General features: G+C 53.8%; 96 protein-coding genes (1 of these 96 running past the window's edge). 24 read left to right on the plus strand and 72 right to left on the minus strand.

Annotated elements, in window-relative coordinates; genetic code table 11:
- From FHD02_RS12590 to FHD02_RS12630, 9 genes are all read right to left on the minus strand, one after another.
- On the minus strand, nt 1-8,146 hold an 8,146-nt coding region (locus tag FHD02_RS12590), incomplete at its 3' end, for an Ig-like domain-containing protein (protein WP_220393920.1).
- Between the two features lie 14 nt (nt 8,147-8,160).
- Nucleotides 8,161-9,402 (minus strand): HlyD family type I secretion periplasmic adaptor subunit, encoded by a 1,242-nt coding sequence (locus FHD02_RS12595; RefSeq protein WP_304502712.1) that lies wholly within the window; start codon nt 9,400-9,402, stop codon nt 8,161-8,163.
- Nucleotides 9,403-9,425: 23 nt separating this feature from the next.
- Complete coding sequence (locus tag FHD02_RS12600; protein WP_170972915.1) at nt 9,426-10,766, minus strand: TolC family protein; 1,341 nt, start codon at nt 10,764-10,766, stop codon at nt 9,426-9,428.
- On the minus strand, nt 10,759-12,210 hold the full coding sequence (locus FHD02_RS12605; protein ID WP_137360608.1) for a MotA/TolQ/ExbB proton channel family protein: 1,452 nt from the start codon (nt 12,208-12,210) through the stop codon (nt 10,759-10,761). The genes FHD02_RS12600 and FHD02_RS12605 overlap by 8 nt, the downstream gene beginning before the upstream one ends.
- 6 nt (nt 12,211-12,216) lie before the next feature.
- Nucleotides 12,217-13,200 (minus strand): hypothetical protein, encoded by a 984-nt coding sequence (locus FHD02_RS12610; protein WP_220393956.1) that lies wholly within the window; start codon nt 13,198-13,200, stop codon nt 12,217-12,219.
- Nucleotides 13,201-13,425: 225 nt separating this feature from the next.
- Nucleotides 13,426-14,325, minus strand: coding sequence for a porphyrinogen peroxidase (yfeX, locus tag FHD02_RS12615; RefSeq protein WP_042306924.1), 900 nt, complete (start codon nt 14,323-14,325; stop codon nt 13,426-13,428).
- 93 nt (nt 14,326-14,418) lie between these two features.
- The gene (locus FHD02_RS12620) at nt 14,419-14,994 is read right to left on the minus strand and encodes an RpoE-regulated lipoprotein (RefSeq protein WP_061382172.1); all 576 of its coding nucleotides are present in this window, start codon (nt 14,992-14,994) and stop codon (nt 14,419-14,421) included.
- Between the two features lie 59 nt (nt 14,995-15,053).
- Entirely contained in the window at nt 15,054-15,503 is a 450-nt protein-coding gene (locus FHD02_RS12625) for a DUF2919 domain-containing protein (RefSeq protein WP_079223208.1), read from the minus strand.
- The gene (locus tag FHD02_RS12630) at nt 15,490-15,915 is read right to left on the minus strand and encodes a GNAT family acetyltransferase (RefSeq protein WP_006683546.1); all 426 of its coding nucleotides are present in this window, start codon (nt 15,913-15,915) and stop codon (nt 15,490-15,492) included. Before FHD02_RS12630 ends, FHD02_RS12625 begins: the two co-directional genes overlap by 14 nt.
- Nucleotides 15,916-16,127: 212 nt before the next feature.
- On the opposite strand from FHD02_RS12630, the gene amiA reads away from it, so the two are divergent.
- Nucleotides 16,128-16,997 carry an N-acetylmuramoyl-L-alanine amidase AmiA gene (amiA, locus tag FHD02_RS12635; RefSeq protein WP_038642512.1) on the plus strand — a complete coding sequence of 290 codons (870 nt, stop codon included), beginning with the start codon at nt 16,128-16,130 and terminating at the stop codon, nt 16,995-16,997.
- Nucleotides 16,998-16,999: 2 nt separating this feature from the next.
- The gene (hemF, locus tag FHD02_RS12640) at nt 17,000-17,899 is read left to right on the plus strand and encodes an oxygen-dependent coproporphyrinogen oxidase (protein WP_137360605.1); all 900 of its coding nucleotides are present in this window, start codon (nt 17,000-17,002) and stop codon (nt 17,897-17,899) included.
- Nucleotides 17,900-17,983: 84 nt separating this feature from the next.
- Here the strand turns inward: hemF and eutR are convergent, their stop codons facing one another.
- The 18 genes from eutR to maeB form a co-directional block, all read right to left on the minus strand.
- Entirely contained in the window at nt 17,984-19,036 is a 1,053-nt protein-coding gene (gene eutR, locus FHD02_RS12645) for an HTH-type transcriptional regulator EutR (RefSeq protein ID WP_079223204.1), read from the minus strand.
- A gap of 48 nt (nt 19,037-19,084) precedes the next feature.
- Nucleotides 19,085-19,615, minus strand: coding sequence for an ethanolamine utilization microcompartment protein EutK (gene eutK, locus FHD02_RS12650; protein ID WP_042306913.1), 531 nt, complete (start codon nt 19,613-19,615; stop codon nt 19,085-19,087).
- Nucleotides 19,616-19,626: 11 nt separating this feature from the next.
- Complete coding sequence (eutL, locus tag FHD02_RS12655) at nt 19,627-20,286, minus strand: ethanolamine utilization microcompartment protein EutL (RefSeq protein WP_220393922.1); 660 nt, start codon at nt 20,284-20,286, stop codon at nt 19,627-19,629.
- A gap of 9 nt (nt 20,287-20,295) precedes the next feature.
- Nucleotides 20,296-21,192: an ethanolamine ammonia-lyase subunit EutC gene (gene eutC / locus FHD02_RS12660; RefSeq protein WP_220393923.1), complete on the minus strand. Its 897-nt coding sequence runs from the start codon at nt 21,190-21,192 to the stop codon at nt 20,296-20,298.
- 20 nt (nt 21,193-21,212) lie between these two features.
- Complete coding sequence (gene eutB, locus FHD02_RS12665) at nt 21,213-22,574, minus strand: ethanolamine ammonia-lyase subunit alpha (RefSeq protein ID WP_003038029.1); 1,362 nt, start codon at nt 22,572-22,574, stop codon at nt 21,213-21,215.
- 11 nt (nt 22,575-22,585) lie between these two features.
- A complete protein-coding gene (gene eutA, locus FHD02_RS12670; RefSeq protein WP_220393924.1) occupies nt 22,586-23,989 on the minus strand; it encodes an ethanolamine ammonia-lyase reactivating factor EutA in 1,404 nt (467 codons plus the stop codon).
- Nucleotides 23,986-25,218: an ethanolamine utilization protein EutH gene (eutH, locus tag FHD02_RS12675; RefSeq protein WP_003835043.1), complete on the minus strand. Its 1,233-nt coding sequence runs from the start codon at nt 25,216-25,218 to the stop codon at nt 23,986-23,988. Before eutH ends, eutA begins: the two co-directional genes overlap by 4 nt.
- Before the next feature lie 119 nt (nt 25,219-25,337).
- Nucleotides 25,338-26,525 carry an ethanolamine utilization ethanol dehydrogenase EutG gene (gene eutG, locus FHD02_RS12680; RefSeq protein WP_008785420.1) on the minus strand — a complete coding sequence of 396 codons (1,188 nt, stop codon included), beginning with the start codon at nt 26,523-26,525 and terminating at the stop codon, nt 25,338-25,340.
- Nucleotides 26,515-27,354 (minus strand): ethanolamine utilization protein EutJ, encoded by an 840-nt coding sequence (gene eutJ, locus FHD02_RS12685; protein ID WP_220393925.1) that lies wholly within the window; start codon nt 27,352-27,354, stop codon nt 26,515-26,517. Before eutJ ends, eutG begins: the two co-directional genes overlap by 11 nt.
- Before the next feature lie 12 nt (nt 27,355-27,366).
- Nucleotides 27,367-28,770: an aldehyde dehydrogenase family protein gene (locus FHD02_RS12690; protein ID WP_043017152.1), complete on the minus strand. Its 1,404-nt coding sequence runs from the start codon at nt 28,768-28,770 to the stop codon at nt 27,367-27,369.
- A gap of 11 nt (nt 28,771-28,781) precedes the next feature.
- Nucleotides 28,782-29,069 carry an ethanolamine utilization microcompartment protein EutN gene (eutN, locus tag FHD02_RS12695; RefSeq protein ID WP_003038011.1) on the minus strand — a complete coding sequence of 96 codons (288 nt, stop codon included), beginning with the start codon at nt 29,067-29,069 and terminating at the stop codon, nt 28,782-28,784.
- Between the two features lie 114 nt (nt 29,070-29,183).
- Complete coding sequence (gene eutM, locus FHD02_RS12700; RefSeq protein ID WP_003835054.1) at nt 29,184-29,477, minus strand: ethanolamine utilization microcompartment protein EutM; 294 nt, start codon at nt 29,475-29,477, stop codon at nt 29,184-29,186.
- 36 nt (nt 29,478-29,513) lie between these two features.
- The gene (gene pta, locus FHD02_RS12705; protein ID WP_220393926.1) at nt 29,514-30,530 is read right to left on the minus strand and encodes a phosphate acetyltransferase; all 1,017 of its coding nucleotides are present in this window, start codon (nt 30,528-30,530) and stop codon (nt 29,514-29,516) included.
- A complete protein-coding gene (eutT, locus tag FHD02_RS12710; protein ID WP_191226947.1) occupies nt 30,527-31,330 on the minus strand; it encodes an ethanolamine utilization cob(I)yrinic acid a,c-diamide adenosyltransferase EutT in 804 nt (267 codons plus the stop codon). The genes pta and eutT overlap by 4 nt, the downstream gene beginning before the upstream one ends.
- A gap of 9 nt (nt 31,331-31,339) precedes the next feature.
- Nucleotides 31,340-32,038, minus strand: coding sequence for an ethanolamine utilization acetate kinase EutQ (gene eutQ, locus FHD02_RS12715; RefSeq protein WP_103285614.1), 699 nt, complete (start codon nt 32,036-32,038; stop codon nt 31,340-31,342).
- Entirely contained in the window at nt 32,016-32,495 is a 480-nt protein-coding gene (gene eutP / locus FHD02_RS12720) for an ethanolamine utilization acetate kinase EutP (protein WP_003037998.1), read from the minus strand. Before eutP ends, eutQ begins: the two co-directional genes overlap by 23 nt.
- 12 nt (nt 32,496-32,507) lie before the next feature.
- Complete coding sequence (gene eutS / locus FHD02_RS12725; RefSeq protein WP_003037995.1) at nt 32,508-32,843, minus strand: ethanolamine utilization microcompartment protein EutS; 336 nt, start codon at nt 32,841-32,843, stop codon at nt 32,508-32,510.
- 160 nt (nt 32,844-33,003) lie between these two features.
- The gene (gene maeB / locus FHD02_RS12730) at nt 33,004-35,283 is read right to left on the minus strand and encodes an NADP-dependent oxaloacetate-decarboxylating malate dehydrogenase (protein ID WP_220393927.1); all 2,280 of its coding nucleotides are present in this window, start codon (nt 35,281-35,283) and stop codon (nt 33,004-33,006) included.
- 280 nt (nt 35,284-35,563) lie between these two features.
- Here maeB and tkt point away from each other — a divergent pair, with 280 nt between their 5' ends.
- Entirely contained in the window at nt 35,564-37,558 is a 1,995-nt protein-coding gene (gene tkt / locus FHD02_RS12735) for a transketolase (protein ID WP_220393928.1), read from the plus strand.
- Here the strand turns inward: tkt and FHD02_RS12740 are convergent.
- The 3 genes from FHD02_RS12740 to aegA form a co-directional block, all read right to left on the minus strand.
- Entirely contained in the window at nt 37,548-38,591 is a 1,044-nt protein-coding gene (locus FHD02_RS12740) for a DUF1176 domain-containing protein (RefSeq protein ID WP_220393929.1), read from the minus strand. The genes tkt and FHD02_RS12740 overlap by 11 nt on opposite strands.
- Nucleotides 38,592-38,714: 123 nt before the next feature.
- Entirely contained in the window at nt 38,715-39,290 is a 576-nt protein-coding gene (nudK, locus tag FHD02_RS12745; RefSeq protein WP_220393930.1) for a GDP-mannose pyrophosphatase NudK, read from the minus strand.
- Between the two features lie 156 nt (nt 39,291-39,446).
- Nucleotides 39,447-41,426, minus strand: a complete 1,980-nt coding sequence (gene aegA / locus FHD02_RS12750; RefSeq protein ID WP_220393931.1) for a formate-dependent uric acid utilization protein AegA — start codon at nt 41,424-41,426, stop codon at nt 39,447-39,449.
- A 263-nt stretch (nt 41,427-41,689) separates the two neighbouring features.
- Here aegA and narQ point away from each other — a divergent pair, with 263 nt between their 5' ends.
- Complete coding sequence (narQ, locus tag FHD02_RS12755) at nt 41,690-43,387, plus strand: nitrate/nitrite two-component system sensor histidine kinase NarQ (protein WP_220393932.1); 1,698 nt, start codon at nt 41,690-41,692, stop codon at nt 43,385-43,387.
- A 185-nt stretch (nt 43,388-43,572) separates the two neighbouring features.
- Nucleotides 43,573-46,686 (plus strand): multidrug efflux RND transporter permease AcrD, encoded by a 3,114-nt coding sequence (acrD, locus tag FHD02_RS12760; protein WP_137360591.1) that lies wholly within the window; start codon nt 43,573-43,575, stop codon nt 46,684-46,686.
- 75 nt (nt 46,687-46,761) lie between these two features.
- On the opposite strand, the gene ypfM is transcribed toward acrD, so the two are convergent.
- Nucleotides 46,762-46,821 (minus strand): protein YpfM, encoded by a 60-nt coding sequence (gene ypfM / locus FHD02_RS12765; protein ID WP_001386977.1) that lies wholly within the window; start codon nt 46,819-46,821, stop codon nt 46,762-46,764.
- Nucleotides 46,822-47,209: 388 nt separating this feature from the next.
- Between ypfM and FHD02_RS12770 the strand changes: the two genes are divergently transcribed.
- Genes FHD02_RS12770 through FHD02_RS12780 form a run of 3 tightly spaced genes read left to right on the plus strand, consistent with a single transcriptional unit; the run spans nt 47,210 to nt 48,925 of the window.
- The gene (locus FHD02_RS12770; RefSeq protein ID WP_137360590.1) at nt 47,210-47,566 is read left to right on the plus strand and encodes an ArsC family reductase; all 357 of its coding nucleotides are present in this window, start codon (nt 47,210-47,212) and stop codon (nt 47,564-47,566) included.
- Between the two features lie 3 nt (nt 47,567-47,569).
- Nucleotides 47,570-48,697, plus strand: a complete 1,128-nt coding sequence (gene dapE / locus FHD02_RS12775; RefSeq protein ID WP_137360589.1) for a succinyl-diaminopimelate desuccinylase — start codon at nt 47,570-47,572, stop codon at nt 48,695-48,697.
- Nucleotides 48,698-48,724: 27 nt separating this feature from the next.
- The gene (locus tag FHD02_RS12780; protein WP_003835080.1) at nt 48,725-48,925 is read left to right on the plus strand and encodes a YpfN family protein; all 201 of its coding nucleotides are present in this window, start codon (nt 48,725-48,727) and stop codon (nt 48,923-48,925) included.
- Nucleotides 48,926-49,017: 92 nt separating this feature from the next.
- Here FHD02_RS12780 and ypfH read toward each other — a convergent pair whose 3' ends face one another.
- The 6 genes from ypfH to dapA all read right to left on the minus strand — a co-directional run bounded on the left by ypfH (nt 49,018) and on the right by dapA (nt 55,567).
- On the minus strand, nt 49,018-49,716 hold the full coding sequence (gene ypfH, locus FHD02_RS12785) for an esterase (protein ID WP_220393933.1): 699 nt from the start codon (nt 49,714-49,716) through the stop codon (nt 49,018-49,020).
- A 73-nt stretch (nt 49,717-49,789) separates the two neighbouring features.
- Nucleotides 49,790-51,805 carry a tRNA(Met) cytidine acetyltransferase TmcA gene (locus tag FHD02_RS12790; protein WP_137360587.1) on the minus strand — a complete coding sequence of 672 codons (2,016 nt, stop codon included), beginning with the start codon at nt 51,803-51,805 and terminating at the stop codon, nt 49,790-49,792.
- Between the two features lie 15 nt (nt 51,806-51,820).
- Nucleotides 51,821-52,684, minus strand: a complete 864-nt coding sequence (locus FHD02_RS12795; protein WP_032944186.1) for a neutral zinc metallopeptidase — start codon at nt 52,682-52,684, stop codon at nt 51,821-51,823.
- Between the two features lie 128 nt (nt 52,685-52,812).
- Nucleotides 52,813-53,526: a phosphoribosylaminoimidazolesuccinocarboxamide synthase gene (purC, locus tag FHD02_RS12800; protein ID WP_003835086.1), complete on the minus strand. Its 714-nt coding sequence runs from the start codon at nt 53,524-53,526 to the stop codon at nt 52,813-52,815.
- Nucleotides 53,527-53,637: 111 nt separating this feature from the next.
- Nucleotides 53,638-54,672: an outer membrane protein assembly factor BamC gene (bamC, locus tag FHD02_RS12805; RefSeq protein ID WP_038642564.1), complete on the minus strand. Its 1,035-nt coding sequence runs from the start codon at nt 54,670-54,672 to the stop codon at nt 53,638-53,640.
- Nucleotides 54,673-54,688: 16 nt separating this feature from the next.
- Nucleotides 54,689-55,567: a 4-hydroxy-tetrahydrodipicolinate synthase gene (dapA, locus tag FHD02_RS12810; RefSeq protein WP_016153972.1), complete on the minus strand. Its 879-nt coding sequence runs from the start codon at nt 55,565-55,567 to the stop codon at nt 54,689-54,691.
- A 145-nt stretch (nt 55,568-55,712) separates the two neighbouring features.
- On the opposite strand from dapA, the gene FHD02_RS12815 reads away from it, so the two are divergent.
- A complete protein-coding gene (locus tag FHD02_RS12815; RefSeq protein WP_038642566.1) occupies nt 55,713-56,285 on the plus strand; it encodes a glycine cleavage system transcriptional repressor in 573 nt (190 codons plus the stop codon).
- Nucleotides 56,285-56,755, plus strand: a complete 471-nt coding sequence (gene bcp / locus FHD02_RS12820) for a thioredoxin-dependent thiol peroxidase (protein ID WP_038642568.1) — start codon at nt 56,285-56,287, stop codon at nt 56,753-56,755. The genes FHD02_RS12815 and bcp overlap by 1 nt, the downstream gene beginning before the upstream one ends.
- Nucleotides 56,756-56,871: 116 nt before the next feature.
- Here the strand turns inward: bcp and iadA are convergent, their stop codons facing one another.
- From iadA to FHD02_RS12840, 4 genes are all read right to left on the minus strand, one after another.
- Nucleotides 56,872-58,035, minus strand: coding sequence for a beta-aspartyl-peptidase (iadA, locus tag FHD02_RS12825; RefSeq protein WP_137360586.1), 1,164 nt, complete (start codon nt 58,033-58,035; stop codon nt 56,872-56,874).
- 11 nt (nt 58,036-58,046) lie between these two features.
- Nucleotides 58,047-58,508: a YjiG family protein gene (locus tag FHD02_RS12830; protein ID WP_003037948.1), complete on the minus strand. Its 462-nt coding sequence runs from the start codon at nt 58,506-58,508 to the stop codon at nt 58,047-58,049.
- 1 nt (nt 58,509) lies between these two features.
- Nucleotides 58,510-59,169, minus strand: coding sequence for a nucleoside recognition domain-containing protein (locus FHD02_RS12835; protein ID WP_061382181.1), 660 nt, complete (start codon nt 59,167-59,169; stop codon nt 58,510-58,512).
- Between the two features lie 165 nt (nt 59,170-59,334).
- Nucleotides 59,335-60,399 carry an AI-2E family transporter gene (locus FHD02_RS12840; RefSeq protein ID WP_006683504.1) on the minus strand — a complete coding sequence of 355 codons (1,065 nt, stop codon included), beginning with the start codon at nt 60,397-60,399 and terminating at the stop codon, nt 59,335-59,337.
- Nucleotides 60,400-60,625: 226 nt separating this feature from the next.
- On the opposite strand from FHD02_RS12840, the gene bepA reads away from it, so the two are divergent.
- Together bepA and arsC are read left to right on the plus strand one after the other, a co-directional pair.
- Nucleotides 60,626-62,089 (plus strand): beta-barrel assembly-enhancing protease, encoded by a 1,464-nt coding sequence (gene bepA, locus FHD02_RS12845; RefSeq protein ID WP_137371385.1) that lies wholly within the window; start codon nt 60,626-60,628, stop codon nt 62,087-62,089.
- A gap of 123 nt (nt 62,090-62,212) precedes the next feature.
- Nucleotides 62,213-62,572, plus strand: coding sequence for an arsenate reductase (glutaredoxin) (gene arsC, locus FHD02_RS12850; RefSeq protein WP_220393934.1), 360 nt, complete (start codon nt 62,213-62,215; stop codon nt 62,570-62,572).
- A gap of 35 nt (nt 62,573-62,607) precedes the next feature.
- Here arsC and FHD02_RS12855 read toward each other — a convergent pair whose 3' ends face one another.
- From FHD02_RS12855 to upp, 3 genes are all read right to left on the minus strand, one after another.
- Nucleotides 62,608-63,309 (minus strand): DnaA inactivator Hda, encoded by a 702-nt coding sequence (locus FHD02_RS12855; protein WP_211924219.1) that lies wholly within the window; start codon nt 63,307-63,309, stop codon nt 62,608-62,610.
- Between the two features lie 95 nt (nt 63,310-63,404).
- Entirely contained in the window at nt 63,405-64,694 is a 1,290-nt protein-coding gene (uraA, locus tag FHD02_RS12860; RefSeq protein ID WP_016157119.1) for a uracil permease, read from the minus strand.
- Nucleotides 64,695-64,790: 96 nt separating this feature from the next.
- Nucleotides 64,791-65,417, minus strand: a complete 627-nt coding sequence (gene upp / locus FHD02_RS12865; RefSeq protein WP_003835110.1) for a uracil phosphoribosyltransferase — start codon at nt 65,415-65,417, stop codon at nt 64,791-64,793.
- A gap of 522 nt (nt 65,418-65,939) precedes the next feature.
- Between upp and purM the strand changes: the two genes are divergently transcribed.
- The 4 genes from purM (at nt 65,940) to ppx (ending at nt 71,407) form a co-directional block, all read left to right on the plus strand.
- Nucleotides 65,940-66,977 (plus strand): phosphoribosylformylglycinamidine cyclo-ligase, encoded by a 1,038-nt coding sequence (purM, locus tag FHD02_RS12870; RefSeq protein ID WP_061382236.1) that lies wholly within the window; start codon nt 65,940-65,942, stop codon nt 66,975-66,977.
- Entirely contained in the window at nt 66,974-67,615 is a 642-nt protein-coding gene (gene purN, locus FHD02_RS12875; protein WP_137360583.1) for a phosphoribosylglycinamide formyltransferase, read from the plus strand. The genes purM and purN overlap by 4 nt, the downstream gene beginning before the upstream one ends.
- Nucleotides 67,616-67,794: 179 nt before the next feature.
- Nucleotides 67,795-69,861, plus strand: coding sequence for a polyphosphate kinase 1 (ppk1, locus tag FHD02_RS12880; RefSeq protein WP_042306859.1), 2,067 nt, complete (start codon nt 67,795-67,797; stop codon nt 69,859-69,861).
- A 4-nt stretch (nt 69,862-69,865) separates the two neighbouring features.
- Nucleotides 69,866-71,407 (plus strand): exopolyphosphatase, encoded by a 1,542-nt coding sequence (gene ppx, locus FHD02_RS12885; protein ID WP_137360582.1) that lies wholly within the window; start codon nt 69,866-69,868, stop codon nt 71,405-71,407.
- Here ppx and FHD02_RS12890 read toward each other — a convergent pair.
- The gene (locus FHD02_RS12890; RefSeq protein WP_220393935.1) at nt 71,387-73,657 is read right to left on the minus strand and encodes a sensor domain-containing phosphodiesterase; all 2,271 of its coding nucleotides are present in this window, start codon (nt 73,655-73,657) and stop codon (nt 71,387-71,389) included. The genes ppx and FHD02_RS12890 overlap by 21 nt on opposite strands.
- Before the next feature lie 350 nt (nt 73,658-74,007).
- Here FHD02_RS12890 and FHD02_RS12895 point away from each other — a divergent pair, with 350 nt between their 5' ends.
- Together FHD02_RS12895 and mscS are read left to right on the plus strand one after the other, a co-directional pair.
- Nucleotides 74,008-74,211, plus strand: a complete 204-nt coding sequence (locus tag FHD02_RS12895; protein ID WP_032939486.1) for a YfgG family protein — start codon at nt 74,008-74,010, stop codon at nt 74,209-74,211.
- A gap of 368 nt (nt 74,212-74,579) precedes the next feature.
- Nucleotides 74,580-75,458 carry a small-conductance mechanosensitive channel MscS gene (mscS, locus tag FHD02_RS12900; protein ID WP_220393936.1) on the plus strand — a complete coding sequence of 293 codons (879 nt, stop codon included), beginning with the start codon at nt 74,580-74,582 and terminating at the stop codon, nt 75,456-75,458.
- Nucleotides 75,459-75,566: 108 nt separating this feature from the next.
- Here the strand turns inward: mscS and guaA are convergent, their stop codons facing one another.
- Both guaA and guaB read right to left on the minus strand, forming a co-directional pair.
- On the minus strand, nt 75,567-77,144 hold the full coding sequence (guaA, locus tag FHD02_RS12905; RefSeq protein ID WP_042306761.1) for a glutamine-hydrolyzing GMP synthase: 1,578 nt from the start codon (nt 77,142-77,144) through the stop codon (nt 75,567-75,569).
- Nucleotides 77,145-77,213: 69 nt separating this feature from the next.
- A complete protein-coding gene (gene guaB, locus FHD02_RS12910) occupies nt 77,214-78,680 on the minus strand; it encodes an IMP dehydrogenase (RefSeq protein WP_061382184.1) in 1,467 nt (488 codons plus the stop codon).
- A 160-nt stretch (nt 78,681-78,840) separates the two neighbouring features.
- Here guaB and xseA point away from each other — a divergent pair, with 160 nt between their 5' ends.
- Nucleotides 78,841-80,214 carry an exodeoxyribonuclease VII large subunit gene (gene xseA / locus FHD02_RS12915; RefSeq protein ID WP_137371387.1) on the plus strand — a complete coding sequence of 458 codons (1,374 nt, stop codon included), beginning with the start codon at nt 78,841-78,843 and terminating at the stop codon, nt 80,212-80,214.
- Here the strand turns inward: xseA and FHD02_RS12920 are convergent.
- The 12 genes from FHD02_RS12920 to FHD02_RS12975 all read right to left on the minus strand — a co-directional run bounded on the left by FHD02_RS12920 (nt 80,211) and on the right by FHD02_RS12975 (nt 98,824).
- Complete coding sequence (locus tag FHD02_RS12920; protein ID WP_072014717.1) at nt 80,211-80,426, minus strand: zinc ribbon domain-containing protein; 216 nt, start codon at nt 80,424-80,426, stop codon at nt 80,211-80,213. The genes xseA and FHD02_RS12920 overlap by 4 nt on opposite strands.
- Before the next feature lie 139 nt (nt 80,427-80,565).
- Complete coding sequence (locus FHD02_RS12925; RefSeq protein WP_042306756.1) at nt 80,566-82,107, minus strand: peptide MFS transporter; 1,542 nt, start codon at nt 82,105-82,107, stop codon at nt 80,566-80,568.
- Between the two features lie 300 nt (nt 82,108-82,407).
- Entirely contained in the window at nt 82,408-83,880 is a 1,473-nt protein-coding gene (der, locus tag FHD02_RS12930; protein ID WP_038642605.1) for a ribosome biogenesis GTPase Der, read from the minus strand.
- Between the two features lie 117 nt (nt 83,881-83,997).
- Nucleotides 83,998-85,176 (minus strand): outer membrane protein assembly factor BamB, encoded by a 1,179-nt coding sequence (gene bamB / locus FHD02_RS12935; RefSeq protein ID WP_042306755.1) that lies wholly within the window; start codon nt 85,174-85,176, stop codon nt 83,998-84,000.
- Nucleotides 85,177-85,186: 10 nt separating this feature from the next.
- Nucleotides 85,187-85,807, minus strand: a complete 621-nt coding sequence (locus tag FHD02_RS12940) for a YfgM family protein (protein ID WP_042306752.1) — start codon at nt 85,805-85,807, stop codon at nt 85,187-85,189.
- Nucleotides 85,808-85,820: 13 nt separating this feature from the next.
- Complete coding sequence (hisS, locus tag FHD02_RS12945; protein ID WP_042306750.1) at nt 85,821-87,095, minus strand: histidine--tRNA ligase; 1,275 nt, start codon at nt 87,093-87,095, stop codon at nt 85,821-85,823.
- Nucleotides 87,096-87,205: 110 nt separating this feature from the next.
- Complete coding sequence (gene ispG / locus FHD02_RS12950) at nt 87,206-88,324, minus strand: flavodoxin-dependent (E)-4-hydroxy-3-methylbut-2-enyl-diphosphate synthase (protein WP_137360578.1); 1,119 nt, start codon at nt 88,322-88,324, stop codon at nt 87,206-87,208.
- A gap of 26 nt (nt 88,325-88,350) precedes the next feature.
- Complete coding sequence (gene rodZ / locus FHD02_RS12955) at nt 88,351-89,349, minus strand: cytoskeleton protein RodZ (RefSeq protein WP_137360577.1); 999 nt, start codon at nt 89,347-89,349, stop codon at nt 88,351-88,353.
- A gap of 285 nt (nt 89,350-89,634) precedes the next feature.
- Nucleotides 89,635-90,801: a bifunctional tRNA (adenosine(37)-C2)-methyltransferase TrmG/ribosomal RNA large subunit methyltransferase RlmN gene (locus FHD02_RS12960; protein ID WP_003037713.1), complete on the minus strand. Its 1,167-nt coding sequence runs from the start codon at nt 90,799-90,801 to the stop codon at nt 89,635-89,637.
- Between the two features lie 194 nt (nt 90,802-90,995).
- Nucleotides 90,996-91,427: a nucleoside-diphosphate kinase gene (ndk, locus tag FHD02_RS12965; protein ID WP_003037710.1), complete on the minus strand. Its 432-nt coding sequence runs from the start codon at nt 91,425-91,427 to the stop codon at nt 90,996-90,998.
- A 149-nt stretch (nt 91,428-91,576) separates the two neighbouring features.
- On the minus strand, nt 91,577-93,889 hold the full coding sequence (gene pbpC / locus FHD02_RS12970; protein ID WP_220393937.1) for a peptidoglycan glycosyltransferase PbpC: 2,313 nt from the start codon (nt 93,887-93,889) through the stop codon (nt 91,577-91,579).
- On the minus strand, nt 93,890-98,824 hold the full coding sequence (locus FHD02_RS12975) for an alpha-2-macroglobulin (RefSeq protein ID WP_220393938.1): 4,935 nt from the start codon (nt 98,822-98,824) through the stop codon (nt 93,890-93,892).
- Nucleotides 98,825-99,030: 206 nt separating this feature from the next.
- Between FHD02_RS12975 and sseA the strand changes: the two genes are divergently transcribed.
- On the plus strand, nt 99,031-99,882 hold the full coding sequence (sseA, locus tag FHD02_RS12980; protein WP_137360574.1) for a 3-mercaptopyruvate sulfurtransferase: 852 nt from the start codon (nt 99,031-99,033) through the stop codon (nt 99,880-99,882).
- 233 nt (nt 99,883-100,115) lie between these two features.
- Here the strand turns inward: sseA and sseB are convergent, their stop codons facing one another.
- From sseB to trmJ, 11 genes are all read right to left on the minus strand, one after another.
- Nucleotides 100,116-100,892, minus strand: coding sequence for an enhanced serine sensitivity protein SseB (sseB, locus tag FHD02_RS12985; protein ID WP_042307197.1), 777 nt, complete (start codon nt 100,890-100,892; stop codon nt 100,116-100,118).
- Nucleotides 100,893-100,962: 70 nt separating this feature from the next.
- Nucleotides 100,963-102,246 (minus strand): aminopeptidase PepB, encoded by a 1,284-nt coding sequence (gene pepB, locus FHD02_RS12990; RefSeq protein ID WP_061382191.1) that lies wholly within the window; start codon nt 102,244-102,246, stop codon nt 100,963-100,965.
- A 61-nt stretch (nt 102,247-102,307) separates the two neighbouring features.
- On the minus strand, nt 102,308-102,508 hold the full coding sequence (iscX, locus tag FHD02_RS12995) for a Fe-S cluster assembly protein IscX (RefSeq protein WP_003037694.1): 201 nt from the start codon (nt 102,506-102,508) through the stop codon (nt 102,308-102,310).
- Nucleotides 102,509-102,519: 11 nt separating this feature from the next.
- Entirely contained in the window at nt 102,520-102,855 is a 336-nt protein-coding gene (fdx, locus tag FHD02_RS13000; RefSeq protein WP_003037690.1) for an ISC system 2Fe-2S type ferredoxin, read from the minus strand.
- Between the two features lies 1 nt (nt 102,856).
- Entirely contained in the window at nt 102,857-104,707 is a 1,851-nt protein-coding gene (hscA, locus tag FHD02_RS13005) for a Fe-S protein assembly chaperone HscA (RefSeq protein WP_079223155.1), read from the minus strand.
- 15 nt (nt 104,708-104,722) lie between these two features.
- Nucleotides 104,723-105,238, minus strand: coding sequence for a co-chaperone HscB (gene hscB, locus FHD02_RS13010; RefSeq protein ID WP_042306735.1), 516 nt, complete (start codon nt 105,236-105,238; stop codon nt 104,723-104,725).
- Between the two features lie 74 nt (nt 105,239-105,312).
- Nucleotides 105,313-105,636 carry an iron-sulfur cluster assembly protein IscA gene (gene iscA / locus FHD02_RS13015; protein WP_003037681.1) on the minus strand — a complete coding sequence of 108 codons (324 nt, stop codon included), beginning with the start codon at nt 105,634-105,636 and terminating at the stop codon, nt 105,313-105,315.
- A 20-nt stretch (nt 105,637-105,656) separates the two neighbouring features.
- A complete protein-coding gene (gene iscU / locus FHD02_RS13020) occupies nt 105,657-106,043 on the minus strand; it encodes a Fe-S cluster assembly scaffold IscU (RefSeq protein WP_002913991.1) in 387 nt (128 codons plus the stop codon).
- 26 nt (nt 106,044-106,069) lie between these two features.
- Nucleotides 106,070-107,284 carry a cysteine desulfurase gene (iscS, locus tag FHD02_RS13025; RefSeq protein ID WP_003835233.1) on the minus strand — a complete coding sequence of 405 codons (1,215 nt, stop codon included), beginning with the start codon at nt 107,282-107,284 and terminating at the stop codon, nt 106,070-106,072.
- 112 nt (nt 107,285-107,396) lie between these two features.
- Entirely contained in the window at nt 107,397-107,888 is a 492-nt protein-coding gene (iscR, locus tag FHD02_RS13030) for a Fe-S cluster assembly transcriptional regulator IscR (protein WP_003037674.1), read from the minus strand.
- Between the two features lie 173 nt (nt 107,889-108,061).
- Nucleotides 108,062-108,793 (minus strand): tRNA (cytosine(32)/uridine(32)-2'-O)-methyltransferase TrmJ, encoded by a 732-nt coding sequence (trmJ, locus tag FHD02_RS13035; RefSeq protein ID WP_042306733.1) that lies wholly within the window; start codon nt 108,791-108,793, stop codon nt 108,062-108,064.
- Nucleotides 108,794-108,911: 118 nt separating this feature from the next.
- On the opposite strand from trmJ, the gene suhB reads away from it, so the two are divergent.
- Nucleotides 108,912-109,715, plus strand: a complete 804-nt coding sequence (gene suhB, locus FHD02_RS13040; protein WP_137349349.1) for an inositol-1-monophosphatase — start codon at nt 108,912-108,914, stop codon at nt 109,713-109,715.
- 67 nt (nt 109,716-109,782) lie between these two features.
- Here the strand turns inward: suhB and FHD02_RS13045 are convergent, their stop codons facing one another.
- Nucleotides 109,783-110,763, minus strand: coding sequence for a nickel/cobalt transporter (locus tag FHD02_RS13045; RefSeq protein ID WP_220393939.1), 981 nt, complete (start codon nt 110,761-110,763; stop codon nt 109,783-109,785).
- A complete protein-coding gene (locus FHD02_RS13050; RefSeq protein WP_220393940.1) occupies nt 110,754-111,392 on the minus strand; it encodes a DUF1007 family protein in 639 nt (212 codons plus the stop codon). The genes FHD02_RS13045 and FHD02_RS13050 overlap by 10 nt, the downstream gene beginning before the upstream one ends.
- 420 nt (nt 111,393-111,812) lie before the next feature.
- Here FHD02_RS13050 and FHD02_RS13055 point away from each other — a divergent pair, with 420 nt between their 5' ends.
- The 3 genes from FHD02_RS13055 to FHD02_RS13065 form a co-directional block, all read left to right on the plus strand.
- Nucleotides 111,813-112,796: an autoinducer 2 ABC transporter substrate-binding protein gene (locus FHD02_RS13055; protein WP_003037665.1), complete on the plus strand. Its 984-nt coding sequence runs from the start codon at nt 111,813-111,815 to the stop codon at nt 112,794-112,796.
- 103 nt (nt 112,797-112,899) lie between these two features.
- Complete coding sequence (locus FHD02_RS13060) at nt 112,900-114,408, plus strand: sugar ABC transporter ATP-binding protein (RefSeq protein WP_047358245.1); 1,509 nt, start codon at nt 112,900-112,902, stop codon at nt 114,406-114,408.
- A protein-coding gene (locus tag FHD02_RS13065; RefSeq protein ID WP_008785467.1) for an ABC transporter permease crosses the window boundary here: on the plus strand, nt 114,401-115,343 show its 5' portion. It continues 47 nt past the right edge of the window; 943 of the gene's 990 nt are visible here — the first part of the coding sequence; it begins with the start codon at nt 114,401-114,403; its stop codon lies beyond the right edge, outside the window. Before FHD02_RS13060 ends, FHD02_RS13065 begins: the two co-directional genes overlap by 8 nt.

The following is a 115,343-nucleotide window of genomic DNA, read 5'->3' on the forward strand; positions in this document are numbered from 1 at the left end:
GCGCGCCGCCGTCAATGCTCACCATCATGCTCACCGCATCCGCATCGGTGCTGATGGCAAAGCCCGGTGCCGCTACGTTGGTCTGGTTATCCCCCGCCGTCCCGGTGTCGTCGCTCAGCGTGATGACCGGGGCCGCCACGGTGGTGTCCACGGTGATGGCCAGCGCCGCCGAGGTCGCGGTATTGCCGGCGTCATCCGTCACCTGCACCGTCACGGTATAGTCACCGTCTGCCAGTTCCGGGGCGGTAAAGGTCCACGTCCCGTCCGTCTGCACGGCGTCATAGGCGGTGCCGTTAATCAGCACCTGCACCTCCGTCACGTCGGCGTCGATATTCCCCAGCGTGAACGCTGGCGTGGTGTCGCTGGTGATGTTGTCGGTCGCGCTGCCGCCGCTGTCGCTGGCGTCTGCCAGGTCCAGCGTCGGCACCGAGAGGGTGGTGTCGACGGTAAAGCTCAGGGGATCGGAGGTGGCGGTGTTGCCCGCGAGGTCAGTGACGGTGGCCACAATGCTGTGGTCGCCGTCGGCCAGCGCGGCGCTGGCGATATGCCACTGCCCGTCTGCATCTTTTGTTGCCGCCACCGGCGCGCCGCCGTCGATACTCACCATCACGCTCACGGCGTCTTTATCCGTGGTGATGGCAAAGCCCGGCGTGGTGTCGCGGGTCTGGTTGTCGCCGGTGGTACCGGTGTCGTCGCTCAGCGTAATGACCGGGGCCGCCACGGTGGTGTCCACGGTGACCGCCAGCGCCGCTGAGGTCGCGGTGTTGCCCGCGTCGTCGGTGACCTGCACCGTCACCGTATAGTCACCGTCTGCCAGCGCCGGGGCGGTAAAGGTCCACGTCCCGTCCGTCTGCGTGGCGTTATAGGCGGTGCCGTTAATCAGCACCTGCACCTCCGTCACATCGGCGTCGATATTGCCCAGCGTAAAGGTTGGGGTAGTGTCGTTCGTGATGTTGTCCATCGCGCTGCTGCCGCTGTCGCTGGCGTCTGCCAGGTCCAGCGTCGGCACTGAGAGTGTGGTGTCGACGTTAAAACTCATGATGTCCGAGGTGGCGGTATTCCCCGCCACATCCGTCACCGTCGCCACGATGGTGTGGTCACCGTCGGCCAGCTCGCCGGACGTGATATGCCACTGCCCGGCCGCGTCTTTCGTTGCCGCCACCGGGGTGCCGCCGTCGATGCTCACCATCACGCTCACGGCGTCTTTATCCGTGGCAATGGCAAAGCCCGGCGTAGTGTCGTTAGTCTGGTTATCTCCCGCCATGCCGGTGTCATCGCTCAGCGTAATGACCGGGGCCGCCACGGTGGTGTCCACGGTGACCGCCAGCGCCGCTGAGGTCGCGGTGTTGCCCGCGTCGTCGGTGACCTGCACCGTCACCGTATAGTCACCGTCTGCCAGCGCCGGGGCGGTAAAGGTCCACGTCCCGTCCGTCTGCGTGGCGTTATAGGCGGTGCCGTTAATCAGCACCTGCACCTCCGTCACATCGGCGTCGATATTGCCCAGCGTAAAGGTTGGGGTAGTGTCGTTCGTGATGTTGTCCATCGCGCTGCTGCCGCTGTCGCTGGCGTCTGCCAGGTCCAGCGTCGGCACTGAGAGCGTGGTGTCGACGGTAAAGCTCAGGGTCGCCGAGTCCGCGGTGTTGCCCGCGAGGTCGGTGACGGTGGCCACGATGGTGTGGTCACCGTCGGCCAGCTCGCCGGACGTGATATGCCACTGACCGGCCGCGTCTTTCGTTGCCGCCACCGGCGCGCCGCCGTCGATACTCACCATCACGCTGACCGCATCCGGGTCGGTGCTGATGGCAAAGCCCGGCGCCACTACGTTGGTCTGGTTATCCCCCGCCGTCCCGGTGTCGTCGCTCAGGGTGATGACCGGGGCCGCCACGGCGGTGTCCACGGTGATGGCCAGCGCGGTCGAGGTCGCGGTGTTGCCCGCGTCATCCGTCACCTGCACCGTCACGGTATAGTCACCGTCTGCCAGGACCGGCGCGGTAAAGGTCCAGGTGCCGTCCGTCTGCACGGCGTCATAGGCGGTGCCGTTAATCAGCACCTGCACCTCCGTCACGTCGGCGTCGATATTGCCCAGCGTGAACGCCGGCGTGGTGTCGCTGGTGATATTATCGGTCACGCTGCTGCCGGTATCAGAGGCATCAGCCAGATCCACCGTCGGCACCGAGAGGGTGGTGTCCACGGTAAAGTCCAGTGAGGACGTCGCTGTATTGCCGGCAATATCGATCACCGTCGCCACAATGCTGTGGTCGCCGTCGGCCAGCCCGCCGGATGTGATCTGCCACTGTCCGTCTGCATCTTTTGTTGCCGCCACCGGCGCGCCGCCGTCGATACTCACCATCACGCTCACCGCATCCGCATCGGTGCTGATGGCAAAGCCCGGCGCCGCTACGTTGGTCTGGTTATCCCCCGCCGTCCCGGTGTCATCGCTCAGCGTAATCACCGGGGCCGCCACGGTGGTGTCCACGGTCACGTTCAGCGCTGAGGACATCGCGGTATTGCCCGCGTCGTCGGTGACGATAACGCTGATGCTGTAATCCCCGTCCGCCAGTTGCGGCGCAGTAAAGCTCCACGTCCCGTCCGCCAGTGTCGCCGGGTAAGCGGTGCCGTTAATCAGCACCTGCACCTCCGTCACGTCGGCGTCGATATTGCCCAGCGTAAACGCTGGCGTGGTGTCGCTGGTGATATTGTCGGTCGCGCTGCTGCCGGTATCAGAGGCATCAGCCAGATCCAGCGTCGGCACCGAGAGGGTGGTGTCGACGGTAAAGCTCAGGGGATCGGAGGTGGCCGTGTTCCCCGCCACGTCGGTGACGGTGGCCACGATGCTGTGGTCGCCGTCGGCCAGCTCGCCGGATGTGATATGCCACTGCCCGTCTGCATCTTTTGTTGCCGCCACCGGGGCGCCGCCGTCGATACTCACCATCACGCTCACCGCATCCGCATCGGTGCTGATGGCAAAGCCCGGCGTGGTGTCGCGGGTCTGGTTATCGCCGGTGGTGCCGGTGTCGTCGCTCAGGGTGATCACCGGCGCCGCCACGGTGGTGTCCACGGTCACGTTCAGCTCTGAGGACATCGCGGTGTTGCCGGCATCATCCGTCACCTGCACCGTCACGGTATAGTCACCGTCTGCCAGTTCCGGGGCGGTAAAGCTCCACGTCCCGTCCGTCTGCACAGCGTCATAGGCGGTGCCGTTAATCAGCACCTGCACCTCCGTCACGTCGGCGTCGATATTGCCCAGCGTGAACGCCGGCGTGGTGTCGCTGGTGATGTTATCGGTCGCGCTGCTGCCGGTATCAGAGGCATCAGCCAGATCCACCGTCGGGACGGACAGCGTGGTGTCGACGGTAAAGCTCAGGGGATCGGAGGTGGCGGTGTTGCCCGCGAGGTCAGTGACGGTGGCCACAATGCTGTGGTCGCCGTCGGCCAGCCCGCCGGACGTGATCTGCCACTGCCCGTCTGCATCTTTTGTTGCCGCCACCGGGGTGCCGCCGTCAATGCTCACCATCACGCTCACCGCATCCGGGTCGGTGCTGATGGCAAAGCCCGGTGCCGCTACGTTGGTCTGGTTATCCCCCGCCGTCCCGGTGTCGTCGCTCAGGGTGATGACCGGGGCCGCCACGGTGGTGTCCACGGTGACCACCAGCGCCGCCGAGGTCGCGGTGTTACCGGCATCATCCGTCACCTGCACCGTCACGGTATAGTCACCGTCCGCCAGTTGCGGCGCAGTAAAGCTCCACGTCCCGTCCGTCTGCACGGCGTCATAGGCGGTGCCGTTAATCAGCACCTGCACCTCCGTCACGTCGGCATCGATATTGCCCAGCGTAAACACCGGCGTGGTGTCGCTGGTGATGTTATCGGTCGCACTGCTGCCGCTGTCGCTGGCGTCGGCCAGGTCCAGCGTCGGCACCGAGAGGGTGGTGTCGACGGTAAAGCTCAGGGGATCGGAGGTGGCCGTGTTCCCCGCCACGTCGGTGACGGTGGCCACGATGCTGTGGTCGCCGTCGGCCAGCTCGCCGGATGTGATATGCCACTGCCCGTCTGCATCTTTTGTTGCCGCCACCGGCGCGCCGCCGTCAACGGAGACCATCACGCTGACCGCATCCGCATCGGTGCTGATGGCAAAGCCCGGCGCCGCTACGTTGGTCTGGTTATCCCCCGCCGTCCCGGTGTCATCGCTCAGCGTAATGACCGGGGCCGCCACGGTGGTATCCACGGTGACCGCCAGCGCCGCTGAGGTCGCGGTGTTCCCCGCGTCATCCGTCACCTGCACGGTGATGCTGTACTCCCCGTCCGCCAGTTGCGGGGCGGTAAAGGTCCACGTCCCGTCCGCCTGCACGGCGTCATAGGCAGTGCCGTTAATCAGCACCTGCACGCTGACGGCGTCCGCATCCACATTACCGATGGTGAACAGCGGCGTGGTGTCGCTGGTGATGTTATCGGTCGCGCTGCTGCCGCTGTCGCTGGCGTCTGCCAGGTCCAGCGTCGGCACCGAGAGGGTGGTGTCGACGGTAAAGCTCAGGGGATCGGAGGTGGCGGTGTTCCCCGCCACATCCGTCACCGTCGCCACAATGCTGTGGTCGCCGTCGGCCAGCTCGCCGGATGTGATATGCCACTGCCCGTCTGCATCTTTTGTTGCTGCCACCGGGGCGCCGCCGTCGATGCTCACCATCACGCTCACGGCGTCTTTATCCGTGGTGATGGCAAAGCCCGGTGTCACTACGTTGGTCTGGTTATCGCCGGTGGTGCCGGTGTCGTCGCTCAGGGTGATGACCGCGGCCGCCACGGTGGTGTCCACGGTGATAGCCAGTGCGGTCGAGGTCGCGGTGTTCCCCGCGTCATCCGTCACCTGCACGGTGATGCTGTACTCCCCGTCCGCCAGTTGCGGGGCGGTAAAGGTCCACGTCCCGTCCGCCTGCACGGCGTCATAGGCAGTGCCGTTAATCAGCACCTGCACGCTGACGGCGTCCGCATCCACATTACCGATGGTGAACAGCGGCGTGGTGTCGTTGGTGATGTTATCGGTCGCGCTGCTGCCGCTGTCGCTGGCGTCTGCCAGGTCCACCGTCGGGGTAGACACTTGAGTATCAATGGTGACCTGAATTTTTTCTGATGTCGCAGAGTTACCTGCAACATCTGTTGCTGTGATATAAAAAATATAGCTTCCATCGTTCAACGCCTGCGATCCCGTGAAGCTGTAAGACCAGTTTCCGTTAGCGCCCGCGCTGACTTTAGCTATCGCCTTACCGTCCTGATAAATAGTGATACTGGAATAAGCCTCAGCGGATCCGGAGAAAACCGGTGAAGCACTATTGGTAATGCGATCGGCATCACTTATGCCGCTATCGCTATCAAGATGAATGGTTGGTGTTTCGATCGTACTATCGACGACAATATCCAGCGTGGTTGAATTTGCACTGTTGCCTGCGACATCTGTAGCTCGTACGACGACGGTATGCTCGCCATCAGCTAAGTTCGCCTCTTCTGGGATTCGATAATTCCAGACACCATTTTTGTCGCTGACAACCTGACCGATCAAAGTGCCATCAATAAAGATCTCGATCATCGCGTTAGCTTCAGCCGTTCCAGTTAATAGTGGCTGCGTCTCTTTGGTAATGCCATCATCATTCGACGATCCCGTATCTGAACCCGGATCTAATTTAAGCGACGGAGTGACGGTGACGGTATCAATGACCAATTCGTAACTGCTGCTCGAGGTGTTTCCTACCTCATCCTGAGCCTGAAAAGTTAGCGTATAATCGCCGTCGGAAAGGGCTGGATTCGGATCATATTCGAACTGCCAGTTACCATTAGCATCAGCCAGGGTGGTACCCACTGCTTTTCCGTCGATCATCACGGTAATGGTGGCGTATTTTTCAGCAGTCCCATCAATTGTCAAATTGTCATTTTGCCGGGTGATCCAGTCAGTCTGATTTACCCCCGTATCATCGTCAGCCAGCAAAGTGGCAACGGGTGAGGTCGTGCTTGTATCGACTATAAAAGTACAATCAGCAGATGATGCCGAAGTATTTCCCGCAAGGTCAGTAGCATAAGCGACTGCAGTATGGCTACCTTCAGCCAGATCGCTCGGCATGGTAAACGACCAGATACCATCGCGGTTTGCCGTCACCGTGCCATAGGCCTTGCCATCAATATAAATTGTTACCGTACTGCCCGCCTCTGCTGTCCCGGTAAAGGCTGGCGTGCTGTCATTTGTTAGTATGTCGCCTGATTTTGAAACCGTATATTTATCCAGTTCAATATCTGGCGATACGGGAGCAACCGTATCAATGGTATATTCGTAGCTGAAGGTTTGCTGGTTGCCCGCATAATCGGTTACGGTAATTGAGAGTTCGTTCTGCCCTTCTGCAGAGGCCTGCGCCAGGTTAAAGCTGAAATTACCACTCTGTGTAGCATCGATTTCAATCGTTTCCCCGGTCGTCAGGTTAGTGATCACAATATGACTATTTGGGTCCGTTTTACCGGTAAACGCTGGATAAGTATCGTTGGTATAATTGTCTCCGGCAATTCCGCTATCTGACTGGCTGGTCATAGCCAGCGTGAACGCATCAATATCGGTGTCGACAGTAACATCTATTTGTGCGGTTGAGGTATTACCGGCACGATCGGAAGAAACCACTTCGAAAGTATAAACGCCGTCAGCGGTAATTTTATTTTCCGGCAGAGTATATTGCCAGTTCCCCATGGAATCCACGCTGATATCGGCAACTTTATAGCCATTAAGATATAACTCAAGCGTGGAGTCTGGTTCAGCATTACCATGAAGGGAAGGTGTTTTATCATTGGTCAGGCTATCGGTCGAGGACATCCCCGTATCACTGGCTTCATCAAGAATAATAACGGGTGTTTCTGGAGGAATCGTATCCAGCGTAATAACGCCGGTCGTTGATGCCGTGTTTCCCGCTTTATCCGTAGCATCAATCTCAATATTATTAATGCCTTCATTTAATTCTGAACCACTAAACTGATACGACCAGGTGCCATCAGAATCTACGGTGACCGTGGTAAGCAGAACACCATTGGAATAGATAGCAACTTGCGACCCTGCTTCAGCTTCACCAATAATTTTCGCATCGGTAAAACGGGTAAGGTTTTCGCCTTCGATACGATCGGCTTCAGGAATGGCGTACTGATCGTCAAGTTCGAAAGTAGGGGCTGCGATAACAGTATCAATGGTGACGATAAGTTTCGCGCTACCGCTTCCACCCTGCCCGTCCGTCACATCGACCTGGACGTTGTGTTGCCCGTCAGCCAGCACCGTTCCGCTAGTGAATGAAAAGTTGCCCATCGCATCGGAGGTCGTGACGGCAACAACCACACCATCTACGCGCAGTGAAACCGTTAAACCGGGATCGGTGGACCCCACAAACAGCGGTGTGGTGATGTTGGTTATATTATCGTTCTTTATACCAGAATCACTGCCCTCATCGAGTTTAAGGGTCACATCAATAGGTTTTACGTCTACGGTCGTTTCGTCAGAGTCTGATGAGCTTGAAGAACTGGATGAACTGGAGGAGTAATCAGAGAAAATTAAACGACTGGCCTCAGCGACAGAGTCATCGTCATATTTCTTATGATAAAGGCTTGCATCCAGCTGCGCCTCTCCCTGGTTCTGAGAGGCTGCGCCATTTTGGCCATTGCTCTGCGCTTTATCATTAAGAAACTCCTCAAGCTGCTTTTGAACTTCCGCAGAAGCTTTCTGCGCCTCTTCAGCTTCAGAACGCATTTTTTCTGCTTCATGCTTCAGGTCAGCAGCCTCTTTTTTAGCTTCTTCAAGGGCTTTCGCATCAATCTCGCTAATCATATTGATATTATCTTTCAGCACATGTTCCTGACGTTGATCTGACAGTGCAGAATCAAGTCGTTCAAGCTGAAGGTTGCTTAAGTCGATCGTTTTCAGCAGTTGCTGACCAGAGACATCACTCCCATAGAATTTAAAGCGAACGTGGTTATTTTCAAGGCTTGAATAGAGAGCGCCGTTAATAATGTTAACCACCACATTACCCGGAAAAATAAATTTAAAGTCGGTCCCACTAATGACGACTTTGGCACTATCCATAGCACCATACTGCTGTAAGTCGATCACTGAATCATTGCTTGCAAAAATAGTATTACTCATATTATCACCCTGAATTAATGAGTTGATTTACTGTCAGTGATGACCGGCTCACTGAAAACTTGTTGAAGGCCGCGCAACAATGGCGAAGCGAGATATTTTAATATGCTGTGGTTACCTGTAATAATGAAAGCATCTACCGTCATCCCAGGTTTGATAACATCACGTTCTTTCGTACCGATAGTGAACTCTACGATAGCTTTGTAATACCTCACCGTATTTCCATTAACCGTATCCTCGTAGGAGTCGGGACTGATTTGCTCTACCACACCGGTATAAGGTTTTGAACCCGAGAGAATAAATGAGAGAATTTTCACGTTAACCGAACCACCAACATAAATTTGATCGCGATCTTTGGGCTGAATTTTTACTTCCGCGAGCATTTTGGTTGACATCGGTTTGATCTCAAACAGCGAGTCAGCGGCCTGTATAACGCCGCCTTTGGTGAAGGCATTTTTGTTGATTTGATAAATCACGCCATCAATGGGCGATCGAACGCGAGATTCTTTCATCTGCTTTTGTAATACACTCATGGCAGAGTCATTAAGCACAGCTTCATGCTGAACATCGACAAGATTTTTCGACAAGGTATTACGAAAAGTAAAGACATCGTCATTAATCTCGCTATGGATTACCTTTATCTCTTCTGATTTCGCCACTATCTGGCTTTCAAGATCGATAAGCTCAGACTTTAGACGCTCTGCCGCCTGTTTTTTTGCCAGCAGGGTAGTATAAGAACTGATACCCTTTTTAACCAAAGGAGAAAGAAGATTAACCTCTTCCTGAACAAGCATTAGCTCGCTGTTCTTGCTGATTTTAGAAATACCTAAGCGCTCAATTTCAGAATTGAGGCTGTTGATTTTGTTATCCTTTGTTTTGGTCTGGCTAATTAACAATTGTATATTACCAATCAAGTCCTGATTCGTGATATTGCTAATATCAAAGAGAGTGTAATCTTGACTCCAGGCCAAAATGGACATCATTTCTTTGATATATAAGGCAAGATAGCGGTGCTGAGCTTGGGTACGCTCATTTTCTTTCTGAATATCAAAGTTCGATGTTTCGGCAAGGATCTGGCCTTTGGTGACAAAATCCCCTTCAGCGACATGTATTGCATCAATCGTTCCTCCTTTAGAGAGAGAAACGACCTGAGTATTATCCTTGGTAATAATGACACCGCTGCCATGCACGACCGAATTTATCTTTATCAGGCTAAAAAGTAGGAGTATGACAAAGGTCATCACGATGATGACCATCATCAGATGGTCACACTGTTTCCTGTTCATTGCGACAGAGAACCGTTTTTAGGCAGTATCTGGCCAGGTTCCAGATACAGTTCATGTAACAGATCGGCGAGTTGGGCCATCTGTTCAAGCTTAGCCTGATAGATAGAGAATTGTGACTCAATCATTGTCAGGTTAGCCTGGTAATGTTCATTCCTGCTGGAGATAAAGTCGAGTAGCGACTTTTGACCCAATTTGAACTCTTCTTTATACAGTTCAATGAGTTTCCCAGCATTTTCATAAGATCGTTTAGATATAGCTAATGAATCTTTTCCCGTCATATATTTAGAGACAGAAGCATCAACACTATTGCGGGTTTTAAAAATAAAATCATCAAGACCCAATTTTGCCTGGGTATATTTCGCGCTAAATTTGGCAGCTTCTGATTGGTTCTTAAAACCATTAAAAATATTAAAGCCTACTTTAACGCCAACCTGGATCTCATCCTCATAATCATCCTGCTGCGCATCTTTAGATGGATTATTGTCCGTGTAGTGGGCGTTGAAATCCACAACCGGATAATTAGCTGATTTTGCCGCCGAATATTCAGCATTTGCTGCAGATATAGCTTTCATTAAAGAAAGATACGTCGGATTATCCTGCATGATTTTTTTATAAACCGCATCTTTATCAGCATTAAAAGGGTATTTATTGAAAAAATCAGGCAACTTACCCAAGTTTTCAGCGGTGACATTGTCTCCCGTAAGATTACGCAGCATCATCAATTGCGTATCCAGTTGCGCACGGAAATTCAGCTCTTGGGTGCTTAAAGAGTCGATAGATACCTGAACTTTACGGATATCCGACTGCATCGCCGCGCCTGCGGCGATGAGATCGGAGAAATCATTCAGCATCTGCCTGTAAAAAATTTTCTCGTCGTCGATCACTGCAAGTATCTGCCGGGTTTTTTCCACTGACAAATAGGCATCGGCCGTTTTTTGTGCGGTTGTGAGCAACTCCTGCTGGAAATCGTACTTACTAGCCTCTTCCTGCTGCTCAGACTTAGAAATATTGTTGCTTCTGACGCCAAAATCCGCGATACGGTAAGCGAGGGTTAATTTATTCTCTACGTTCTGCTCATTATCATGTTCGTCCGTTTTTTTATGGATTGCCTCTGACGAAACGTCCAACGTCGGATAGAGAGACGCTTTGCTCATGTTCGTCTCCTGGTGACGCATCTCGGTCTCCCACGAGGCAATGGCCACAGAAGGTTGCGAGTTTAGGGCATCTACAATTAACGTTCGCAGCGGCAACGTATGGTCTCTCGTTTCGGCATGAGCGCTGATGGCCAACGGCAGTGAACTCCCCAGAATAAGCAAAGCAATGACGGATTTATTCATGGCTTTTTTTCTCCTTAAGGACATTAATTTCTTTTTGCAGGTTGCGGTGCATTCCGGCAATTTGTCCAAGCAGGGGTTCAAACGTCTGTGACTGGCTATCCAGCGTGGCGACGGTTTCATGATGGCGCTCGAGGTTGAGGCGTTCGGCGGTTTCTACAGCGTTGGAGATGCCAGCCAGAAGTGAAGCCTGCTCGCTGAAGTGGCGCTCAGCAACGGTATGTAATTCACCCACGTTGGCATCGAGGTCTCCAATACCATCACTGACCTCGAGGACGGCATGATGGGTATGTGCTTGCGCGGCCAGTAATTCACCCAACGTACTACTCTGAGACTCAAGCGTAATCATCAGCTGTTGCTGACTGGCCTGCAGCAAAGATTGACTTTCGGTTAGCGCTGCAAGATGCATTCCCTGGTTGACCAGAGCTTGCGTAGACGCGCCGACCTCTTTCTCTATCCCGAGCAAAACGGAATGATTAGAGGTGATGCACTTATCTATTTGCTGTAACTGTTCAACCTGTTGATGAACCGCGGCAATAAGGGTGTCATTAAATATTTCAGCCTTACGAGAACCTTCTACAGTGCAACTTAGAAGTGAATTCAGCATGTTGTTGCTGGCGTCGAATGCGTTGGTCAGACGTTCCTGAAAACCGAACATACCCGCCTTAAACTCTTTGATCACATCGTCCAGATCGGTTATCAGACGCAGGGTTTTCGTTTTTCCGATCGCAGCGTTTTTACTGCGCTCATGACATTCTCTGACGAAATCAAGGCGCGCATTGCGTAAATCGATGGCTAAACGGGTAAACTCTCCACGCAGGAAAGAACACATCACGTTCAGTAAAATAGCGCTCACCACCCCATAGATTGATGAAACGAATGCAGTATTCATTCCCTTAAGTGGTTCAGCAAGCGAGGAGACCACACTGACGATGATCCCTAATGTATCTGCCTCGTTACCGCCGGTGATTTGCGATTTCTCCAGTAATGAGATGACCGACGCTATCGTCATTGATAAGCCCGCGAAGGTACCCAACAGGCCAATCATGGTAGACAGGTTTGCGCAGGTCATAACCCCAGCCAGACTCTGGTTCTGCTTACGATTCACGCTGTTATCCATGCTTTCATACAGCGTGGCAACAGTATCATCATCAAGACCATGGCTCGCTGAGAAAACAATCTTGTTGGCATCACCAAGTAAATAAGAGTGTTTCTGTGCATTCTTATTACGTAATACAGTTACGCACTTACTTATTTCAATAAATGAGAAAATAACAATAAATGTTCCCGTCAGATACATAATAATAATGATGGAACTGTAGAATGCCGCGACATGCCATGTTTCAAAAACATAGGCACGTAAACCGGGCATACACAGCAAAATAACAGGCAAAAATGCGAACACTAATGCAATAATAAAAGCACGATACCGCTTTAAGTTATTCATTATTTATCATTCACTCTTAGTAATGACGGCACTATTCGTCAACGTTGTTGCATCATTAACGACTGAGATAGAAACTTCCGTGTTGGGATATTTGCTTTTGACGACCTTCAGCAAGATCACACCGCGTTCGTAGGCCAGACGCATAGCATCGGAAATAGCGACAGAAGGGCTGACATAGGCATAAACTGCAATACTGACCGGTTTATCTCCGCCAAACCATTTATCCATCTCATCAATGACCTCTTGTGGATAGCCTTGCTCCATTGATTTAAAATGAACAATAAACTGGTGGCCTTGAGTCTCCCAGGATGGGGTCGCTGTCGAGGTATCAAATTGACCGGAAGCCTGCCCTTTAATCGAGGTAGCAGTTTGATTGTCGGCCAGTCTAATCACTTCATTTTTCTTATCTTCATGGCTTGCCTGCTCCGTTACGCTACCAGTAGACGCTGCTGAAGCGGCAGTAGAATCAGAGGCCGCAGTGGAATCAGTTGAAGAAACTGCAGCCAACATATCGGCATCAGCGTCCTGGCTACCATTTTTTTTATCACCTTCAGCAGGGTTATTTTGTAGTTGATCACCCGTACGGGTTTGATTAGATGTCATGCTGGTAGCACTGCTGCTGGCTTCGCTACCGCGTGTCGGGGATGCTACTGCCTGAACAGTTTGTTCAACCAGAGAAGGTGCTTCGTAACGTTTTTTAGAGCTTTCATACATAATTAGCATACTGTTAAGTACGAAAACTAACATTAAAAATATAAAAATACATAACACTGTTGAAAACGCATCAACAAACGTTGGCCATGGGTTACTCTCTTCCATTGTTCCAATCTTCCATAAAAACACCAATTTAGAATAGTTCCTGGCGGATATTATATTTACCAAAGCAATAAAAGAAAGATGGGCATTTATTTTTAAGAAAACATCAATACAATAAGCAATATAAAAAAACAAAAAAACATTCACAAAAACAATATCAAGTAAAAAAGCCACCTGTTTATTCTTTTATTTTTTAAATAATATTATCTACACCTCAGCATTACTTTTATTTATAAAGTATTTTTTAAAAACAATTAAATGAATCATTAATATATTCCATGAACAAAAAAGCAGGTTATAGAATATAAAAACGGCTTCTTTTTACAGAAGCCGTTGCAATATAAAAATTGACCCTTTCCAGTATTGTCCGTAGACAACTTTACTAAAAATGTTAATACATCACAGCGCCATCAGGCGGTCCAGCGACGGGGCAAAGTAATAGCCACCGGTTACCGGCTTGGTGAAACGCAGCATCGCGTCGCGCTTACCGTCTGTGTCGCCAAACATACTCAGCAGTTGCTGCTCAATGTTGTGCAGACGTGCGCAGTAGGCGCAGAAATAGAGACCGTGTGTGCCGCTGGCCGTGCCGTATGGCAGGCTCTGGCGCACAATTTTCAGCCCTTTACCGTCTTCTTTCAGATCAACGCGGCTCAGGTGAGAGGTAACCGGACGGTCATCACCGTCGATCTCTTCGTTGGCTTCCTTGGTACGACCAATCATCATTTCCTGGTCGTGAATGCTCATGCGGTTAAGCTGCTTCAGGTTATGTTCCCAACGCTGCACAAATACATAGCTGCCACCAGCATCCACGCCATCTTTGATCACCGCGACTTCACGACGCGTTTCTTCACCAGCCGGATTTTCCGTACCGTCAACAAAGCCGCTGAGATCGCGTTCTTCAACCCAACGGAAACCGTGGATCTCTTCTTTGACGTCAATGCAGTCACCAAATGCTTCCATTGCTGCCTGCGCGACGGAGAAATTCACGTCATGACGCAAAGAGAGAATGTGGATCAACACATCATACTGGGTGGCTGGCGCCAGGCCTTTACCGTAAGGGATAAAGTCTTTTAACTCTTCCGCCCCAACGCCGCCGCTTAATGCACGCCAGGTGTTGTTGCCGAAAGCCACAACCGCGCCCAGATGCGCATCCGGGAACTTCGCTTCAAAGGTCGCCAGTTTATCAGCAAAGATTTTGCTGGCCGCACGCAGGGCCTCAACGTCGCCTTTAACATTGGCTTCAATCCAAATCGCCGCACGGCAATGTTCTGGCAAAATGCCACTCTGAACCTGAGACATTGTTCCTCCTGAAAAAAAGATGCCACGACCTCGTGGCATTGATTGGCGCTATTCTACCTGTTTTTTTAGCAAGTCGATTTGTTCAGACGCAAATTAACGCCGCCAGATGATTTTGCTGACTTTCCACGTTTTCAGCGTGTCGTCCGAAGGCATTAAGCCCTCAGGCCCGCTCCATTCGCCGGAAAAAATGTAGCTAATATGCTGACTTCCTTCAGCTTTACATTCAACGCTCGCGCTGTCATCGCCGGTTGCTTTTTGGCAGTTACCAAAGGCTTTAGTGTAAAGGTCGCTAAACGGTGTACCGATTTCGACACCCGCGTCTGATGAAATATCGCTGTCCAGGACATCAATACGGCTGATGGTTCCCTGACTGCCATTGATAACCATTGCCAGTTGGTCATCTTTCATCGCTTCAAAGAAACGCACTACATTACCGTCATCGGTCTTCATCCCGCTGCGCAGGCGGTAATCACCATCCAGCGCATCAGCAATAGTTTTTTCATCCAGCGGCGTAGCGCCCGTTAACGCGCCGACGCCCTGCTCAGTGACCTGCGTTGAAGAACCGAACCAGTTCCACGGATTGGCGGCAGACCAGTTCACCGACGACAGCGTGGAACACCCGGTCAGTAGCAGCGGCATCGCGCATAAAGTCAAACGCAGTGATTTCATTTCACTTCCTTCCTTATTTATCAACGTTGCTTGGAGTCCGCTTTCACCAAAAAGTGCCGTTATTCTTTCTCAAGGGAAAAACAGGCGCGCAGACGTTGATTGGTTAACAGCCAGACCAGCGCGACGATATCCGCCACCAGCAGCGCCAGTCCGATGCCGTTGACAGGATCGCCTGCCAGCCACATCGCCGGTTGCCAGCAGAGCAGTACCAGTTGCGCGAGAATCAGTAATCCGCGCAGCCAGCGCCATACCCCCGGATACGCAAAGCGCCGCCCGCTGAGTAAAAACGCCAGCACCGCGGGAACGCCGGGGAGCAACCCCAGCCAGAATGCGTCATGGTCGGGATAAAACAGATTCAGTAGCGTATTGCCCTGCTCACGGGAAGAACCGGCAATCACGAACAACACCCAGGTGCGCGCCTGCAGCAGCAGTACGCACCAGAAAAGAAAAGGCAGGCGCAGACGCCCGTGACCGTCATAGTCGGCGGGGTGAAACTCAGTACTCTTCATCTTCGATCAAGCGCTTACCGAGATTGAGTACATCCGCATGTTCATAGCCCAGGCGTTCATACATCCCCAGCACCAGATCATTATCTTCACGTACCATGATTTGAATCTTCGGGCACCCGCGGGCGATGAGCTTTTTCTCCAGTCGGTTAAGCAGCGCATTGGCGATGCCGCGACCGCGGAACTCAGGATGCACGCCGAGGTAATAGGCCGAGCCGCGATGCCCGTCGTATCCGCCCATCACCGTACCGACCACCTCGCCGTTCACTTCAGCGACCAGGAACAAGCTGACGTCATGATTTACTTTACGCTCAATGTCCATTTCCGGGTCATTCCATGGACGCAGCAAATCACAGCGCTCCCAGAGGGTGATCACCTCTTCGAAATCTTCCTGGCGAAAAACGCGTATTTCCATGGTATTGGTTACCTTTTCAGGACGTTAAAAAGCGATTATGGCGCGAACGGCTGATTTAGCCAATATCTGACGCGAAGCGGCGGAAAAAATGGCATAATACGGAATTGTCACGTATTGAAATGAAAAGTAAAACAATTCTTATCCCGATCCGTCGCAACGGACTACGCGATACGATATAACGTTTAGAACCTTTTTTTTACAACTCAGGCCGTATGAGCACTTTTAAACCACTAAAAACACTCACATCGCGCCGCCAGGTGCTGAAAGCCGGGCTGGCCGCCCTGACGCTGTCAGGCATGTCGCAAGCCATCGCTAAAGAAGAAGCGCTAAAAACCAGTAATGGACACAGCAAACCGAAAGCGAAAAAATCAGGCGCTAAACGCGTGGTTGTCCTTGATCCGGGTCACGGTGGTATTGATACCGGCGCAATTGGCCGCAACGGTTCCAAGGAAAAACATGTGGTACTAGCGATTGCCAAAAACGTGCGCTCGATTCTTCGCAATCAGGGAATTGATGCACGCCTGACCCGTTCCGGCGATACGTTTATTCCGCTCTACGATCGCGTCGAGATCGCCCACAAACACGGGGCCGATCTGTTTATGTCGATCCACGCCGACGGTTTTACCAACCCGAGCGCTGCGGGCGCATCGGTCTTCGCGTTGTCCAATCGCGGAGCCAGTAGCGCCATGGCGAAGTATCTGTCCGATCGCGAAAACCGCGCCGATGAAGTCGCCGGAAAAAAAACCACCGATAAAGATCACTTGTTGCAGCAGGTGCTGTTCGATCTGGTGCAAACCGATACCATTAAAAACAGCCTGACGTTAGGTTCGCATATTCTTAAGAAGATCAAGCCGGTACACCGTCTGCACAGTCGCAGCACGGAACAGGCCGCCTTCGTGGTGCTAAAATCACCCTCAATTCCTTCGGTACTGGTCGAAACGTCGTTCATTACCAACCCGGAAGAAGAACGACTGCTGGGCACGGCGGCATTTCGACAAAAAATTGCTACCGCTATCGCCAATGGCATCATCAGCTATTTCCACTGGTTTGATAACCAAAAAGCACACTCGAAGAAACGTTAATCATGAAGCCCGATGCACAGCGCGTAAAACAGTTCCTGCTTAGCCTGCAGGACGAGATTTGCCAGCAGTTATCCGCCGTAGACGGCACCGAGTTTGTTGAAGATAACTGGCAGCGCGAGGCGGGCGGCGGCGGGCGCAGCCGGGTGCTGCGTAACGGCGGTATTTTCGAGCAAGCGGGCGTCAACTTCTCTCACGTCCACGGCGATGCGATGCCGGCCTCGGCTACCGCCCATCGACCTGAACTTGCCGGGCGCAGCTTTGAAGCCATGGGCGTCTCGCTGGTGGTGCATCCGCAGAATCCCTACATTCCGACCAGTCATGCCAACGTGCGCTTTTTTATCGCGGAAAAACCGGACGCCGACCCCGTCTGGTGGTTTGGCGGCGGCTTTGACTTAACGCCCTACTACGGCTTTGAAGAGGATGCGGTACACTGGCACCGTACGGCGCGGGATCTGTGTCAGCCGTTCGGTGAAGACATTTATCCCCGTTACAAAAAGTGGTGCGATGACTACTTCTTCCTTAAACATCGCAACGAGCAGCGCGGCATTGGCGGGCTGTTTTTCGATGATTTGAATACGCCGGGTTTCGACCACTGTTTCGCCTTTATGCAGGCGGTGGGGCAAGGTTACACCGAGGCGTACCTGCCCATTGTTGAGCGACGTAAAGCGATAAATTGGGGTGAACGCGAGCGCAGCTTCCAGCTTTATCGTCGCGGGCGCTATGTCGAATTTAACCTGGTGTGGGATCGCGGCACATTGTTCGGTCTGCAGACCGGTGGGCGCACGGAATCGATTCTGATGTCGATGCCGCCGCTGGTGCGCTGGGAGTATGACTGGCAGCCGGAAGCGAACAGCCCGGAAGCTGCCCTTAGCGAATTTATTCAGGTCCGCGACTGGGTGTAATTGCCTGATGGCGCGACGCTTATCAGGCCTACAACCCGTAGGCCGGATAAGACGCAAAGCGTCACATCCGGCACCATAATCTTATCATGCCCACTGCCGCATACGCTGATGCAGCGTCAACGACGGTTTTTCCGCAAACAACTGCTGGTAGTCGGTAGCAAACTGCCCTAAATGCCAGAACCCCCACTGCATGGCGGCATCTTTCACCGTCACACTCTGCGACCACGGACTTATCAGCTCGCGACGCACGGCGTTCAGGCGAATACGTTTTAACCAGGCATTCGGACCAATCCCCAGGATCGCGTGAAAGGCGTTTTGCAACGTCCGACGGCTGACGTGCAGTTGGTTACACAGATCGAGCACGGTCAGCGGCTCTGACATGTTTTCCAACACATACTCGCGCGCACGCGACAGCAAACGACGATAGCTCTGATGGCTGATGCTCTCAGCGGTTATAATCGGCTGCGCTTCTTCCAGCATGGTCCCCATCGCCAGCAGCAGGTTATCGCCCAACACTTTGCGTACCGCAGGTTGACGCAGGTTTTCTGGATTTTCGCTAAACGTTGCCAGCGCCTGCTGCACAAAGCCCCATAGCGCGGCTTTGTGCTGTTCTTTGACTTCCAGCGCCGACTGGTTGCGCAGCATATGCAGCACCCTTTCCGGGTTATGCAGGAAGTTGGCCTGACGGGCAATCGCCTCTTCCGAAATGACAACCCCCAGAATGGTGTAATCATCCGGCGTACTCAGTTCAAACTCCGTCCCGCCAGGTCGGGTGGCAATTTCAGCACTGCCCAGACATTGGGCGCCAATAAACCCCTGTTCGCCGCGCGTGGCCGGAATGCCAAACCAGAACGAGTTCGGCCAGACAAGACACGACTGGCGCAGCGCGAGTCCGGTGTATTCACGGAAAACCTGAATATCGTCGAGCAGGATTTCCGTGAACTCGCCATGAAATTTTCCCGGATGCAGCTGATCGTAAATCTGCTGCCAGGCGGTAATCGTCAGCGCATGCTCATATACATCCGTTGTTCGCCGCTGGTGAACGTTGTCCACCTCCACTTTCGGCGTAAGTTTAACGTCTTCGGGTAACACTTCATGATAAAGATGGTGCAGGTTTGCAGTACGGTTCTTTTTCATGATCTTTTAAGCCGGAAGCTTCAACGAAGCCCCCGGCCCTCCGACAGGTTAATTTTTTAAGCGATAGCGACTACTGCGTTTACGCAACGCTCCGTCAGAAAAGAGCTGTTCCAGCGCCTTTCTGGCTTCATCAAGTGACCAGCCAAAGTGGGCAGCCACTTCCCCTGCCGTCATTCCTTGACGGACCGATGCTAACAGCGTCAGAAGTTGTTCAGAGGATTCAGACGTTAACGGGGCGTCCTGTGTCTTCTCTGCTTTTACGTCTGTTTTCACTTCTGGCTTCTGTTCTGGTTTCTTCGGCTGGCGCTTAAAACCGCCGATCAGCCACTGGGTGTCATCGTCCGGTCGGCCTATCTCCTTACGGCTGATAACACGGCCCGTACGCGCTGCGGCGGCGCTGCCGGCATCCAGCGCTGCGCGGCACGCCGCCAGATCGCCTTCCACCACCAGCGTCAGCCTGCCAGGATCGAGCACTTCGTGGCTCAGCAGGCGTACGTTCGCGGCTTTCAGCATGGCATCCGCCGCGTCTACGGCAGCCACCATGCCATCCACTTCCAGTAATCCCAGTGCATTGATCATCACAACCTCTCTTACGCGCGCTGGATTGGATTACGGGCAATATCCAGAACGGCATCAGCAAAGGCGTTACATGCGGCTTTACAAGCGGCCTGGCTACCGGTCAAAAACGCGGCTGAATAGTTGGTTTCTGACGGCGGTGGCACGTAGGTCACCAGTTGTACATCAGCAGATTTCAGCGCCGCATCAATACCAAACGTCGCTTCCAGCGGCGGCGCCACCAGATACGCCATTGGATCGCCAAGTCGGCATCCTGCGGTCGCGGAAAGATACGAACCGGTACGCGAAACCACGTGCGCCAGGAAGGCGGTATCTTCTGCGTCATTCGCCCACTGGAACGCTACACCGCTTTCAATATTGGCGACCATCGCGTCCAGACCCGCGCGAACTTCAGCCGGGTTGGGTCCACCGAGCATAATCAGTACTTCGCCCGAGGTTGGAGAGGGACTATGCGCCGCACCGGCATACAGCGAGCGGCCATAAACCACTTCCACCATCGCCTGTTTTGTCGCTTCGTCTGCGGCAATATACGCCACGTCATCAGAATCTGCTGTGATGAGTCCGAGGCTACGTATATGTGGCGGTAATTTAAGCTCACGGGCAAAACCGTCATTTACCGAGGCAATCACGCGCATTGCGGTGACTGAAGGTCTAATCAAATCTAATGCTGGCATGATGCCTCCTTAACGGGTCATATTGATGCCGGAGGCTTTTTGCTCCAGCATGCGCTTGGCCAAATCCACAATTACCGCCGCTGCTTCAACCGGTGGCGTACCGCCCTGGTGAATGTTCGAGATACAGGTACGGTCAGCTTCTACGGTCGTCGCCACGCGCGGCGAATAGACGGCGTAGCAGGAGAGACTTTCCGACTGGCCGAGGCCCGGACGTTCACCCACCAGCAGGATCACCGCTTTCGCACCCAGCAGCTCGCCGATCTGATCTTCGATTTTCACGCGACCATAGCGAACGAAGAACGGGGTCCCGACCTTCAGTCCGGCCTGTTTTAAGCCTGACAACAGCGGCGGCAGAATCTCTTCGTAGTTGGCGGTGATAGCGTCGGTAGACAAGCCATCAGAGATAATCACCTGCACATCCGGGTTCATTACACACTGCGATTTCAGCGCTTCAATGGCTTCCGCACTCAGACGACGACCAAGATCCGGGCGCGTCAGATACAGGTTTTTGTCGCTGATTTCCGAGCGTACTTCCAGCAGCCCTTGCGCTTTTACCCACTCTTCCGGCACTTCTTTCAATACCGTATCTTTCGAACGCGAGTGATCGGCCAGGAAGCGCAGTAACGCCTGGGTGCGCGGACGAGGACCAGCGCGCCCGGTACATACACGCGCCGCGGTACTGCGCCGCAGTTCAGTCAACACCTCCGCGCGGTGCGGATTCTCAACGCCTATCCACGCTTTGGCTTCAGCTGAGCCTAAGTCCATCGCGCAGCTTTCACCGGTCGGCGTGGCGCACTGCGTGGTGCTGCATTTTGCTGGTGCTGACGGTTCTTGAGCCTGCGGCTGCGACTCACCCATTGACGCCATTACGCTGCGTACAATTTCTTCAATCTGTTTTTGATCCATCGTGTGTCATCCCCGCGTCATCAGAAGAACAGTGACGGATCGCCCGCCCGTTTGGTCAGGCGACCGTTTGCCATAATGCCCATGGTTTCCAGCCAGCGTTCAAACTCCGGCGACGGACGCAGGTTCAGCAGCTGACGCACGGTCGCGGTGTCATGGAAGGCGGTGGTCTGATAGTTGAGCATGATGTCGTCACCGAGCGGCATGCCCATGATGTAGTTGCAGCCAGCGGTGGCGAGCAGAATCATCAGGTTTTCGTTAAGGTTCTGGTCAGCATCAGCATGGTTGGTGTAGCAGCAGTCACAGCCCATTGAGATGCCGCTCAGCTTGCCCATGAAGTGATCTTCCAGACCCGCACGAATGATCTGACGGTCATTGTAGAGATACTCCGGCCCGATAAAGCCCACGACGGTGTTCACGAGGAACGGATCGTAGTGCCGCGCCAGCCCGTAGTTACGCGCTTCCATTGTCACCTGATCGGCGCCGAAGTTAGCGCCAGCGGAGAGTGCAGAACCTTGTCCGGTTTCGAAGTACAGGCAGTTTTCCCCGGCAATACGGTTGAATTCAGCGCCCACGGCGCGCGCTTCATCCAGCATTGCCAGCTCCACGCCAAACTCTTTTAAGCCTTTTTCGCTACCACAGATACTCTGGAAGATAAGCCCCCCCGGCGCGCCGCGACGAATCGCTTCAATCTGGGTGGTAACGTGCGCCAGTACGCAGCCCTGGGTCGGAATGTTGAATTTATCGATAACGCCGTACACGGTATCCAGTACGCGGCTTAAGTTTTCCACGTCATCTGTTACCGGGTTTACGCCGATCACCGCATCGCCCGCCCCGAAGGACAGCCCTTCGTAGATTTGTGCGGCAATACTCTGCACGTCATCACGGGTGTCGTTCGGCTGCAAACGGCAGCTGAAGGTGCCCGGCAGACCGATGGTGGTATTGGCCTTTTTGATCACCGGCATTTTCTTACCGCCGTAGATCAGGTCCGCGTTAGAGCAGATTTTTGCTACCGCAGCGACCACTTCCGACGTTAACCCTTTGCGCGTAAACGCAATGTCATCAACGGAGGTTTCATCGCTCAGCACGTACTCGCGCAGCTCGCTGATACTCCAGTTTTTGATACGGTTATAGGCCGTCTCGTTGACGTCATCCTGAATCAGACGAGTAACACAGTCCTCTTCATAGGAAATCACCGGGTTATTGCGGATATCCGCCACCGTCATTTCCGACAGTACCTGCTTGGCCGCCACGCGCTCCTGCGAACTGGTTGCGGCCACTCCTGCCAGCACATCCCCCGAACGCAGTTCGTTGGCTTTTGCCAGCACCTCTTTAACATCCTTAAACTGATAAACATTGCCGAACAATGTGGTCTTTAGTTTCATAAGTCGTTCCCTCAGGAAGGAAATGCGAGTGATTTCACCGTCACCGGCACAACCGATCCGCCAAAAAGAGGCGTACCAATGTCGATATAGTCCCCCGCCCGGACAACCACCTCATCGATGACTGCCAGCGGGTGTTGCTGTAACTGTGGGCGTAACAGCATGCCCAGGGCCTTACCAAAATCCTGCTCAGCTACCACCAGCAGGGGATGCGGATTCGGATAGCGCGCGACAAAGGCCAGCAGCGCATCAATCACCGTTAACAGCGCGGCATAGCGCACCGGCAGCGAACCGGGCAGCGCCAGCACGTAGGCGTCCGTTTGCGGGTCCAGATCGAGCTGCATTAGCGCCTGTTGCCAGGCGGCCACCAAATCAGCCTCATTAACCGGAATCGCCACCGGCAGATTGCGCAGCGGAAGCGCCACGCCTTCCAGCCAGATGGTGCTGCCCGAAAGCGACAGCGTATGCGCACCGGCGCCAATCACCGTGGCGCGCACGGTTTGCGCCGGGAACTGCACGTTCATCTCACGCAGGCGCGGATGTTCATGCAGCGCCGTTGCTAACAGCGGGCCAATGTCGGAAAAACAGAACGGATCGGCTGGTTGGTTGCGGTAGCACTCGCCCACCCCGCCGGACAACGTAATCACTTCCGGTTTCACGCCCGCCGGTAACAGGCCGGTTTGCATCAGCGCCTGCGCCAGCGGTGATAACGTGCCGTCAATCACCTCCACAATCAGCGCCGCCATCCGTCGGGCTACCTGAACAAGCTGCGCCGCATTGAGGGTTCGGGCGTCGGTGCCCGGACCAAATACGTCATCAACAATCATCTGCCCCGGCTGATGCGCATGTACTACTCGTCCCTGGCCGTTCGTTTCCAGCAGTCGCCCGCCGACGTTGAGGCAAGCCGAACCGCTGACCTTTCCAGCATCAAACTGAACGTAGTTCGACGTACCGCCACCGATGTCGATATTCAGTACGCGGCACAACTTCTGCTCGGACAGGGTTTGTGCCCCCGCACCGTGACCGGCAATCACCGATTCCAGATGCGGACCGGCGCTGGCCACAACAAAATCCCCCAGCGACTGAGAGAGCGTCATCACCGCCGGACGCGCATTACGGGTTTTGGCACTTTCTCCGGTGATGATGATCGCGCCGGAATCGACAGTCTCAGGCGCAATACCCGCCGCCTGATACTGGGCGAGGATCAGCGCCTTAAGTTCGGCCTCTTTCAACCCGCCCTGCTTATCAACGGGGGTAAAGAACACCGGGCTTTGCCAGCTAATTTCGCGTTTGATGAATTCGTAGCGCGGCACCTGCGACACTGCCGCACGGTTGACTAACTCAAGGCGCGAGAAAATCACCTGAGTGGTAGTGGTGCCGATATCGATACCGACGCTCAGTAGCTGGCGAGTATTCACGATTGCGCCTCCGGGTTGGTTTCTACTTCTGCTGGCACATCTTCATCTTTCGGTACCAACAGCATAGCCACACCAATCGCCGTCACGCCGCCAATCAACTTGCCGACAATCATCGGGAAGATCATCGCGTTCATGTTGGCAGCGGCGAAGCCTAAGTGGTCACCCAGAGCAAAGGCCGCGGAGACCGCAAAGGCGCAGTTGATCACTTTGCCGCGGGTATCCATATTCTTCATCATGCCGAACATTGGGATGTTGTTCGCCAGCGTCGCAACCATACCGGCAGCCGCAATATTATTGATTTTTAACAGGTTACCGACGCTCATCAGCGGTTTTTCAAACCAGCGGGTCAGCAGCAGTACCATTGGGTACGCACCGAGCAGTACGCAGGAAATAGAACCGATAACTTCGATGGCGCGCATCACTTCACCCGGCTTGTCGCCCGGAGCCATGAAGATAGGATCAAGACCTGGGATCAGCTCCCAGCCGAGCAGGAATTTGACCACCGCTGCTGCGAGGCCGATGGTGATCAGCGCCACCAGGAATTTCGCGAAGATCTGGAAGCCGTTGATCATTTTTTCCGGGATGAATTTCAGTCCCAGCGCCACCAGCACAGCCACGATCAGCACCGGGATCATATTCATCAGGATCAGCGCGAAGGTGAACTCCACCGGCTGTCCGTTGATTTCGACGCCGGAGTACATCGCAATCAAACCGCCCGCAATACAACCAATCGGAATGGTGACAATACCCGCCAGCACGCCCAGCGCCAGATAACGACGGTCAGACGGTTCAATAATCCCCAGCGCAACCGGAATGGAGAAGACCAGCGTCGGCCCCATCATCGCCCCGAGGATCAGGCCAGAGTACAGCCACGCCGCAACGTCGCCGCCCGCCAGTTCTTTCGCCAGGAAGAAGCCGCCCATATCGCACGCCAGCAGCGTTCCGGCAAACATCGACGGGTTCGCGCCCAGCATTTCATACAGCGGAATAATTACTGGCCCGAGCACATGCGCCAGAACCGGTGCCAGCGCGGTCATACCGACCATCGCCAGCCCCAGTGCCCCCATCGCCATAAAACCTTCTTCAAACTGGCCGCCCGATCCCTCAATACTCTTACCGAACTTACCGAGGAAGCGTGCCGAACCGCCGAACTGCGACAGGATCCTGTCCACGGCGGCAATCAGCATAAAGAACATCATGATGTACATGATGATTTCGTTAATTCCCATAGCCCCTACTCCCTGTCATTTGTGATTTGTAGGCCGGATAAGACGTTTACGTCGCCTCCGGCATTAACGCCGTGTTATTGCCGGATGGCGGTGCGAGCACCTTATCCGGCCTACAGGCATTACCCGGCAGCCGCGTACAGGTCGATGATCTGTGCCTGCGTGGCGGTGCGTGGGTTACTGCGAATACAAATATCCTCCAGCGCGGCGTGAGCCCATGCGCTGTACTGCTCGGGCTTTGCCCCAACGTCAGAGAGTCGTTTGGTCTGGCCCACTTCGCTAATCAACTCGCTGACCGCGTTGATAGCATCACGATCGTCCGATTTCTTATTGGTTAACGCGCGTCCGATATGGCTAAAGCGCTCACGACACACCATGCGGTTGAATCCCATTACCGTGGGCAGCAGCATGGCGTTAGCCTGTCCGTGCGGGATGTGCAACGTCGCTCCCGGCTGGTGCGCCATCGCATGGCACAGGCCAAGCCCAGCGCTGGAAAACGCCATCCCGGCCATACAGGAAGCCAGCAGCATGCTTTCGCGCGCAGCCAGATCCTGACCGTAGCCGACGGCCTTCGGCAGCGATTTACCGATCATCGCTATCGCGCCAATCGCCAGGCTGTCGGTAAACGGCGTCGCGTTCAGTGCGCTATACGCTTCAACGGCGTGCGTCAGTGCATCAATCCCGGTCATCGCCGTTACGTGTGCAGGCACGCCTTCCGTCAATGCGGCGTCAAGGATCGCCACATCCGGCATCAGGGTTGCGTGGGCCAGCACTTTTTTGAGTCCGGTCGCGGCGTCGATAATCACCGTGACGTTCGTGGTTTCTGAGCCCGTTCCGGCGGTAGTCGGTACGGCAATCAGCGGCAGACGCGGGCGTAACACGCTACGCTCGTCCATGTCAGCCAGCGTCTGGGTAGGATTGGTCACCAGCAACGCCACTGCCTTGGCGGCATCCAGCACGGAACCGCCGCCGAAAGCCACGACACCGTCGCACTTTGATTCACGCAGTTGCGCGACTGCCGCGCAGACGTCCGTAATGCACGGTTCACCTACCGGACATGGCCACAGCGTCATTGCCACACCTTTCATCGCCAGGCTGCGCTCCAGTGCGGCGGTCATCCCCGCCTGATGCAGAAAGCTGTCAACCATGACGAACATATGCGTCAGTCCGCGCGTTTGTGCTTCCTGTCCGCAGGTACTGAGCGCTCCCAGTCCACATAACGTAACCGGTGGAACGCTAAACGTTTTTACGCGTTGCAGATTCAGGGTATCGAATGCCTGAAAGAGCGCGGTCTGCAATTCAGCTTGCATAGATTCCTTCCGCTTTTTCTTTTCCGCTATTTGCAATCGCCAGCGGGGTCATAAACAGGCTGTGCTGGGGTAAATGCACCTGCAGTTCCGGGAAACGCTTACGAAACAGTTCATCAACGCCCGGCTGCATACAGGAGCCACCGGCCAACCACAAGTCAGCGATGCCCTGTCCTGCTATATGGTGAGCCACGATCTCCGCCATCTTTTCGTAGACCGGCTTAACCACTGGCCAGATTTCTTTGCCATTGCTGCGCTTGTACTGCTCGGCTTCTTCCAACTGGATACGACGGTTCCCGGCCAGCGTCAGAGAGATATGGTGCCCGCCAGTCGCTTCATCAGCGGAGTAAGTCACTTTGCCCTGTTTAACAATCGCAATCCCGGTAGTGCCACCACCAATATCCACCACGCCGGCGTTATCAAGCTGCAACAGATCCGCCACCGCGGTTGGTTCGTCGAGGACATGGCTCACTTCAAGCCCGGCAGACTCCAGCACGTTAATAGAGATGCGTGGGTCAGTTCCCGGTGGAAACGAGGTTGCCGCATGGGTAAAACGGCAACCCAGTTGTTGTTCGAGCGTATCGAGATGGCGACGAACGATGGTCACCGCACCAAAGAAATCCCAGACGATGCCATCGCGCACGACATCGGCCCAGTCCAGGCAAACCGCGACCGGCTGTCCGTCACTGTCCACAACCATCGACACCACATCACACGTTCCCAAATCAATGCCCAACCACAGCGGTGAATCGCTCTTTGCGGGCGTCTGGTTACATAGCGTTGCCGCTTTTAGCAGTCTGGGTGTCAACCAACGTTGTTCGTCGTGCGCCATCTCATTTACTCCTTATACAATTCTGAAGGCGTCTACCAACACACAGCGACGCAGGCGCACAAACGTACGCGCACTGGTCACCCCTTCCCCGGTTGGTGTGGTAATGGTCATCGTGGTCCAGCCTTCACCGCCCAGTCCAAGACCGGCAATACACGGTCCGTTCTTGACGAAAATGCTGGTATCAATGGCGTTTGCCATACGGTTCATGTTGTCGATATTGCGCGAGTGCATCGCCGCCGTATGGTGGCAGCCGCCTTCAAGCTTGACCGCCAGTTCGATGGCTTCATCAACGTTGGCGACTCGCACAACCGGCAGAACCGGCATCATCAGTTCGGTGACGGCAAACGGATGCGTCGCTGAGGTTTCGACGAATAACAGCCGGGTTTGATCCGGTACGTTCAGACCAATCGCCGCAGCGATTTTTCCTGCATCGCGGCCTACCCAGTCACGACTGACCGTGCCTTTACCGCGCTCATCGATATTTTTCAGCAGCACCGGCTGCAACTGGTCGGCCTGAGCCGCAGTCAGTTTCACCGCATGCTGGCTTTCCATCAGACGCATCAGTTCATCAGCGACGCTATCGACCACGATCAGCACTTTTTCGTCGGCGCAGATGATGTTGTTGTCAAACGAAGCGCCTTTAACGATCGACTGCGCCGCGCGCGCCAGGTCGGCCGTTTCATCAACCACCACCGGCGGATTACCTGCGCCGGCGGCAATCAGACGTTTGTTGGTGTGCTTACGCGCGGCATCCACTACGGCTTCACCGCCGGTCACCACCAGCAGGCCGATACCTGGGTACTTAAACAGACGTTGGGCGGTTTCGATATCCGGGTTGGCAACGGTAACCAGCAGGTTTGCCGGACCGCCTGCGGCAACCACCGCCTGGTTAAGCAGAGTGATAGCGCGCTGAGAGACTTTTTTCGCCGCCGGATGCGGTGCGAAGACCACGCTGTTGCCAGCGGCAATCAGGCTGATGGCGTTGTTAATGACGGTAGCGGCCGGGTTGGTGGACGGCGTCACCGAGGCCACCACGCCCCACGGCGCATTTTCAATCAGCGTCAGGCCGTTATCGCCGGTAAGGACCTGTGGAGACAGGCATTCCACCCCCGGCGTGCCGCGCGCCTGCGCCACGTTTTTGGCAAATTTATCTTCAACGCGTCCCATGCCGGTTTCTGTGACGGCAAGTTCCGCTAATTCTCTGGCGTGCTTTTCGCCCGCCTCACGTAGAGCCGTGATAGCCAGTTGGCGCATGGCAACGCTTTTCAGCCCCTGCTGGGCCAGTTTTGCTGCCGCCACTGCGTCATCCAGGGAGGCAAAAACGCCCATTTCTTGAACGGCACTGACCGGTTGGCTGCTGTCTTTCATTTTCAGCAGCACCGCTTTCACGACCTGTTCAATATCCTGTTGATTCATGATTTTCTGCCTTATTTATGGAAGATCACCTGACCACCTGCCACCACTTCATCGACAATGCCAATCACGCACAGATCGACAGGTGATGATTCATTCCGGTGCGCCTGACGGGCTGAGCTTCCGCTGACCAGCAGCACCCACTCTCCGGTTCCCGCCCCGATGCTGTCGATAGCAACAGCACATTGCCCGTCGGGATTTCCCTGGGCGTCAATCATTTCCACCATCAGCAACTTGTCGTGCGCGAGCCCCTGATGGCGTACGGTACAAACAATTTGTCCTGTAACGATTGCCAGTTTCATACGCGCCTCCGTGGCATATTTCAGGTAAAACCTCCCCCTACCCTCCGCAGAAGGTAATGTGAAAAGGAGAGAGGGTGACGCCAGCAATGAAGTCTGTGGCGTCACATGGACGACTTACATGTCGTTGCTGTCGCCTTTAAAGCTGATCGGGAACACTTCTTCCAGATCGCCGTGCGGACGTGGGATCACGTGTACTGAAACCAGCTCGCCAATACGCTGTGCAGCCGCAGCACCTGCGTCCGTTGCAGCTTTACATGCCGCTACGTCGCCACGGACCATGGCAGTGACCAGACCGCCACCGATCTGCTTCACGCCAACCAGTTTCACCCGTGCCGCTTTAACCATTGCGTCAGAAGCCTCAATCAGTGCAACCAGGCCCCGGGTTTCAATCATTCCTAATGCTTCCATTGTGTTTTCCTCTCATTAAGGGGTCCAGAACGGGACCTAAACAACCAGTGTTTGTGAGGCGTTTTCACGACTCACGTCAGTCTGGCGCGGCACTGCTGCCACCAACGCCAGTTCGATAATTTCCTGTACGCTACAGCCACGAGAGAGATCATGAAGCGGTGCGGCAAGCCCTTGAATCAACGGACCTACTGCGCGATACCCTCCCAGACGCTGAGCGATTTTGTAGCCAATATTGCCTGCCTCGAGCGATGGGAAGACCATCACATTGGCATTGCCCTTTAACGGACTGGCGGGCGCTTTTTGCGCTGCGACATCCGGAACAAAGGCGGCATCAAATTGCAGTTCTCCGTCCACGGTAAGCTGCGGGGCACGCTCACGAACGATCTCGGTCGCCTGCTGCACGTTAGCGACGTTAGGATGGCGAGCACTGCCATTGCTTGAAAACGACAGCATGGCGACGCGCGGCTCTTCACCAGTGATCACCTGCCATGTCTGCGCGCTGGCAATTGCAATATCCGCCAACTGTGCGGCGGTGGGCTGCGGCACGACGCTGCAATCGGCAAAACCTAATGACGAACCAAGGTACTGCGGCAGCATCAGGAAAATTGACGACAGCGTTTTACAGCCAGGCTGTAGCCCGATAATGCGTAATCCGGCACGCAGCACGTTCGCTGTTGATGAGAGATTGCCCGCAATACAGACGTCAGCTTTACCCGCGCTGACCATTGCAGCGGCGAACATCAGCGGATCGTTGAGTTTTTCCAGCGCATCCGCAGGCGTTTTATCTCCCGCGCGGGCCAGCCAGCGCAGCGCAAACTCTTCGCGCATTGGCTGATTGCTTTGCGGATCGATAACCTGAATGCCATCCATTGCCACCCGATGGCTGAGGGCAAACTGGCGCAGCGCAAACGGGCTGGCGACGAGAATGGGATGTGCCAGACCGTGCTGATGCAGGTAATTCGCCGCCTTCAGCACCCGGACATCCAGCGCATCCGGGAACACCACCCGTGCCGGTGAGCGTTGGGCGAGTTGACGAGCACGTTCAATGATCATTGCTTCTCCCCCAGTCGCTGTTGAATTTGGTTAACCGTCAGCGGATGCTTCGCAACGCTCAGAATCATCATCACGTAGACCGTACTGGAAAGGCGGTTGAGCGCCTGCATAATGTCCGGTCGCATAACCTCAAAACTGCGAGTGATGAACACCTGGGCCGCCACCGTCTCCGTTTCACGGACTTTGGTACGCAGCAGATTAAGCAGCGCGCAATCACGTCCGTGGCTGGCTTCAGGCACCAGGTGGTCGTGGTCCAGATAGCGCAGCGGTTGATGAGAAAGACGGTGTAAATCTTCGTCACTTAAACCCACGACAGCTTGTGCTGCCAGCGGCTCATCCATGGCGTCAGCGCGCATAATATTGCCCAGGCGCGAGCGGATATCCGCCAGCCACGGCTGCCACGGTTCTGTCATCTCAATCTGCAACCACACAGCCAGGGCGATGGTGCTGTCCAGCGCGGCGCGAAATCCCAGCCGAGGGTCACTTTTGGCGACCATCTTGTCCGCCGTCAGATGCGTCAGGGTGTCCGGTTTCTTCGCCACCGGTTGATGGCACAGTTCGCAGCTGGCCTGTGGATGCGTATCGCTGCTGGTTAATCCATGCACCGGCTGCGGCTGCTGTTCTTCGTCATCAATAAACAGGCTGCCCTGCTCGTCGATAAACTTAATACGCAGATGTCGGCTTTCCAGTAATTCCCGGGCAGACGGCGTCAGGCGAGCGTCAGCGGGGAGATGAATTTCAGCCCCTTCGCTGAGCGTATGATTCGCTCTGAGCCATGCTTCGGTAATGAAATCCTTCATACATCCGCCTTAGCAGGACTGCCAGTTCGCAGGCCAGGCCACATACAGAAACTTCACCGTCGATGGCGTACCAAATTCGATGCTGGAACCTTTCGGGATAAACATGACGTCCCCGGCTTTTGCAATCATGGTTTCGCCTTCGTGGCGAACGTGCAGCTCGCCTTCCAGAATCATGTCGATTTCGTCGTAGTTCAGCGTCCATGGGAAAAAAGCGTTATCCCACTGCATGAACCCGGCGGCCATGCTGCTACCGTCCTGGTCGGTCACCAGATCGGTTAAGCCCACGCAGTGCGGCTGCGCGCCGTCAAAACGACCAAACTTCACGCTGCTGCCGTCGATGACTTTGACGCCGCCTTTGCCGGTTACCGAGCTAAAACTCGGCTGCATTCCGCCCTGCTCCAGCGACTGCTTCTCCTTCATAACTTTGTCCATCAGCTGGGCGACCAGGCTTTCGGTAAACTGCCCTTCCGGTAACTGCGCAATGATGGTTTCGCGAATGCGCTGGCTTTCCGTTTTGCCATCATCAACCGCCGCCGGTACAGCAGCAGTTGGCGCGGATTCATCGCATTCACTGATGGTAACGCCCAGCAGCTCCGCAACTTCGCGCGCCTCCGGGGTGATGATGCTGGCGCGCAGAACAACCGACATTTCCTGTTCGCCGCGTGCGTGGGCCGCACGAATATCGTTAGCTGTGATGAGTTTTTTCACCTGCCCTTTCCTCCTTTTGGCTGAGCTCAGTCAGATAATCCACCAGGTGCTGCACGCTACGTGGGTCATGGCTATTGAGCTCAAAAATCGGCTCCTGAAACCCCATCCCACGAAGTAGTTGTCGCGTTGCGGCGACGTCGGCATCCGGCATGTCCGTTTTGCTGATAACGGCGATTTGTCGTTTACTGGCGCCGATATCCAACAGCCCGGCAGGTAAGCGACTTTCTTTATCATTTGCCGCGTGTATATAAATCAACGTATCGACATCCTGCAGCGTGGTAATTAAGGCGTGATACCAGCGCGGATGGCTAAAATATTCCCCTGGCGTATCGATATCGCCATTTTCATTAAACTCCACGGCCTGTGTTTTTCTGGCGAGGGAATAATTCCCCTGTAGCGCATTAAAGAGCGTTGTTTTCCCCGCCCCCACCGTACCGACAAACGCAATACGTTTCATCGCCGCCTCTGATTAACTTTTTGTCAGGTTACACAAAGTGAAATTTAATAATCGACCCAGACCGCTTACCGTCTGTAATAACGCTTCTTCTACTGCGCCTACCGAGCCGTAGATCACCAGTGCACCGCTGAATCTATCGAGAAAACCGATATGTACATCCGCCGCCTTCATGGCTAAGTCACCGGCAATCATCGCGGTTTCGCCTGGCGTCAGCGTCATGATGCCGATAGCGCCCGCTTCGGGAACGCCGATCTTTTTCGCTAATTCCTCGCCGGGGTGCGCAATGAGATGCGCCAGCGTGACCTGTTTCCCCGGCACAAATTCCTGAATAATGCGTTCTTTTTCCATTGCTCACCGCCTCCGCTAAAACTGCCCTCATCGTGGCAATTTTTTGTCAGAGTAAATAACAAAATTCGGCAACCAGGTTTAAAAGGTGAAGTAGATCACTAAGAAAGGGAAAATAAAAAGGCGCGGGAGAAACCCGCGCCGGAAATAAATTAAAGTGAAATTACAGCGGCTGCGTTTGAGCTTCTACAACCGCCAGCGCCACCATATTAACGATACGACGAACAGAGGCGATCGGCGTTAATACATGAACAGGTTTCGCAACCCCCATAAGCACCGGGCCCACCGTTACGCCTTCAGAACTGGAAACGCGTAGTAAGTTGTAACTAATACGGGCCGCTTCCATATTCGGCATCACCAGAATATTTGCAGAGCCTTTCAACGGACTGTCCGGCATGCGGTCATTACGGATGCTTTCCACCAGCGCAGCATCGCCGTGCATTTCGCCGTCAATCATCAACTCTGGCGCACGCGCCTTAATCAGCTCCAGCGCTTCGCGCATTTTGCTGGCCGACGGGCAGTCAGAGGAACCAAAGTTGGAGTGCGAGAGCAACGCTACCTTCGGTTCAATACCAAAGCGACGCACGGTCTCTGCCGCCATCACGGCGATTTCAGCCAGTTGCTCAGGCGTAGGATCGTCGTTGACGTAAGTATCGGCGATAAAGGTGTTACCGCTTGGCAGCAGCAAGGCGTTCATCGCTCCGGCAGTATGCACGCCATCACGATGACCAAACACCTCTTTCACCACGCTGAAGTGCTCATGGTAGTCGCCAATCGTACCGCAGATCATCGCATCCGCTTCGCCGCGCTGTACCATGATTGCGCCGATCACCGTGGTGTTGGCGATCACCGCACGCTGCGCCTGCTCCTGGGTAATCCCACGACGCTTCATAATCTGGTAGTACTCGCTCCAGTACTCTTTAAAGCGCGGATCGGACTCATTGTTGACGATTTCAAAATCGACGCCTGCTTTGATCTGCAACCCCAGTTTCTGGATACGCATTTCAATAACGCTTGGACGACCGATCAGGATCGGTTTTGCCAGCCCTAAAGTAATCAGCTCCTGGGTAGCATGCAATACGCGCGCCTCTTCCCCTTCGGTCAGCACCACGCGCTTCGGCGCTTTGCGTGCCAGGGAGAAAATCGGCTTCATGAACAGGTTGGTTTTGTAGACGAATTCGGTCAGCTTATCGATGTAAGCGTCAAAGTCGGCAATCGGACGCGTTGCCACGCCGGAGTCCATCGCCGCTTTCGCCACAGCAGGGGCGATTTTGACGATCAGACGCGGGTCGAACGGTTTCGGAATGATGTATTCCGGGCCGAAGCTCAGGTCCTGATCGCCATAAGCAGAGGCCACCACTTCACTCTGCTCGGCATGCGCCAGCTCAGCAATGGCGTGCACCGCCGCCAGTTTCATCTCTTCGTTGATGGCGGTAGCACCAACGTCCAGCGCACCGCGGAAGATGAACGGGAAGCACAGGACGTTGTTAACCTGGTTCGGGTAGTCTGAACGACCGGTACAGATGATGGCGTCGGAACGCACCTCTTTTGCCAGCGGCGGCAGGATTTCCGGCTCCGGGTTGGCGAGTGCCAGAATCATTGGCGCACGCGCCATCTCCTTAACCATTTCCTGCGTCAGCACTTTCGGGCCCGAGCAGCCGAGGAAAATATCTGCGCCGTCAATGACATCATCCAGCGTACGCTTACCGTCATCCACCACCGCGTAAGCCGCTTTGGTTTCCGCCATGTTCGGTTCGCGGTCTTTGTAAATCACACCTTTGGAGTCACAGACCACAATATTGTGTTTCTGCATACCCAGCGCTACCAGCAGGTTCATACAGGCAATCGCCGCCGCACCTGCACCAGACACCACCATGCGCACGTCAGAGATATTTTTCTCAACCACCCGCAGACCGTTCAGAATAGCGGCAGTACTGATGATTGCCGTACCGTGCTGATCATCGTGGAAGACCGGAATATTCATGCGCTCGCGCAGTTTTTGCTCAATGTAGAAGCACTCTGGCGCTTTAATATCTTCGAGGTTGATACCGCCAAACGTGGGCTCCAGGGCCGCAACCACATTGATAAACTTATCCGGATCGAGTTCATCGACTTCAATGTCGAACACGTCGATCCCGGCGAATTTCTTAAACAGAACGCCTTTACCTTCCATCACCGGTTTGCCGGCCAACGCGCCAATGTTGCCAAGGCCCAGCACCGCTGTGCCGTTGGAAATAACCGCAACCAGGTTGCCGCGCGCGGTGTATTTGTAGGCTGCCAGCGGATCCTTTTCAATTTCAAGACACGGTGCAGCCACGCCCGGCGAGTAGGCCAGCGCCAGGTCGCGCTGCGTTGCCAGAGGCTTGGTCGGAGAAACCTGGATTTTACCGGGTACCGGAAATTCGTGGAAATCGAGGGCGCTTTGTTTTAACTGGTCATCCATCTTGTTGTTCCTTTCACGTATCTATCAAAAAAGTGGCGCGGGTAACCATTCTACTGAGCCGCACATTATCACCTCAGTCAACGGTACAAACTTTGAAGGTCCCCAAACTCTCACCATTCAAAGAAAGAATTTGTTATCAATTTATAACAACCATGTTACCTGCTTAATCCAGCAATACCATGCCTGTCTGCTATGCTTTTTGCTGACAACTCCCGCAATTTTCCCAAAAGTGTGAATCACAACACGCATCTAACACTTTACTTTTCAAGGAGTATTTCCTATGACCCGTAAAGAGCTTGCCAATGCCATTCGTGCGCTAAGTATGGATGCCGTCCAAAAAGCTAACTCCGGCCACCCTGGAGCACCAATGGGGATGGCCGATATCGCCGAAGTTCTGTGGAACGATTTTCTACGCCATAACCCGACCGACCCCACCTGGTACGATCGTGACCGGTTTATTCTGTCCAACGGCCACGCCTCAATGCTGCTTTACAGCCTGTTGCATCTTTCCGGTTACGACCTGCCGATCGAAGAATTAAAGAACTTCCGTCAGCTCCATTCGAAGACGCCAGGGCACCCGGAAATTGGCTACACGCCGGGCGTGGAAACCACGACAGGACCGCTGGGTCAGGGTTTAGCCAACGCCGTCGGTATGGCCATTGCCGAACGTACGCTGGCAGCGCAGTTTAACCAGCCGGACCATGAGATTGTTAACCACTTTACCTGGGTCTTTATGGGCGACGGCTGTCTGATGGAGGGTATTTCACACGAGGCTTGTTCGCTGGCGGGCACGCTGGGGCTTGGCAAACTCATTGGCTTCTACGATCACAACGGCATCTCAATTGACGGTGAAACCGACGGCTGGTTTACCGACGATACTGCAAAACGCTTTGAGGCTTATCACTGGCATGTGGTGCACGAGATTGACGGTCATGACCCAGAGGCGGTGAAAAAAGCCATTCAGGAAGCGCAGGCTGTTACCGATAAACCATCGCTAATTATCTGCCGCACGGTGATTGGTTTTGGCTCACCGAATAAAGCCGGGAAAGAAGAAGCGCACGGCGCCGCGCTGGGTGAAGAAGAAGTGGCGCTAACCCGACAGAAGCTGGGGTGGCACCATCCTGCTTTTGAGATCCCCAAAGAGATTTACCGGGCGTGGGATGCACGGGAAAAAGGTGAGAAAGCGCAACAGGCCTGGAATGAGAAATTCGCGGCGTATCAACAAGCACACCCGGAGCTGGCGGCTGAATTTACCCGTCGAATGAGCGGCGGGCTACCGGAACAGTGGGAAGAAACAACCCAGAAGTACATTACCGACTTACAGGCTAATCCGGCCAAAATCGCCACCCGTAAGGCCTCACAAAATACCCTGAACGCCTACGGGCCGATACTGCCTGAACTGCTTGGCGGGTCAGCGGATCTGGCGCCCAGCAACCTGACCATCTGGAAAGGTTCCGCTTCACTTAAAGAGGATCCGGCCGGAAACTACATCCACTACGGCGTGCGGGAATTTGGCATGACCGCGATTGCCAACGGTATCGCCCATCACGGTGGCTTTGTACCGTACACCGCCACGTTCCTGATGTTTGTCGAATATGCCCGTAATGCCGCGCGCATGGCGGCGCTGATGAAGGCCAGACAAATCATGGTTTATACCCACGACTCGATTGGTCTGGGGGAGGATGGTCCTACGCACCAGGCCGTCGAGCAGCTCGCCAGCCTGCGTCTGACGCCTAATTTCAGCACCTGGCGACCGTGCGATCAGGTCGAAGCCGCGGTGGGCTGGAAGCTGGCGGTCGAACGCCATGACGGGCCAACGGCGCTAATCCTCTCCAGACAAAATCTGGCGCAGGTTGAGCGAACGCCTGAACAGGTGCAGCAGATTGCCCGCGGAGGATATGTGCTGAAGGACAGCGGCGGTAAACCGGATGTTATTTTGATTGCGACCGGTTCAGAAATGGAAATTACGCTGCTGGCGGCGGAAAAACTGACCGGTGAAGGCCGTAACGTGCGCGTGGTTTCTCTGCCCTCAACCGATATTTTTGACGCTCAGGATGAGGCGTACCGGGAATCGGTCTTACCGGCAAACGTCAGCGCGCGCGTGGCGGTGGAAGCAGGCATTGCCGATTACTGGTACAAATATGTCGGCCTAAAAGGGGCAATTGTCGGCATGAGCGGTTATGGAGAATCGGCTCCGGCAGATAAGTTGTTCCCGTTCTTCGGCTTTACGGTGGATAACATCGTCGCCAAAGCGCATAAAGTGCTTAACGCGTGATCCACAATGTGGGCCAGGCATCTGGCCCATGCCAGTTATCGCAACTTGGTTCCTGGGCATAACGCGCCAGGCGAAACCGCTGTCCATCATAGCGCCAGCGCGTCTGGATACCGCAATCTGCCAACCCTCGCCCTTTAGCGAGGGTAACCAGTTCTCGCGACTTCTCGTCAAACGTGGCGTTGGTCAGCTCCATATCCCGACTTTCGGCATCCGTTTTAAAAGGGAGACTCAAACGTACGGCACTGGAGGTTAACGGTTTTGCGCGCGAAACAATCCACGCCAGATCGATAGTGTTATACGCCCCAGCTTCGCAGCCGATCATCAGTAGCGCTTTATCATCCGTCAGGGCCGTGACGCGCATCTCGCGACGCAGTGGATCGATCGAGCAGCGAATACCATTGATGCGCCAGTTACCATAATCCAGCAGCTCGCTGCGCTCTTGTTGCGTTAAGGGCGTTGGCGTTGGGTTAATGACAGCCACACCTTTCAGGGCCGGGGCTGGCGGTACGCTGAGCGGCGGCTCATCACCTTTTTCGATCCATGCGGTTTCGCTCCCAACGCGTTTTTGCTGGGCGTCGATAAACAACAATGCGGCTTTTAATCCGATCAGTGAAAGATTCTGCGCGCCTTTTTGCAGGGTTATTGCCTTCGCGTCCTGTACAGTTTGTAAAAATGCGCTAATAGTGGCCGGATCATCGGTCATCAGTTGCCAGGGCGTAATACGCCAGTGCTCACCGCTAAGCGCAAGCGGGGCGCCATCCAGCAACAGACGCGGCGAAATTTCGCTCTCTTTAACATGGGAAGGCTCCAGCCCTCCCTGTTCAATACGCAACACCGCATCGGTGTGCGCCCCAGCGCTGCGGCTGAGGGTCATGACCAGGCCGTGATGTTCTCCGGTATTGCGCGCCACGCAAAAATTCTGGTTGTTACACGTCACCTGCCAATCAGAAAAAGCCTGCTGCGCGGGCGCGGCCCACAGCAAACGAACGGGTAGCAGCCCGAGCAGGAAAAGGAAAATGACGCGATAGCGCATGGACGGTACAACCCCGAAATCAAAACACACAGCCTAAGCGGTATCTTCCTTGCGCGACTGATGTGGCTCAATAAGAATCGTCGGATTGGCCGTCTATTTGTAAAGAAATATTAATACTGGAGGTTAATCCATAAGGTGCGACGACTGCAGGTAGTTCAACAACAGCACCGTTTTGCCGTCACGGATCTCACCCGTTTTAATCATTTCCAGTGCCTGCGTGAACGGTAGCTCCAGAACCTCAATATCTTCATCTTCAACACCGCCGCCTGCGTTTGCCCGCTGACTGTCGCTGTATTGCGCGATAAAGAAATGGATCAGCTCCGTTACGCCGCCCGGCGACATGTAGAGTTCGAACAGTTTACGCACTTCACCCACTTCATAGCCGGTCTCTTCAATCGCCTCTTTACGAATACACACTTCCGGTTCGTCGTTATCCAGTAGCCCGGCGCAGGTTTCAATCAGTTGGCCGTCTTCGTTACCGTTGACCCAGGTCGCGACGCGGAACTGACGGATGAGCACCACGGTTTTTTTCTCAGCGTTATACAACAGAATAGTCGCACCGTTGCCGCGATCGTAAACCTCGCGTTTGTGACGAATCACCTCCCCATTACTTCGGGTCAGGTCATAGGTGATATTGCGCAGGATGAAGTAGTTATCAGAAAGGACTTTATCTTTGATGAGGGTAATTTTTTGCGACATACCGGCTCCACGGCGAGAAGTGAAAAATAATACTACGCCGTGAAACCGGGTTTGTCTTGGAACAATGTAGGCCTGATAAGCAAAGCGCCATCAGGCATGCATGCGGCACATTGCCGGATGGCAACGCTAACGCGTTTTATCCGGCCTACTCGCCGATTAATGAGATTTGACTGATTTTACGCCCAGCCAGTCAACGATCCCCTGGGCAGCATGCCGCCCTTCGGCCATCGCCGTGACCACCAGGTCCGCACCGCGTACCGCATCTCCGCCGGCAAAAATTTTCGGATTACTGGTTTGATAACGGTACGCGCTCTCAACGTTGGCGGCAATGCGTCCCCAGTTATCGACCTTAACGCCATGCGTCTCCAGCCACGGCATACCGTGGGGGTGGAAACCAAACGCCATGATCACCGCGTCTGCGGGCATAACAAACTCACTCCCGGCGATCGGCACCGGACGTCGACGCCCATTCGCGTCCGGCTCGCCAAGCTGGGTACGTAAGAAACGCACGCCGCTGACTCGTCCATCGGCATTCAACACCAGTTCAACCGGCTGGACGTTAAACTCAAAGTTCGCCCCCTCTTCACGCGCGTTTTTTACCTCTTTTTTCGAACCCGGCATGTTGGCTTCATCACGACGATAGGCGCAGGTTACCTGACTTGCGCCGTGACGCAGCGCAGTGCGAACGCAGTCCATTGCCGTATCGCCTCCGCCCAGGACAACCACATTCAGCCCGGCGGTATCAATAAACGGTTCTTCAGGCAGTTCATCCAGCCCCATCACCTGTTTCGTGTTGGCAATCAGGAACGGCAGCGCATCATAAACACCAGGCGCGTCTTCATTCGGCAGGTCCGCCTTCATGGAACGATAGGTCCCCACGCCCACAAACACGGCATCGTACTCTTCCAGCAGCGTCGCCAGCGCCACATCCTTGCCCACTTCGCAGTTAAGTTCGAAATGAATGCCCATGGCGCTGAAGATTTCACGGCGACGCGCCAGCAGCGTTTTGTCGAGCTTGAAGGCCGGTATGCCAAACGTCAGCAAACCGCCGATTTCAGGATGGCGATCGTACACGGTGGCGCTAACGCCGTTTCGCGCTAACACATCCGCACAGGCCAGGCCCGCCGGACCCGCGCCGATAATCGCGACGCGCTTATCCACTTTCTGTACGTGGCTTAAGTCCGGTCGCCAACCTTTACTCAGCGCCCGATCAGAAATATAACGCTCAATATTACCGATAGTCACCGCGCCATGCTCGTTACGCACCGTACATGCCGCTTCGCAGAGCCGATCCTGGGGACACACGCGCCCGGTCACTTCCGGCAGACAGTTGGTCTGATGAGAAAGCTCAACCGCCGCGTCAATGTTCCCGGCTTTGACCAGTTCTATCCACTGCGGAATATGGTTATGCAGTGGGCAGGTCCATTCGCAAATACTGTGGTCGCCGCATTTCAGGCAGCGGGATGCTTCCCGTTCCGCCTGCGCCGTGCGAAACGGCAGATAGATCTCTTCAAAGCTGGTTTTACGGGCTTCAATCGCCAGCTTGTCCGGCTCACCACGCGCAGGCGTCGCCTGCATTTGCTCACGTTTGGTGATGGCATCCTGAACAAAATCGGTAGCGCTACTGTGCCAGGGCTGACTCTCCAGACTGGCTGTACGCAGTCTGCGCGCTTTTGACAGACCGGTAAGCGCGTTTTCCGTCACCAACTGTAACGCCTGTGCCGGACAGTTTTCCACGCAAGCGGGCCCCTCTTCACGCCCCTGGCACAAATCGCATTTATGCGCTGTCGCTTTCACCTTTCCTTTAGCCACGGGAGTGAGTACGATCTGCATCGTGCCAAAGGGACAAGCCACGATGCACGATTTGCAGCCAATACATTTTTGCGGGTTCACCTGCACGCTGTCGTTTTCATGGCTGATTGCCCCGTTTGGGCAACTTCTGGCGCAGGGCGCATCTTCACAGTGGTGGCAGGTCACCGCACTGCGTTGTTGCTGATGCTTGATGACGGTAATTCGGGGCTGAAAATGCCGCGGGCTCAGGACATGCTGCTCGCCATTGTGAGCCATGACGCAGGCGACCTCACAGGCATGGCAACCCAGGCACTGCTGGCTATTGACCATAATAAAACGATTCATGGCTTCCTTCTTTTTTGGTTGCAAAAACCTTATTCTTTATATGACTGTTGTTATTAACCGACACGGAAGGAAGCGGCAATGTTCATTTGCCCAGGAAGCACAACTATTTATCCAGAACCTGTGGCAGATCAATTTATTTCATCGCATATGAAATTGTGTTTCAGTTACCATCCAGTTTCATGGCGTTTTATTAACATTTATCAACTACACCGCATCGTTCGGGCTGAATCAAGGCGCGACGTGTAGTGTGTGAGGATGCACAAGTGACGGTAAAGCGTCCGGTCTCGGCCAGTCTGGCCAAGGCTTTTTTCTACATCGTGCTGTTGTCGATTCTCTCAACGGGTATTGCGCTGCTCACGCTGACCAGCAGCTTGCGGGATGCTGAAGCCATCAACGTTGCTGGCTCATTGCGCATGCAAAGCTACCGTCTGGGTTACGATCTGCAAAGCCAAAGCCCGAAGCTCAACGCTCACCGCCAACTTTTCCAACAGGCGCTAAACTCGTCGGCATTGCAAAATCTGAATGCGTGGTATGTACCGCAAGCGGTGAAAAGTCGCTATGGACGACTGCATGCAAACTGGCTGGAAATGAACGCCCGTTTGATCGATGGCGATTTAAAATGGTACCAGGCCAATATCAACAACTATGTCGATCAAATCGATCTCTTCGTGCTGGCGCTGCAACACTACGCCGAACGCAAAGTGATGCTGGTTTTTGGTATTTCGCTGGCAGGCGGGATCGGCATATTCACTTTGGTTTTCTTTACCCTGCGGCGCATTCGCCAGCAGGTGGTGCGGCCGCTAAATAAGCTGGTAATGGCCAGCCAGCACATTGAGCACGGTCAGTTTGATATCCCGCCGCTGGATACCGGTTTACCCAACGAACTGGGGCTGCTGGGCAAGACCTTTAGCCAGATGTCGAGTGAGTTGCACAAGCTGTACCGCTCGCTGGAAGCCTCGGTCGCAGAGAAAACCCACGATCTCCACGAAGCTAATCGCCGCCTGGAGGTGCTGTATCAGTGCTCTCAGGCGCTCAACACCAGCCAGATTGATGTGTACTGCTTCCGCCATATTTTACAGATTGTCCGCGAACATGACGCCGCGTATTTCCTGGAGCTTACCGTCGGTGATAACTGGCGGATTAGCGAAGGGACCAAAAGCCCCGAGCTGCCAATGCAAATCCTGCCGGTCACGATGCAGGAAACCGTCTACGGCGAACTGCACTGGCAAAGTCCAAACGTCAATGCCTCGACCCCGCTGCTCAACAGCGTATCATCAATGCTGGGACGCGGGTTGTACTTCAACCAGGCGCAAAAACATTTTCAGCAGCTGTTATTAATGGAAGAGCGCGCGACCATTGCACGCGAACTGCATGACTCGCTGGCGCAGGTGCTCTCTTATTTACGCATTCAGCTCACGCTGCTGAAGCGCTCGATTCCAGAGGATAACGCTCCGGCGCAAAGCATTATGGCGGATTTCTCTCAGGCGCTGAATGATGCCTATCGTCAATTGCGCGAGCTGCTGACCACCTTCCGTCTGACCTTACAGCAGGCCGATTTACCCTCCGCTCTGCATGAAATGCTGGAAACGCTGCAAAATCAGACCACAGCTAAACTCACACTCGACTGTCGGTTGCCTACGCTGGCGCTGGATGCGCAAATGCAGGTGCATCTGTTGCAAATTGTTCGTGAAGCGGTGCTGAACGCGATTAAGCATGCTAACGCAACCGAAATTGCCGTCAGTTGCGTCACCGCGCCGGATGGCAATCATACGGTTTATATCCGCGATAACGGCATCGGCATTGGCGAACCGCATGAGCCTACCGGACACTATGGATTAAATATTATGCATGAGCGAGCGGAAAGACTCAGCGGCACATTGACCTTCTCGCAGCCCTCCGGCGGGGGAACGCTGGTAAGCATCAGTTTTCGTTCGGCTGAATCCGACAGTGGTCTAACGTAAAGAACCGCAAAGCGCTTGCAGGCCGGGATCCCGCCCTGACGGGCGCTGGCACAAAAGGTATGCTGTAAACGGGCATGATAATTTACATTATCTTCTTTTTTTCTCCACGTTTGGCTCGTACCTTGCCGCTAAAGTGAAACAAGTCATACCCATAACGATACGCAGAAACACGAGGTCCCCTTTTAATGGCGAATTTTTTCATCGATCGCCCCATTTTTGCCTGGGTGTTAGCTATCCTGTTGTGCCTGACAGGAGCCCTGGCTATTTTTTCACTACCCGTTGAGCAATATCCCGATCTGGCCCCGCCCAACGTGCGGGTAACCGCCAACTATCCTGGCGCATCTGCACAAACGCTGGAAAACACCGTGACCCAGGTCATCGAGCAGAATATGACTGGTCTCGATAATCTGATGTACATGTCATCACAAAGCAGCGGGACAGGCCAGGCGACGGTTACGCTGAGCTTTGTCGCCGGAACCGATCCTGACGAGGCCGTACAGCAGGTGCAAAACCAGCTGCAATCGGCAATGCGTAAGCTGCCGCAGGCGGTACAGGATCAAGGTGTCACGGTGCGTAAAACCGGGGATACCAATATTCTGACCATCGCCTTCGTCTCTACCGATGGCTCCATGGATAAGCAGGACATCGCCGATTACGTCGCGAGTAATATTCAGGATCCGCTCAGCCGTATAAACGGCGTGGGGGATATCGATGCCTACGGCTCACAATACTCCATGCGTATCTGGCTCGATCCGGCCAAACTTAACAGTTTCCAGATGACCGCCAAAGATGTGACCGATGCCATCGAGTCACAGAATGCGCAGATTGCCGTCGGGCAACTTGGCGGTACGCCTTCAGTAGACAAACAGGCGCTGAATGCGACGATTAATGCCCAGTCGCTGCTGCAGACTCCGGATCAATTCCGCGCGATTACGCTACGCGTTAACCAGGACGGTTCAGAAGTTAAACTGGGCGACGTGGCGACGGTCGAAATGGGCGCGGAAAAGTATGACTACCTCAGCCGCTTCAACGGCAACCCGGCTTCCGGTCTGGGGGTAAAACTGGCCTCCGGCGCTAATGAAATGGCAACGGCTGAGCTGGTTATCGACCGCCTGAACGAGCTTTCGCAGTATTTTCCACACGGGCTGGAATACAAGGTGGCGTATGAAACCACCTCCTTCGTTAAAGCCTCAATCATCGACGTGGTAAAAACCCTGCTGGAAGCGATCGCGCTGGTATTTTTGGTCATGTACCTGTTCCTGCAAAACTTCCGCGCCACGCTGATTCCCACTATCGCCGTACCTGTCGTTCTGATGGGCACCTTCTCCGTGCTCTACGCCTTTGGCTATAGCGTGAACACGTTAACCATGTTTGCGATGGTGCTGGCGATCGGCCTGCTGGTGGATGACGCCATTGTAGTAGTGGAAAACGTCGAGCGTATTATGAGTGAGGAAGGCCTCACGCCGCGTGAAGCGACGCGGAAATCGATGGGGCAAATCCAGGGGGCGCTGGTCGGTATCGCCATGGTACTGTCGGCAGTGTTTATCCCAATGGCCTTCTTCGGCGGTACCACCGGGGCGATTTATCGCCAGTTCTCGATTACCATTGTTTCCGCGATGGTGCTGTCCGTTCTGGTGGCGATGATCCTCACCCCTGCCCTGTGCGCCACGCTACTCAAACCGCTGCATAAAGGCGAGCATCACGGGCAAACCGGTTTCTTCGGCTGGTTTAACCGCATGTTTAATCGCAACGCCGAGCGCTACGAAAAAGGCGTTGCCCGGATCCTGCACCGCAGCCTGCGCTGGATCCTGATCTACGTTCTGCTGCTCGGCGGTATGGTCTTCCTGTTCCTGCGTCTGCCGACTTCCTTCCTGCCGCTGGAAGACCGCGGAATGTTTACCACCTCGATACAGCTCCCCAGCGGCTCCACCCAACAACAAACGTTGAAAGTGGTAGAGGAAGTAGAGAAGTATTACTTCACCCACGAAAAAGACAACATCATGTCGGTCTTTTCCACGGTAGGATCCGGCCCCGGCGGGAACGGACAAAACGTGGCGCGTATGTTCGTGCGTTTAAAAGACTGGGATGAGCGTGACACCACCACCGGGACCTCCTTCGCCATCATCGAACGCGCGACCAAAGCGTTTAATAAGATTAAAGAGGCTCGCGTCTTCGCCAGCAGCCCTCCAGCCATTAGCGGCCTCGGAAGTTCGGCTGGTTTTGATATGGAACTGCAGGATCACGCCGGCGCGGGCCATGACGCGTTAATGGCCGCACGCGACAAGCTGATTGAGCTGGCCGGGAAAGACGCGTCCCTCACCCGCGTTCGTCATAACGGACTCGACGACAGTCCACAATTGCAAATTGATATCGATCAGCGCAAAGCCCAGGCGCTGGGCGTGTCCATTGACGACATCAACGACACATTGCAAACGGCCTGGGGCTCCAGCTACGTTAACGACTTTATGGACCGCGGCCGCGTGAAGAAAGTCTACGTCCAGGCGGCGGCAAAATACCGCATGCTCCCGGACGATATCAACCTGTGGTACGTCCGCAATAATAGCGGCGGCATGGTGCCTTTTTCGGCCTTTGCCACCTCGCGTTGGGAAACCGGCTCACCGCGTCTGGAGCGTTATAACGGCTATTCTGCCGTCGAGATTGTCGGTGAAGCCGCGCCCGGCGTCAGTACCGGTACGGCGATGGACGTGATGGAGTCGCTGGTCCGCCAATTGCCGACCGGATTTGGCCTGGAATGGACGGCGATGTCTTATCAGGAACGACTGTCGGGTTCTCAGGCCCCCGCCCTGTACGCCATCTCTCTGCTGGTGGTGTTCCTGTGTCTGGCGGCGCTGTACGAGAGCTGGTCGGTGCCCTTCTCCGTCATGCTGGTCGTGCCGCTGGGGGTTATCGGCGCGCTGCTGGCCACCTGGATGCGCGGTCTGGAAAACGATGTCTATTTCCAGGTCGGGTTATTAACCGTTATCGGTCTTTCAGCAAAGAACGCGATATTGATTGTTGAATTCGCCAATGAGATGAACGAGAAAGGACACGATCTGCTTGATGCCACGCTGCATGCCTGTCGCCAGCGCTTACGCCCAATTCTGATGACGTCGCTGGCGTTTATCTTTGGGGTGTTGCCGATGGCCATCAGCAATGGCGCGGGTTCCGGCGGTCAACATGCAGTGGGGACCGGCGTAATGGGCGGGATGATTTCAGCCACCATCCTGGCGATTTACTTCGTTCCCCTGTTCTTTGTACTGGTCCGCCGACGCTTCCCATTGAAGCCACGCCCAGAATAATCGGACACAAAAAAGGCGACTTACGTTGAGTCGCCTTTTTTTATCCTTTGCAGGATCTGAATTTCTTCCAGAAAATTATTTACGAAGCATGACTTCGATAAAGTCTTTCCAGTTCCCCAGTTCACGTTCAATCATAACAACCTCTCTTATTATTATGAGCATTCTACGAAATCATCATCATCAAAAGAAGATCATTTAACCGATGGTTGTGATTACATCCTCCCGTGTTTGGGGTTTATGTGATCACTATGCGCTATGCCCATAAATTTTATGTGACTTACTGCAATATTTTGAAATATTCATACATCATCTACTACTTTTGCAATTCTGATGAAAAAACAGGCTGATGCAAACAGGCAAATTCTGATTTTCATTTATGAGTTAGTTTTGGAACTTTCAGGAATCATTATTCACCATTGTTCAACAATGTTATATTTCTCTATAACGCCAGGATGACAATATGTATTATCCGTGTTCACACAACACGAGAATAAATATTCAAATTAAATCGATAAGGATTCAAATGATCACGCTCTACGGCATTAAAAATTGCGATACGATTAAAAAAGCCAGACGCTGGTTAGAACAACGAGAGATCGACTACCGCTTCCATGATTATCGCGTCGACGGCCTGGACAACGCGCTATTACAGTCTTTTATCAGCGAATTAGGTTGGGAGCCGCTGCTCAATACGCGTGGAACCACGTGGCGGAAACTGGATGAAGCCACGCGTAGTCAAATCACTACTGCGGACGCCGCCGCCGCGTTGATGATTGAAATGCCTGCAATTATCAAACGCCCATTGCTCTGCGAGCCGGGTAAGCCTATGCTGCTTGGTTTCAGTGATTCCAGTTATACGCAGTTTTTTAATGAGGTGTAATCTATGTCGTGCCCGGTTATTGAGCTGACTCAGCAGCTTATTCGCCGTCCTTCTCTGAGCCCGGATGATGCCGGGTGCCAGGCGTTAATGATTGAACGTCTGCGTGCGGTAGGTTTTACCGTTGAGCGTATGGATTTTGGTGACACGCAGAATTTTTGGGCATGGCGCGGTAAAGGTGAGACCCTGGCATTTGCCGGTCACACTGACGTAGTGCCTGCCGGCGATGTCGATCGCTGGATTAATCCGCCGTTCGAACCGACCATTCGCGATGGCATGCTGTTTGGGCGTGGCGCTGCCGATATGAAAGGTTCACTGGCAGCGATGATCGTGGCCGCAGAACGCTTTGTCGCCCAACATCCTAATCATCAGGGCCGTCTGGCGTTCCTGATAACCTCTGACGAAGAAGCCAGCGCCAAAAACGGCACCGTAAAGGTGGTTGAAGCGCTGATGGCGCGTAACGAACGCCTCGATTATTGTCTGGTAGGCGAACCATCCAGTACGGAAATCGTTGGCGACGTGGTGAAAAATGGTCGTCGTGGTTCGCTGACCTGCAACCTGACCATTCACGGCGTGCAAGGACACGTGGCCTACCCACATCTGGCTGATAACCCGGTACACCGCGCCGCGCCAATGCTCAATGAACTGGTGGCGATCGAGTGGGATCAGGGTAACGAGTTCTTCCCAGCGACCAGTATGCAGATTGCCAATATTCAGGCAGGAACCGGTAGCAACAACGTCATCCCTGGTGAGCTGTTCATCCAGTTTAACTTCCGTTTCAGCACCGAATTAAACGATGAAATGATTAAAGCCAGGGTGCTGGAACTGCTGGAAAAACATCAACTGCGTTATACCGTCGACTGGTGGCTCTCCGGTCAGCCGTTCCTGACCGCACGCGGTAAACTGGTGGATGCAGTAGTGAACGCCATTGAGCACTATAATGAAATTAAACCGCAGTTACTGACTACAGGCGGGACATCCGACGGGCGTTTTATTGCCCGCATGGGGGCACAGGTAGTAGAGCTTGGGCCGGTCAATGCCACCATTCATAAAATTAATGAATGCGTTAATGCCGCCGACCTGCAACTGCTTGCCCGTATGTATCAACGTATCATGGAGCAACTCGTCGCCTGATGAGTGTTCCTGCAAGAGGAAATGAGCATGGACTGGCTGGCAAAATATTGGTGGATTTTAGTATTGGTGTTTCTGGTAGGCGTATTGCTGAACGTGATTAAAGATCTCAAGCGCGTCGACCACAAAAAGTTTCTCGCTAATAAGCCGGAGCTTCCCCCGCATCGTGACTTTAACGATAAATGGGACGACGACGACGATTGGCCGAATAAGGATCAGCCGAAGAAATAATTTGTAGGCCGGATAACACATATCACATTGCTATCCGGCACTATCACTGACTGTCATGCCGGATGGCGGCTTCGCCTTATCCGGCCTACAGGTTAAATCATCTCAATCACATCATCATCGTGAGGCTTACCGCCGCTCAGCGCTTCATCAAAGTAGTGCTTCGGTATGGTAAAACGCAGATGATCCAGCGCAAACTGCATGCTGTGTTCATCAATGGCGTGCCCCAGATTTTCGACGATATCCAGCGTCACATCCCCACCCGCGCGAATTAATGCTTCCTGTGCGGCAACGGCGTGAGATAACTCAATCACCCGGTCTTCACCGCCGTGAATCAAATGCACCGTCGTAGCCGTGGTTGCAACCTCTGGTAAGGTGGCATAGCGACCATTAAAGGCGATGACGCGCGATACCAGCCCTGGCTCGGCTTTAATACTCTCAAGCGACATAATCGCCCCCTGAGAAAAACCAATCAGCGCGGTAGCCTGAGGTGAAACGCCGCTCTGCTTCTGCCAGTAGCGCACGGTTTCAATAAAGACCGGCATAATGGCGTCAACACGCGCCTGCCGGTTCTCTTCCGTTACGCCCTGAACCGAAAACCACTGACGTCCGGAAGGAGAACCAGAAGGCTCAGCCCCGCCAATGCTGACGATGAGCGCATCCGGAAACAGCGGTGCAAACCAGGAGCCGATTTCGCCCATGGCAACCGGGTTATCGCCGACGCCATGAAACAGCAGCAGTAGCTGTTGAGCGGGTTTATCAGGACTTTGAACAACAAAATGGTCATGTTTCATGGCGATCTCCTTAACTGATGAGAATTATTCTACGCCGCTTAACCGCAATGACCATGTCAGTAAATTGAAGAAGTTAGTGAAAATTTTGCCATTGCATAATGCGATTTTGTAGCCGCTGTATACGTTCAGCATCCAGCTGCTTTAACGCCTGCACCGCCTCGGCCCGCTGAACGACCAGCAGTGCTTTACGCCCGGAGATCTTCAACTGCTGGCACAATTCGGCATCGCTGCGTTTAGCCTGTAAGCGGCCCCGCAAGGCCGGGAGAGGTAACTCGCTGTGCTGAAGCAGACGAGTCAGACAGCCAAGCGACGTCAGTAATGGCCGATGGGCGAAAGCAAATCCGGCCAGCTCGTTCCAGTCATCCTCATTAAGCGTAGACTCTTTCAACGGGGCCAGCGGAATGCCCTCACCGTTCCACTGCGTAAGGATCTCCGCATCACGACGCAGACGCTGGTGTTCGCGCCCGGCAAGGCGTTTTCCCGCTTCACTAATAGGCAGTAACGCCATGGCGGTATAGCACCCGCTGCTGGCTTCGCGGTGATTGCCCATACGCACCAGAACAAAACCACAGCGCTGCCAGAAACGCCAGAGTTCGACCGTATACCCAAAACTGACGGACAGATAGTCACATTGCGTGGAGTAACGCCGGGCCTGCATAATCAACTGCTGCCCGATACCTTCTCGCTGGCGAGCAGGATGAACCGCAATTCGGCTTACCCGCCGTCCAATGAGCGTTGCCGCCAACGGATCGCCACCGTGCGCCGCCAGTGACTGTGCAACCAGATTTCCTCGTGGTCGGCGATATCCTGTCCAAACGGCCTGGCTTAATTCAGCAGATAGTCCCCCTTCATCCACCAACCAGACGGCTCCCGCCACCGAATCAGCACACGATGCCTGAAGAAAATGTTGGCCTGGTGCGTCCATCATCCGCCGCAGATCAAGTGGCGAGGTGCGATAGTGCGCCCCGGAAAGCAGTTGATATACCGCTACCGGCAGCGCCGGATTGTCATGCCAGGATTGTTGTTCAAATGCCGAGAAATGGAGATCGCCCAACGGGGCATGCGTAAAAGTTTCGTCGTCAAACACCAGCGCATCGCTGACGATTTTCTCCAGAGGGCATCCCAGCGCCCAGCGTACGGGCTGTTGTAACTCATAACGTCGAAGATGGGGAAAGCGGGCGCAGAATTTCAACAAGAAGCCTCTGCCGGTTCCCTCATAGCCCTGAACGGTGGTGGTTAATAGCGTACGGGGAAAACGCGCGACTAACTGATGCAGTAGCGGCGCGGGAATTGCGGCGGCTTCATCAACGATAAGCCAGTCTGCGGTTGCAGAACTGCTTAACAACGCATCCGGGGCCATAAAGCGGTAACGTTCTGCGGCAAATTGCGCCAGCACATCGGTTGCCGCTTTAGCAGGCGCGGTAACAATAGCAGTCCCGTTGATACGTGCAATCAGTTGCCCCGCCAGCGCGGATTTTCCCCGACCACGCGCGGCCGTCACGGCAACCACGCCAGCAGGCATACCCAGCAACTGCGCTAAAATCAGCGCCTGTTCAGGCTGAGGTTCACCAGTTGCCGCGTGCCAGTCGGCGCGAGCAGGAAAGTGGGGATACGAAGCAGGCTGATGCTGCTGCCAGTGCAATGCCTGTCCATCCTGGGAAATCACCCGTTTGATGTGCTCAACAAAATGTGGCGTTGGAATAGGGTCTGCGCAGTCGCTCCAGCGCAGTGAATCCGTGTCCGGATGCGTGTGCCAGCCATGCCAGGGGGGAGTCAGCAACACCAGCCAGCTCCCGGCGAGCAGCGTGCCGCTTAAGGCGGCAAACGCCGCAGCATCAAATCCCTGCCCGGCGTCAAAAACTGCATGATGGAATTCGCGCCCTAGTAATGTTTGCAGCGCCTGCGGCGTACAGTTCGGCTCAGCAGGGGCTTGCGCCCCTACCCATAGCCAGTCACCGGGTAACGCGTTGCGTAGCGCTAACGCTTGCGCCTGACACCAGCTATCCTCGCCGCTGATAACCAGCAAACGGCGGATACCTTCGCGGGTCATCTGTTCAGTTAACGCACTCAGCGCCGTGTTATCAGACATCCCTGCCTCTGTACTTTAAATGCCTTTTCCAAAAGTATTGCACTGCCCCGGATCGCCGCTGTCAAAGCCGCGTTTGAACCAGGTAAAACGCTGTTCAGAGGTTCCGTGGGTAAAGCTGTCCGGTACAACGCGCCCTTGTCCTTGCTGCTGCAGGCGATCGTCACCAATCGCCTGCGCGGCGTTCAGCGCCTCTTCCAGATCGCCGGACTCCAGCACGCCCTGCTGCTGCATACTATGTCCCCAGACGCCGGCAAAGCAATCCGCCTGCAGTTCCATACGCACGGAAAGACGGTTCACTTCAGCCTGTGAGGCATTCTGCTGCATCTGACGAACTTTCGGTTCAATACCCAGCAGTTTCTGCACGTGGTGGCCCACTTCATGGGCGATAACATAGCCCTGAGCAAAATCACCATCGGCGCCCAGCTTGTTTTTCATATCATCGTAGAAGGAGAGGTCGATGTACACGGTGCCATCCGCCGGACAGTAAAACGGCCCCATCACGGACTGGCCCGCGCCGCAGCCGGTACGCGTAGCGCCCCGATACATCACCAGCTTCGGCTGTTGATAGGTCCGGCCCATTTTTTCAAACTGCTGTCCCCAGGTATCCTCTGTGGTGGCCAGAATCACCGAGGTAAATTTTGCCGCTTCATCATCATTTGGGCTGATGGAGCGTGATGATTGCTGTTGGGAGACGGGTTGACCGGTCATTAACCCGGTGAGATCCACGCCATAATAACCTGCGACCAACACCACAATCAGCAGGATAATGCCGCCTTTACCACTGGGCAAACGAAAACCAGGCCCGCCCATAGAAGGGCCGCCGGAGCTATTTCGTCTGTCTTCTACATTGTCACTTTCACGACGCCCTTGCCAGCGCATAATCACCTCAACTTTTTATTCATTATGATGATGATCGTAGGCGGTTCGGAACAGGATTACCATAAGAAACAGTAATCAAAATCGGCGAGATTGATGAGCCGGTGAGCGATCGCCGGCTCAGAGGGGAATTAGTCTAACTTGACACCCAGGCGATGCGCGACGGCTTCATAGGCTTCGATCAGGCCGCCCAGGCTCTGGCGGAAGCGATCTTTGTCCATTTTATCCAGCGTTTCTTTATCCCACAGACGGCTACCGTCCGGTGAGAATTCATCACCCAGCACCACTTCACCTTTATACAAGCCAAACTCAAGTTTGAAATCGACCAGAATCAGGCCCGCATCATCGAACATCTTTTTCAGCACGTCGTTAGCTTTGTAGGTCAGCTCTTTCATACGTGCCAGATTCTCTTTGCTCACCCAACCAAAAGTTTCGCAATAGGAATCGTTAATCATTGGATCGTGCATAGCATCGTTTTTCAGGAACAGATCAAACAGCGGCGGATTCAGTTCAATACCTTCCTCAACGCCTAAACGCTTAACCAGTGAGCCTGCCGCGCGGTTACGCACCACACATTCAACCGGTACCATCTCCAGTTTTTTCACCAGACATTCGGTATCGGAAAGCAGTCGCTCCATCTGGGTAGGAATGCCCGCTTCTTGCAGTTTAGTCATAATGAAATGGTTGAACTTGTTATTCACCATGCCTTTACGGTCAAACTGTTCAATGCGCGCGCCATCCCCTGCTGACGTATCATTGCGGAATTCGAGCACCAACAGGTCCGGGTTTTCCGTGCTGTATACGGTCTTCGCTTTACCACGATACAACTCAGCTTGCTTTTGCATCTTTATTACTCCTGGGTGTGAATTAACGATAAATATTGCGTTTTTCTGCCGACGCACACGTTTGCGTATCATATCAGAAAAAAAGGGCTGGAGTTATCCAGCCCTTCATTTTTACTTACTGAACGCTGCCTGGAAGACGGCGACCAGCGCGTCGTTCTGGCTTTGCGTCAGGGTATGTCCCTTCGGATCGATAAACTGCATACTACTGCGGTTATCTAAATCACCGACCTGCAGTTTATAGTCGCCTGACACTAAACCTGGATCGCTTGCGCCCAGTTCCTGCCAGCTGCTATCAGACAGCGGTTTGTAGGTCACAGCGATGCTGCCCTGAGAACGGGTACTGTCGGTCACTTTCATGCCCACTTTCTCAAGCGCTGCCGGCAGACGTTGCCAAACCACGTTGAACGGTCCACGCACCACCAGCATTGGTAAACCGGTGTCATCGGCGGCGCTCTGAACGTCCATGGTGGCTGCAGAGCGGTTCTGCGCGGCATTCGCCGCATCGGTGGCGTTCTTATCCAGACCGGCAGAGATAACGTTCATCATCTCAGCGCTGTAACGCTGCATTGATGCCGCATCGGCTACGGGTTTACCCGCCTGCTCAAGGTTCGTCAGTTTCACCGTTACCGCTTGCTGATAGCCCTGCGGTTTAACCGAGATTTGATAACGTCCACGGTACTGCTCGTCTTCATCCAGACGGTTCCAGTCAACCCAGTCGGTGGTCAACGTCTGGCTGGCATCATCACGCTTAGCGATCGTGTAGTTTTTAGACTGAATGACGCTAACGACCTGTGGCCACAGCGTGTTGCCACGACCATTTTCCACCAGCAATGTCGACGTATCACCCGCGATCTGGGTACGAGCGCCAGTGACTAACGCTAACGGCTGAGCCGGTGGGCGAATGTCCAGCGCTTTACCCACGGCACCACTACCGTTGGTTACCGGGATATTATAGTCACCCGACATAACCGGCAGAATCATCCCAGCTGGCGCATGAAGCTCAGCAAGCGGTGCGGCCTCCAGATAGGATTCATCACCGCTCACCTGGCGCTTATAGCGCGAGTCAGAACTACAGGCCGCGAGCAACATAACAAGCGAAACACCCGCAACCTTGGCCAGGCGCGACTTTTGTACTGAGTAAGCCATCAAATCTCCCTAAACTTTACAGCAAACCGGCATGCTTAAGCGCCGCCTTGACGATTTCACGAGCATTGTCCGTGATTGGCGTCATCGGCAGACGCAGCGTATCGGTCGCCACAAGTCCCAACTCCTTACATGCCCATTTCACTGGGATAGGATTGGGTTCGACAAATAGTTTGTTGTGTAACGGCATCAGACGCTGGTTAATCACCCGCGCCTCGGCAAAATTCCCCGCTGCCGCCAGTTTGCACATTTCAGCCATGTCACGCGCCGCAACGTTAGACGTTACGGAAATCACGCCATGACCACCGAGCTGCATAAAATCCAGTCCGGTCGCGTCATCACCGCTGAGCAGAATGAAGTCGTCTGAAACCAGCTCTTTGATCTGGTGAACGCGACTTAAGTTCCCCGTGGCCTCTTTAATAGCGATAATATTTTTTACTTTCGCCAGGCGGCCAACGGTTTCTGGCAGCATATCGCAGCCAGTACGGGACGGCACATTATACAGAATTTGCGGCAGGTCAGTATGTTCAGCGATGGCTTTGAAATGCTGGAACAAACCTTCCTGGGTTGGGCGGTTGTAGTACGGCGTCACCGTCAGGCAGCCGACAACACCGCTATCGTTGAAACGCTGCGTCAGACTAATGGCTTCTGCGGTCGCATTGGCGCCGGTTCCGGCAATAACCGGAATACGCCCGTCGGCCAGCTCCAGCGTCATCATCACCACATCGCCATGTTCATCATGACTCAGGGTGGCAGACTCACCGGTGGTGCCAACCGAAACGATCGCCGAGGTGCCGCTGGCGACATGATAATCAATCAGTTTTTTCAGGCTCGACCGGCAGACTTTACCTTTCTCATCCATCGGCGTAACAAGCGCGACAATACTTCCCGTGAACATGGGCCATCCTCTGTGCAAACAAGTGTCTCAATGGTACGTTTGGTACGACAATAAAAGCAAGCGACCAGAGCCGTTCTGATTGTTGTATGCATGTTTTTTTTATGCTTTCCTTATGATTACCTCACCGCTCAAAGGAAGAACAGGTTTGACATCGTCATCGCAACACTATCTGGTCATTACTGCGCTGGGTGCCGACCGCCCAGGAATTGTGAACACCATCACGCGTCATGTCAGCAGTTGCGGCTGTAATATCGAAGACAGTCGACTGGCGATGCTGGGCGATGAATTCACATTTATCATGCTGCTGTCAGGCACCTGGAATGCCATCACCCTGATTGAATCAACCTTGCCGTTGAAAGGCGCTGAGCTGGATTTATTGATTGTCATGAAGCGCACGACTGCGCGTCCCCGCCCAGCGATGCCCGCCACGGTATGGGTACAGGTCGATGTCCCCGATTCTCCACATTTGATTGAACGCTTTACCGCCCTGTTTGACAGCCACCAAATGAATATTGCGGAACTGGTTTCACGCACGCAACCGGCTGAGAATGGAAAGACGGCACAGCTGTTTATTCAAATTACCGCACATAGTCCTGCGTCACATGACGCGGCAAATATTGAAGATGCGTTTAAAGCACTCTGTACAGAACTCAATGCGCAAGGCAGTATTAACGTCGTCAATTACTCACAGCATGATGAACAGGATGGAGTTAAGTAATGAACCCACTGAAAGCCGGTGATATCGCACCGAAATTTAGCTTGCCGGATCAAGACGGAGAACAAGTTAATTTAACCGACTTCCAGGGACAGCGTGTTCTGGTTTATTTTTACCCGAAAGCCATGACACCCGGCTGTACCGTACAGGCCTGCGGCCTGCGCGATAACATGGATGAGTTAAAAAAAGCAGGTGTTGAAGTGCTGGGAATCAGCACCGATAAACCGGAAAAACTTTCCCGATTCGCTGAGAAAGAAGTTCTTAACTTCACGCTCTTGTCCGACGAAGATCATCAGGTTTGCGAGCAGTTCGGCGTCTGGGGTGAGAAGTCGTTTATGGGCAAAACCTACGATGGCATCCACCGCATCAGCTTCCTGATTGATGCTGAAGGGAAAATCGAGCATGTGTTTGATAACTTCAAAACCAGCAATCACCACGACGTGGTAATGAATTGGCTGAAAGAGAACGCCTGATTCACGTTTTGCAGAAAAAAGCCTGATGGCGACGCTACGCGTGTTATCAGGCTTCGAACTGCACAAACCCGTAGGCCGGATAAGGCGTTTACGCCGCCATCCGGCATCAACCTCGGTTATTCAAACGTCCCTTTGACGCAGGCTTTTTTCGCTCTGACTACGGTTTTTCCCTTCGCCCACAGGTGATTCACCTCCAGCGCGTCGTTCAGCACCAGAATGTCCGCATCGCATCCCACCGCCAGACGCCCTTTATGCTCCAGTCCTAAAAACTCTGCCACCGTGCGCGTTAGCGGACACAGCGCCTGTTCCAACGGCACAGCATGCACCTTCACCAACTGACGCACCGTTTCCGCCAGGGATTCAAACCCCGCGACGCCAATCCCGGTGAGATTACCTGACTCATCAAATTCCGGCTGGCTGCCGTTGCCGTCCGAGCTTAAGGTAATGCGCGACAGCGGCACATTTTGGCGCAGCGCCGCGGCAATAGCCGTGGCCGGATCAACAGGCTCATCAATGCTGCTGGTAATGTCGATATAACCGCCCTGGCGGGCATACTCTAGTGCCGCCTGGAACAAGGGTTCCGCACGATTAACGTGTGTCGGTAACAGTTTAGTTATCGGCACGTCGCAGTTTTCAAGGATCTGATACAACGGTTCCAGCATGCGCGGGCTGTCGCCCATATGGAAAACGCTGATTCCCGGTTTACGCCCCAGTAATCCACCGACGCGCGACTGCGCCGCCATGTTCGCCAGTGCCTGAGTATCTGGTGCTGAAGAACGATGGTCCGAAATCGCACACTTCACGCCAATCACTTTATCGATCAGCGCCACGTCGCGATCGATGCTGCCGGTGATAGTCGGGGAAGGCAGAGAGTACGCCCCGGTCAGCATCCAGGCGCTGATACCTTCAAACTCCAGCGCGCGGGTTTTCGCCAGCAGCGACTCCGGATGACGGGTAATACCATCTGTGCCCAGTAATCCCACCACCGAAGTGACCCCTGCTTCAACCAACCGTGACAAACGCACTTCCGGCGTGCGGGTGTGCGGCCCCGCTTCTCCGCCGCCGCCAATCAAATGGACGTGCTGATCGATAAACCCAGGACACACAATCGCGCCGTCAAGATTGACACACTCACAGCCGGGAAAGTCTTCCAGGGAAATCGACGGCGCGATGGCAACAATTTTGCTGCCGGACACCAGTATATCCTGTCGGCCTAAATCTTCCGGCGCGTACACATGTCCCTGCTGGAACAACGTCAAATCAAGAATTGAACAGTTCATAACCTTCCTTGTCAGGCAATAACCTGCATGACCCAAATAGAGAGCAGTGCATTAATGACGCACACCGCAATAATAAGCGGATAGTAACGAGGATGGACCCCCGCTGTCCCCAGACAACGTCCCACATTTTGCACCGGGTTACCCATCAGGTAGATAGCGGGTAACAATACCGTAGCATCATGTCCCGAAAGCGTACCGGCAACAACCAGGCTGGCGCAAACACCGACGCCGCCTCCCATACTCATTACCGCCGCCAGCAGAACGGTGGCAGATTCGCCCGGCAGCCCCCATAGCGCCATAACCGGCTCACATACCCGCCCGACAATCTCGAGCAGCCCCGTCACTTTCAGCGCCTGAATAATCACAAACGCCATCACCACGTTCGGCAACAGGCTGGTTGTTGCTATGGTAAACCCGCGCCGTGCGCCATCGATAAACATATCCATGACGTTTTTACGTACCTGAGTTGTCATCTCATGCCTCCTGCTGCGTACGGCGATTTTCCAACTGCGTAATCCATAAGCGCAGCAGGTTAGCCCCCACAAATTTGAACACGAGGATCACCGCCAGCGGCGTAATCACCGGAACGGTAACCATCGTAAACAGCGCGGCTCCCGAGGAAAAATAGTTGGTAATACAGGCGCTGCCACTGGTTTGCCAGCAGGCAAAAATGGCCCGTTCCTGTTCAGTGATAATGCCCTCTTCAGCCATCTCTTTCGTCATCCCGGCCGCGGCATCGGTATTTTGCAAATTCGCGATCAGCGCCAGCGAACAAACACCTGGAATGCCGAGTAACGGGCGCAGGACAGGCGTCATCAACTGTTGTGCGGCGCGCAATCCACCTAACCCTTCGGTGACGGAAATAATCCCCAGAGAAAGAATGACGGAAGGTGCCAGCTCCAGTGCGAATAAAAAGCCATCTTTAGCGCCCATACCACCCGTACCGCGAAAAGAGATCGCCGTATCGCCTGCCGCATTAACTTTCCCAAACGCACCGTTGAGGACGGTGAAGTCAAAAACCCGCCACCATTCGGTACTTTTCGCAAACATGCCGGAAAAAAGAATTATTGTAATTAAAAAAGCGAGATAACCGCCCCATCCCACCTTTTGCTGCGTGTGTGTGTTGTGACCCATTTTGTTCTCCTGTTGGCCTTATCCTTGCGTGACGAAAAGACATCACGTTGGTCAAGTTAAAGACAAATGCGGAGAAAAACGACACCAGAGGAGATTATTCAGAATGTGTGGATAGAGGTCAGACAAGTTCAGTTCCGGCGACATTGCATCGCCGGAGTTTGCAGATTAGGGTTCGTCAACAGCCTGACCGTCAGGCCAGGCATGCATGACGGCTTTGATGAGCGTCGCCAGAGGAATCGCAAAGAATACGCCCCAGAACCCCCATAGCCCGCCAAAAATCACGACCGACAGAATAATCACCAGCGGGTGCAGGTTAACGGCCTCGGAGAACAGTACGGGGACCAGCAGATTACCGTCCAGCGCCTGGATTATCAGGTACACGGCAAAGCAGCTCCAGAATTCGGTGCCAAGCCCGAACTGGAACAACGCCACCCCGACGACCGGGATCGTCACCACAAAAGCGCCGATATATGGGATCAAAACCGAGAACCCCACCAGCACCGCCAATAGCAGAGAATAGTTAAGGCCAAACAGCAGGAAGCCGAGCCAGGTCGCCACGCCAACCACCACCATTTCCAACACTTTACCGCGGATATAGTTGGTGATTTGCTGGTTCATCTCTTTCCATACCTGTCCCGCCAGCCCGCGATTACGCGGTAGCACCCGGCGCACGGCGTTCAGCATCTGGCCTTTATCTTTGATCAGGAAGAACACCATCAACGGGACAAGCACCAGATAAACCGCCAGCGTGAGTAATCCGACCAGGGAGGCTAACGAATATTTCACCACCGAATCCCCCATGGTGAGCATTCGCGAGCGCATATTCTCCGCCATCGCATCAATAATGCCCGCATCCATCAGCGCCGGATAACGTCGTGGTAAAGTGGCGGCAAAATCAGATAATTTATTGAGCATACCGGGCATATCGCGGATCAGGTAAATCCCCTGCTGCCACGCGACGGGCATCACGACAAACGCCATCAGCAGCAAAATGCCGACAAAAACCACCAGCACGATTGATGTCGCCCAACGCCGTGAACAGCCGATATGTTCCAGCCGTACCGTCGGCCATTCAAGCAGGTACGCCAGCACAATGGCGACCAGCAGCGGCGCCAAAAGACCGCTAAAGAAGAACAGGATGCCAAAACCGGCAACCAGAATAATTAGCAGGGCGATGGCCTCGGGGTCGCTAAAGCGGCGGCGATACCATTGCATCAACATTTCGAGCATAAAACCCTTCCATGAACCCAATAGCGGGATTGCGATCCAGAATTGTATCGAAATGTCACAAAAAAGACTTCGCTTTTTATGGCTGATTACGCAAAGTGAAAAGACATTTTTCCTGGGTGTTCATCGTCAGGTTTCACAGTTAAACTTCCTAAGCTTGCGGAGTGTGAACGATACTTCACGGCATTGGTCAAATGGCTATCTCAAAAAAGAATACAGGACAGAGGTTATGTTCAGGCAGTTGAAAAAAAACCTGGTTGCTACCCTCATTGCCGCACTGACCATCGGTCAGGTTGCGCCCGCATTTGCTGACCCCGCGGACACCCTGCCTGATATGGGAACCTCGGCAGGGAGTACCCTTTCCATAGGACAGGAAATGCAGATGGGCGATTTTTACGTACGCCAGCTGCGAGGCAGCGCGCCGTTAATTAACGATCCGCTGCTGACCCAATATATTAATAGTCTGGGGATGCGTTTAGTTGCACACGCCGACTCGGTAAAAACGCCTTTCACCTTCTTTTTAATCAACAACGATGAAATTAACGCCTTTGCCTTCTTTGGCGGCAACGTTGTTTTGCACTCCGCCCTGTTCCGCTATTCCGATAACGAAAGCCAGCTGGCATCGGTTATGGCGCACGAAATTTCCCACGTCACGCAGCGTCACCTGGCGCGTGCGATGGAAGATCAGAAACGCAGCGCCCCGCTAACGTGGGTCGGTGCGTTAGGCTCCATTTTATTAGCGATGGCCAGCCCCCAGGCGGGTATGGCGGCGCTGACCGGTACGCTGGCGGGTACGCGCCAGGGAATGATCAGCTTTACGCAGCAAAACGAACAGGAAGCGGACCGCATCGGTATTCAGGTACTGCAACGCTCGGGTTTCGATCCCCAGGCCATGCCGACGTTCCTGGAAAAACTGCTCGATCAGGCCCGTTACTCTTCGCGTCCACCGGAAATTTTGCTGACCCACCCCCTGCCAGAAAGCCGTCTGGCAGATGCGCGTAACCGCGCCAACCAGATGCGCCCGGTCGTCGTCCAGTCTTCAGAAGATTTTTATCTGGCCAAGGCGCGAACCTTAGGCATGTATAACTCTGGCCGCAATCAGTTGACCGATGACTTACTGAGTAACTGGTCGAAAGGCAACATACGCGAGCAACGTGCGGCGCAGTATGGCCGCGCACTCCAGGCGATGGAAGCCAGTAAATACGACGAGGCGCGTAAAGCGCTGCAACCATTGCTGACGGCTGACCCTAACAATGCCTGGTATCTCGACCTGGCAACGGATATCGATCTCGGACAGAAGAAAACCGGCGACGCGATTAATCGCCTTAAAAATGCTCGAGACCTGCGAGTCAACCCGGTACTGCAGCTCAATCTGGCAAATGCGTATTTACAGGGCGGACAAGCCAAAGAAGCAGCCAATATCCTGAATCGTTATACGTTTAACCACAAGGATGACCCTAACGGCTGGGATTTGTTAGCGCAAACGGAGGCCGGTCTCGGTAACCGCGATCAGGAACTGGCGGCTCGCGCGGAAGGGTATGCCCTTGCAGGACGTCTTGACCAGGCGATTTCGATGCTCAGCAGCGCAAGTTCGCAGGTTAAACTGGGAAGCCAGCAGCAGGCCATATACGACGCCCGTATCGACCAGTTGCGCCAACTGCAAGAACGCTTTAAACCGTATACGAAAATGTAATTATCGAACCCTTGCCGGATGGCGACGCTGTAGCGTCTTATCCGGCCTACGTCAGACGCGATATGTAGGCCGGATAAGGCTTTTTGGCCGCCATCCGGCAGTATTGTTATGCAAGGAGAAGTCATGTCAGACGCGATTAAAATCTACCATAACCCACGTTGTTCCAAGAGCCGCGAAACGCTGGAATTACTGAAGTCCAACGGCGTGGACCCGGAAGTGGTACTGTATCTGGACACTCCGGCTGACGCCGCAACTCTGCGTGAACTGCTGCAGATGCTGGGGATGTCCAGCGCGCGTGAACTGATGCGCCAGAAAGAAGATCTCTACAAGTCGCTTAACCTGGCGGACAAAAATTTGAGTGAAGATGCGCTGATTCAGGCCATGGTAGACAACCCGAAACTGATGGAGCGCCCAATTGTGGTGGCCCAAGGCCAGGCGCGGATTGGACGTCCGCCGGAGCAGGTACTGGAAATCGTCGGTTAAGCTGAAGCCAGCCGCAGTCTTTTCGGCTGCGGCGTTTACAGTTTCAAAATCTCTTTTACGAACGGAATGGTCAGCTTACGCTGGGCGGTGATCGATGCGTGATCAAGCTGATCCAACGTCATAAACAGCGTACGCATTTCCCGATCCAAACGTTTAAGCAGGAAACGTCCCACATCTTCCGGCAGTTCAAACCCACGAAGTCTGGCGCGTAATTGTAACGCCTGCAGCTTATCTTCATCAGAAAGCGGCTGCAGCTTGTAGATTTGTCCCCAGTCCAGGCGCGAAGCGAGATCCGGTAACCCCAGATTGAGCTGCCTGGGTGGGCGATCGCCGGTGATCAGCAATCGCGTTTTTCCCGACTCCAGAATACGGTTGTAGAGATCAAAGATCGCCATTTCCCACAGCGAATCACCGGCCACACATTCGATGTTATCGATGCATACCAGCGATAAATGCTCCATACCGTCGAGCACCTCGGGAACAAACCAGGTGCGCTTATCGAGCGGCACGTAGCCTACCGCGTCGCCGCGCGCAGACAGTTCCGCACAGGCTGCATGCAGCAAATGACTACGGCCAGCGCCTTCACGCGACCAGAGATAAATATACCCGCTATGTTCCTGACGCAACACGTTTTGCAGTGCAGCCAGTAAAGAGGAGTTATCCCCCGGCCAGAAACTTGCAAACGTTTCGTCGTCAGGAAGATAAAGTGGCAAAGAGAGCTGTGCCGGTGTGTTCAGAGATACCTCAACCCAGGATTTCATAAAATCGCGTTGAGTTTAACACAGAAATACGTCGCGATAGAACCGGGCAGCGACGCCACCCGGTCAGAGACTTACTGTTGCGGGCTGTCTGCATCTTCTGCGTCGAGCACCACTTCTTCCGGACGCAGCAGGCTGATGACTTTGAAAATCAGGCTCAGGCAGACGCCGACAATGGTCGCCAGCGCCATGCCTTTCAGCTCTGCAGCACCGATATGAACTTTCGCCCCACTCACACCAATGATCAAAATGACCGAGGTCAGGATCAGGTTCTGAGCTTTGTTGTAGTCAACTTTTGATTCGATCAGTACGCGAATACCGGAAGCGCCAATCACGCCGTACAGTAACAGCGATACGCCGCCCATTACCGGCAGTGGGATGATCTGGATCGCCGCCGCCAGTTTGCCCACACAGGAGAGCAGGATGGCAAAAATCGCGGCACCACCAATAACCCAGGTACTGTAAACGCGGGTAATCGCCATGACGCCGATGTTTTCGCCATACGTGGTGTTCGGCGTAGAGCCGAAGAAACCGGAGATTACCGTGGACAGACCGTTGGCGAACATAGAGCGGTGCAGACCAGGATCGCGGATCAAATCTTTTTTCACGATATTTGCCGTCACCACCAGGTGTCCGACGTGTTCAGCAATGACTACCAGCGCAGCAGGCAAGATAGTCAGAATAGCAACCCATTCAAAACGCGGCGTGTAGAAAGTCGGCAGCGCAAACCAGTGCGCCTGGGCAATCGGCGTAGTGTCCACGACGCCCATCACGAAGGAGAGCGCGTAACCGGCCAGCACCCCAATCAGGATCGGGATAATTGCCATAAAACCGCGGAACAGTACGGAGCCAAAGACCGTCACCGCCAGCGTCACCATCGAGATGATGATGGTTTTCGAATCCGGTAATTGCCCTTCGGCAGGCAGTAACCCCGCCATGCCTGCAGCGACGCCCGCCAGTTCCAGGCCGATGACGGCAACGATTGCGCCCATTGCCGCTGGAGGGAACATCACATCCAGCCAGCCGGTGCCGGCTTTCTTAACGATGAAAGAAACCAGGCAGAACAGGACGCCGCACATAATGAAACCGCCCAGCGCCACTTCATAACCTAACGGCAGCAGCAGCAGTACCGGAGAAATAAACGCAAAGCTGGAACCGAGGTACGCGGGGATTTTACCCTTACAGATAAAGAGATACAGCAACGTACCAATGCCGTTAAACAGCAGAACGGTAGCCGGGTTGATGTGGAACAGGACTGGCACCAGTACCGTTGCGCCAAACATAGCGAACAGGTGCTGTAAACTAAGCGGGATTGTCTGTAAAAGCGGCGGTCTTTCACTTACCCCGATAGCACGGCGCGTCATAGTGTTTTCCTCTGAGTGTTGTTTGTTATTAGCGATTAGGTTGTTGTATTCAAAAAAAAGCCGACTCTTAAAGTCGGCTTCTTTTCACTTATTCGTTTACTTGGTACCAAAAATCTTATCGCCGGCATCGCCAAGCCCCGGAATAATGTATCCGTGCTCGTTCAGTCCCTGATCGATGGAGGCCGTGTACAGCTCAACATCCGGGTGCGCTTTTTCCAGCGCCGCGATACCTTCCGGCGCCGCAACCAGCACCAACACTTTGATGCTGGTGCAGCCTGCATTTTTCAGCAGGTCGATGGTGGCAATAACGGAACCGCCGGTGGCCAGCATCGGGTCAACGATCAGCGCCATACGCTCATCGATGTTAGAAACCAGCTTCTGGAAATACGGAACCGGCTCCAGCGTTTCTTCGTTACGGTACATACCGACAACGCTGATACGCGCGCTCGGAACGTTTTCCAGTACGCCTTCCATCATACCCAGACCGGCACGCAGGATTGGCACAACGGTGATTTTTTTACCTTTGATTTGGTCTACTTCAACCGGACCGTTCCAGCCTTCAATGGTCACCTTTTCGGTTTCCAGGCCTGCGGTTGCTTCATAAGTCAGCAGGCTGCCAACTTCCGAGGCGAGTTCACGAAAGCGTTTAGTGCTGATATCGTTTTCACGCATCAGTCCCAGCTTGTGTTTGACGAGTGGGTGTTTGACTTCCACGATCTTCATACTCTTCTCCTTTCCTCAGACGAGTGGCAACCACAAAAAAAATCGCCGGATTATACCGCTTTTCGTCTCTGGCGCAACACTGCATCCGCTTGATATGGATCAACCAAAGTCGTTTGCGTCTGGATGATGAGTATAAAACAAGGCCCGCGCTAATGGCGGGGTCTGCATTCAATACCATGAATTTTAAAGATATTCATCATTACTCCGGATGATGTTTTGATACCATGAAAAAGATTTCTTAGGCGAGCGTGCTAATGTCCCACTACCGTCATTATTTTTATCGATGAAGATAAGCCCGCAGCTTGCTCTATGCAAAACACTCTCCGTGAGGTCCGTAACAGAAAAAAGAAACCGGTTTCATTTTCGTGGCGTGATTCAAACAAATAGATAAATGACTGTAAAATGCTGAAAAAATCAGCAGATAAAACTTGATGCAGAGCACGCTCGCAAACGTTTGCTTTCCCTGTTAGAATTGCGCCGAATTTAACTTTTACTGCAAGTAAACATGTGGGGAAGCAGGCAGTGACCGATAAAACCTCTCTTAGCTACAAAGATGCCGGTGTTGATATTGATGCAGGTAATGCTCTGGTTGATCGAATCAAAGGCGTAGTAAAGAAAACGCGTCGCCCGGAAGTGATGGGTGGTCTGGGTGGCTTCGGTGCGCTGTGCGCATTGCCGCAAAAATATCGTGAACCGGTGCTGGTTTCCGGCACGGATGGCGTTGGCACAAAACTGCGTCTGGCGATGGACCTGAAACGTCACGACACTATTGGTATCGATCTGGTCGCAATGTGCGTCAACGACCTCGTGGTTCAGGGCGCTGAGCCGCTGTTTTTCCTCGACTACTATGCGACAGGCAAACTGGATGTGGATACCGCAGCCAGCGTCATTAATGGTATTGCCGAAGGCTGTCTGCAGTCAGGCTGTGCGCTGGTGGGCGGTGAAACGGCTGAAATGCCGGGAATGTACCACGGTGAAGATTACGACGTGGCTGGCTTCTGTGTTGGCGTCGTCGAAAAATCCGAGATTATCGACGGTTCAAAAGTGGCTGACGGCGACGTGCTGATTGCGCTCGGCTCCAGTGGTCCACACTCCAACGGCTATTCCCTGGTGCGTAAAATCGTTGAAGTCAGCGGTTGCAATCCGGAAACCACTGAGCTTGACGGTAAACCGCTGGCCGATCACTTGCTGGCCCCGACACGCATTTACGTTAAATCCATTCTGGAACTGATCGAGAAGGTGGATGTGCATGCCATTGCTCACCTGACCGGCGGCGGCTTCTGGGAAAATATTCCGCGCGTCCTGCCAGACAACACGCAGGCAGTGATCGACGAATCCTCATGGCAGTGGCCAGCCGTCTTTAACTGGCTGCAAACGGCGGGTAACGTCAGCCAGCACGAGATGTATCGCACCTTTAACTGCGGCGTTGGCATGGTCATCGCCCTGCCAGCTTCGGAAGTGGACAACGCCCTCGCTTTGCTCAATGAGAAAGGTGAAAACGCATGGAAAATCGGTATTATCAAAGCCTCTGATTCCGAACAGCGTGTGGTCATTGAATGAAAAACATTGTGGTGCTCATTTCCGGTAACGGAAGCAATTTGCAGGCGATCATCAACGCCTGCGAACAGAAAAAAATCAATGGCACCATACGTGCAGTATTCAGTAACAAGGCCGATGCGTTCGGCCTTGAACGTGCACGAGAAGCGAATATTCCGGCACATTCGCTGGAAGCCGCTCAGTTTGCCAGCCGCGAAGCATTTGACCGCCAACTGATACAAGAGATTGACGCCTACGGCCCCGATGTCGTGGTGTTGGCCGGTTATATGCGCATCCTCAGCCCAGCGTTTGTCGCTCACTATTCTGAACGATTGTTGAATATCCACCCTTCGTTGTTGCCAAAGTATCCCGGCCTGCATACGCACCGTCAGGTACTGGAAAACGGCGATGAACAGCATGGAACCTCAGTCCATTTCGTAACGGATGAACTGGACGGCGGACCGGTTATTCTCCAGGCGACAGTACCGGTATTTGAAGGCGACAGCGAAGATGATGTCACTGCCCGGGTTCAGGCGCAGGAACATGATATTTACCCGCTGGTGATTAGCTGGTTTACAGACGGCCGACTGAAAATGCGCGATAACGCCGCGTGGCTGGACGGTAATCGCCTGCCACCACAAGGTTATGCCGCCGACGAATAATCACATCCTCCGGTAGGCCTGAGAGCGCTTCGCTTATCGGGCCTACTCTTCTTCCCCTCTTTCTCTTTGCTATCAGACAGTTTATTGTCATATTTTTCTGGCACAGTTGGACATCTGAGAGCAATGCTCGCCATAATAAATCGGTAGTGTCCCGTGAATGAAACGGAGTAAAAGTGGTAATGGGTCAGGAAAAGCTATATATCGAGAAAGAACTCAGCTGGTTAGCGTTCAACGAACGTGTACTCCAGGAAGCTGCTGATAAATCAAACCCGTTGATCGAACGGATGCGTTTTTTAGGCATCTATTCCAATAACCTCGACGAGTTTTACAAGGTTCGTTTTGCCGAACTGAAGCGCCGAATCATCATTAGCGAAGAACAGGGTTCAAACTCTCACTCCCGCCATTTACTCGGCAAAATCCAGGCCCGCGTATTAAAAGCCGATCAGGAATTTGATGGCCTGTACAACGAATTACTGCTGGAGATGGCGCGCAACCAGATTTTCTTAATCAACGAACGCCAATTGTCGGTGAATCAGCAGAGCTGGTTACGCCATTACTTCAAGCAGTATCTTCGCCAGCACATTACGCCGATCCTGATTAACCGCGAGACGGATTTAGTCCAGTTTCTGAAAGATGACTATACCTATCTGGCGGTGGAGATTATCCGTGGTGATACGATCCGCTACGCGCTACTGGAAATCCCTTCTGACAAGGTTCCCCGTTTTGTGAATTTGCCGCCGGAGACCCCGCGCCGTCGTAAACCGATGATCCTGTTGGACAACATTTTACGTTATTGCCTTGACGATATTTTCAAAGGGTTCTTTGATTACGATGCGCTGAACGCCTATTCGATGAAAATGACCCGCGACGCCGAATACGATTTAGTGCACGAGATGGAATCCAGCCTGATGGAGCTGATGTCATCCAGCCTGAAACAGCGTCTGACCGCCGAACCTGTGCGCTTTGTTTATCAGCGAGATATGCCTAATGCGCTGGTCGAGGTGCTGCGTGAAAAACTGACCATTTCTCGCTACGACTCCATCGTTCCTGGCGGGCGTTACCATAACTTCAAAGACTTTATTAACTTCCCCAACGTTGGCAAAGCTAACCTGGTGAATAAACCGCTGCCCCGTCTGCGTCATATCTGGTTCGATAACGAGAAATTCCGTAACGGATTTGATGCAATCCGCGAGCGTGATGTACTGCTTTATTATCCGTATCATACCTTTGAGCATGTGCTGGAACTGCTGCGTCAGGCCTCTTTCGACCCAAGCGTGCTGGCGATAAAAATCAACATCTACCGTGTGGCAAAAGACTCGCGCATCATCGACGCGATGATCCATGCCGCGCATAACAGTAAGAAAGTCACTGTCGTCGTGGAACTGCAGGCACGCTTCGATGAAGAAGCCAACATTCATTGGGCCAAACGTCTTACCGAAGCGGGCGTGCACGTCATCTTCTCCGCTCCCGGTCTGAAAATTCACGCCAAGCTGTTCCTTATCTCACGTAAAGAAGGCGATGAAGTCGTGCGCTATGCGCATATCGGGACCGGGAACTTCAACGAAAAAACGGCGCGACTGTATACCGACTACTCATTGCTTACTGCCGATTCGCGCATTACCAACGAAGTTCGTCGGGTATTCAACTTCATTGAAAACCCATATCGTCCGGTCACGTTTGATTATCTGCTGGTTTCTCCGCAGAACTCACGTCGCCTGCTGTACGCCATGATCGACAAAGAGATCGCCAACGCACAGCAAGGGTTACCTTCAGGTATTACGTTAAAACTGAATAACCTGGTCGATAAAGGTCTGGTGGATCGTCTCTATGCGGCCTCAGGCTCGGGCGTGCCGGTCAATTTATTGATTCGCGGTATGTGTTCTCTGATCCCGAACCTGGAAGGCATCAGCGACAATATTCGCGTTATCAGCATTGTTGACCGCTACCTCGAACATGACCGGGTCTATATTTTTGAGAACGGCGGCGATAAGCAGGTGTATCTCTCCTCGGCTGACTGGATGACAAGAAATATCGACTATCGTATCGAAGTCGCTACCCCGCTACTTGACCCGCGCCTCAAGCAACGCGTGCTGGATATCATTGATATCCTGTTTAGCGATACGGTGAAGGCTCGCTTCATCGATAAAGAACTGAGTAATCGCTACGTGCCACGTGGAAACCGCCGTAAGGTTCAGTCACAATTGGCGATTTACGACTACATCAAATCACTCGAGCAACCTGACTAACGATATGCCAATACACGACAAGTCACCGCGACCGCAGGAATTTGCTGCGGTCGACCTGGGTTCAAACAGTTTTCATATGGTCATTGCCCGCGTGGTTGATGGTGCAATGCAAATTATCGGACGACTGAAACAACGCGTACATCTGGCGGATGGGCTCGGCGCAGACAACAAGCTGAGCGAAGAAGCAATGGAGCGCGGATTAAGCTGTTTGTCACTTTTCGCCGAACGACTGCAAGGCTTTCCCCCATCGAGCGTATGTATCGTGGGAACCCATACTCTACGTCAGGCGCTGAATGCGACCGATTTTCTCAAGCGCGCAGAAAAAGTCATCCCCTACCCGATTGAGATTATTTCCGGTAACGAAGAAGCCCGACTGATTTTTATGGGCGTTGAACACACCCAGCCGGAAAAAGGCCGCAAGCTGGTTATCGATATCGGCGGCGGCTCAACGGAACTGGTGATCGGCGAAGATTTCGAACCCAAACTGGTTGAAAGCCGCCGTATGGGCTGCGTTAGTTTTGCTCAGATGTATTTCCCGGGTGGTGCCATTAGTCGGGAAAACTTCCAGCGCGCCCGCATGGCGGCAGCGCAGAAACTTGAAACGCTAACCTGGCAGTTTCGCATTCAGGGCTGGAACGTTGCGCTGGGCGCGTCGGGGACCATTAAAGCGGCACACGAGGTGCTGCTGGAGATGGGTGAAAAAGATGGTTTTATCACCCCCGAACGTCTGGAAAAACTGACCGCTGAAGTGCTGAAGCACACGTCATTCGATGCGCTCAGTTTGCCGGGACTGTCAGAAGAACGAAAAGCGGTGTTTGTACCTGGGCTAGCTATTTTGTGTGGCGTTTTTGATGCGCTGGCTATTCGCGAACTTCGACTGTCCGATGGCGCGCTACGTGAAGGCGTGCTGTATGAGATGGAAGGCCGTTTTCGCCATCAGGATGTACGCAGCCGCACCGCCAGCAGCCTGGCGAATCAGTACAACATCGACAGTGAGCAAGCCCGCCGTGTGCTGGAAACCACCATGCAGATGTATGACCAGTGGCATAACCAGCAACCAAAACTGGCCAATCCGCAGTTGGAAGCATTACTGCGCTGGGCTGCGATGCTGCATGAGGTTGGGCTGAACATCAACCACAGCGGTCTGCATCGCCATTCTGCTTACATTCTACAAAATAGCGATTTACCTGGATTTAATCAGGAACAACAGCTGATGATGGCAACACTAGTTCGTTACCATCGTAAAGCGGTGAAACTTGATGATTTACCCCGCTTTACGCTGTTTAAGAAAAAACAGTTTCTGCCGTTAATCCAGCTGTTGCGTCTGGGGGTATTGCTGAATAATCAGCGTCAGGCGACAACTACGCCGCCGACTCTGACCCTGTTAACCGAAGACAACCACTGGACCTTACGCTTCCCGCATGACTGGTTCAGCCAAAATGCGCTGGTCCTGCTCGATCTGGAAAAAGAGCAGCAATACTGGGACGCAGTAACCGGTTGGCGTCTCAAAATTGAAGAAGAAAGCTCACCCGATCTCGCCGCATAAGCTTTCAACAGGTGCCGGCTCGTCTGGCACCTGCTCCTCCAGAGTTTCATGAAGCGGCTGCGGTTTGCCAACCAAATACCCCTGCAAGTAATCAATCCCCAGCGAAACCACTGCACTGCGTATTTCTTCGCTTTCGACGTACTCCGCAACCACCAGCATTCTTTTCATCCGCGCCAGATGACAAATGGAGGCCACGATTTGGTAATCGAGGCTGTTCGAAACGATATTACGAATAAAACTGCCGTCAATTTTCAGGATATCGGCATTCACATTTTTCAGTCGCGCATAGCTGGCATATCCGGTCCCAAAATCATCAATCGCAATCTGACAACCCAAAGCCTGCAGCTGTAGCAACGTTGCCTGCGCCTGGTCCGCATTGGTTAAGGCATTGCTTTCCGTCACCTCAAAGATGAGTTGCCAGGCTTCAACTTTGTATTTCATCAGTAACTGATTGATGTCATGCGGAAGCCGGGCGCGGCATACCGATGTAGGTGATAAGTTAATAGCAAACCGACGGGCAGGCATTTGTTCCCGATTCTGCGCCATAAATTTCAGCGTATTTTCGATCACCCACATGTCGATGCTGGATGACAAGCCAAACTCGTGCGCTACTGGCAAGAAATTATCCGGGGCGATAATTTCACCGTCATCCCCATGAAGTCGCAGCAGAATTTCGTGATAGACATCACCACGTACACCAGCGATCGGCTGCGCCATCAGGAAAAAACGATTGTGCTCCAGCGCCTGCTGCAGACGGTTCATCATCGCAACCTTATCTTTCAGGTCACGTTGTAAGTGCATCACGCCGCGCCGCTGCATATTTTCTGGAGAATTGGTCGCCAGGGAGATCTCAGCAATGGTGCTTAACTCACCGAGCAACAAATAAATGTGGTTAACCGGAGCACGAACATAGCAAAAGCTGATGCCTACCTGCGGCTGTAAAGGCATGCCATCCCAGATAAAGCGGAATTGCTTAATATGCCTGTCCAGTGCTTCAATACGTTCCTGATGAGCCTCTGTGTTAAAACGTAAAACGAGATCATTGCCCGATAATTGATAGACATGCTCATCCAGTTCTAACAGAGGTGTTATCCACTGAGCGAGTTTTTGCTTGTACTGGATACGCAGCATAATGCCGTAATTTTTCACCAGCAGTTCCATGCCGGGAACCCGCAAAAAACAAAGCACTGACCAGGGCGCTTTTTTCAAATCCCGATTCAACGCGCGCAAGTTAGGAATATGTACCATCGGATCAAAGTATGCCAGACGATGGTTCCGTCGGGTAACGAACCGCTGTCGCGTTGCCAGTACAGCAATGAAATTCACTATAAAGGAGAAAACCAGATAGCTCGATGAGGTAATGGCAAGTTGGGTGTCATAACCCGAATACCAGGGCATATAGCGCTGATAGTAATGAATTGCAGTAATAAGTACGACTGACCATACCAACGAAATAAACCTGTACCCGTAACGCATTGCGCCCCAAAGCATAACGGGCAGTAACAGCGATAAGGTGTAATTCGTGCTAAATATTGAGCTTTGTTCATTTAACGGCATGCATAACATAGACATCAGTGCCATTAATATAATCGACCAGACTGCAAGCTCTGTCTTGGTGACTTTGCTATCAAACTGCTGCTTTAACTGAGAAAAATAGCCTCTAAGGTGCAAAGGATTACGTATCGTTCGAATAATAAGATAGCACAGTGGAACCCCAACAAGATTCCCCGCCAGCATGGCCTGATAATTGATCAACGTACCAGTATTGAAGGGCATTACGCCCAACATGCCTGATTTGCTCTCATAGACGCCCACAAAGGCGGCAAACTGAAAAAGAATCAGAAACAGCGTTGCCGGGCAGAACACCTGCCAGAACATTCGCTGAAACATCAAGTGAGAATCACCGTGCGAAACATTATTGCGTCGGGGAGTAAATACCTTATACCCGCCCCAGCTAAGCACTAGCGTAACTATAAAGTGCGAAATTATTGAGAGTGTTTCAAATAGGCCAACCTGCGGATATTTATACCAGATAATGGAAATGATAATTCCTGGCAATGCCGCCCAGCCAAAAAAAAGCATCAGACTAATCATCAGCGCCAATGGCAGATAGAAAAGTACTACGGTCCCTGTACTAATATGGGCATAGGTGTTGGCGGTGCTCAATATAGGCAACAGTAAAGAAGGTAAGATGAGAGGTAACGCCCACCATCTATCTCTAATACCAATATATTTTTTATTGAGTTTCATAGATGCTCAGTAGAATCCCACACATCCTGTAGGGGGTATTCAGACAGGCATCCCACCTGACTTTAAAACGATAAAGTAAAATACATCATAAGGTCTCATCAATTTTAGTTATTAGCAAAGGGTGGCGTTTGATACATATCAAAAAAAACACCCCTCATTAATCAATTATTACTCTTTTCATTGTTTTTTATCGTTAATTCATTATTCATGTAAATAATAATATTAATTTTTATAACATAAGAGGATAAAACAACTGAAGCAATTTTACATAACGAAGAATTGACCATTCCCTCACAGTATGCCTTAATGTAAGTATCGCCCCTCGTCGGGTACACAACAAGGAACCTTTTGTGAGCCAGGTTACCAGCCTACGCAAACGACACCGATTTAACAGTCGCATGATCCGGATCGTACTGCTTATCAGCTTTCTCTTCTTCTTCGGACGCTTCGTCTACTCCGCCATTGGTGCGTGGCATCACCACCAGGACAAAAAAGAATCTCAGCAGTTAACCCAGCCGCAACAGACATCGCCAACGCAAACCGACGTACGTTGATCGCGCTTGCCTGTAATCCCCCAGCATTAAGATTCCTTACCGGATGGCTAATCGCCTGACAATTAACCATCCGGTAAGGGATTTGAGTGACGGCACTACTCATCATCTTGCCCTCGACACACATTGAAAATACAGATAATCATCCCCTGCTTTTCGCACAAATACACAATCTTTTAATCCGGCTTCACCGCACCATTCGCGCTAATTTCTTACGCTCCCGTTTACTGGACATAAAAAAGATAAAGTCAGTTCAAATAGTCTTTAATTAATATCACCAGGAAATATCACTGGCGATAACATTAATATTTCGTATGAAATTAAGATCTTATTTGAACTGTTAACATTTTTAAATACTACAGAGCAATACTATGAATGGTTTTTCATTATTCCCGAAAATAAGAAACGGAATTGAGTGGATCGCCGGGCACAGCGATGCCGTTATGCAATTCGGCTGGAATATCGTTGCTGCCGTGATTTTACTTTTTATCGGTAAACTTATCTCTCGACTACTCTCCCGTGGACTGGAAAAGTTGCTGTTAAAACGTAAAGTTGACCGGACCATCATTCAGTTCTTCACCGCCCTGGTACGTTACATCACGATCTCCTTTTTCGTGGTCGCTGCGTTGGGGAGAGTCGGTATTGAAACATCCTCCATTATTGCCGTCATTGGCGCCGCCGGACTGGCTATTGGTCTCGCGCTACAAGGATCGCTCTCCAACTTCGCCGCTGGTGTACTGTTGGTTTCCCTGCGACCTTTCCGCGCCGGAGAAATCGTGCAGATTGGCGCAGTCACCGGGACAGTTGAAAAGGTGCACATTTTCTCTACCACCCTACTCACCGCTGACAGCAAAGAAGTGGTGATCCCAAACGGCAAGATCATCGCAGATAATATTATTAACTATTCCCGCCACCCTTTTCGTCGTATCGATCTTGTGATTGGCGTGGGTTATCAGAGTCGGATCGCAGATGTTAAGCGCGTGATTAACCATATCATCGAGCAGGACAGTCGCATCGATAAGCAACGAGGGGTAACCGTTCGTCTGGGTGAGTTAGGTGCCTCTGCGCTCAATTTTTACGTCCGCGTGTGGGTGCCTAATATTGAGTACTGGAACACCTATTACGATTTGCTGGAAAACATTAAAGAGGCCCTGGATGCTAATCATATTGACCTGCCGTATCCGCAGATGGATATTCGCGTGGAGAACGTGGCATCCCACTCTCAACCTCAGCTTCAACTGGTTGATTAGAACATCATCCATCAGAATTTCCTTCTGAAATGAGAGCAATAAAAAACCCTCTATAAACAGAGGGTTTTTTGATATTACGAATTCAGAAACCGCTTACAGAGAGGGATATTATTCCCACTCAATGGTAGCCGGTGGCTTACCGCTGATGTCATACACCACGCGGGAAATGCCGTTCACTTCGTTGATGATACGGTTAGAGACGCGGCCTAAGAAGTCATACGGCAGATGCGCCCAGTGTGCGGTCATAAAGTCGATGGTTTCGACCGCGCGCAGAGAGACAACCCAGTCATATTTACGGCCATCGCCCATCACGCCAACGGAACGTACCGGCAGGAACACGGTAAACGCCTGGCTCACTTTGTTGTACAGGTCAGCTTTGTGCAGCTCTTCAATGAAGATAGCGTCCGCACGACGCAGCAGGTCGCAGTACTCTTTCTTCACTTCACCCAGCACACGAACACCGAGACCCGGGCCCGGGAACGGGTGACGGTAGAGCATGTCGTACGGCAGGCCCAATTCCAGACCGATTTTGCGCACTTCGTCTTTGAACAGCTCACGCAGCGGCTCAACCAGCCCCATCTTCATCTCTTTCGGCAGGCCGCCCACGTTGTGGTGAGATTTGATGACATGTGCTTTACCGGTCGCGGAAGCGGCAGATTCGATTACGTCAGGATAGATAGTCCCCTGCGCCAGCCACTTCACATCTTCCAGCTTCAGCGCTTCTTCGTCGAACACTTCAACGAACACACGGCCGATGATCTTACGTTTGGCTTCCGGATCGTTCTCGCCTTTCAGCGCTTCCAGGAAGCGCTGCTCGCCTTCCACGTGAACAATGTTCAGACCAAAGTGGTCGCCGAACATGTCCATCACCTGCTGGGCTTCGTTCAAACGCAGCAGACCGTTGTCCACGAACACGCAGGTCAGGTTTTTACCGATTGCGCGGTGCAGCAGCATCGCGGTGACGGAAGAATCCACGCCGCCGGAAAGGCCGAGGATCACTTTGTCGTCGCCAACCTGCTCGCGAATACGGACAACGGCATCGTCGATGATTTTCGCCGGAGTCCACAGGGCTTCACACTGGCAAATATCGCGTACGAAGCGCTCCAGCATGCGCATGCCCTGACGGGTGTGGGTCACTTCCGGGTGGAACTGCACGCCGTAGAAGCGTTTTTCTTCGTGCGCCATAATGGCGAACGGGCAGGTCTCGGTGCTGGCAACGGTAACGAAGCCTTCCGGGATCGCGGTCACTTTGTCGCCGTGGCTCATCCATACGTCCAGCAGCGGTTTGCCGTCGGCGGTCAGAGAATCTTCGATACCGCGAATCAGTGCGCTGTCGGTCTGCACTTCAACCTGGGCGTAGCCGAATTCACGCTCGTTAGAACCTTCAACGTGGCCACCCAGCTGCATTGCCATGGTCTGCATACCGTAGCAGACGCCGAAGACCGGCACACCGGCGTTGAAGACGTACTCAGGCGCGCGCGGGCTGTTTGCTTCGGTGGTGCTTTCCGGGCCACCGGAGAGGATGATGCCGCTCGGGTTGAACTCACGGATTTGTGCTTCAGTAACATCCCATGCCCACAGTTCACAGTAGACGCCCAGTTCACGTACGCGACGTGCAACCAGTTGGGTGTACTGCGATCCGAAATCGAGGATGAGAATGCGATGTTTATGAATATTGTCTGTCATTTGACGATAATTCCGAGGCAAGTGAAACAATAACAAAACGCCCGGTTTAAAACCGGGCGCGGAAACTTATCAGGAGCCCAAGCGGTAGTTCGGGGACTCTTTGGTAATGGTCACGTCGTGAACGTGGCTTTCCTGGATACCCGCACCGCTGATACGCACGAATTCAGCCTTCGTACGCAGCAGGTCGATGGTACCACAACCGGTCAGACCCATACAGGAGCGCAGGCCGCCCATCTGCTGGTGAATGATCTCTTTCAGGCGGCCTTTATACGCTACGCGACCTTCGATACCTTCCGGCACCAGTTTGTCAGCGGCGTTGTCGCTCTGGAAGTAACGGTCGGAAGAACCTTTGGACATCGCACCCAGAGAGCCCATACCGCGGTAAGATTTGTAAGAGCGGCCCTGGTACAGTTCGATTTCGCCCGGGGATTCTTCGGTACCGGCCAGCATCGAGCCAACCATGACGGCAGCGGCGCCAGCGGCAATCGCTTTGGCGATGTCGCCGGAGAAACGGATACCGCCGTCAGCGATAACCGGAATACCGGTACCTTCCAGCGCTTCAACCGCGTCAGAAACGGCAGTGATCTGCGGAACGCCCACGCCAGTAACGATACGAGTCGTACAGATGGAGCCAGGGCCGATACCGACTTTCACCGCGCTGCAACCGGCTTCCGCCAGTGCGCGAGCGCCAGCGCCAGTGGCGACGTTACCGCCGATGATTTGCAGGTCAGGATATTTAGCACGGGTTTCACGGATACGTTGCAGCACGCCTTCAGAGTGACCGTGAGAGGAGTCGATCAACAGCACGTCAACGCCCGCAGCAACCAGCGCGTCAACACGTTCTTCGTTACCAGCACCAGCGCCTACAGCTGCACCGACGCGCAGACGACCATGCTCGTCTTTACATGAGTTCGGTTTACGTTCCGCTTTCTGGAAATCTTTAACGGTGATCATGCCGAGCAGATGGAAGCTGTCATCAACAACCAGCGCTTTCTCTACACGCTTTTCGTGCATTTTGGCCAGCACGACATCACGTGCTTCACCTTCACGCACGGTCACCAGACGCTCTTTTGGCGTCATGTATACGCTAACCGGCTGGTTCAGGTCAGTCACAAAGCGCACGTCACGGCCAGTGACGATGCCAACCAGTTCGTTGTCTTCAGTCACTACCGGGTAGCCCGCAAAACCGTTACGTTCAGTCAGTTCTTTCACTTCACGCAGGGTAGTGGTTGGCAGTACGGTCTGTGGGTCAGTTACCACGCCAGATTCGTGTTTTTTCACGCGGCGAACTTCTTCAGCCTGGCGCTCGATAGACATGTTCTTGTGGATAAAACCGATGCCGCCTTCCTGTGCCAGGGCAATTGCCAGGCGCGCTTCCGTCACGGTATCCATTGCTGCGGAGAGCATAGGAATGTTCAGGCGAATGGTTTTCGTCAACTGGGTGCTGAGGTCAGCAGTATTCGGCAGAACGGTAGAATGAGCGGGAACGAGGAGGACGTCGTCAAACGTCAGGGCTTCTTTTGCGATACGTAGCATGGGCAATATCTCACCTGGGAGGTTATTAAATATTGCCGCGGCATTATACAGAGCGTAACCGATTGCATCCACACTTTTTTGCAAAAAAACCTTGCGCTCCTCTGTGAGCATGTTACTTTCGACTGAATAACCTGCTGATTTAGAATTTGATCCCGCTCACATGTTATCCTCTCAGACCACCTCAATTTTTACCGTAAGCCGCCTGAACCAGACGGTTCGTTTGCTGCTTGAGCAGGAGATGGGACAAGTGTGGATCAGCGGTGAAATCTCGAATTTCACTCAGCCGTCCTCCGGTCACTGGTATTTCACGCTCAAAGATGACACCGCCCAGGTACGCTGCGCGATGTTTCGCAACAGCAACCGTCGGGTAACATTCCGCCCGCAGCACGGGCAACAGGTGCTGGTGCACGCCAACATCACGCTGTATGAGCCACGCGGCGACTACCAGATTATCGTCGAGAGTATGCAGCCTGCGGGCGAAGGGCTATTGCAGCAAAAATATGAGCAGTTGAAAGCCAAACTGCAGGCGGAAGGATTGTTCGATCAGCAATATAAGCAGCCTCTGCCCTCCCCGGCCCACTGTGTCGGGGTGATTACCTCGAAAACCGGTGCGGCACTGCACGATATTCTCCACGTTCTAAAACGCCGCGATCCGTCGCTGCCGGTAGTTATCTACCCTACCGCGGTACAGGGCGACGACGCGCCTGGGCAGATCGTGCGCGCGATTGAACTGGCCAACGCCCGCGGAGAGTGCGACGTGTTAATTGTCGGGCGCGGCGGCGGCTCGCTGGAAGATTTATGGAGTTTTAACGACGAACGCGTGGCGCGGGCAATCTTTGCCAGCCGCATTCCGGTGGTTAGCGCCGTCGGCCACGAAACCGACGTCACTATCGCTGATTTTGTCGGCGACCTGCGTGCGCCGACGCCTTCGGCAGCGGCAGAAATTGTCAGCCGCAACCAGCAGGAGTTGTTGCGCCAGATTCAGTCCGCCCAGCAGCGTTTGGGCATGGCGATGGACTACTACCTCGCCAACCGTAGCCGTCGTTTTACTCAGATGTTCCATCGCCTGCAGCAGCAGCATCCGCAGCTGCGTCTGGCCCGTCAGCAAACGTCGCTGGAGCGGTTGCGCCAGCGGATGGGATTTGCGCTTGAAAATAAGATTAAACAGGCAAATCAGCGTCAGCAACGCATGCTGCAACGTCTCAATCAGCAAAACCCGCAGCCACGCATTTATCGCGCACAAACCCGTATCCAGCAACTGGAATATCGCCTGGCCGAAACCATTCGCGCGCGCCTCAGCGAACAGCGCGAACGTTTTGGTAATGCGGTTACTCATCTCGAAGCGGTCAGTCCGCTGGCGACCCTGGCGCGCGGCTATAGCGTTTCTACCACCACTGGCGGCGGCGTACTGAAACAGATCAAACAGGTCAGCGCAGGCGATGTCATCACCACCCGACTAGCAGATGGCTGGGTGGAAAGCGAAGTTAGGGGCGTAACGGCGGCGAAAAAAACGCGGAAGAAAAAGCCGGTTTAAACCGGCACATACTCCACGCGTTTTTTCGAAATAAGCCCATGGCCATGCTGACAGAAATAATCTATCGCGCCACAGGCCTTTAGTACTTCGAGTGGTTGATGGCACTCTGGGCAACGTGCTTCCAGTTGAAGATCTTTTTGACAACTCTCACAGTGCGCCGCACCGTTTTGTGGTTCCAGTTCAGCGTGGCAATCCGGGCAAATGATAGACATAACAACTCCAGTACAGGGCTCCATTCTTGTGTTGAGTTTAACACGCTACGCTGAATGTCGCCCAGGCCCAACAAAACGTCATACCTCATCAATTGAATGACCGGGGCATAGCCTCTGCCCCGGCACAATCGAGGTGTTATCAGGCGCTGGTTGCCGGTTTAGTTTGCGTATTCTCCAGCATGCGACGAATCGGCACAATGAGGACGATCAGGACCGCGGCGCAGATCAGCAGCGCAATCGAGCAGCGAGCGAAGAGATCCGGCAGCATATCCAGTTGGTCAGCCTTCACATGACCACCAATCAGACCTGCGGCCAGGTTACCCAGCGCACTGGCGCAGAACCACAGACCCATCATCTGCCCACGCATTCTTTCCGGTGCCAGCAGCGTCATGGTCGCCAGACCGATCGGGCTCAGACACAACTCGCCGAGCGTCAGCATCAGGATACTGCCCACCAGCCAGAATGGAGAAACGCCCGCCCCACCGTTGCTGAGAACGTTTTGCGCCGCCAGCATCATCAAGCCAAAGCCTGCCGCCGCACACAAAATGCCGATAACGAACTTGGTGATACTGCTCGGGCGAATGTTCATGCTCGCCAGCTTCGGCCACGCCCAGCTGAATACCGGCGCCAGCAGGATGATAAACAGGGCGTTTATCGACTGGAACCAGACTGCCGGAATTTCAAAATCACCGATCATACGGTTAGTGTAGTCGTTGGCGAACAGGTTGAACGAGGTTGGCTTTTGCTCAAACGCCGACCAGAAGAATGCGGCGGAAACCAGCAGGATAAAGCAAACCAGCAGTCTGGCACGCTCTTTACGATTCAGGCCGGCAAAGATGAACAGATAGATAAAGTAGAGCGCAACAGAGGCGGCAATCACGTACACCAGTATGCTGGCAACCGCGACCGGATTAATCACAATCACGCCCTGCGCAATCAGCGTAACGATAACCGCCACACCGACAGCCAGCGCGAGTAGCCATGCGCCCACACCGTTACGCTTCACTACCGGGCTGTTCCAGGTCGAGTCCAGTCCCACTTCGCTGTCGTAGCGTTTCATCGACGGAACGGCAAACACACGGAAGATGATTAACGCCACCAGCATGCCGATACCACCGATACCAAAGCCCCAATGCCAGCCATGGGTTTTAATCAACCAACCGGAGATCAAGGGGGCGATGAATGATCCCATATTGATGCCCATGTAAAACAGCGAGAAACCGCCGTCACGACGCGCATCGCCTTTTTTATACAATGTGCCAACCATGACCGAAATACAGGTCTTAAACAGACCGGAACCGAGCACGATAAACATCAGGCCGATAAAGAACAGGTTGTTACCCATAATGGCCGAAAGCGCAATCGACAGATGACCAAGCGCAATCAGGATGGAGCCGTACCATACCGCTTTCTGTTGGCCGAGCCAGTTATCCGCCAGCCAACCACCCGGCAGCGCAGCGAGATACATCGTACCGGCAAAGATACCCACAATCGCCGAGGCGTTTTCACGGGCCAGCCCCATGCCGCCGTCATAGACGGTAGCCGCCATAAACAGGATCAGTAATGGGCGAATGCCATAAAACGAGAAACGCTCCCACATCTCTGTGAAGAACAGCGAGCCGAGCGGATAAGGATGACCGAAGAAAGTTCGGCTTTCTTTTTGATTAACAGAGGATTGCATAATTCTCCCGAAAGTTATGTCGTCGTGCGTGTAAACACCGCGATGTACGCCAGCCAGTTACGTATCTGACCGATTTTTTACATGCGGAGAAAAGTTATTTAACCATTTGATAACTTAAGGCTAGTTTTGTCTAGTACCAGCCCCCGGACTTTAAGATGAAAACTCGACAAATGTCTACTTTCTTAGATTTAAACTTGGTAAAAAACGAATAGTGATTGACATCGCACGGGCTGAAGCTGGCGATGGAATACCGAAAAAAAACCCGCGACAAGCGCGGGTTTTTATCAACATCAGCAACGATTATTTGCTTTTTTTAATGTGCTTAATCAAACGCTTACGTTTACGCATCTGGGTCGGCGTCAGCGTATTGCGCTTATTCGCAAACGGGTTTTCCCCTTCTTTGAACTGAATGCGGATCGGTGTCCCCATCACGTCCAGAGTTTTGCGGAAGTAGTTCATCAGATAGCGCTTATATGAATCCGGCAGATCTTTCACCTGATTACCATGAATCACCACAATCGGCGGGTTATAACCGCCGGCATGGGCATATTTCAGCTTCACGCGACGACCACGTACCAGCGGCGGCTGATGATCTTCTACCGCCATGGTCATGATACGCGTCAACATCGCGGTACTAACGCGACGGGTGGAGCTGTCGTACGCTTCGCGGACCGATTCAAACAGATTACCGACACCGCTACCGTGCAGTGCAGAGATAAAGTGTACGCGCGCAAAATCAATAAAGCCCAGACGGAAGTCCAGCGTTTCCTTGACCTGCTCTTTCACTTCCTGCGTCAGGCCGTCCCATTTGTTGACGACAATAACAAGTGAGCGCCCACTATTGAGGATAAAGCCCAACAGCGACAGGTCCTGATCGGAAATACCTTCCCGCGCATCAATCACCAGCATGACCACGTTGGCATCTTCAATCGCCTGCAGCGTTTTGATAACTGAGAATTTTTCTACCGCTTCGGTAATTTTCCCGCGCTTACGCACGCCCGCGGTGTCGATCAGCACATATTCACGTTCGTCGCGTTGCATTGGAATATAAATGCTGTCACGCGTGGTCCCAGGCATGTCGTAAACCACCACGCGGTCTTCGCCCAGAATACGGTTAGTCAGTGTGGACTTACCTACGTTCGGACGACCGACAATCGCCAGTTTGATCGGCAGATCCTGCGGGTTGAAGTCGTCTTCAGGCTCTTCTTCACCGTTTTCTTTGGCTTCCAGCTGCGCCCAATATTCCGCATCTTCATCGACTTCTTCCTGCGGTGCAACGTCATCCATCCACGGCAGCAGAACATGCTCCAGCAGGCTGAGAACGCCACGACCATGGGAGGCAGCAATCGGATAAATTTCACCCAGACCCAGCGAGTAGAAATCAACAACCGCCTGATCGGGATCCAGTCCGTCAGTTTTGTTGGCCACCAGGAACGTCGGTTTCTGGCGTGAACGCAGATGTTTAGCAATGGCTTCATCCGCTGGCATCAGGCCAGCACGCGCATCCACCATAAACAGCACAACGTCCGCTTCTTCGATAGCCAACAGAGACTGTTCAGCCATGCGGGTTTCAACACCGTCTTCGGTGCCATCAATACCGCCGGTATCAATGCAGATAAACTCGCGGCCTTCAATTTCCGCACGACCGTACTTACGGTCACGAGTCAGACCCGGGAAATCCGCAACCAGCGCATCTCGGGTGCGAGTTAGACGGTTAAATAACGTGGATTTGCCAACGTTAGGGCGCCCGACAAGCGCGACCACAGGTACCATGTTTAAAGCCTCATTTAAAAAATCATCAGACAACGCGCACATTTTTGCGCCGTTGTTAAAAACAGTAAAACGGCCCCTGCACCAGGAGCCGTTTTTCAAAGCGAGCGGCCAGGACGATTAACGCGTAATGGAGTACAGCGTACCGTCTTTCGCCTGGATCAGCAGTTTACCATCAGCAGAGACTGGCTCAGTCAGGAAACCGGAGCTGTCGACTTTCTGCTGGGCAACAAAGCGACCATCTTCAACGTTAATCCAGTGCAGGTAGCCTTCGCTATCGCCCACAACTAAATTGCCGTTATACAATACTGGAGACGTCAGCAGACGGTGCAGCAGATCGCTTTGCGTCCACAGCGTCACGCCGCCGTCGGTAGTCAGCGCCAGGATGCGGTCGTTTTGATCGACCAGGTAGATACGGTTTCCGTCGACGATGAAATCATTCACCGAGCCCAGTTCACGTTTCCACATAATCTGGCCACTGCGCAGATCCAGCGCGGTCAGGTTACCATTATAAGCCAGCGCGTAAACAACGCCATTGACGATAACCGGCGTGGTATCAACGTCACTCAGACGATCGATTTCCGTTGGGCCTGTCGCCTGAGAAATACGTTGCTGCCAAATCATCTGACCCTGCTGCATCAGCACGGCGCTTACGCGACCGTTATCACCGCCAACAATAGCTGCGCCAAAGGCCGTCGCAGGGGCAGATTCGCCACGCAGAGACAGGGATGGCATATCGAGGTTAACGGTCCACTTGATGGCGCCGTCAGCTTCGTTCAACGCCTGCAATTGACCGTTACTGGTGTGGATTAATACCACGCCATCGCTCACAACCGGACGAGACAGCGCTTCACCGGCAACTTTCGTCTGCCATGCGGTGGTACCATCGCTGGTATTCAACGCATAAACCTGCGCTTTTTCACTGCCAATGTAAACATGACCACCGGACACGGTTACGCCGCCAGAAAGCTGTGCAGATGCACGGGAGAACCAACCGTCTTTCTCACCCAGATTAACAGACCACACTTCTTTGCCGTCGTCTGCGTTCAACGCTTTCACGACACCTGCGCGATCGGCTGCATAGACAACGTTATCCGCCAGCGCAGGATGAAGATTGGAATAGAAATCACCAATACCATTGCCCACGGAAGTGCTCCAGTCCGTAGACGGAGTAAACTGGTTTTCAACCACCGGTAATGGGGACATCTTAACGACATCTTCTTCGCCACTAAACAGTGAACAGCCGCTCAATAGGGTAACGGAAAGCAGCCCTGGCAGAAGTAATTTACGCAATTGCATCGGGTCCCTCTCAGATGGACAAATTATTGATTTTCATCTGCATCATTTCGCTCAGAGCAGGAGAGGCATCGCTTTTCACACCCGCTTCCCATGCGCTACGCGCACCTTGTTTGTCGCCCTTGCTCAGCAACGCTTCACCGCGCAGATCGGCAACAATGGCCGTCCACCCTTCACCTTTAATGGTGTCGAGTGTTTTCAGCGCGGTATCAGCCTGTTTAAGCTGAACCTGAACACGAGCCAGACGCAGGTTAATCACCGCTTTGAGATTATCATCGCTGGTTGCAGCCAGGCCTTGTTGCAGCTGGCTGGCGGCTTTCTCAAGTTCATTTTGATCAACAAACTGCTGCGCAAGTTCCAGTGAAGCTAATGCGCCGTAGGTATTTTTATTCTCTGCGGCAAATTTCTCAGCCGCAGGAATGCTATCCGCTTTACCCGCACTAACCGCGGTCACCGTATTTTGGTATGCCAGAGAAGCAGAGCGTGCGGACTCCGTCTGATGGCTGGTCCAGTAACGCCAGCCAACCAGCGCGCCAACCCCTAAAATTATCCCAACCGCCAGCGCTTTGCCGTTTTCGGCAAAGAAGCGTTTTACCGCATCAACCTGGTCGTGTTCGTTCTCGTAAATTTCCACGCTGTCCTTCTCCTTAGCCCAGTAGAGTGCGCAAATGCGCGGCAACGCCATCCTGCGCTACTGCCGTTTGCTCACCAGAGCGCAAATCCTTCACTACAACGGTACCGTCAGCCACTTCGGACTCACCCAGTACCAGTGCAACGCGGGCGCCCCACTTATCGGCACGGGCAAACTGTTTCTTAAAGTTGCCGCCGCCGTGGTTGGTCATCAGTTTCACGCCAGGAACTTCATCACGCAGACGTTCTGCAAGCCGCATTGCCGCCGACTGTGTGTCTGCGCCTGAAGCAACCAGGTATATATCGACAACAGGGGAGGCAATAAATTCCGGATTAACTGCCTGAACTAATAAAACAAGTCGTTCCAGGCCCATGGCGAAGCCCACAGCAGGCGTTGCGCGACCGCCAAGTTGCTCTACCAGACCGTCGTAACGACCACCGGCACACACGGTACCCTGCGAGCCCAGACTGCTGGTAACCCACTCAAATACGGTGCGGTTGTAGTAATCAAGGCCACGAACCAGACGCTGATTGACGGTGTAGGCAATCCCTGCGGATTCCAGCAGTTTGCACAGACCCGCGAAATGCTCGCGAGAGTCGTCATCAAGATAATCACCCAGCGCAGGTGCATCGTTGAGCAGCGCCTGCACTTCTGGGTTTTTGGAGTCAAGCACACGCAGCGGGTTAGTGTACATGCGACGCTTGCAGTCTTCGTCCAGCTTCTCTTTATGCTGTTCCAGGTAGGCGACCAGCGCATCACGGTAGTTAGCGCGGGCTTCAAGCGAACCAATTGAGTTCAGCTCCAGGCTGACATGCTGAGATATACCCAGCGCGCGCCACCAGCGAGCGGTCAACATAATCAGTTCAGCATCGATGTCCGGACCCTGCAGGCCAAACACTTCGACACCCAACTGATGGAACTGACGATAGCGTCCTTTCTGCGGACGTTCGTGGCGGAACATCGGCCCGATATACCACAGACGCTGTTCCTGATTGTACAGGAGACCATGTTCGATGCCGGCGCGTACGCAGCCCGCTGTCCCTTCAGGACGCAGAGTCAGGCTGTCGCCATTTCTGTCCTCAAAGGTATACATCTCTTTTTCAACCACGTCGGTGACTTCACCGATCGCGCGTTTGAATAACGGGGTCTGCTCTACAATCGGCAAGCGGATTTCACTGTAACCGTAGCTACCGAGCACGTTTTTGAGAGTGCCTTCAATGCGCTGCCAGATGGCGGTTTCGCCAGGCAGATAATCGTTCATGCCGCGAATGGCTTGAATGTTTTTTGCCACGTTTATTCTCTTTATGAATATAAAAATGAACCCTCAGCGCTAACCCGAACAATGCGGGCGCCATGCGGGTTCAATCATACACGGGAAGCACGCCGCTTCCCATCACGTTGTTATTTTTCAAGCTGCTGCACGTCGATACGACGCGCTTCGTCCAGGATACTCGCTTTGGCGCGAATACGGGCTTCAAGCTGCGTGATCATATCGTCGTTGTCGAGTCTGTCCTTACGCACACCGTCTTCGTACAGGCCGCTTTTCTTGTTACCGCCCGTCACGCCCAGCGTAGAAACCAGCGCTTCGCCAGGACCGTTTACCACGCAGCCGATGATCGAAACATCCATTGGCGTAATGATATCTTCCAGACGTTGCTCCAGCGCGTTAACCGTACCGATAACGTCGAATTCCTGACGTGAGCAGGTTGGACAAGCGATAAAGTTGATCCCGCGCGCGCGAATGCGCAGCGATTTCAGAATATCGAAGCCCACTTTGATCTCTTCCACCGGATCGGCGGCCAGAGAAACACGCAGCGTATCGCCGATCCCTTCGGATAGCAGCAATCCTAAACCGATCGCGGATTTCACCGCCCCGCTACGTGCGCCACCGGCTTCGGTGATCCCCAGGTGCAGCGGTTGATCGATCTGTTTCGCCAGCAGGCGATAGGATTCTACGGCGAGGAAAACGTCAGAGGCTTTAACGCTGACTTTGAATTGTTCGAAGTTCAGACGATCCAGATGATCCACATGACGCATAGCGGATTCCAGCAGCGCCTGCGGCGTCGGTTCACCGTATTTTTCTTGCAGATCTTTTTCCAGCGAGCCGGCGTTTACGCCGATGCGGATAGGGATATTTTTATCGCGCGCGCAGTCAACCACCATGCGGATACGCTCTTCATTACCGATATTGCCTGGGTTAATACGCAGGCAATCGACACCGTATTCCGCGACTTTCAGCGCAATGCGGTAATCGAAGTGAATATCGGCAACCAGCGGCACATTAACCTGCTGTTTGATCAGCTTGAACGCTTCTGCGGCATCCATTGTCGGTACAGAGACGCGAACAATGTCTGCGCCTACGCGTTCCAGCGCTTTAATCTGATTAACCGTCGCTTCCACGTCAGTGGTACGCGTATTGGTCATAGACTGTACGGCGATGGGCGCGCCATCGCCGATCGGCACATTCCCAACGTAAATGCGTGTCGATTTTCTACGTTGAATTGGAGCCTGGTTATGCATTAAAAAATCTCCCGCATTGCCGTCTGTTACTGAGCCGGTGATTGTTCGGCATTAACGGTCAGACGTGCAACCTGGTTAGTTCTGATAAAACGACTCAGATCGACAGGTTTCCCCTGGAACTGAATCTGCACTGCCGCCGGAGCGCCAATTTTCAGTTTGTACGGCGCCTGACCGGTCAGATTGAGATTGCCGTCTTTACGCTGCATACCGCTGAACAGTTTTTTACCGGTCGCATCGGTCACTTCCAGCCAGCAATCAGCGGTAAAATTCATTACCAGCGCGTTAGGATCGGTTGCCGGGGTAGTGACACCCGCCTGGTCAGTCGGCAGCGGTGCCGCATTCGCTGGCGCTGTTGGCGCGGCGGTTGCGGTATCGACGTTGGCCTGAGAAGGCGCCACTACGGCATTCTGTTGCGCATCCGTGGCTGGTGCCGGGGCTGTCGGGGCATCAGTCGCTGGCGCTGCGTCCGCCACCACGCCATCGCCCGCAGCCGGAGTTGTCTCCTGACCTGCTGCGGCGCTGGTATCTAACGGTACATTCTGCGCAGTGTCTTTACCGGCATTCAGTTCAGCGGAAGATTGATCGGCCATGGTGCTGATCTCTTCCTGCTGCGCTTTATGGTTCTGCCACCACCAGGCCCCTGTCAGTCCGACAACGACAAACAGCACCAGCCAGGTGAAGGTCATTAACCAGCCATCGCGCTTTTTACGACGCTTACCGAGCGAGAAGCTCTGCATCGGCGCGACTTTAGCAGGACGAATTGGCGCCTGTTTTTCCAGCCCTGGCAACAGTTCTTCTTCAGGAATATGCACCAGACGCGCATAAGAACGGATGTACCCACGCAGGAATGTTGAAGCAAGATCGGCTGGTGCCTTATCTTCTTCAATATCACGTACCGTGGAGACCTTCAGGCACAGTCGCTCCGCGACTGCCTGCTGGCTGAATCCGAGTTGTTCACGGGCATTGCGCAGACGAACGCCGGTGGAGAGTGCTTCATTTTTGTCGTGCGTGGCTTCAGTATTCATTCGCTACAGCTGCGTAAATTTGGGTTCTGGCGCCGGCGAGTCACAATGCTCACCCACACCGCGAAACATCTGGTCAGTTAACCTTCGTCAGACAGTATAAAACGGTCAGACTACCAATGACAAAAAAGCGTAAACCTGAGGGCTAAACTCTTGTTGCGCCGTTACATACTGCCTTAAAGTCGACAAAAACGCACCGTTATTATTGACCTGACGACAACAACCAAAGAACCTCATCTGGCTTACATTGCACTACGGTACATGAATTATACCGTAGTGCACTCGACATCAAACGGTTTTGATGTCGATAGCATCACCCTGCATACGCTTGCGCAGAGTACGCTTGGTACGGTCGATAACATCGCCGGCCAATTGACCGCAGGCTGCATCGATGTCATCGCCACGTGTTTTACGCACGATGGTGGTGAAACCATAGCTCATCAACACTTTGGAGAAACGATCGATACGGCTGTTAGAGCTACGACCATACGGTGCGCCAGGGAACGGGTTCCATGGGATCAGGTTGATCTTACACGGTGTATCTTTCAGCAGTTCAGCCAGTTGATGCGCGTGTTCGGTACCGTCATTGATGTGATCCAACATGACATACTCAATGGTCACACGACCCTGGTTGGCGTTGGATTTCTCCAGGTAACGACGTACTGCCCCGAGGAACGTTTCGATATTGTACTTTTTGTTGATAGGCACAATTTCGTCACGAATTTCATCGTTTGGCGCATGCAGAGAGATCGCCAGCGCGACGTCAATCATATCGCCCAGCTTATCCAACGCAGGTACAACCCCTGAGGTGGAAAGCGTAACGCGACGCTTGGACAGCCCGAAACCGAAGTCATCCAGCATGATTTCCATCGCCGGCACCACGTTAGTCAGGTTGAGCAGCGGCTCGCCCATCCCCATCATCACCACGTTGGTGATAGGACGTACGCCCGTTGCTTTGACCGCGCCGACGATTTTCGCCGCACGCCAAACCTGGCCAATGATTTCCGACACTCGCAGGTTACGGTTAAATCCCTGTTGCGCCGTAGAGCAGAATTTACACTCTAATGCACAACCAACCTGTGAAGAAACACACAGGGTCGCGCGATCATCTTCAGGAATATAAACAGTTTCAACGCGCTGATCGCCAACCGCGATAGCCCATTTGATCGTGCCGTCAGAGGAACGCTGCTCTTCCACCACTTCCGGGGCGCGAATTTCAGCGACTTCTTTCAGCTTGTTGCGCAGCACCTTATTGATGTCAGTCATGTCATCAAAGTTGTCGCTGCAGTAGTGGTACATCCACTTCATGACCTGATCGGCACGAAACGGCTTTTCGCCCATCTCTTTGAAGAATTCGCGCATTTGCTGACGGTTCAGATCCAGCAGGTTAATTTTTCCATTTTTATTTGGAACCGCAGGAATGACGACTTCAGAGGTGTTAACTAATTCAGACATAATTTTTTCCGGCCTCGTTGTTACACGTTGTGGCCCGTGGAGGGTTAAAAAGAAACGCCCCGGCAAGCGGTCTGCTCTTCCGGGGCGTTGTATTGTACAAAGTCTGGCGCAGGGATGCCACGTTTGCACGAAGCATTAGCGAAAATAATATGTAAATCGCTAATTCATCTCAACGGCGTTATAGACGCAGGAGATTAGCGCGTACGCGGGCAAACCTCGCCCTCACCAAAGAAATAGGCGATTTCGCGAGCGGCAGATTCAACGGAATCAGAACCGTGAGTCCCGTTCTCGGTGAAGCTGTCAGCGTAGTCGGCACGCAGGGTACCGGCCAGCGCGTTCGCCGGGTTGGTAGCGCCCAGCAGATCGCGATGACGCTGTACGGCATTTTCGCTTTCCAGAACTGAAACAACGATCGGACCGGAGGTCATGAATTCAACCAAACCGTCAAAGAACGGCTTGCCGTCGTGCTCAGCATAGAAGCCACGCGCCTGCTCAACGGTCAGGTGCAGCATTTTAGTCCCGACAATCTTGAACCCTGCAGCTTCAAAGCGCGCAAAGATGCTCCCAATAACGTTTTTTGCCACCGCGTTTGGTTTAATGATGGAAAAAGTACGTTCAATAGCCATTGATAACCTCTGTAATATGTTCTGTTGTTGTCTATATAGATGTACGACCTGGCGCGGATTATAAAGAGCATCCCGGCAATTGACTATTGATGAAGGTAACATTTCTTTAAAATAAGATGAGTTTTAGCAACAAATAGTCAGCAACTGGTCTATTGCAACGAAAATCTCACCGTCGCCACCTGTCCGGCGTCATCCATCACCAGCAGTTGGTAATCCCCTTTGACCGTCAGACGTAGCGTCAGGTGACGCCCGCGCTCGTCCAGACGTTGTCCGTTAAGAAACCACCAGCGATCGCCTGTTCCACCGCTGGTTTGCACCGGCAATGAAGCCTCTGGAGAACCAGGTAAACGCTTCACAATCGCGCCATCGCGCAGACCTGTCAACTGCAACGGTAACCCGGGATCCTGCCCCAACGGCGGACATGCGGCAGAAACAGGCGGTAATCTTGCCCCACGGCGCTCTGATTCCGGCAGCCATGGTTCAAGCGGCAAGGGCCAGACGATAAGCGTCTGTTCGCGCGCCTGCGGGCAATCCGCCGCCACGCGTTTGCCCTCTCCGTCCAGCCAGACAGGAAAACGAATGCCATTAACTCCTTCCTGCTCGGGCAATAATAACGTTGGTGGCTGACTGCCATCCAGTAACCAGGTTGCCAGACGGCGACGGCAGTTGCTGTCTCCGGGGGCAAGGGATTGCCCACCCGGCCAACATACCACGCCGCGACTCACGGAATCAGGACGTGGATCTTCCGGCTGATTGGTCCCGCGAGAGAGCAAAAGATTGTTGACCTGATTGAGCAGCGGCACGGCGCTGGCAAATCCAAACTGGCCCACCACCGGCGTTCCGTCTGGTCTGCCAGTCCAGATACCGATCACATAACGGGCGTTAACGCCAATCGCCCAGGCATCGCGATAGCCATAGCTGGTGCCCGTTTTCCACGCCAGCGGAACCACTCTGCTCAGTGCGTTATCCGGTAGCGGTTGTGCTTCGTCAGCCATAATCCGGCGAATAATCCACGCCGCACCAGCCGACATCAGCGGGCGCTCCAGTAGCGGGTCTGCTGGCTGCAGGCGCAATTTACCCGCCTTCCCGTGGCGGGCAAAGGCGCTATACGCCGCAGCCATATCATCAAGCCTTGCCCCCGCCCCGCCCAAAATCAGCGACAAATTCGGCGCAGCTCCTGCAGGCAGATATAACGGTAAACCGACGTTACGTAACGATGCGGCAAAACGCTTCGGACCATAGGCTTCCAGTACCTGGACCGCGGGTAAATTCAGTGAACGTACCAGCGCCTCACTCATGCTTACCGGTCCGTGAAAACCACTGTCAAAATTCCCCGGTCGATAATCACCTGTTCGCCGTGGTACATCCTGCAACAACGAAGCGGGATGAATTAATCCGTCATCCAGCGCCAGACCATAGATAAACGGCTTCAGCACCGATCCCGGTGAGCGGATCGCATTCACCATATCCACATGACCAAAGCGGGAGTCATCATTCATATCAACTGACCCCACCCAGCCACGCACGCTCATATCGGTATGATCGACCACAATCATCGCCAGCGAACTACGCGCAGGCAACCGCCCTTTCCAGTTTTGCGCCAGTTCTTCAAGTTGCCGCTGCAACCCGGCGTCAAGGGTTGTCACGATTTTGTCGCTGCGGCTTTTTCCCAGCATCATGCGCGAAAATAACGGCGCTAACTGCGGCATCTGCCTGGGAGCCAGCCAGACCGGCTCTCCGCGTGACTCCTGCACCTGTTTTGCGGACCAAATGCCCTGAATTGCCATACGTTCGAGCACTTTATTACGCGCCGCCTCAGCGCGGTCCGGCCAACGGTCCGGACGCAGACGACTCGGCGCCTGTGGCAGCACAGCCAGCAATGCGGCGTCGGAGTAGCTCAGTTGTGCAGGCGATTTGCCAAGATAGGCCCAGCTTGCTGCGCCCACACCTTGCAACGTGCCGCCAAACGGCGCACGGTTAAGATACAGCGTCAGAATGTCGCGCTTGGACAGATGCCATTCCAGCTGCAAAGCGCGCCAGAGCTGGCGAAACTTGCCGCCAAAAGTGCGTGGGTGGGGGTCGAGTAAACGTGCCACCTGCATGGTGAGCGTACTGCCGCCCGAGACGACACGCCCGGATGAGAGGTCCTGCCATGCGGCGCGCAGCACTGAAAATGGATTGACCCCGGGGTGTTTCCAGAACCAGCGGTCTTCGTATTTGATTAAGGCCTGAAGGTAGCGGGGGGATACCTCATCAATCGTCACCGGATAACGCCAGATACCGTCCGCGTCGGCGAAGCGCCAGAGAGGCGTACCATCGTGCGCCACCACGACACGTGCGGGATCCACCTCGTGAAGCGGCAGTGGCCAGATTTTATCTGCCGCCCAAATTGCCGTCACCAACACTAGCGCAACGACTGCCAGCCAGAGCCAGCAGCCGCGTTTACCCAACCCGCGCATCATTTACGGTCTGACAATCAAAAGCCCCTCTGCCGCACCGGTTGCCCGCCACTGCGGAACATACATTGATTCCACCTGTGGGACGGGAACCTGATACGTTCCCGGTGTTACTGCCCGCGCCAGGTACACCAGCGTAACCGGCTGTCCTTCATTCACCGCCACCGCAGCGACAAAGCGATCGTCACGGAACTCAATATGCTGGATATCCGCCTGCTGCATCTGATTGAGCAGGTTCGCCACTTCGCTAGCGCTATCCTGCAGACTGGCGCTGCCGTTGGCCAGATTTTGGTTTTCCAGCTCCAGTCCGGCAGGCAGTAAGTCGACGACCAGCGCATCCGGCACGTTCTGGCTGGCTTTCACCTCCAGCCAGACCAGCACCAGTTCGCCGCTGCGCAGAGAATCCAGTGATTTGCTGCTCCCGTCAAGTCCCAGGATCTGACGTTCAATATGCAGGACGTTGCTGGCAGGCGTCGGTGCGGTTTGCGGATAACCACTGACATCCAGACGCAGCCACAGCGGCAGATTACCGGTATTCGTGACGCTCAGCGTGGACAGCTCGTCGGCATCCAGATTGCGGGTTAGCGATTTATCCCCTGCCAATGGTTGCTCCGAGAGTGACGTTTGCGCCTGCCACGTACCAAGCAAATCCTGTAACGTACGCGCGGCAAGGAACAACGCATTATTTTCCTGAGTCGAGAGCCAGCGCTGTCCAAAGGCCTGTTCTGACAACGTGTTCAGCAGCGTATTCTGCACCTCAGGTTTGAGCTTGTTCTCTTCGAGCAAAGCCAGCATCAACGCGTTATCCCGTAACGCACTGCCGTAATCCGCCATCCACTGCTGCGCGTCGCGGCGCGGCGTATTCAGCGCCAGCGTCAACGCCTGTTCACTGCGGTTGGCATCGCCCATGCTTTTCAGCGCGATCCCCAGTTGTAACAGCGGTAAACCAGAAGCCGCCTGAGCACGGCGATCCCAGATCTCACGCAATGCGCCGAGCGGGGCTTTTTGCTGACGAGCCAGCACCAGCGCGGCGTAGGCCTGTACAGCAAACCGGCTTGCAGACGAGTCATCAGTATAACGAATCGACATCATCCCCGGATCCTGCAAATAACGCAGCAGCCGCTCATTACCCCGGTTAATCACCTCAACCGGGACGCTGTAGCCTTGTTCGTTCGCACGGACGAGGAAATCCATTACATACGCGGTCAGCCAGTACTCTTCTGATCCGTTCTTATCCCACAGCGCAAAACCGCCGTTATCGCGCTGCATTTGCAGTAAACGGGAGATGCCAATCTCTACTGCCGCACGGCGTTTTTCATCACTGTCGCCGGCGATACCTAACGCCTTTAGTTGCGCGGCATTGGTGTATAAAGAGGGGAACAGCCCGCTCGCCGTTTGCTCAAGGCAACCGTAAGGGTAAGCTTTCAGTTCACGGATGTAGCGCGCCAGATTCAGCGGCGGCTTACCGCTGAAAAGCAGTTGCCCCTGCATCGTCACAGGAGAAAAATTAGCCAACTCTTCGCCTGGCAGCTGCCAGGTTGCCCCCGGCTGGAGCGCAATGCCATTATTGACGGTTTGCGCGGGAAACGCCGGACGCACGCCAATCTTCCACTGTTTGTGCTGCACAGGCAGCGTTTCCCCTGGCAGGGACAGACCGCTAATCTGCGCCTGAATGTCGCCCTCGCCAAAGCCTTCCCGCGCGCGCACCGGAATAAACAGCGTAGTCCGTACGCCTGGCGCCAGATTCACAGGGGTAGGATCTTGCCCTGGCAGTTCCAGTAAACCACTGGCCGCGAGCTTAATATTCAGCGTCTGCGGTTTATCGGTCAGGTTGGTCACGTCCAGCGTCAGGCGCGAAGTATCTCCCCCGGCCAAAAAGCGCGGCATGTTCAGTTCAGCAATCACCGGCGCGGCGACAATCACTTTGCTTTCGCTGCTGCCAAAGTCATCCGCCGTCCAGGCCTGCGCCATGACCCGCAGCTCGCCGTTGAAATCACCAATCGGTAACGTCACCGTACCTTCGCCCTGCTCGTTAAGCGTGACCGGCAACGCCTGCTGCGCTACGATATTGACGTGATTGACCGGAGGCTTACCGCCACGCTTTAACTCATCGCCATCGCCACCAAAGCGCAGCGCCGCCAGACGACCTTGCCCTTCGATGACCTGACCGTAAATATCATAAATATCCGCGCCATAGCGTTTTTGCCCGAAAAACGCCTGCCATGGGTCGGGCGTGACGTAATCAGTGATGTTCAACACCCCGCTATCAACGGCAGAGACCAGTACGTTAACCTGCTTTGGCACGTCGCCATTTTTAACGCTGGCTTTAATCTTGACGGTTAACGGCTGATTTGGACGTATTTTCGCCGGACTTTCCAGCGCCAGTCCCAGACGACGATTTTCATCGCCCAACGGTAAATGCAGCAACCCAACCGCCCGTTTTGGCGTCGCCGAACGGGATTTGTCGCCAGGACGAACCACCAGCGCACTGAGATACAAATCGTGGCGATTCCAGGTTTTATCGACCGGAATAGTGAGAGCCAGGCCATTCGCAGGCACGTCTATTTCTTGCCACCACAGCGGTCCTTCGCTGGACTCCACCATCGCATAACCTTTGCCAGCAGCGGGAGCGGCAACGTGCAGCTTCATGGTATCGCCAGGACGATAGCTGGGTTTGTCCAGTTTCAGAGTCACGCGATCGGGACGCACGGCCCCACTGCCGTCGCTGTTATCCTGCCAGCTATAACCTGCCCAGAAGCGTACGCTGCTCACCGCATCATTCGGGGCTTTCACTTCCAGACGATAGGCACCCCACTCAACCGGGAAGCTGACTTTACCGGTTTCATCGGCCTTAAGATCCAGCGTCTGCTCACCTTCAACCAGATCCTTTTGATCGAACTGTGATTGCCAGCCCTCGCCTTCAGACCAGTTCCAGTAATAATCCCGGCGCTCGCGGATCAAACGCACCTGCAAACCGGACACCGCTTTTTTCTCGCCCTGCGCATCGGCATAAACGATATCGAAAGCGGCGTTGCTGTCTTCATCGACGATAGGCTGGTTCACCGTGGTGTCAGTGCGATAATCATAAACGGCTTTCGCCGCAAACTGTGGTCGAATCCCCGGCAGCGTATCCGCAGGCCAGATGGCTTGTTCAACCCGACGCGTCACCGGGCGGCCACCCGACTCCAGCAGGCTGGCTTGCAACACCACCTGTAACGGGGAGTGCGTCTCCTGCCACTGGCTGGCGGTGGTCACTTCGCCACGACCGTGATCGTCCAGCGTGAGCTGAACTTCATCAAGACTGCGGGAAAGATTTTCTTCGGCAATATTACCAAACTGGAACCCTGGCAACGCCTGCACCGCCTCGCGCAATGGTCGCAAGAAAAGCTGCCCTTGCAGCGCGTTGCCGTTGGCGGGCGCGCCGTACAGGTAGTAACCCACCACCGAGAATTTCACTTCATCAGTTGGCGCTACCGGCATTTTGCTGGCGGTGAGATTGAGCGCCATCCGCTCTGGCATAAAATCTTCAACGTGGAAATCCCACATCCGCGTCTGGTTGTCGCCAGTATTGGCGCGAATATGCCACATCCCGGTTGGCGCGCTGCTGTCCAGCGGCCAGCTAAAGCGGTACAGACCGTTCTCCGGCTGGCTAACCACCGAGCGTAACACTTGTCCGTCAGGCTTCACGACCTCCAGCTTCACCGGCTGGTCTGGCAACGTTTTGCCATCGCTGTCACGCAGTAATCCGTTGAGGATCACCGTTTCGCCAGGACGATAGAGGTCACGGGGACCAAACATAAAGAACTGTTTGCTGTATCCCGGTGCGCCAGCAATATCAAATTCAGCCAGATCCAACGCCGGGAGCTTCAGATCCAGCAGCGTGGTTTGCCCGTCTTTGCGGGCCAGCAATAAGGCCGCGTCTTTATCAGTCTCCAGTTTGACATGACCCTGCGCGTCGCTGGTAGCCTGCGCCAGCGTCTGTCCTTTTTCGTTGAGTAACGTGACCTCAATACCCTGCTGCGCGGCGCCGTTTTCCAGACTCTGCGTAAAGACATCCAGTTGATTGTGGTAACGGTGAGCTGACACACCAATATCGCTGAGCGTGAACAGCGTAGCGGCATTACTGTAGTTGTATTGTCCAGCCTGATTCATCACCGCGATGTAAACACCTGCTTGCTGCAACGGCTTGATATCGCTCAGCGGCAGCAGCAACTTCTCACGGGTGTTACGCGCAGGATTGAGGTCAAAGCGTCCGGTATATACCAGTTCCGCCATTTTCAGCAGATTGTCAGATTCCCAGTTCGTCAACGAATTGCGGTATTCCCACTGGCTGACAAATGCGCCGAGCGATTCAGGCTTCACGCGAAAGAAGTTCACATCCACGCTGTTAACGTTGAGGGCCATTACCGGCAGGCCTTCAATTACTTTTCCGGGCAGCAGCGAGCCGCGACTGGCAAACCCTACGCTTGGCTGGACGTCGCGAGTGGTAATGTTTTTTTCATAATCAATAGCGAACGTCGCTTTATTCAGCGCCAGTAAATCACGCTCAATGGTAACCACCAGTTCCCGGTTAGGTTCGAGGTGGCGTAAGCGTAGCTCTTTCAGGTTTGGCGCCAGTTCCCACGCCCCATCGACTTTGCCGCTTTTTTTATCGTCAACGTGCACTACACGGGAAAAATCTTGTTCCGGATCGAGGGGAATGGAGAAGGTCAATACGAGCGTTGCTGTGCCGTCGAGTTGGACCTCTGAGGCATCCAACAGCGTCAGCGACTTGCCCTGACTTTGTTGCATCAGCTTTTCTAACTGAGCCTTGTCTTTTGCGGGGGCGGTCTGCGGCGCAGGTGCATCCGGCTTCGCTGCCGTCGTCGATTTTTCGTTATTATTATCGCACCCGACAAGTGCCAGCATCAGCATGCAGGCCGCTACGCGTAAATGTTTCATTGTTCATCCCTGGCCGTAGTGGCCCGTTAGCTACGTAGAACAACTATTATGCGTTAGTTTTCAGGCTGTGGAAGCCAGTAAATGAACAACGTTGTCCTAATTTTCGTGATTAATGTGGATTCGCCTGCCAAATCAGCCTCTTTTACTTGTCGCTTTGCACTAAACGTCCGACAATTTGCCAAAACCTGGTAAAAATGGAGATGCCTATGACCACCGCCTTCTTTGTCGCTGCCGACTGGCTTGCCGAACACATTGACGACCCGGAAATACAAATCCTTGATGCCCGGATGGCACCTCCAGGTCAGGAAGATCGCGATGTTGGCGAGGAGTATCGAGCGGGTCATATTCCTGGCGCCGTTTTTTTTGATATTGAAGCGCTTTCTGACCATACCTCGCCGTTGCCGCACATGATGCCGCGCCCGGAAGCCTTCGCTGTCGCGATGCGCGAATTGGGTGTTCATCAGGATAAACATCTGGTTGTCTACGATGACGGCAACCTTTTTTCCGCCCCCCGCGCATGGTGGATGCTGCGGACTTTTGGCGTCGAGAATGTCTCCATTCTGGCGGGCGGTCTTGCTGGCTGGCAGCGCGATGAGCTAATGCTGCAGGAAGGAAACGAGGAGTTACCCGAAGGCGAATTTAACGCCGCATTTACGCCTGAAGCCGTGGTGCGCGTCACTGATGTGCTGCTGGCCAGTCATGAAAAAACGGCGCAGATCGTCGATGCCCGCCCGGCTGCACGTTTTAATGCCGAAGTTGACGAGCCGCGTCCTGGTCTGAAGCGTGGTCATGTGCCTGGTGCGCTTAACGTACCGTGGACAGAGCTGGTTCGTGACGGCGAACTGAAAACTACCGACGAACTGGATGCTATTTTCTTCAGCCACGGCGTGAGCTTTGACCGCCCCATTATCGCCAGCTGCGGCTCCGGCGTAACGGCTGCCGTGGTGGTACTGGCGCTTGCCTCTCTGGATGTTTCGAACGTCTCATTGTATGACGGGGCGTGGAGCGAATGGGGAGCGCGCAACGATTTACCGGTAGAACCGACTGAGGCTAAATAAAATCTGATTTACCCTTCTTTTTCGCCGACAAAAAAACCGCTCAGTTGAGCGGTTTTTTTGTGCCAGTCCGGTTCGCGGCCTTTCTGGCAGGCTGTGTTGCCATAGCAACGCAGGCACATCGTAGTGATTTAATACTCCCTTTTAAGGGAGTAAAAGTCAAGTTAGTTAGCCGAGAAATTATTCACAACGTGAGATATTATTCTCCGTGGCCCTTCGGGGCGGCTTTCCTTTACTCAGATAATCCGGTTCTGTTTAAAATCGCGCAGGAAGCCGCCCCAGCGGCGTTCGTAGAACGGTGCGATATGCTCGGTGATAAAGTGGCTGACACCCTTCTCGCCTTTCTTCACCTGGCAAATATCAATCGGTTCATCGCCCGGTAATGTGTCGGTCGCGACGCTGCCCGCAGCATGGATGATCTCTTCAATATCACCGTCAGCTTCAATCCCGATCAACAGGTTTGGCTGAGCTTCCGCACTTTCTTTGATTGAGCAAAGAAACGCACGTTTTACCGGCTTGATGGTTTTAAACAGCGTGGTCAGCGAGTCAATCATCTGCGCTGGCGGTTCAGCGACTTCAGAGAGGATCAGCGATTCCCCCCCTTCCAGTACCTCCTGGGTGCTTAGCGGACTCCCCTCTTCACCGATCAGCAGACTGATTTCACGCGGCATAAACTCTTTGCCGGTCGGCAGTTTCGCGTTGAGAAACAGCGTTTCGCCAAGCGTCATTTCAAACAACGTACGCACCGGCATAACGACAAATGCTTGCTCATCTTCAACCGCCTGCTGCAAAGCCTCAAGGGAAGTAAAGAACGGGATCACGGTTGTGCCGTCTTCTTTTTCCCAGTGCTGCAGATCGAGAGCGCTGTCTTCAACCACCGCCTCGCCTTCTGCAGCAGTACCCGGCACCCAAACGGTGGATTCAAGTAAAGTACGGAAAAATGCCGGTCGATGCGCAGGCTCTGTCGCCGCTTGTTCCAGCAACGTTTCTAATTCATTTTTTGTTTCGGTCATAAGGATCACAAATTGGATGAATACATGTAGGCCGGATAAGCGTCGCGCCATCCGGCAATACAGTCATGAATTATGCGGTCAGCAGATTCGCGATGGTGCGCACACCCAGACCGGTTGCGCCCGCAGACCACTGCTCAACCGGCGCTTTGCGATAGGTTGCAGAGCAGTCGATGTGCAGCCAGCCTTGCTGGTAGTTTTCCACAAAATGGGACAGGAAGCCCGCCGCCGTGCTCGCACCCGCCGGGTAGGCCGCGCTACCGGTGTTGTTTAGTTCAGCAAAGTTAGATGGCAACTGACTACGGTGGAACTCAGCCAACGGTAGACGCCAGAACGGCTCGTTTTCTTGTGCCGCGCTTGCCAGCAGACGGGCAGCCAGCTTGTCGTCAAAGCTGAACAACGCGTGATAATCGTTACCCAGGGCGGTTTTCGCGGCACCGGTCAGCGTAGCTGCATCAATAATCAGCTCCGGTTTCTGCGCGCTGGCGTCGATCAAACCATCCGCCAGCACCAGGCGTCCTTCCGCATCGGTATTCATCACTTCAACTTTTTTGCCGTTGCGATAGTGAATAATATCGCCCAGTTTAAAGGCGTTGCCGCTGATAAGGTTATCCGCGCAGCACAGGTACAGTTTCACACGCTTGTTCAGACCACGGGTAATGGCAAACGCCAGCGCGCCAGTGACCGTTGCCGCACCGCCCATATCGGACTTCATTGAGTCCATAAATGCGCTTTGCTTGATGCTGTAACCGCCTGAGTCAAAGGTAATTCCCTTACCAACCAGGCAAGCATAAACCGGGGCTTCTTTATCACCGGTAGGATTGTAGTCCAGCGCCAGCAGCACCGGAGGACGCTCAGAACCGCGCCCCACGGTATGCAGCCCCATGTAGTTCTGCTCGCGCAGATCTTCACCTTTGGTGATGCGGTAAGAGACGTTATCGCAGGCCACCCCGCACAGCAGGTCGACCGCGCGCTGCGCCAGTTGTTCCGGACCCAGTTCTTCCGCCGGGGCGTTAATGGTATCGCGCACCCAGTCAATAATCTTCAGACGGTTATCCAGCTCTTTGCGCTGTGCTTCGTCCAGGGTAGCCCACTCAACTTTGCGGGTGCCTTTTGGTCCTTTATAGCCCTGCCAGAAAGCCCAGCTGCGTTCGGTATCCCAGCCTTCACCGTCCAGTTGAACGTGTTTAATACCCAGGCCGTCGATTTTACGCGCGGCGCGCTGGATAAGGCCAAGGTCATCTTTTCCGTTCAGGTGCAGGGTAATGCCTTCATTATTAATGCTGTATGTAGCCTTTTCACCCCAGCGGGCATCGGCAGGTTGCGTGGAAAGCGTAATTTTCATGGCTTCTGTCATTTTATTTATCCTTATTTTCGCGCATACAGGAAAACGGGCCACCCGTGGGCAGCCCGTTGACTTATTCGGCTTCGTCCAGCCAGACCAGCAAAATGGCCTCAAGGATTTTTTCATTCGATGCCTGTGGATCATCATCGAACTCTTCCAGGTCACAGATCCATTGGTGCAGATCGGTGAAACGAACGGTCTTGGGATCAAGATCGGGGAAGGCGTCGTACAGCGCTTCACCGATTTCACGGCTATCGGTCCACTTCAGTCCCATACTACCCTCTGTTAATGCTCACGTGCATGATTGATTGTGTAACGTGGGATTTCGACCACTAAATCGTCCTCGGTTACCCGCGCCTGGCAGCTTAAACGGCTTTCCGGCTCCAGACCCCAGGCTTTATCCAGCATGTCGTCTTCTTCTTCCGTGCTTTCCGGCAAAGAATCAAAACCTTCACGTACGATGCAGTGACAGGTCGTACAGGCACAGGATTTTTCACAGGCGTGTTCAATTTCGATACCGTTACGCAGGGCAACGTCGAGAATGGTTTCGCCGGTCTCAGCTTCCAGAACTGCGCCATCGGGACAGAGATCCTGATGAGGCAAAATAACAATCTTTGGCATATTAAACCTCGTCCACGGAATGGCCTTTCAGCGCGCTACGGACGGATTTGTCCATGCGGCGAGCGGCGAATTCCTGGGTTTGTTTGTCTACGTTTTTAATGGCTTGTTCTATCGCGTCAACATCGTCACCCTGCGCAACCTCGCTCAAGTGCGCGGCGGCGGTGTCGATAGCCTGACGTTCTGCGGCGCTTAACAGCGCGGCATCAGCGTTCAGCGCACCGGATAAACTTTCCAGTACACGTGCCGCTTCGACTTTCTGTTCTGCCAGCATACGGGCTTTGACGTCCTGCTCGGCAAAACTCATCGAATCCTGAATCATGGAGGCGATTTCGCCGTCAGTCAGACCGTAGGACGGTTTAACCTGGATTGAGGACTCAACGCCTGTGGATTTCTCCATGGCGGTGACGCTCAGCAGCCCATCGGCATCCACCTGGAAGGTCACGCGGATATGCGCGCCGCCTGCTGGCAGCGCCGGAATACCGCGCAGCGCAAAACGCGCCAGTGAACGGCAGTCCTGCACCAGCTCACGCTCGCCTTGCATCACGTGGATGGACATTGCGGTCTGGCCGTCTTTAAAGGTGGTAAAGTCCTGCGCACGCGCCACCGGGATAGTGGTATTACGCGGGATCACTTTCTCCACCAGGCCGCCCATGGTTTCCAGTCCCAGGGACAGCGGGATGACGTCCAGCAGCAGCATTTCGCTGTCCGGTTTATTTCCGACCAGAATATCCGCCTGGATTGCCGCACCGATAGCGACCACTTTGTCCGGGTCAATAGAGGTCAGCGGCGTACGGCCAAAAAACTCACCCACGCGTTCACGTACCAGCGGTACACGCGTTGAACCACCGACCATCACCACTTCCAACACATCCTGCGGCTCAACACCCGCATCTTTCAGCGCGCGACGACAGGCCAGCAGCGTACGCTTAACCAGTGCGGAAATAAGTTCATTGAAGGTTTCACGGGTGATTTCACCCTGCCATCCCGCCACGTTAACCGCCACAGAATCGGCGTCGCTGAGCGCAATTTTCGCCGCAATGGCGGCATCCAACAGTTCACGCTGTACGCGGTTGTCGCTACGATCGGTAACTCCCGCCTGCTCGCGAATGTAATCGGCGAGCAGATGGTCAAAATCATCACCGCCGAGTGCGGAATCACCGCCGGTCGCCAGCACTTCGAACACGCCGCGGCTCAGGCGCAGAATAGAAATATCAAAGGTACCGCCGCCAAGATCATAGACCGCGATCACGCCTTCCTGACCGGAGTCCAGGCCATAAGCAATCGCCGCAGCGGTCGGCTCATTCAGCAGACGTAATACGTGCAGGCCAGCCAGACGCGCGGCGTCTTTGGTCCCCTGACGCTGCGCATCGTCAAAATATGCCGGAACGGTGATCACGACGCCGTCCAGTTCACCGGACAGCGATTCGGTTGCCCGCGCGGCCAGCGCTTTCAGAATGTCAGCGGATACGCGCACCGGATTAAGTAAACCGGCAGCGGTTTCAATCATCGGCAGGCCGTTTTCACTGGCCTGAAATGTATAAGGCAGATGCGGGTAGCGCGCCTGGATATCCGCCAGAGAGCGGCCCATCATGCGTTTTACCGAACTAACGGTATTGGCCGGGTCAAGCGCGGCATTGGCGCGAGCATCGTAACCGACAGAGTAGCCCTGCGGCTGATAGTGAACCACTGACGGCAACAGGTGGCGACCTTCGTGGTCTGCCAGCGTTTCGGCCTGGCCGCTGCGTACGGTCGCAACCAGGGAGTTGGTGGTGCCTAAATCGATGCCTACCGCCAGACGACGCTGATGCGGCGCGGCGCTCAGACCAGGCTCACTAATTTGTAATAAGGCCATTTTCGCTTCCGGAAATTAAAAATCGAGCAGTTTTTCTTCGAGTTGTTCTGCACTGCTTCGCAGTTTATCGAGAAAACGCAGCTTACGCACGGTATCCGCCGCCGCGTCCCACATCTCGTTATCCAGCTGTTCAACCATCAGTTGATGGCGACTTTCAAACATTTTTTTCACGCGCTGGATAAAGCTTTCCAGTCGCGATTCGTCTTTCGCCTGCTCAATCTCGTCAAGCTCTTCCCGCAGCTCCAGTTGCTCCATCAGGAACGCGGTATCACGCACCGTGTGCTGCTCATTGCGAATATCAAAGCCGTGTAAAGACAATAAGTATTCGGCGCGCATCAAGGGATGACGCAGCGTTTGCCAGGCCTGGTTAATGGTGGCGGACTGCGAAACCGCAGCAAGTTGCTCCGCCTGAGAACCGCTGGCGAATTTATCAGGATGATACTGACGTTGGAGATCCTGAAAACGGATCGTCAGAGCCTGGAGATCAATAGGATATTGAGCGGGTAATCCGAAGAGAGTGAAGTAATCCATAACTATCTCAGGGGTAGCCTGTTAGAACAAACCCCACACGTAAAATCATGCGTGTGGGGTTATCGGTGAGCGCGTTATACGTGGAAGCTTTCGCCGCATCCACATTCGTCTTTCACGTTCGGGTTAGTGAACTTAAACCCTTCGTTCAGACCTTCTTTGACGAAGTCTAACTGCGTACCGTCGAGAAATTGCAGGCTCTTACCGTCGACCACAACTTTAACGCCTTTGTCTTCAAACACGGTATCTTCAGCCGCCGGCTCGTCAACAAATTCCAGTACATAGGCCATACCTGAGCAGCCGGAGGTTCTCACGCCCAGACGCAGACCAAACCCTTTACCGCGGTTTGCCAGGAAGGTATTTACACGCGCTGCTGCACTGTCGCTTAAGGTAATCGACATAATAAAACCTCAACTCTTAATTATTTTGCTTCACGTTTGCTTTTGTAATCCGCAATCGCGGCTTTAATCGCGTCTTCAGCCAGGATAGAGCAGTGAATCTTCACCGGTGGCAGTTCAAGCTCGTCGGCGATATCGGTGTTTTTAATCGCCTGTGCTTCGTCCAGAGATTTCCCTTTTACCCATTCGGTAACCAGAGAACTGGAAGCAATAGCGGAACCGCAGCCGTAAGTCTTGAAACGCGCGTCTTCAATGATACCCTCATTGTTGACTTTGATCTGCAACTTCATCACGTCGCCACAGGCTGGTGCACCGACCATGCCGCTACCCACGTTCTCATCGCTGTTGTCAAAAGAGCCCACGTTACGTGGATTCTCGTAATGATCGATAACTTTTTCGCTGTAAGCCATGTTGAATTCTCCTTATCGGTGCCGAATTAGTGATGTGACCATTCAATACTGTTCAAATCCACGCCCTGTTTGAACATTTCCCACAGTGGAGAAAGGTCGCGCAGACGGCCAATGGAGTTGCGAACCAGATTGATGGCATAGTCAATCTCTTCTTCGGTAGTGAAACGACCTAAAGAGAAACGAATTGAGCTGTGTGCCAGCTCGTCGGTCATACCCAGCGCGCGCAGCACGTAGGATGGCTCCAGGCTTGCTGAAGTACATGCAGAACCGGAGGATACCGCCAGGTCTTTCAGCGCCATAATCAGCGACTCGCCTTCAACAAAGTTGAAGCTGACGTTGAGAATGTTCGGTGCGCCCTGTTCGAGATCGCCGTTCAGGTACACTTCTTCCATGTCCTTCACGCCGTTCCACAGACGGTTACGCAGGCTGCGCAGACGCGCCATCTCGGTTTCCATCTCTTCTTTAGCGATACGGTACGCTTCACCCATGCCCACGATCTGGTGAACAGGCAAAGTACCGGAACGCATGCCGCGCTCGTGACCACCGCCGTGCATCTGCGCTTCAATACGAATACGCGGTTTACGACGCACGTACAGCGCGCCAATACCTTTCGGGCCATAGATTTTGTGGCCGGAGAAGGACATCAGGTCAACTTTCAGTTGGCTCAGGTCGATAGGCAGTTTGCCCACGCTCTGAGTGGCGTCAACGTGATAGATGATGCCGCGCGCACGGCACATTTCGCCGATAGTCGCGATATCCTGCACCACGCCGATTTCGTTGTTCACGTGCATGATGGACACGAGGATGGTGTCGTCACGCATTGCCGCTTCAAGTTCTTTAAGATCGATGATGCCGTTACGCTGCGGGGCGAGGTAGGTAACTTCAAACCCTTCGCGCTCCAGCTGACGGCAGGTATCCAGCACGGCTTTGTGTTCGGTTTTGCTGGTGATGATGTGCTTGCCTTTTTTCTGATAAAAGTTGGCTGCACCTTTAATCGCCAGGTTATCGGATTCAGTCGCACCGGAAGTAAATACGATTTCACGCGGGTCAGCGCCCACGAGGTCGGCAATCTGGTTACGGGCGATATCTACCGCCTCTTCAGCCTGCCAGCCGAAACGGTGTGAACGAGACGCTGGGTTACCAAAGTTTCCGTCCAGGGTCAGACACTGCATCATTTTCTCGGCAACACGCGGGTCCACCGGCGTGGTTGCGGAGTAATCGAGATAGATCGGTAATTTCATTGCTCTATAAACTCCGTACATCGCTTCAATGCAAGGAACCAGGCAACCGGCTGGATGTACGACCGAGTTAACGGGGCGTCGAACACCCCGGCCTGATTCTGAAATACTTTTATTATGCGCGTAACTTAACGTCGATCGCGTCTTGAGCACGATTAGTGCGTGGAGCGTCATGCGTGTGCTGGCGACCAGACACATCCAGGACTTCCTGATTATTCACCAGTTCGCCCAACGTAATGTTGTTGAGGAATCCGGTCAGACGATCGCTCAGATCGCGCCACAGCGCGTGGGTCAGGCATTTATCGCCGCCCTGACAACCGCCTTTGCCCTGGCAACGGGTCGCATCTACAGACTCGTCGACAGCGCTAATGACTTCACCTACTGCGATGCTCCCGGCATCTTTACCCAGCAGATACCCGCCGCCTGGTCCACGTACGCTTGAAACCAGACCGTTTTTACGCAAACGGGAAAACAGCTGCTCCAGATATGACAGGGAAATTCCCTGACGTTCAGAAATATCAGCCAACGGTACCGGGCCCGTTTCGGAGTTGAGCGCAACGTCCAACATTGCGGTCACGGCGTAACGCCCTTTTGATGTCAGTCTCATGTCTTACTTAGCCTCAAACTCGCCCCTGCCCGGGGTTTTTTATTGTAAAATGGGGGTATTGCATAGCAGGGGCAAGTCTGACATTCCCGACTAAATCAGTCAACTATTTACCTGACTAATTTAGTCAGGTATTTAACCTTCAGTGCCGTTTTCACTTGCAGGAGGCGTTTCGCTTACTTGCCTTTATTCTGCTGTTCAATCGACGCCAAAATTCCGCGCAAAATGTTCAGCTCCTGACTCTCAGGACGCGCACGCGTAAACAGACGACGCAGCTTGTTCATCACTTGTCCCGGATGGCCTTCGCGAATAAATCCGGTCGACAGCAGCGTTTGTTCCAGATGACCGTAAAAACGCTCTAAATCATCCACCAGCGGATACTCAGCTTCTTCGTATTCGACGGTCTTATCACCTTCCTGCGTCGCCAGCCAGGCCATGCGGACTTCATAAGAGATAACCTGCACCGCCATCGCCAGGTTGAGCGAACTGTATTCCGGGTTCGCGGCAATGGCGACGTGGTAATGGCATTTTTGCAGTTCTTCGTTGGTCAGGCCAACGCGTTCACGGCCAAATACCAGCGCCACCGGCGTATTCGCCGCTTCAGAGACGCTTTTTAAGCCGCATTCGCGCGGGTCCAGCATCGGCCACGGCAACGTACGGGAACGCGCGCTGGTGCCTACTACCAGACTACAACCCGCCAGCGCTTCATCGAGGGTATCGACGATCTGCGCGCTGCCAATCACATCGCTGGCGCCTGCCGCCAGGGCGATGGCCTGCGAGTCCGGTTTGACCAGTGGATTAACCAGCCACAGATTGGTTAAACCCATGGTTTTCATTGCGCGGGCCACAGAGCCCATGTTGCCAGTGTGAGAGGTTTCCACCAGCACAATTCGAATATTTTGCAGCATTGTATTTCTTCGGCTAAAGATTATTCGGGCATATTATCATAAAACGAAGACATATTCCGAACTCGCTGCTATACTCTGCGCCGTTTTCCCGTTCTTTAACATCCAGTGAGAGAGACCGATGCATCCGATGCTGACCATCGCCGTGCGCGCAGCGCGCAAGGCGGGTAATGTAATTGCCAAACACTACGAAACCCCAGACTCTGTAGAAACCAGCCAGAAAGGCAGCAATGATTTCGTGACTAACGTCGATAAAGCCGCCGAAGCGATTATTATCGAAACGATTCGCAAATCTTACCCACAGCACACCATCATCACCGAAGAAAGCGGTGAACATGTTGGTGAAGATTTGGATGTTCAATGGGTTATCGATCCACTGGATGGCACTACCAACTTCGTAAAACGTCTGCCGCACTTCGCGGTATCTATCGCAGTACGCATTAAAGGCCGTACTGAAGTTGCCGTTGTTTACGATCCAATGCGTAATGAACTGTTCACCGCAACCCGCGGCCAAGGCGCTCAGCTTAACGGTTACCGTCTGCGTGGCAGCACGGCTCGCGATCTGGACGGCACCATCATTGCCACCGGCTTCCCGTTCAAAGCGAAACAGCACGCTGCTTCTTACATGAAAATCCTTGGCAACATGTTTACCGAATGCGCTGACTTCCGCCGCACCGGCTCTGCCGCGCTGGATCTGGCCTACGTTGCCGCAGCCCGCGTTGACGGTTATTTCGAAATTGGTCTGCGCCCGTGGGATTTCGCCGCAGGTGAGCTGATTGCTCGTGAAGCTGGCGCCCTGGTATGCGACTTCACCGGAGGTCATAACTACATGACAACCGGCAACATCGTTGCAGGTAACCCGCGCGTAGTGAAAGCCATGCTGGCTAACATGCGTGACGAACTGAGCGACGCGCTGAAGCGTTAATCTGCTGTGGTGCCGGATGCGACGCTTTCGCGTCTTATCCGGCCTACAATTCCTGCCGCTCACTAATCTAAAACGGCCTTAACCCCCTGCCTACCGGCACCGCGCTCATCCACATCACCACCGCCGCCGTAACCAATACCGCCCCACCGGCTAATGCCAGCGTTGTCCAGCCAATCTGTCGCCACAGCACCGGCGCTTTATGCCCGCTAAGTCTTACCGCCAGCGAGCGGAAACTGTGTACCAATAAAGCCAGTGACGTAATCGTTAAAGAGGTTCCCGCCGCCATCGCCAGCGCCGAGGCCATGCCCCAGCTAAAGACGCCAATCACTTTGCTGAACAGCAGCACCATGATGGCCCCGGAGCATGGGCGCATCCCCATAGACAGAATAATCATCAGCCGGGCGCGCCAGTCATCACCGCTTTGCAACTGTTCCGGCTGCGGTAAATGCTGATGCCCGCAGCCACAGCCGTCGTGATGCACATGGTGCGGTGTGAAAGCGGTAAACGTTGGCCGTTTTAGCAATGAGCGCAGTTTTTTCAGCGCACGCCAGCACAGCAGCAGACCCAACACGCCCACCAGCACATAGCTCCCTCTTTCCAGCCAGAAGCTGCTCATATGCAGCTGTCGCGCAGGCAACTGCAAGACGGTGAGCACGATAACGACCAGACCAATCGCGACCAGTCCTTGTAATAAAGACGACGCCAGCGTCAGGCCGATACTTGATTTGAGTTTTGACGGGTGCGTCGCAAGCCAGGTAGTAATCACCACTTTTCCATGACCCGGCCCCAGTGCATGCAGGACGCCGTAGAGAAAACTAAACAGCAGCAGCGATCCCCCTGCCTGGGTCGGACTGGCGGCAACCGCTTTCAGCAATCCACTCATCTGTTGATTAACATCGCGCTGCCAGACGACACTTTTCATCATCACCTGTGGCCAGGCCTGCCATAACCACAGTATGCCGCCTGCCGCCAGCAGCAAAAAGACCGCCAGCGGCCATAGCGTCAGCAAGCGACGTCTGGCTGCGCGTTGTTGATAAACTACTGACATTGCAGCGTTACCGTCTGTGCAAATTGTTTACCCAACTCCATATCCTCCGGCGGAGCGTCTTCTTTATCCAGCGACTGCGCAAAGCTCAGCGTTTGTTCATTCGGCGACGGCGTATGTACTGAAATACGGCATTTCTGGCTTATGGCCTGCCCCAGCCTGGCGTCGCTGTCTTTGTCATAGCTCATATCAACGTAGTAGGTCGGGTCGAAGGTTGAAAGGGTATATTTTTGACCACTCAGCGGCTGAGCTTCGGCCAGAGGTAGAACGAACGTCAGCACCGCCTGATGTTCCTCACGCTCCATGCCATATTCCGTCGGTCTGTTTTTAAACTTTACCTTTTGCCCGTCGTGCCACACTTCGGTGAAATAGTGCTGCCCGAGAACGTTGGCCATCACTTCCGCCGCCAGTTTCTTCCAGATCTCATCACCAGGTTTGGCATTCCCCGCATCGTAAAGCAGATCCGCCGAGGTAATTTCATCCATCGTCCAGCGCATTTTCAGCGCGACGAACTGGTCATTCTCGCTCACTATCTCAGTTTTCAGATGGATAAAGCTGTGGGGATGCGCGCCTGCGCCAAAGGACAGGACAGCGAGAAACAACGTGATAATGATACGTTTAACGCCTTGCATGAGTTCTCCACGATGAAAATCCACACCGCCACAAATAATGATGCCGGGTTTGGCGAAAGAGTGCTGAGGATACCATTGAACGAAAAAATATTGAGCACCCTTTTCCGGTATCGATTCAGTTCTCAATTTCGATAATTTCTTCTTCGGGAAATTCCACCCAAACACCTTTTCAGCGTCACAACTTAAGTCAAATGATAATAAAATGTTAATTTATAGTTTCATTTTAATATTTAACTAACACTTAACTTGAACGCTTGAATGTAAAACCATGCAAATTTAACCAATTATTAACTATTTTATTTCCATAAATTCACAATAATGGGCACGGATCACATGCATAAAACTTATAATTCATTCCCTCTTCCATTCATTGTTAACTTCACGCCGTGACATGTCCTGCCCCCTACGAAAGGTACAACTATGAAATTCAAACTCGCATTACTCAGTGCAACCCTGGTTTCTGCATGCATGTTGTCCGGCACGTCCTTTGCGGCGGAAAAATATGAAATTGCTGTGGTTGCCAAAGTCACCGGGATCCCATGGTTTAACCGGATGGAAACCGGCGTAAATGAAGCAGCAAAAAAACTGGATGTGAATGCTTACCAGACCGGGCCTTCAACGCCGGACCCGGCGCAGCAGGTGAAAGTGATTGAGGATCTGATCGCCAAAAACGTTAATGCGATCATCGTGGTGCCGAATGATGCCAAGGTCCTTGAGCCGGTACTGAAAAAAGCGCGCGATAAAGGCATCGTGGTGCTGACGCACGAATCCCCGGATGAGCAAATTGGCCAGTGGGATATCGAAACCATCGACAGTGAAAAATACGCCCAGGCCAACGTCGATGAGTTAGCGAAAAATATGGGCGGCAAAGGCGGGTATGCCATCTATGTTGGTTCGCTGACGGTCCCACTGCATAACGCGTGGGCGGATTATGCAATTAAGTACCAGAAAGAAAAATATCCGGAAATGTTCGAGGTCACTTCACGCCTGCCGGTCGCGGAAAGCATCGATAAATCCTACGCCACAACGCTGGATCTGATGAAAACCTACCCGCAGATGAAGGGCATTATCGGCTTCGGCTCACTGGGTCCAATCGGTGCGGGTCAGGCTGTGCAGAAAAAACGCGCCAAAGATAAGATCGCCGTCGTCGGGATCGCCATGCCAGCTCAAGCTGCGCCTTATCTGATGCGCGGTGATATCAAAAAAGCGCTGCTCTGGGATCCAAAAGATGCGGGCTACGCGCTGGTAACAGTTGCCGATCAGCTGTTGCAGGGCAAAGAAGTGAACGCCGATCTGAGTATCGATGGTTTAGGGAAAGCCGATATCGACACGGAGAAGAAAGTGATCCGCTTTAACAAGATCCTCGAAGTCACCAAAGACAACGCACAATCACTTGGTTTCTAAGGCTTTAGCCAACACCAGGGAACCTTAACGCCGACCGTCTGGTCGGCGCTATCAACCAAACTAACACTCAGCGTCCCCCCGGACGCGCGCAGGGGTATTGTCCATGGCAGACACCACCGCATTTATCACTCTTGAGAATATCAGCAAACAATTCCCGGGCGTGCTGGCGCTGGATAACGTGAATCTGACGCTAAGAAAAGGCGAAGTTCACTGTCTGGCGGGTCAAAACGGCTGTGGTAAAAGTACCATTATTAAAGTGATCTCCGGGGTTTATCACCCGGAAAAAGGCGCGCAAATTTTACTCGACGGAAAACTGTTCCATCACCTGACGCCGCAGCTCTCTTCCCATTATGGCATTCAGGTTATTTATCAGGACCTGTCGTTGTTCCCCAATTTTAGCGTCGCAGAAAATATCGCGGTCAACCGCTATCTGCCAGGTGGCGATATCTGGGTGCGTCGTGGCGCCATGAAACAGCAGGCGCTGGCAGCCATGAAACGTATCGGGGTGAATATCGATCCCGATAAAAAAGTTGAAAAACTCTCAATTGCTGATCGACAGCTGGTCGCCATTTGCCGGGCGATTGCCGCCGACGCGCGTCTGGTGATTATGGACGAGCCCACCGCCTCGCTAACCCGCCAGGAGGTTAATGGCCTGCTGCGGGTAGTTAATGAACTGAAAGCGGCCGGAATTTGCGTCGTGTTTGTCAGCCATCGTCTGGATGAGGTAATGGAAGTGGCGGACCGCATCAGCGTAATGCGCGACGGCAAACTGGTGGGCACATACCCTGCCAGCGAACTCGACAGCCACGAGCTGGCCTTCCTGATGACCGGACAACGCTTCCACTACAGCCCGCTGCCGGAAAGGCCCGCGATTGAGCAAGAGCCTCTGCTCGAGCTGCGCAACCTCAGCCGCAGAGGTAAATACCAGAACATTAATCTGTCGCTGCACGGCGGCGAGATTGTCTCCATTGTCGGACTGCTGGGTGCCGGACGCACTGAGCTTTGTCTGAGCCTGTTTGGCATGACGCACCCGGAAAGCGGCGAGATTCGCATTAACGGCCAGCCGGTTACTCTGCGCAATAACCATGACGCCATCAAACACGGGATCGGCTATGTCTCAGAAGATCGCCTGACGCAGGGGCTGATCATGGAACAGTCGATCTACGACAACACCATCGTCACGGTGTTTGATCAACTGCACACCGGTAGCGGCCTGCTCGATCATCGTAAAGCGCAAAAGCTGGTCGCCGATTTAATCCGCGAACTAAATATCAAAGTGTCCGATCCGCACCTGCCGGTCAAAACCCTTTCCGGTGGTAATGCCCAGCGTATCGCCATTGCCAAATGGGTGGCGACCAATCCCCGCATCCTGATCCTCGACTCGCCTACCGTCGGCGTGGATATCGCCAACAAAGAGGGCATTTACCAGATAGCCCGCGATTTGGCGGAACAGGGTATGGCGGTGCTGATGATTTGCGATGAAATCCCGGAAGCGTATTACAACAGCCACCGCGTGCTGGTAATGCGTCGCGGCAAGCTGGTGGCGGAATTTAATCCTCATCAATGCCGTGAAGAGGAGATTGCTGAAGTGGTCGAGGTAATCAATGAATAAGATGCATCTCTCCCGTTTAATCGGGCAACATGAGTTCTGGCTGGGCCTGCTGGTTGTAGCCCTGGCCGTTGGGCTGAGTATCAGCACCGATGAGTTCTTGTCTTTGGGGAACCTGACGGATGTGGCCACCAGCTACGCAATTCTCGGCATCCTTGCCTGCGGGCTGTTTGTGGTACTGATTTCCGGCGGGATCGACATCTCATTTCCGGCGATGACCGCGATAGCCCAGTATGCAATGGCCAGTTGGGTTATCGGCCACGGCGGCAACTTCGCGCTGGCGTTAATTATCGCCATTGCGGTGGGTCTGCTGCTTGGGCTGATTAATGGCTTCCTGGTCTACTGGCTGCGCGTTCCGGCAATCATCATTACTATCGCCACGCTGAACGTCTACTACGGCCTGCTGGTTTACGCCACCAAAGGCACCTGGCTGTATGGCTTCCCGGACTGGTTTATGAACGGCATTAACTGGTTCTCTTTCACCGCAGCGGATGGCTACGACTACGGTTTGACCCTGCCCCTACTGTGCCTGGCGGCGGTGATCATCTTTACCGCCGTGCTGATGAACTATACCCGTCTTGGCCGTCAGGTTTACGCCATGGGCGGCAACCGCGACGCGGCCTCGCGCCTGGGGCTGAATCTGCTGAAGCTGCATTTCTACGTCTATGGCTACATGGGTATTCTGGCTGGCGTTGCCGCCGTGGTTCAGGCGCAAATCACCCAGTCAGTTGCGCCCAATTCGCTGCTCGGCTTTGAGCTGACGGTGCTGGCAGCGGTAGTACTCGGCGGAACCAGCATGAGCGGCGGGCGCGGTACATTGACCGGGACCCTGCTCGGTGTGGTTCTGCTGGCCTTCTTACAAAATGGTCTGACGCTGCTCAGCGTCTCCTCTTACTGGCATACCGTGTTCAGCGGCGCCATTATCCTGGTCAGCATTA

Source organism: Citrobacter sp. EC_71 (assembly GCF_019584005.1).
Taxonomy (GTDB): domain Bacteria; phylum Pseudomonadota; class Gammaproteobacteria; order Enterobacterales; family Enterobacteriaceae; genus Citrobacter; species Citrobacter werkmanii.

Coding starts and splice junctions, on each gene's coding strand:
- iadA (WP_137360586.1), bottom strand. CDS start 58,035: ATGAACTGTTCAATTCTTGATTTGACGTTGTTCCAGCAGGGACATGTG.
- bamC (WP_038642564.1), bottom strand. CDS start 54,672: ATGGCTTACTCAGTACAAAAGTCGCGCCTGGCCAAGGTTGCGGGTGTT.
- guaB (WP_061382184.1), bottom strand. CDS start 78,680: ATGCTACGTATCGCAAAAGAAGCCCTGACGTTTGACGACGTCCTCCTC.
- FHD02_RS12925 (WP_042306756.1), bottom strand. CDS start 82,107: ATGCAATCCTCTGTTAATCAAAAAGAAAGCCGAACTTTCTTCGGTCAT.
- ppx (WP_137360582.1), top strand. CDS start 69,866: ATGCCAATACACGACAAGTCACCGCGACCGCAGGAATTTGCTGCGGTC.
- rodZ (WP_137360577.1), bottom strand. CDS start 89,349: ATGAATACTGAAGCCACGCACGACAAAAATGAAGCACTCTCCACCGGC.
- yfeX (WP_042306924.1), bottom strand. CDS start 14,325: ATGTCTCAGGTTCAGAGTGGCATTTTGCCAGAACATTGCCGTGCGGCG.
- FHD02_RS13055 (WP_003037665.1), top strand. CDS start 111,813: ATGAAATTCAAACTCGCATTACTCAGTGCAACCCTGGTTTCTGCATGC.
- eutR (WP_079223204.1), bottom strand. CDS start 19,036: ATGAAAAAGAACCGTACTGCAAACCTGCACCATCTTTATCATGAAGTG.
- uraA (WP_016157119.1), bottom strand. CDS start 64,694: ATGACGCGCCGTGCTATCGGGGTAAGTGAAAGACCGCCGCTTTTACAG.
- tkt (WP_220393928.1), top strand. CDS start 35,564: ATGACCCGTAAAGAGCTTGCCAATGCCATTCGTGCGCTAAGTATGGAT.
- hemF (WP_137360605.1), top strand. CDS start 17,000: ATGAAGCCCGATGCACAGCGCGTAAAACAGTTCCTGCTTAGCCTGCAG.
- purN (WP_137360583.1), top strand. CDS start 66,974: ATGAAAAACATTGTGGTGCTCATTTCCGGTAACGGAAGCAATTTGCAG.
- iscA (WP_003037681.1), bottom strand. CDS start 105,636: ATGTCGATTACCTTAAGCGACAGTGCAGCAGCGCGTGTAAATACCTTC.
- eutG (WP_008785420.1), bottom strand. CDS start 26,525: ATGCAAGCTGAATTGCAGACCGCGCTCTTTCAGGCATTCGATACCCTG.
- FHD02_RS13050 (WP_220393940.1), bottom strand. CDS start 111,392: ATGCAAGGCGTTAAACGTATCATTATCACGTTGTTTCTCGCTGTCCTG.
- bcp (WP_038642568.1), top strand. CDS start 56,285: ATGAACCCACTGAAAGCCGGTGATATCGCACCGAAATTTAGCTTGCCG.
- eutK (WP_042306913.1), bottom strand. CDS start 19,615: ATGATCAATGCACTGGGATTACTGGAAGTGGATGGCATGGTGGCTGCC.
- amiA (WP_038642512.1), top strand. CDS start 16,128: ATGAGCACTTTTAAACCACTAAAAACACTCACATCGCGCCGCCAGGTG.
- FHD02_RS12600 (WP_170972915.1), bottom strand. CDS start 10,766: ATGAATAAATCCGTCATTGCTTTGCTTATTCTGGGGAGTTCACTGCCG.
- iscS (WP_003835233.1), bottom strand. CDS start 107,284: ATGAAATTACCGATCTATCTCGATTACTCCGCAACCACGCCGGTGGAC.
- FHD02_RS12595 (WP_304502712.1), bottom strand. CDS start 9,402: ATGATGGTCATCATCGTGATGACCTTTGTCATACTCCTACTTTTTAGC.
- eutJ (WP_220393925.1), bottom strand. CDS start 27,354: ATGGCGCACGACGAACAACGTTGGTTGACACCCAGACTGCTAAAAGCG.
- bamB (WP_042306755.1), bottom strand. CDS start 85,176: ATGCAATTGCGTAAATTACTTCTGCCAGGGCTGCTTTCCGTTACCCTA.
- acrD (WP_137360591.1), top strand. CDS start 43,573: ATGGCGAATTTTTTCATCGATCGCCCCATTTTTGCCTGGGTGTTAGCT.
- arsC (WP_220393934.1), top strand. CDS start 62,213: ATGTCAGACGCGATTAAAATCTACCATAACCCACGTTGTTCCAAGAGC.
- guaA (WP_042306761.1), bottom strand. CDS start 77,144: ATGACAGACAATATTCATAAACATCGCATTCTCATCCTCGATTTCGGA.
- FHD02_RS12920 (WP_072014717.1), bottom strand. CDS start 80,426: ATGTCTATCATTTGCCCGGATTGCCACGCTGAACTGGAACCACAAAAC.
- FHD02_RS12890 (WP_220393935.1), bottom strand. CDS start 73,657: ATGAAACTCAATAAAAAATATATTGGTATTAGAGATAGATGGTGGGCG.
- eutT (WP_191226947.1), bottom strand. CDS start 31,330: ATGAAGGATTTCATTACCGAAGCATGGCTCAGAGCGAATCATACGCTC.
- aegA (WP_220393931.1), bottom strand. CDS start 41,426: ATGAATCGTTTTATTATGGTCAATAGCCAGCAGTGCCTGGGTTGCCAT.
- eutB (WP_003038029.1), bottom strand. CDS start 22,574: ATGAAACTAAAGACCACATTGTTCGGCAATGTTTATCAGTTTAAGGAT.
- FHD02_RS12740 (WP_220393929.1), bottom strand. CDS start 38,591: ATGCGCTATCGCGTCATTTTCCTTTTCCTGCTCGGGCTGCTACCCGTT.
- FHD02_RS12960 (WP_003037713.1), bottom strand. CDS start 90,801: ATGTCTGAATTAGTTAACACCTCTGAAGTCGTCATTCCTGCGGTTCCA.
- purC (WP_003835086.1), bottom strand. CDS start 53,526: ATGCAAAAGCAAGCTGAGTTGTATCGTGGTAAAGCGAAGACCGTATAC.
- eutN (WP_003038011.1), bottom strand. CDS start 29,069: ATGAAACTGGCAATCGTTACAGGACAAATTGTTTGTACCGTACGCCAT.
- FHD02_RS12690 (WP_043017152.1), bottom strand. CDS start 28,770: ATGAATCAACAGGATATTGAACAGGTCGTGAAAGCGGTGCTGCTGAAA.
- suhB (WP_137349349.1), top strand. CDS start 108,912: ATGCATCCGATGCTGACCATCGCCGTGCGCGCAGCGCGCAAGGCGGGT.
- der (WP_038642605.1), bottom strand. CDS start 83,880: ATGGTACCTGTGGTCGCGCTTGTCGGGCGCCCTAACGTTGGCAAATCC.
- eutS (WP_003037995.1), bottom strand. CDS start 32,843: ATGGAAAAAGAACGCATTATTCAGGAATTTGTGCCGGGGAAACAGGTC.
- ispG (WP_137360578.1), bottom strand. CDS start 88,324: ATGCATAACCAGGCTCCAATTCAACGTAGAAAATCGACACGCATTTAC.
- hscB (WP_042306735.1), bottom strand. CDS start 105,238: ATGGATTACTTCACTCTCTTCGGATTACCCGCTCAATATCCTATTGAT.
- FHD02_RS12625 (WP_079223208.1), bottom strand. CDS start 15,503: ATGAAGAGTACTGAGTTTCACCCCGCCGACTATGACGGTCACGGGCGT.
- FHD02_RS12830 (WP_003037948.1), bottom strand. CDS start 58,508: ATGACAACTCAGGTACGTAAAAACGTCATGGATATGTTTATCGATGGC.
- FHD02_RS12620 (WP_061382172.1), bottom strand. CDS start 14,994: ATGAAATCACTGCGTTTGACTTTATGCGCGATGCCGCTGCTACTGACC.
- FHD02_RS12975 (WP_220393938.1), bottom strand. CDS start 98,824: ATGAAACATTTACGCGTAGCGGCCTGCATGCTGATGCTGGCACTTGTC.
- eutH (WP_003835043.1), bottom strand. CDS start 25,218: ATGGGAATTAACGAAATCATCATGTACATCATGATGTTCTTTATGCTG.
- eutC (WP_220393923.1), bottom strand. CDS start 21,192: ATGGATCAAAAACAGATTGAAGAAATTGTACGCAGCGTAATGGCGTCA.
- eutM (WP_003835054.1), bottom strand. CDS start 29,477: ATGGAAGCATTAGGAATGATTGAAACCCGGGGCCTGGTTGCACTGATT.
- ndk (WP_003037710.1), bottom strand. CDS start 91,427: ATGGCTATTGAACGTACTTTTTCCATCATTAAACCAAACGCGGTGGCA.
- sseB (WP_042307197.1), bottom strand. CDS start 100,892: ATGACCGAAACAAAAAATGAATTAGAAACGTTGCTGGAACAAGCGGCG.
- iscX (WP_003037694.1), bottom strand. CDS start 102,508: ATGGGACTGAAGTGGACCGATAGCCGTGAAATCGGTGAAGCGCTGTAC.
- FHD02_RS12630 (WP_006683546.1), bottom strand. CDS start 15,915: ATGGAAATACGCGTTTTTCGCCAGGAAGATTTCGAAGAGGTGATCACC.
- mscS (WP_220393936.1), top strand. CDS start 74,580: ATGAATGGTTTTTCATTATTCCCGAAAATAAGAAACGGAATTGAGTGG.
- bepA (WP_137371385.1), top strand. CDS start 60,626: ATGTTCAGGCAGTTGAAAAAAAACCTGGTTGCTACCCTCATTGCCGCA.
- FHD02_RS12780 (WP_003835080.1), top strand. CDS start 48,725: ATGGACTGGCTGGCAAAATATTGGTGGATTTTAGTATTGGTGTTTCTG.
- iscR (WP_003037674.1), bottom strand. CDS start 107,888: ATGAGACTGACATCAAAAGGGCGTTACGCCGTGACCGCAATGTTGGAC.
- maeB (WP_220393927.1), bottom strand. CDS start 35,283: ATGGATGACCAGTTAAAACAAAGCGCCCTCGATTTCCACGAATTTCCG.
- FHD02_RS12795 (WP_032944186.1), bottom strand. CDS start 52,684: ATGCGCTGGCAAGGGCGTCGTGAAAGTGACAATGTAGAAGACAGACGA.
- eutL (WP_220393922.1), bottom strand. CDS start 20,286: ATGCCAGCATTAGATTTGATTAGACCTTCAGTCACCGCAATGCGCGTG.
- FHD02_RS12790 (WP_137360587.1), bottom strand. CDS start 51,805: ATGTCTGATAACACGGCGCTGAGTGCGTTAACTGAACAGATGACCCGC.
- ppk1 (WP_042306859.1), top strand. CDS start 67,795: ATGGGTCAGGAAAAGCTATATATCGAGAAAGAACTCAGCTGGTTAGCG.
- sseA (WP_137360574.1), top strand. CDS start 99,031: ATGACCACCGCCTTCTTTGTCGCTGCCGACTGGCTTGCCGAACACATT.
- xseA (WP_137371387.1), top strand. CDS start 78,841: ATGTTATCCTCTCAGACCACCTCAATTTTTACCGTAAGCCGCCTGAAC.
- fdx (WP_003037690.1), bottom strand. CDS start 102,855: ATGCCAAAGATTGTTATTTTGCCTCATCAGGATCTCTGTCCCGATGGC.
- dapE (WP_137360589.1), top strand. CDS start 47,570: ATGTCGTGCCCGGTTATTGAGCTGACTCAGCAGCTTATTCGCCGTCCT.
- FHD02_RS12770 (WP_137360590.1), top strand. CDS start 47,210: ATGATCACGCTCTACGGCATTAAAAATTGCGATACGATTAAAAAAGCC.
- hscA (WP_079223155.1), bottom strand. CDS start 104,707: ATGGCCTTATTACAAATTAGTGAGCCTGGTCTGAGCGCCGCGCCGCAT.
- dapA (WP_016153972.1), bottom strand. CDS start 55,567: ATGTTCACGGGAAGTATTGTCGCGCTTGTTACGCCGATGGATGAGAAA.
- trmJ (WP_042306733.1), bottom strand. CDS start 108,793: ATGCTGCAAAATATTCGAATTGTGCTGGTGGAAACCTCTCACACTGGC.
- FHD02_RS13045 (WP_220393939.1), bottom strand. CDS start 110,763: ATGTCAGTAGTTTATCAACAACGCGCAGCCAGACGTCGCTTGCTGACG.
- FHD02_RS12605 (WP_137360608.1), bottom strand. CDS start 12,210: ATGAATAACTTAAAGCGGTATCGTGCTTTTATTATTGCATTAGTGTTC.
- ypfH (WP_220393933.1), bottom strand. CDS start 49,716: ATGAAACATGACCATTTTGTTGTTCAAAGTCCTGATAAACCCGCTCAA.
- FHD02_RS13060 (WP_047358245.1), top strand. CDS start 112,900: ATGGCAGACACCACCGCATTTATCACTCTTGAGAATATCAGCAAACAA.
- pta (WP_220393926.1), bottom strand. CDS start 30,530: ATGATCATTGAACGTGCTCGTCAACTCGCCCAACGCTCACCGGCACGG.
- upp (WP_003835110.1), bottom strand. CDS start 65,417: ATGAAGATCGTGGAAGTCAAACACCCACTCGTCAAACACAAGCTGGGA.
- eutP (WP_003037998.1), bottom strand. CDS start 32,495: ATGAAACGTATTGCGTTTGTCGGTACGGTGGGGGCGGGGAAAACAACG.
- pbpC (WP_220393937.1), bottom strand. CDS start 93,889: ATGATGCGCGGGTTGGGTAAACGCGGCTGCTGGCTCTGGCTGGCAGTC.
- iscU (WP_002913991.1), bottom strand. CDS start 106,043: ATGGCTTACAGCGAAAAAGTTATCGATCATTACGAGAATCCACGTAAC.
- pepB (WP_061382191.1), bottom strand. CDS start 102,246: ATGACAGAAGCCATGAAAATTACGCTTTCCACGCAACCTGCCGATGCC.
- FHD02_RS12840 (WP_006683504.1), bottom strand. CDS start 60,399: ATGCTCGAAATGTTGATGCAATGGTATCGCCGCCGCTTTAGCGACCCC.
- nudK (WP_220393930.1), bottom strand. CDS start 39,290: ATGTCGCAAAAAATTACCCTCATCAAAGATAAAGTCCTTTCTGATAAC.
- FHD02_RS12835 (WP_061382181.1), bottom strand. CDS start 59,169: ATGGGTCACAACACACACACGCAGCAAAAGGTGGGATGGGGCGGTTAT.